Annotated in this window: 99 protein-coding genes, 1 tRNA gene and 1 riboswitch (2 of these 101 cut by a window edge); of the genes, 50 read left to right on the top strand and 50 right to left on the bottom strand. The window is 55.4% G+C overall.

What is annotated here, in order from left to right; all coding sequences use genetic code 11:
- Positions 1-936, bottom strand: partial view of a class I fructose-bisphosphate aldolase gene (fbaB, locus tag ACOTXD_RS04900; RefSeq protein WP_000129585.1) — the 5' portion only. Its footprint begins 117 nt before the window's first position; only the first 936 of its 1053 coding nucleotides appear in the window; the start codon lies at positions 934-936; its stop codon lies beyond the left edge, outside the window.
- Positions 937-1184: 248 nt separating this feature from the next.
- On the opposite strand from fbaB, the gene ACOTXD_RS04895 reads away from it, so the two are divergent.
- The 3 genes from ACOTXD_RS04895 to ACOTXD_RS04885 are packed head-to-tail and all read left to right on the top strand — an operon-like array spanning position 1185 to position 4413.
- Positions 1185-2462, top strand: coding sequence for a nucleoside permease (locus tag ACOTXD_RS04895; protein WP_003859236.1), 1278 nt, complete (start codon positions 1185-1187; stop codon positions 2460-2462).
- Entirely contained in the window at positions 2459-3463 is a 1005-nt protein-coding gene (locus ACOTXD_RS04890) for an ADP-ribosylglycohydrolase family protein (protein WP_061856600.1), read from the top strand. Before ACOTXD_RS04895 ends, ACOTXD_RS04890 begins: the two co-directional genes overlap by 4 nt.
- Entirely contained in the window at positions 3460-4413 is a 954-nt protein-coding gene (locus tag ACOTXD_RS04885; RefSeq protein ID WP_045337646.1) for a PfkB family carbohydrate kinase, read from the top strand. The genes ACOTXD_RS04890 and ACOTXD_RS04885 overlap by 4 nt, the downstream gene beginning before the upstream one ends.
- Here ACOTXD_RS04885 and ACOTXD_RS04880 read toward each other — a convergent pair.
- Genes ACOTXD_RS04880 through thiM form a run of 3 tightly spaced genes read right to left on the bottom strand, consistent with a single transcriptional unit; the run spans position 4387 to position 6743 of the window.
- Positions 4387-5133: a GntR family transcriptional regulator gene (locus ACOTXD_RS04880; protein ID WP_003859242.1), complete on the bottom strand. Its 747-nt coding sequence runs from the start codon at positions 5131-5133 to the stop codon at positions 4387-4389. The two genes, ACOTXD_RS04885 and ACOTXD_RS04880, sit on opposite strands and share 27 nt — an antisense overlap.
- A gap of 42 nt (positions 5134-5175) precedes the next feature.
- On the bottom strand, positions 5176-5976 hold the full coding sequence (gene thiD / locus ACOTXD_RS04875; protein WP_003859244.1) for a bifunctional hydroxymethylpyrimidine kinase/phosphomethylpyrimidine kinase: 801 nt from the start codon (positions 5974-5976) through the stop codon (positions 5176-5178).
- Positions 5973-6743, bottom strand: a complete 771-nt coding sequence (thiM, locus tag ACOTXD_RS04870) for a hydroxyethylthiazole kinase (protein WP_126501130.1) — start codon at positions 6741-6743, stop codon at positions 5973-5975. Before thiM ends, thiD begins: the two co-directional genes overlap by 4 nt.
- Before the next feature lie 35 nt (positions 6744-6778).
- Positions 6779-6875: riboswitch (TPP riboswitch) on the bottom strand.
- Positions 6876-7489: 614 nt separating this feature from the next.
- Here thiM and ACOTXD_RS04865 point away from each other — a divergent pair.
- The 4 genes from ACOTXD_RS04865 (at position 7490) to ACOTXD_RS04850 (ending at position 12419) form a co-directional block, all read left to right on the top strand.
- Positions 7490-8617: a YadA-like family protein gene (locus ACOTXD_RS04865; RefSeq protein ID WP_073970472.1), complete on the top strand. Its 1128-nt coding sequence runs from the start codon at positions 7490-7492 to the stop codon at positions 8615-8617.
- A 185-nt stretch (positions 8618-8802) separates the two neighbouring features.
- The gene (locus ACOTXD_RS04860) at positions 8803-9246 is read left to right on the top strand and encodes a hypothetical protein (RefSeq protein WP_032609683.1); all 444 of its coding nucleotides are present in this window, start codon (positions 8803-8805) and stop codon (positions 9244-9246) included.
- A 311-nt stretch (positions 9247-9557) separates the two neighbouring features.
- Complete coding sequence (locus tag ACOTXD_RS04855) at positions 9558-10934, top strand: diaminobutyrate--2-oxoglutarate transaminase (RefSeq protein WP_015572345.1); 1377 nt, start codon at positions 9558-9560, stop codon at positions 10932-10934.
- An 18-nt stretch (positions 10935-10952) separates the two neighbouring features.
- Positions 10953-12419, top strand: coding sequence for a pyridoxal phosphate-dependent decarboxylase family protein (locus ACOTXD_RS04850; RefSeq protein WP_061856603.1), 1467 nt, complete (start codon positions 10953-10955; stop codon positions 12417-12419).
- A 44-nt stretch (positions 12420-12463) separates the two neighbouring features.
- Here the strand turns inward: ACOTXD_RS04850 and ACOTXD_RS04845 are convergent, their stop codons facing one another.
- Genes ACOTXD_RS04845 through ACOTXD_RS04835 form a run of 3 tightly spaced genes read right to left on the bottom strand, consistent with a single transcriptional unit; the run spans position 12464 to position 16250 of the window.
- Entirely contained in the window at positions 12464-14662 is a 2199-nt protein-coding gene (locus ACOTXD_RS04845; protein WP_061856604.1) for a polysaccharide biosynthesis tyrosine autokinase, read from the bottom strand.
- A complete protein-coding gene (locus ACOTXD_RS04840; protein ID WP_003859256.1) occupies positions 14662-15111 on the bottom strand; it encodes a protein-tyrosine-phosphatase in 450 nt (149 codons plus the stop codon). Before ACOTXD_RS04840 ends, ACOTXD_RS04845 begins: the two co-directional genes overlap by 1 nt.
- A complete protein-coding gene (locus tag ACOTXD_RS04835; protein WP_061856605.1) occupies positions 15111-16250 on the bottom strand; it encodes a polysaccharide export protein in 1140 nt (379 codons plus the stop codon). Before ACOTXD_RS04835 ends, ACOTXD_RS04840 begins: the two co-directional genes overlap by 1 nt.
- Positions 16251-16730: 480 nt before the next feature.
- Here ACOTXD_RS04835 and ACOTXD_RS04830 point away from each other — a divergent pair, with 480 nt between their 5' ends.
- Positions 16731-17063, top strand: coding sequence for an RcnB family protein (locus ACOTXD_RS04830; protein ID WP_003859260.1), 333 nt, complete (start codon positions 16731-16733; stop codon positions 17061-17063).
- Entirely contained in the window at positions 17014-17493 is a 480-nt protein-coding gene (locus tag ACOTXD_RS04825) for a GNAT family N-acetyltransferase (protein ID WP_032609688.1), read from the top strand. The genes ACOTXD_RS04830 and ACOTXD_RS04825 overlap by 50 nt, the downstream gene beginning before the upstream one ends.
- Before the next feature lie 89 nt (positions 17494-17582).
- On the opposite strand, the gene apbC is transcribed toward ACOTXD_RS04825, so the two are convergent.
- On the bottom strand, positions 17583-18692 hold the full coding sequence (apbC, locus tag ACOTXD_RS04820) for an iron-sulfur cluster carrier protein ApbC (RefSeq protein ID WP_003859263.1): 1110 nt from the start codon (positions 18690-18692) through the stop codon (positions 17583-17585).
- A 137-nt stretch (positions 18693-18829) separates the two neighbouring features.
- On the opposite strand from apbC, the gene metG reads away from it, so the two are divergent.
- Entirely contained in the window at positions 18830-20863 is a 2034-nt protein-coding gene (gene metG / locus ACOTXD_RS04815; protein ID WP_061856606.1) for a methionine--tRNA ligase, read from the top strand.
- A gap of 109 nt (positions 20864-20972) precedes the next feature.
- Here metG and ACOTXD_RS04810 read toward each other — a convergent pair whose 3' ends face one another.
- From ACOTXD_RS04810 to ACOTXD_RS04800, 3 genes are read right to left on the bottom strand one after another with little or no spacing between them, the layout of a single operon-like run.
- Complete coding sequence (locus ACOTXD_RS04810; protein ID WP_061856607.1) at positions 20973-21443, bottom strand: DUF1456 family protein; 471 nt, start codon at positions 21441-21443, stop codon at positions 20973-20975.
- A gap of 46 nt (positions 21444-21489) precedes the next feature.
- A complete protein-coding gene (btsR, locus tag ACOTXD_RS04805) occupies positions 21490-22209 on the bottom strand; it encodes a two-component system response regulator BtsR (protein ID WP_022648676.1) in 720 nt (239 codons plus the stop codon).
- Positions 22203-23888: a sensor histidine kinase gene (locus ACOTXD_RS04800; protein WP_003859271.1), complete on the bottom strand. Its 1686-nt coding sequence runs from the start codon at positions 23886-23888 to the stop codon at positions 22203-22205. Before ACOTXD_RS04800 ends, btsR begins: the two co-directional genes overlap by 7 nt.
- Positions 23889-24106: 218 nt before the next feature.
- On the opposite strand from ACOTXD_RS04800, the gene mlrA reads away from it, so the two are divergent.
- Positions 24107-24847 (top strand): HTH-type transcriptional regulator MlrA, encoded by a 741-nt coding sequence (gene mlrA, locus ACOTXD_RS04795; protein WP_126501132.1) that lies wholly within the window; start codon positions 24107-24109, stop codon positions 24845-24847.
- A 69-nt stretch (positions 24848-24916) separates the two neighbouring features.
- Complete coding sequence (locus tag ACOTXD_RS04790) at positions 24917-25030, top strand: protein YohO (protein WP_022648678.1); 114 nt, start codon at positions 24917-24919, stop codon at positions 25028-25030.
- Here ACOTXD_RS04790 and ACOTXD_RS04785 read toward each other — a convergent pair.
- From ACOTXD_RS04785 to bglX, 5 genes are all read right to left on the bottom strand, one after another.
- Entirely contained in the window at positions 25005-25742 is a 738-nt protein-coding gene (locus ACOTXD_RS04785) for an ABC transporter permease (protein ID WP_003859277.1), read from the bottom strand. The genes ACOTXD_RS04790 and ACOTXD_RS04785 overlap by 26 nt on opposite strands.
- Positions 25726-26676, bottom strand: a complete 951-nt coding sequence (locus ACOTXD_RS04780; protein WP_022651508.1) for an ABC transporter ATP-binding protein — start codon at positions 26674-26676, stop codon at positions 25726-25728. Before ACOTXD_RS04780 ends, ACOTXD_RS04785 begins: the two co-directional genes overlap by 17 nt.
- The gene (locus ACOTXD_RS04775) at positions 26669-27826 is read right to left on the bottom strand and encodes an ABC transporter permease (protein ID WP_058675066.1); all 1158 of its coding nucleotides are present in this window, start codon (positions 27824-27826) and stop codon (positions 26669-26671) included. The genes ACOTXD_RS04780 and ACOTXD_RS04775 overlap by 8 nt, the downstream gene beginning before the upstream one ends.
- Before the next feature lie 12 nt (positions 27827-27838).
- A complete protein-coding gene (osmF, locus tag ACOTXD_RS04770) occupies positions 27839-28756 on the bottom strand; it encodes a glycine betaine ABC transporter substrate-binding protein OsmF (protein WP_003859284.1) in 918 nt (305 codons plus the stop codon).
- Positions 28757-28892: 136 nt separating this feature from the next.
- Positions 28893-31190 (bottom strand): beta-glucosidase BglX, encoded by a 2298-nt coding sequence (gene bglX, locus ACOTXD_RS04765; protein ID WP_061856609.1) that lies wholly within the window; start codon positions 31188-31190, stop codon positions 28893-28895.
- 189 nt (positions 31191-31379) lie between these two features.
- On the opposite strand from bglX, the gene dld reads away from it, so the two are divergent.
- Both dld and ACOTXD_RS04755 read left to right on the top strand, forming a co-directional pair.
- The gene (gene dld, locus ACOTXD_RS04760; RefSeq protein ID WP_003859288.1) at positions 31380-33137 is read left to right on the top strand and encodes a D-lactate dehydrogenase; all 1758 of its coding nucleotides are present in this window, start codon (positions 31380-31382) and stop codon (positions 33135-33137) included.
- A 102-nt stretch (positions 33138-33239) separates the two neighbouring features.
- On the top strand, positions 33240-33794 hold the full coding sequence (locus tag ACOTXD_RS04755) for a GNAT family N-acetyltransferase (RefSeq protein WP_003859289.1): 555 nt from the start codon (positions 33240-33242) through the stop codon (positions 33792-33794).
- 96 nt (positions 33795-33890) lie between these two features.
- Here ACOTXD_RS04755 and pbpG read toward each other — a convergent pair whose 3' ends face one another.
- Both pbpG and ACOTXD_RS04745 read right to left on the bottom strand, forming a co-directional pair.
- Positions 33891-34814 carry a D-alanyl-D-alanine endopeptidase gene (pbpG, locus tag ACOTXD_RS04750; protein WP_003859292.1) on the bottom strand — a complete coding sequence of 308 codons (924 nt, stop codon included), beginning with the start codon at positions 34812-34814 and terminating at the stop codon, positions 33891-33893.
- A 167-nt stretch (positions 34815-34981) separates the two neighbouring features.
- Complete coding sequence (locus ACOTXD_RS04745; protein WP_003859296.1) at positions 34982-35569, bottom strand: Yip1 family protein; 588 nt, start codon at positions 35567-35569, stop codon at positions 34982-34984.
- A gap of 157 nt (positions 35570-35726) precedes the next feature.
- On the opposite strand from ACOTXD_RS04745, the gene ACOTXD_RS04740 reads away from it, so the two are divergent.
- A complete protein-coding gene (locus tag ACOTXD_RS04740) occupies positions 35727-36299 on the top strand; it encodes a DedA family protein (RefSeq protein ID WP_023314536.1) in 573 nt (190 codons plus the stop codon).
- A 50-nt stretch (positions 36300-36349) separates the two neighbouring features.
- Here the strand turns inward: ACOTXD_RS04740 and ACOTXD_RS04735 are convergent, their stop codons facing one another.
- The 3 genes from ACOTXD_RS04735 to dusC all read right to left on the bottom strand — a co-directional run bounded on the left by ACOTXD_RS04735 (position 36350) and on the right by dusC (position 39851).
- Positions 36350-37114, bottom strand: a complete 765-nt coding sequence (locus ACOTXD_RS04735; protein ID WP_073970473.1) for an SDR family oxidoreductase — start codon at positions 37112-37114, stop codon at positions 36350-36352.
- 50 nt (positions 37115-37164) lie between these two features.
- On the bottom strand, positions 37165-38583 hold the full coding sequence (gene mdtQ, locus ACOTXD_RS04730; RefSeq protein WP_061856610.1) for a multidrug resistance outer membrane protein MdtQ: 1419 nt from the start codon (positions 38581-38583) through the stop codon (positions 37165-37167).
- Between the two features lie 332 nt (positions 38584-38915).
- Positions 38916-39851 (bottom strand): tRNA dihydrouridine(16) synthase DusC, encoded by a 936-nt coding sequence (dusC, locus tag ACOTXD_RS04725; RefSeq protein ID WP_061856611.1) that lies wholly within the window; start codon positions 39849-39851, stop codon positions 38916-38918.
- A gap of 168 nt (positions 39852-40019) precedes the next feature.
- On the opposite strand from dusC, the gene ACOTXD_RS04720 reads away from it, so the two are divergent.
- From ACOTXD_RS04720 to ACOTXD_RS04695, 6 genes are all read left to right on the top strand, one after another.
- The gene (locus ACOTXD_RS04720; RefSeq protein ID WP_003859308.1) at positions 40020-40415 is read left to right on the top strand and encodes a CidA/LrgA family protein; all 396 of its coding nucleotides are present in this window, start codon (positions 40020-40022) and stop codon (positions 40413-40415) included.
- Positions 40412-41107, top strand: a complete 696-nt coding sequence (locus ACOTXD_RS04715; RefSeq protein ID WP_003859310.1) for a CidB/LrgB family autolysis modulator — start codon at positions 40412-40414, stop codon at positions 41105-41107. Before ACOTXD_RS04720 ends, ACOTXD_RS04715 begins: the two co-directional genes overlap by 4 nt.
- A gap of 128 nt (positions 41108-41235) precedes the next feature.
- On the top strand, positions 41236-42120 hold the full coding sequence (gene cdd / locus ACOTXD_RS04710) for a cytidine deaminase (protein ID WP_003859312.1): 885 nt from the start codon (positions 41236-41238) through the stop codon (positions 42118-42120).
- A gap of 127 nt (positions 42121-42247) precedes the next feature.
- Positions 42248-42958, top strand: a complete 711-nt coding sequence (gene sanA / locus ACOTXD_RS04705) for an outer membrane permeability protein SanA (RefSeq protein ID WP_061856612.1) — start codon at positions 42248-42250, stop codon at positions 42956-42958.
- Between the two features lie 134 nt (positions 42959-43092).
- Positions 43093-44442, top strand: coding sequence for a type II toxin-antitoxin system HipA family toxin (locus tag ACOTXD_RS04700; RefSeq protein WP_061856613.1), 1350 nt, complete (start codon positions 43093-43095; stop codon positions 44440-44442).
- A complete protein-coding gene (locus ACOTXD_RS04695; protein ID WP_003859317.1) occupies positions 44439-44876 on the top strand; it encodes a helix-turn-helix transcriptional regulator in 438 nt (145 codons plus the stop codon). Before ACOTXD_RS04700 ends, ACOTXD_RS04695 begins: the two co-directional genes overlap by 4 nt.
- A 38-nt stretch (positions 44877-44914) precedes the next feature.
- Here ACOTXD_RS04695 and mglC read toward each other — a convergent pair whose 3' ends face one another.
- From mglC to ACOTXD_RS04660, 7 genes are all read right to left on the bottom strand, one after another.
- Positions 44915-45925, bottom strand: coding sequence for a galactose/methyl galactoside ABC transporter permease MglC (gene mglC, locus ACOTXD_RS04690; RefSeq protein ID WP_003859318.1), 1011 nt, complete (start codon positions 45923-45925; stop codon positions 44915-44917).
- A 15-nt stretch (positions 45926-45940) separates the two neighbouring features.
- Positions 45941-47461, bottom strand: coding sequence for a galactose/methyl galactoside ABC transporter ATP-binding protein MglA (gene mglA, locus ACOTXD_RS04685; protein ID WP_003859320.1), 1521 nt, complete (start codon positions 47459-47461; stop codon positions 45941-45943).
- A 79-nt stretch (positions 47462-47540) separates the two neighbouring features.
- Positions 47541-48539, bottom strand: coding sequence for a galactose/glucose ABC transporter substrate-binding protein MglB (gene mglB, locus ACOTXD_RS04680; protein ID WP_003859322.1), 999 nt, complete (start codon positions 48537-48539; stop codon positions 47541-47543).
- Positions 48540-48834: 295 nt separating this feature from the next.
- Positions 48835-49857, bottom strand: coding sequence for an HTH-type transcriptional regulator GalS (galS, locus tag ACOTXD_RS04675; protein ID WP_003859324.1), 1023 nt, complete (start codon positions 49855-49857; stop codon positions 48835-48837).
- Between the two features lie 155 nt (positions 49858-50012).
- Entirely contained in the window at positions 50013-51170 is a 1158-nt protein-coding gene (yeiB, locus tag ACOTXD_RS04670; RefSeq protein ID WP_032659578.1) for a DUF418 domain-containing protein YeiB, read from the bottom strand.
- 18 nt (positions 51171-51188) lie between these two features.
- Positions 51189-51857: a GTP cyclohydrolase I FolE gene (gene folE, locus ACOTXD_RS04665; protein ID WP_003859328.1), complete on the bottom strand. Its 669-nt coding sequence runs from the start codon at positions 51855-51857 to the stop codon at positions 51189-51191.
- A 102-nt stretch (positions 51858-51959) separates the two neighbouring features.
- Positions 51960-53108, bottom strand: a complete 1149-nt coding sequence (locus ACOTXD_RS04660; RefSeq protein ID WP_003859330.1) for a YbfB/YjiJ family MFS transporter — start codon at positions 53106-53108, stop codon at positions 51960-51962.
- A gap of 137 nt (positions 53109-53245) precedes the next feature.
- On the opposite strand from ACOTXD_RS04660, the gene fghA reads away from it, so the two are divergent.
- Positions 53246-54073, top strand: a complete 828-nt coding sequence (gene fghA, locus ACOTXD_RS04655; protein WP_421766377.1) for an S-formylglutathione hydrolase — start codon at positions 53246-53248, stop codon at positions 54071-54073.
- Between the two features lie 268 nt (positions 54074-54341).
- Positions 54342-56327, top strand: coding sequence for a ligand-gated channel protein (locus tag ACOTXD_RS04650; RefSeq protein WP_421766376.1), 1986 nt, complete (start codon positions 54342-54344; stop codon positions 56325-56327).
- 56 nt (positions 56328-56383) lie between these two features.
- Here ACOTXD_RS04650 and ACOTXD_RS04645 read toward each other — a convergent pair whose 3' ends face one another.
- The gene (locus ACOTXD_RS04645) at positions 56384-57850 is read right to left on the bottom strand and encodes an amino acid permease (protein WP_061856618.1); all 1467 of its coding nucleotides are present in this window, start codon (positions 57848-57850) and stop codon (positions 56384-56386) included.
- Between the two features lie 170 nt (positions 57851-58020).
- The gene (gene yieE / locus ACOTXD_RS04640; protein ID WP_003859337.1) at positions 58021-58887 is read right to left on the bottom strand and encodes a DNA-binding transcriptional regulator YeiE; all 867 of its coding nucleotides are present in this window, start codon (positions 58885-58887) and stop codon (positions 58021-58023) included.
- Between the two features lie 97 nt (positions 58888-58984).
- On the opposite strand from yieE, the gene ACOTXD_RS04635 reads away from it, so the two are divergent.
- Positions 58985-60031 (top strand): YeiH family protein, encoded by a 1047-nt coding sequence (locus tag ACOTXD_RS04635; RefSeq protein WP_003859339.1) that lies wholly within the window; start codon positions 58985-58987, stop codon positions 60029-60031.
- Between the two features lie 64 nt (positions 60032-60095).
- Positions 60096-60953 (top strand): deoxyribonuclease IV, encoded by an 858-nt coding sequence (gene nfo, locus ACOTXD_RS04630; RefSeq protein ID WP_003859342.1) that lies wholly within the window; start codon positions 60096-60098, stop codon positions 60951-60953.
- 46 nt (positions 60954-60999) lie between these two features.
- Here nfo and fruA read toward each other — a convergent pair whose 3' ends face one another.
- From fruA to fruB, 3 genes are read right to left on the bottom strand one after another with little or no spacing between them, the layout of a single operon-like run.
- A complete protein-coding gene (gene fruA / locus ACOTXD_RS04625) occupies positions 61000-62685 on the bottom strand; it encodes a PTS fructose transporter subunit IIBC (protein WP_045331136.1) in 1686 nt (561 codons plus the stop codon).
- Between the two features lie 16 nt (positions 62686-62701).
- A complete protein-coding gene (fruK, locus tag ACOTXD_RS04620) occupies positions 62702-63640 on the bottom strand; it encodes a 1-phosphofructokinase (protein WP_006811313.1) in 939 nt (312 codons plus the stop codon).
- Entirely contained in the window at positions 63640-64770 is a 1131-nt protein-coding gene (fruB, locus tag ACOTXD_RS04615) for a fused PTS fructose transporter subunit IIA/HPr protein (RefSeq protein ID WP_003859349.1), read from the bottom strand. The genes fruK and fruB overlap by 1 nt, the downstream gene beginning before the upstream one ends.
- 75 nt (positions 64771-64845) lie before the next feature.
- On the opposite strand from fruB, the gene ACOTXD_RS04610 reads away from it, so the two are divergent.
- Positions 64846-65025 (top strand): hypothetical protein, encoded by a 180-nt coding sequence (locus tag ACOTXD_RS04610; protein WP_139152746.1) that lies wholly within the window; start codon positions 64846-64848, stop codon positions 65023-65025.
- Positions 65026-65128: 103 nt separating this feature from the next.
- The gene (gene setB, locus ACOTXD_RS04605) at positions 65129-66310 is read left to right on the top strand and encodes a sugar efflux transporter SetB (protein WP_045331133.1); all 1182 of its coding nucleotides are present in this window, start codon (positions 65129-65131) and stop codon (positions 66308-66310) included.
- Here setB and ACOTXD_RS04600 read toward each other — a convergent pair.
- Positions 66307-66561: a YkgJ family cysteine cluster protein gene (locus ACOTXD_RS04600; RefSeq protein ID WP_003859353.1), complete on the bottom strand. Its 255-nt coding sequence runs from the start codon at positions 66559-66561 to the stop codon at positions 66307-66309. The genes setB and ACOTXD_RS04600 overlap by 4 nt on opposite strands.
- Positions 66562-66725: 164 nt before the next feature.
- On the opposite strand from ACOTXD_RS04600, the gene yeiP reads away from it, so the two are divergent.
- Positions 66726-67298 carry an elongation factor P-like protein YeiP gene (gene yeiP, locus ACOTXD_RS04595; protein WP_003859355.1) on the top strand — a complete coding sequence of 191 codons (573 nt, stop codon included), beginning with the start codon at positions 66726-66728 and terminating at the stop codon, positions 67296-67298.
- Positions 67299-67414: 116 nt separating this feature from the next.
- Here the strand turns inward: yeiP and uxuA are convergent, their stop codons facing one another.
- Positions 67415-68605, bottom strand: coding sequence for a mannonate dehydratase (gene uxuA, locus ACOTXD_RS04590; protein WP_061856620.1), 1191 nt, complete (start codon positions 68603-68605; stop codon positions 67415-67417).
- A 205-nt stretch (positions 68606-68810) separates the two neighbouring features.
- Between uxuA and ACOTXD_RS04585 the strand changes: the two genes are divergently transcribed.
- From ACOTXD_RS04585 to yejF, 9 genes are all read left to right on the top strand, one after another.
- Entirely contained in the window at positions 68811-70277 is a 1467-nt protein-coding gene (locus ACOTXD_RS04585) for a mannitol dehydrogenase family protein (protein WP_061856621.1), read from the top strand.
- Positions 70278-70400: 123 nt separating this feature from the next.
- The gene (locus ACOTXD_RS04580) at positions 70401-71387 is read left to right on the top strand and encodes a CobW family GTP-binding protein (RefSeq protein ID WP_003859361.1); all 987 of its coding nucleotides are present in this window, start codon (positions 70401-70403) and stop codon (positions 71385-71387) included.
- Between the two features lie 33 nt (positions 71388-71420).
- A complete protein-coding gene (locus tag ACOTXD_RS04575) occupies positions 71421-72134 on the top strand; it encodes a phosphatase PAP2 family protein (RefSeq protein WP_048208335.1) in 714 nt (237 codons plus the stop codon).
- A 415-nt stretch (positions 72135-72549) separates the two neighbouring features.
- Positions 72550-73119 (top strand): bifunctional murein DD-endopeptidase/murein LD-carboxypeptidase, encoded by a 570-nt coding sequence (mepS, locus tag ACOTXD_RS04570; RefSeq protein WP_003859364.1) that lies wholly within the window; start codon positions 72550-72552, stop codon positions 73117-73119.
- A gap of 127 nt (positions 73120-73246) precedes the next feature.
- Positions 73247-74800 carry a cyclic di-GMP phosphodiesterase gene (locus ACOTXD_RS04565; protein WP_003859366.1) on the top strand — a complete coding sequence of 518 codons (1554 nt, stop codon included), beginning with the start codon at positions 73247-73249 and terminating at the stop codon, positions 74798-74800.
- Positions 74801-74875: 75 nt separating this feature from the next.
- Positions 74876-76681 (top strand): extracellular solute-binding protein, encoded by a 1806-nt coding sequence (locus ACOTXD_RS04560; RefSeq protein ID WP_032609709.1) that lies wholly within the window; start codon positions 74876-74878, stop codon positions 76679-76681.
- Positions 76682-76690: 9 nt separating this feature from the next.
- The gene (locus ACOTXD_RS04555) at positions 76691-77785 is read left to right on the top strand and encodes a microcin C ABC transporter permease YejB (RefSeq protein ID WP_003859369.1); all 1095 of its coding nucleotides are present in this window, start codon (positions 76691-76693) and stop codon (positions 77783-77785) included.
- The gene (locus tag ACOTXD_RS04550) at positions 77785-78810 is read left to right on the top strand and encodes an ABC transporter permease (RefSeq protein WP_023314555.1); all 1026 of its coding nucleotides are present in this window, start codon (positions 77785-77787) and stop codon (positions 78808-78810) included. The genes ACOTXD_RS04555 and ACOTXD_RS04550 overlap by 1 nt, the downstream gene beginning before the upstream one ends.
- A gap of 1 nt (position 78811) precedes the next feature.
- Positions 78812-80401, top strand: a complete 1590-nt coding sequence (yejF, locus tag ACOTXD_RS04545) for a microcin C ABC transporter ATP-binding protein YejF (protein WP_003859371.1) — start codon at positions 78812-78814, stop codon at positions 80399-80401.
- Positions 80402-80404: 3 nt separating this feature from the next.
- Here yejF and ACOTXD_RS04540 read toward each other — a convergent pair whose 3' ends face one another.
- The 3 genes from ACOTXD_RS04540 to rsuA form a co-directional block, all read right to left on the bottom strand.
- The gene (locus ACOTXD_RS04540) at positions 80405-80749 is read right to left on the bottom strand and encodes a YejG family protein (protein WP_003859372.1); all 345 of its coding nucleotides are present in this window, start codon (positions 80747-80749) and stop codon (positions 80405-80407) included.
- Positions 80750-81025: 276 nt separating this feature from the next.
- Entirely contained in the window at positions 81026-82225 is a 1200-nt protein-coding gene (locus ACOTXD_RS04535) for a Bcr/CflA family multidrug efflux MFS transporter (protein WP_003859373.1), read from the bottom strand.
- Positions 82226-82240: 15 nt separating this feature from the next.
- Positions 82241-82948, bottom strand: a complete 708-nt coding sequence (gene rsuA, locus ACOTXD_RS04530; RefSeq protein WP_003859374.1) for a 16S rRNA pseudouridine(516) synthase RsuA — start codon at positions 82946-82948, stop codon at positions 82241-82243.
- Between the two features lie 151 nt (positions 82949-83099).
- Between rsuA and ACOTXD_RS04525 the strand changes: the two genes are divergently transcribed.
- Positions 83100-84860 carry a DEAD/DEAH box helicase gene (locus ACOTXD_RS04525; protein ID WP_061856623.1) on the top strand — a complete coding sequence of 587 codons (1761 nt, stop codon included), beginning with the start codon at positions 83100-83102 and terminating at the stop codon, positions 84858-84860.
- A gap of 125 nt (positions 84861-84985) precedes the next feature.
- The gene (gene rplY, locus ACOTXD_RS04520) at positions 84986-85270 is read left to right on the top strand and encodes a 50S ribosomal protein L25 (protein WP_003859376.1); all 285 of its coding nucleotides are present in this window, start codon (positions 84986-84988) and stop codon (positions 85268-85270) included.
- A gap of 51 nt (positions 85271-85321) precedes the next feature.
- On the opposite strand, the gene yejK is transcribed toward rplY, so the two are convergent.
- Positions 85322-86329: a nucleoid-associated protein YejK gene (yejK, locus tag ACOTXD_RS04515; RefSeq protein WP_017383403.1), complete on the bottom strand. Its 1008-nt coding sequence runs from the start codon at positions 86327-86329 to the stop codon at positions 85322-85324.
- Between the two features lie 134 nt (positions 86330-86463).
- Here yejK and ACOTXD_RS04510 point away from each other — a divergent pair, with 134 nt between their 5' ends.
- The 3 genes from ACOTXD_RS04510 to ACOTXD_RS04500 all read left to right on the top strand — a co-directional run bounded on the left by ACOTXD_RS04510 (position 86464) and on the right by ACOTXD_RS04500 (position 88621).
- A complete protein-coding gene (locus ACOTXD_RS04510) occupies positions 86464-86691 on the top strand; it encodes a YejL family protein (RefSeq protein WP_001135586.1) in 228 nt (75 codons plus the stop codon).
- Positions 86692-86710: 19 nt separating this feature from the next.
- Positions 86711-88471, top strand: coding sequence for an LPS biosynthesis-modulating metalloenzyme YejM (gene yejM / locus ACOTXD_RS04505; RefSeq protein WP_059294568.1), 1761 nt, complete (start codon positions 86711-86713; stop codon positions 88469-88471).
- Positions 88472-88544: 73 nt separating this feature from the next.
- A tRNA-Pro gene (locus tag ACOTXD_RS04500) sits at positions 88545-88621 on the top strand.
- 66 nt (positions 88622-88687) lie between these two features.
- Here the strand turns inward: ACOTXD_RS04500 and ACOTXD_RS04495 are convergent.
- Positions 88688-88948, bottom strand: a complete 261-nt coding sequence (locus ACOTXD_RS04495) for a DUF2534 family protein (RefSeq protein ID WP_006811332.1) — start codon at positions 88946-88948, stop codon at positions 88688-88690.
- A gap of 202 nt (positions 88949-89150) precedes the next feature.
- Here ACOTXD_RS04495 and eco point away from each other — a divergent pair, with 202 nt between their 5' ends.
- Positions 89151-89660, top strand: coding sequence for a serine protease inhibitor ecotin (gene eco / locus ACOTXD_RS04490; protein ID WP_032609713.1), 510 nt, complete (start codon positions 89151-89153; stop codon positions 89658-89660).
- A gap of 134 nt (positions 89661-89794) precedes the next feature.
- On the opposite strand, the gene mqo is transcribed toward eco, so the two are convergent.
- On the bottom strand, positions 89795-91444 hold the full coding sequence (gene mqo / locus ACOTXD_RS04485) for a malate dehydrogenase (quinone) (RefSeq protein ID WP_003859385.1): 1650 nt from the start codon (positions 91442-91444) through the stop codon (positions 89795-89797).
- 187 nt (positions 91445-91631) lie between these two features.
- On the opposite strand from mqo, the gene ACOTXD_RS04480 reads away from it, so the two are divergent.
- Positions 91632-92927 carry a SulP family inorganic anion transporter gene (locus ACOTXD_RS04480; RefSeq protein WP_032645730.1) on the top strand — a complete coding sequence of 432 codons (1296 nt, stop codon included), beginning with the start codon at positions 91632-91634 and terminating at the stop codon, positions 92925-92927.
- Here ACOTXD_RS04480 and mgtE read toward each other — a convergent pair.
- From mgtE to ACOTXD_RS04450, 6 genes are all read right to left on the bottom strand, one after another.
- Positions 92890-94326: a magnesium transporter gene (mgtE, locus tag ACOTXD_RS04475; RefSeq protein ID WP_006811337.1), complete on the bottom strand. Its 1437-nt coding sequence runs from the start codon at positions 94324-94326 to the stop codon at positions 92890-92892. The genes ACOTXD_RS04480 and mgtE overlap by 38 nt on opposite strands.
- 141 nt (positions 94327-94467) lie before the next feature.
- A complete protein-coding gene (locus tag ACOTXD_RS04470) occupies positions 94468-96111 on the bottom strand; it encodes a multidrug ABC transporter permease/ATP-binding protein (protein WP_003859392.1) in 1644 nt (547 codons plus the stop codon).
- 76 nt (positions 96112-96187) lie between these two features.
- Positions 96188-96838 carry a DNA oxidative demethylase AlkB gene (gene alkB, locus ACOTXD_RS04465; RefSeq protein ID WP_032609716.1) on the bottom strand — a complete coding sequence of 217 codons (651 nt, stop codon included), beginning with the start codon at positions 96836-96838 and terminating at the stop codon, positions 96188-96190.
- On the bottom strand, positions 96838-97896 hold the full coding sequence (gene ada / locus ACOTXD_RS04460; RefSeq protein ID WP_421766375.1) for a bifunctional DNA-binding transcriptional regulator/O6-methylguanine-DNA methyltransferase Ada: 1059 nt from the start codon (positions 97894-97896) through the stop codon (positions 96838-96840). The genes alkB and ada overlap by 1 nt, the downstream gene beginning before the upstream one ends.
- Positions 97897-97968: 72 nt before the next feature.
- Positions 97969-99024: an FAD:protein FMN transferase ApbE gene (gene apbE / locus ACOTXD_RS04455; RefSeq protein WP_023300605.1), complete on the bottom strand. Its 1056-nt coding sequence runs from the start codon at positions 99022-99024 to the stop codon at positions 97969-97971.
- Between the two features lie 114 nt (positions 99025-99138).
- Positions 99139-100233 (bottom strand): porin OmpC, encoded by a 1095-nt coding sequence (locus ACOTXD_RS04450; RefSeq protein ID WP_047055377.1) that lies wholly within the window; start codon positions 100231-100233, stop codon positions 99139-99141.
- A 743-nt stretch (positions 100234-100976) separates the two neighbouring features.
- On the opposite strand from ACOTXD_RS04450, the gene rcsD reads away from it, so the two are divergent.
- A complete protein-coding gene (gene rcsD / locus ACOTXD_RS04445; RefSeq protein WP_003859403.1) occupies positions 100977-103649 on the top strand; it encodes a phosphotransferase RcsD in 2673 nt (890 codons plus the stop codon).
- Positions 103650-103665: 16 nt separating this feature from the next.
- Entirely contained in the window at positions 103666-104316 is a 651-nt protein-coding gene (gene rcsB / locus ACOTXD_RS04440) for a response regulator transcription factor RcsB (RefSeq protein WP_003859405.1), read from the top strand.
- A 111-nt stretch (positions 104317-104427) separates the two neighbouring features.
- Here the strand turns inward: rcsB and rcsC are convergent, their stop codons facing one another.
- The gene (rcsC, locus tag ACOTXD_RS04435; RefSeq protein ID WP_061856625.1) at positions 104428-107274 is read right to left on the bottom strand and encodes a two-component system sensor histidine kinase RcsC; all 2847 of its coding nucleotides are present in this window, start codon (positions 107272-107274) and stop codon (positions 104428-104430) included.
- Between the two features lie 135 nt (positions 107275-107409).
- Positions 107410-110046: a DNA topoisomerase (ATP-hydrolyzing) subunit A gene (gene gyrA, locus ACOTXD_RS04430; RefSeq protein WP_015572288.1), complete on the bottom strand. Its 2637-nt coding sequence runs from the start codon at positions 110044-110046 to the stop codon at positions 107410-107412.
- Positions 110047-110192: 146 nt separating this feature from the next.
- On the opposite strand from gyrA, the gene ubiG reads away from it, so the two are divergent.
- The 4 genes from ubiG to yfaE all read left to right on the top strand — a co-directional run bounded on the left by ubiG (position 110193) and on the right by yfaE (position 115048).
- On the top strand, positions 110193-110921 hold the full coding sequence (gene ubiG / locus ACOTXD_RS04425) for a bifunctional 2-polyprenyl-6-hydroxyphenol methylase/3-demethylubiquinol 3-O-methyltransferase UbiG (RefSeq protein WP_003859413.1): 729 nt from the start codon (positions 110193-110195) through the stop codon (positions 110919-110921).
- A gap of 348 nt (positions 110922-111269) precedes the next feature.
- Positions 111270-113555, top strand: coding sequence for a class 1a ribonucleoside-diphosphate reductase subunit alpha (nrdA, locus tag ACOTXD_RS04420; RefSeq protein WP_003859415.1), 2286 nt, complete (start codon positions 111270-111272; stop codon positions 113553-113555).
- 108 nt (positions 113556-113663) lie between these two features.
- Positions 113664-114794 (top strand): class Ia ribonucleoside-diphosphate reductase subunit beta, encoded by a 1131-nt coding sequence (gene nrdB / locus ACOTXD_RS04415; RefSeq protein ID WP_023314567.1) that lies wholly within the window; start codon positions 113664-113666, stop codon positions 114792-114794.
- On the top strand, positions 114794-115048 hold the full coding sequence (yfaE, locus tag ACOTXD_RS04410) for a class I ribonucleotide reductase maintenance protein YfaE (RefSeq protein WP_061856628.1): 255 nt from the start codon (positions 114794-114796) through the stop codon (positions 115046-115048). The genes nrdB and yfaE overlap by 1 nt, the downstream gene beginning before the upstream one ends.
- Positions 115049-115071: 23 nt before the next feature.
- Here yfaE and glpQ read toward each other — a convergent pair whose 3' ends face one another.
- A protein-coding gene (gene glpQ / locus ACOTXD_RS04405; protein ID WP_126296724.1) for a glycerophosphodiester phosphodiesterase crosses the window boundary here: on the bottom strand, positions 115072-115343 show its 3' end. Its footprint extends 781 nt past the window's final position; only the last 272 of its 1053 coding nucleotides appear in the window; its start codon lies off the right edge, out of view; its stop codon occupies positions 115072-115074.

Below are 115343 nucleotides of genomic sequence, written 5' to 3'. Positions count from 1 at the left end.
CGCACGTTTGTTAATGACCGCCGTGCGCACCGCGTCGGTCAGGTCGGTTTCACCGCCTGCCGCACCGCCGGAGTTAATCAGCCCGGCGCGGCCCATGTAGCAGTTCGCCAGCTGGTAGCGCACCAGATCGATCGGGTTGTCGCTGGTCAGCTTGCTGTACACGCGGTCGTCGGTATAGCCAAAGTTCACCGCTTTATAGCCGCCGTTATTCTCGGCCATTTTCTGCTTCACGATGTCCGCGCCGATGGTTGCCGCCAGGTGGTTTGCCTGACCGGTCAGATCCGCTGATACGTGGTAATCCACGCCGTCTTTCTTGAATGACGCGTTACGCAGATAGGCCCACAGCACGGTTACCATGCCCAGCTCGTGGGCACGCTCGAACGCCGCGGAGATTTCTTCAATCTGACGTCGCGACTGTTCAGAGCCGAAATAGATGGTTGCCCCGACCGCCACCGCGCCCATATTGAACGCCTGCTCGACGCTGGCGTACAGCGTCTGGTCATATTCGGTTGGGTAGCTCAGGGTTTCGTTGTGGTTCAGCTTGACGAGGAACGGAATGCGGTGAGCATAGCGGCGAGAAACGGAGGCCAGCACGCCATACGTCGATGCCACACAGTTACACCCTGCTTCAATCGCCAGCTCGACAATGTTTTTCGGGTCAAAGTAGAGCGGGTTAGCAGCAAACGACGCTCCCGCCGAGTGCTCTACGCCCTGGTCAACGGGCAGAATGGAGAGATAGCCGGTCCCGCCCAGACGGCCGGTATTGTAAAGCGTCTGCATGTTTCGCAGTACGGCAGGCGGACGGTTGTTGTCGACCATGACCCGGTCTACGTAATCATGGCCAGGCAGATAAAGCTGGTCGGCTGGAATGGTCATACAACGATGCTGTAAAAGGCTGTCGGCGTCTTTGCCAAGCAGCTGCGCAATATCAGTCATAGTGATGCTCCCGTAAGTCCGACATGATGTCGGAGCGTGTGATCCAAGCCCACGTTTTTGCAGGCAGACTAAGCCTGGTACCGACTTAACCTATTTTCCACCATTTGCAACTTTTTTAAGCACAATCTGCTGGCTCGTTTCGTGTACAACATTTTTGTTACACTGATCAAACAATCGCCTTAAAGGTATTTAAAAGGTATTATCACATGGTATGTTACATGCGTACCTCTGACATGCAGGATTAAAAAATGAAAACGAAAGTCCAACTGTCATTCATGATGTTCGTTGAATGGTTTATCTGGGGCGCATGGTTTGTGCCGCTGTGGCTGTGGCTGAGTAAGAGCGGGTTTACCGCCGGGGAAATTGGCTGGTCGTATGCCTGTACCGCGATTGCCGCGATCCTCTCTCCTATCCTGGTCGGCTCGCTGACGGACCGTTTCTTCGCCGCCCAGAAAGTGCTGGCCGTGCTGATGTTCGCTGGCGCGATTCTGATGTATTTCGCAGCACAGCAAACCCAGTTCAGCACCTTCTTCCCGCTGCTGCTGGCCTACTCCCTGACCTATATGCCGACCATCGCGCTGACCAACAGCATCGCCTTCGCAAACGTCGATGACGTAGAGGCTGATTTCCCGCGCATCCGCGTGATGGGCACCATCGGCTGGATTGCCTCCGGCCTGGCGTGCGGCTTCCTGCCGCAGATGATGGGCTATAGCGACATCTCTGACACCAATATTCCGCTGCTGATGACCGCTGCCAGCTCCCTTCTGCTCGGCGTCTTCGCGTTGTTCCTGCCGAACACGCCACCAAAGAGTACCGGCAAGCTGGATTTCAAAGTGATGCTGGGGCTGGATGCGCTGATCCTGCTGCGCGATAAAAACTTTCTGGTGTTCTTCTTCTGCTCGTTCCTGTTCGCCATGCCGCTGGCCTTCTACTACATCTTTGCCAACGGCTATCTCACCGAAGTGGGGATGAAAAACGCCACCGGCTGGATGACCCTCGGCCAGTTCTCTGAAATCTTCTTCATGCTCGCTCTGCCGTTCTTTACCAAACGCTTTGGTATTAAGAAGGTCTTGCTGCTGGGCCTGATCACCGCCGCCATTCGCTACGGTTTCTTTGTTTACGGCGGCGCCGAGCAATACTTCACCTACGCCCTGCTGTTCCTCGGCATTCTGCTGCACGGCGTAAGCTATGACTTCTATTACGTCACCGCGTACATCTACGTGGATAAAAAAGCGCCCGTGCATATGCGCAACGCGGCGCAGGGCTTGATCACGCTGTGCTGTCAGGGCTTTGGTAGCCTGCTGGGTTACCGTCTCGGCGGGGTGATGATGGAAAAAATGTTCGCATATAAAGAGCCGGTGAATGGGCTGACCTTCAACTGGGCCGGAATGTGGACGTTTGGTGCAATCATGATTGTGGTGATTGCCGTGCTGTTTATGCTGTTTTTCCGCGAATCGGATAAAGAGATCACCGCAATTGAGGTGGTTGATGGCGATACCGCGCTGACACGAGGGGAAGTTAAATGAAACAAGACCGTATTCTCGGTGCTCTTTACGGGCAGGCGTTAGGGGATGCGATGGGAATGCCGTCGGAGCTGTGGCCGCGCAAGCGGGTGAAAGCGCACTTCGGCTGGATCGACCGTTTCTTACCCGGCCCGGCTGAGAATAATGCCGCCTGTTACTTTAAGCAGGCCGAATTTACGGATGATACGTCGATGGCGCTGTGCCTGGCCGATGCGATTATCGAATGCGAGGGGGAAATTAACCCTGACGTTATCGGTAAGCATATTCTGGACTGGGCGCTGGATTTTGACGCGTTCAATAAGAATGTGCTCGGCCCGACCTCCAAAATTGCCCTGAACGCCATCCGTGACGGCAAGCCGGTGAGCCAGCTGGAGAACAACGGCGTCACCAACGGTGCGGCGATGCGCGCCTCCCCGCTGGGATGCCTGCTGCCGGCCACGCGTCTGGCGCACTTTGTGGAACAGGTTGCGTTAGCCTCCAGCCCGACCCATAAATCGGATCTCGCTATCGCCGGTGCGGTGGTGATCGCCTGGGCGGTTTCACGCGCTATCGACGGCGAGCGCTGGCAGAACATCGCCGATGCCCTGCCGGGTATTGCCCGTGCGGCACAGGAGGCGAACACGACCACCTTCAGCGCATCGCTTTCCGCTCGTATTGAGCTGGCCCTGAAAACCGTGCGCGAAGCCAACGGTACCGAGTCCGCCAGCGAGCAGATCTATCAGCTTATTGGCGCGGGCACGAGCACCCTTGAGTCCGTTCCGGCGGCGATTGCGATGGTCGAACTCGCGGGTACCGATCCGAACCGCTGCGCGGTGTTATGCGCCAACCTGGGCGGTGATACTGACACTATCGGCGCGATGGCAACAGCCATCTGCGGTGCGCTGCACGGTGTACAGGCCATTGATCCGGCACTCAAAAACCAACTTGATGCCGTAAACCGGCTCGATTTCGGCCACTACTGTGAAAAACTGCTGCACTTCCGGGAGCACAGGGAGGGCGTATGAGTGCTTTTGCCCGCCGTCTCGAAACCCTTCACGCCACGCGTCCCGTAACGGTGCTCGGCGCGGCGGTCATCGACGTGATTGCCGACGCCTACGCCCTGCCCTGGCGCGGGTGTGATATCGAACTGAAGCAACAGGGAGTGAATATTGGCGGCTGCGCGCTGAATATCGCCATCGCCCTGAAGCGGCTCGGCATTGCTGCGCAAAACGCGCTTCCTGTCGGCCACGGCGTGTGGGCCGATATTATCCGTAACGCCATGGCGAAGCAGGATCTGCACAGCGCCGTGGAAGCGGAAACGGGCGATAACGGCTGGTGCCTGGCGCTGGTGGAGCCTGACGGTGAACGGACCTTTATGTCGTTCAGCGGCGTGGAGAATCAGTGGCAGCAGCGCTGGCTGGACGGGTTAAGCGTGCCGGCAGGGAGCCTGATCTCTTTGTCCGGCTACCAGCTGGCGTCCCCCAGCGGTGAGCTGCTGACGGCCTGGCTGGAAAGTCTTCAGGATGCGACGCTCTTTATCGATTTCGGTCCGCGCATCGCGGATATTCCCGACCCGCTGATGGCAAGGATTATGGCCTGCAAACCGATTGTCTCGCTTAATCGTCAGGAGGCGGAACTTGCCGCAGAATGGCTTGGCGTAAGCGTGGAAGAGCTCGGCACACGGTGGCAGCAGAGGTTTGGCGCTGCGCTGATCGTACGCCATGATAAAGACGGGGCGGTCTGGTATGACGGTGACGCTTCCGGACACGTTCCGGCGTTTCCTGCTACCGTGGTCGATACCATCGGCGCGGGTGACAGCCATGCGGGAGGTACCCTTGCCGGTCTGGCCGCGGGATGGTCACTGCCAGAGGCGGTGCAGCTTGGCAATGCCGTAGCCGCCTGGGTAGTCAGCCATCGCGGTGGCGACTGCGCCCCCACGCGCGAGGCCCTACTCCTCGCACACAAAGACGTATAGGTCGCTGCGGCAGTAGCTGATGCTGTACTCAATTGGCCGGTGCTGTTGATCGAGCGCGACTTGCTTGATCACCAGCACCGGTATCTTATCGTCCATCTTGATATGCGCCTGAAACTCGCTGTCCGGCATCCGGGCGCTGACGCGGGACCGGGTGCGCTGCGGAAAGATATTCTGGCTGCGGAAGTAATCATAAAGCGAGACGCCAATGTCGTCCGGGTTGGGAATTAATCCTACTGGTACCCAGGACTCCTCTATCGATACCGCATCGTCATCCACATAGCGGATGCGCTTAAGCAGAAATACATCACTGTCTGGCGCAAGGGAAAGGTGGCGGGCGATCTCCTCCGGACATTTCACGACGCGTTTATTGACCCACAGCGTGTTGGGCGTTTTGCCCCGCAGCACCACCTGCTGAGAAAACCCGCGCGCCTCTTTTAGCGAATATTCAAAGATATTGTTGATTTGCGTCCCGTATCCACGCGCGCGGGTGACGACGCCAGCCTCTTCCAGCGCCTGCATCGCTTTACGCACCGTAATGCGCGACACACCGGCAAGCTGGCTCAGATCGCGCTCGCCAGGCAAAATATTACCGTGCGCGAGCACGCCGCTGCGTACCGCGTTTTTAACCGTTTCGGCAAATTTCAGATACAGCGGCGTGTTGTCCGGTGCGGCAATTCGTTCCTTGAGTTGAGCAATTAACCGGGTATGCGCTTGTTCCATCTCTGTTTTTCTCTGGCATAAGGTTTTATGCCAGTATACGGCTTACCACCATGCATGAAAATGGTGAACCGGCCCAATACCGTGACCCACTTCCAGAGAATCGGCTTTTGCCAGCGCGTCCGAGAGCCAGATCTTCGCCTCCTGTACCGTATCCGCCCAGTTCGCGTTTCGGGGACGCAGCGCCGCCAGCGCCGCCGAGAGCGTACAGCCCGTGCCGTGGGTGTTTTTGGTCTGTACGCGCGGGGCGGTGAAACGTTGCGCGCCATCGTGGGTGAAGAGCCAGTCCGGGCTTTCTGCATCATCGAGATGACCGCCTTTCATCAGCACCGCGCGACACCCCATCGCCAGCAGCGCATTGCCCTGCTCTTTCATTTCACGTTCGTTTTGCGCGTGTGGCGCATCCAGCAGCGCGGCGGCCTCAGGCAGGTTTGGCGTGATCAGCGCCACCTGCGGCAGCAGCTTTTTACGCAGGGTGTCGACGGCCGAGGCGGAGAGCAGCGGATCGCCGCTTTTGGCCAGCATCACGGTATCGAGCACCACGTTTTTTATCTGATAACGTTTGAGACGTTCCGCGACCGCTTCAACAATGTCCGCCTCTGCGAGCATGCCAATTTTGGTGGTGTCGATACGTACATCGCTGAATACCGAATCCAGCTGTGCGGCGACAAAATCCGGCTCAATGCGATACACCGACTGTACACCGCGCGTGTTTTGCGCCACCAGCGCGGTGATAACCGAACATCCGTAAGCGCCGAGCGCAGAGAAGGTTTTCAGGTCTGCCTGGATCCCCGCTCCGCCGCTGGGATCGGTTCCCGCAATAGTCAGGGCATTTATGCGTGTCATACCTGTTCCTCCAGCGCGTAAAGCGCGTCCAGAAACGCGGAGTAAAAGCTGCCGGGCCCCCGGCTTTGAGTCAGGGCAACTGACCCTGCGCGCTTCATAAAGCCGCAGGCAGCCGTCGCGTTATCAAGCCTGTCGCCAGGCAGCGAGCAGCAGGCGGCGACGACCGCCGAGAGCGCACAGCCAGTTCCTACCACGCGGGTCATCAGCAGGTCGCCGCCCGCGACCGTACGGGTTCGCTGACCATCAGTGATGTGATCCACTTCTCCTGTGACGACCACAACGGCATGGGTCTGACGGGCGAGCGTCTGCGCAGCGGTCAACGCGCTCGCTGCCGTATCGGTGGAATCAACCCCGCGCCCGCCCGCACTCATTCCGGCAAGGGCGAGGATTTCGGAGGCGTTTCCACGAATGGCCGCAGGTTTAAGGGATAATATTTGCTGGCAAAAACGGGTGCGGAACGCCAGCGCGCCAACCGCAACCGGATCCAGAACCCAGGGTGTGCCCGCGGCTACAGCGCTCTCAATAGCCCGACGCATCGACTGGGCGCGCGGTGCGGTGAGTGTACCCACGTTGATGAGCAGAGCATCGGCAAGCGCGGCAAACTGTTCCGCTTCCTCGGCTTCGATCACCATTGCCGGGGAAGCGCCCAGCGCGAGCAGCACATTGGCGGTGAAGGTCTGCACGACATCGTTGGTCATACAGTGCGTGAGCGGGGAACGGGTTCGGAATTGATGTAAAACGTGTGAGTCGAGCAGGTCAGGCTGCATGGTTTCGCTCCTGCCGTGCGTGAAGAAGCGATGACCGGGTAGGCATCTGACTTCCCTACGCTGGCATTATCCAGATCAGGTAATACGGGTATTTCTCAGCCTTCACAAAGAAGGGCACCCCGAGTCAAATTACTTATAAAACAGTTACTTACAAAATGGCATTTCGTAGTCATGTAGTGTAACCGGGGGGTAACCCGGGTGCAAGGAGTTTTGGCTGTCCGTTAACCCCCTGTAACGAACAATAAACGACAAGATATTAACTACGCTCAATATGTATACATTATTGTTCAGTTAATTATCCCGCCATATTTGTTAAGAACTCATTAAATATAATATTCACTTTCTGTGCTGAGAAATTTTATTTTTATCCATAATGACTCACCGGGAGTGATTTTATAAGACAGCCCACCTGCTTTCGTATGAAATAAACTCAGGCATCAATGTAAACATTTATTTTGCAGAAATTTATTTCTGTCAATTACTTAATCTGACCCTCTCATTTCCCTCGTCATTTTCACTTTAATGTTTACATTAATAACAACCGCAAAATGACTTTTACGCCCTCGGAACTATTCATAGTATTTATGACTTAGATCAACATCATTGGTTTGCGTTTAATTGATAGCTCACTCGCGTTACTAAATAAGATTTAGATAATCTTCAACCGTTTTTTAAATCCAAAAAATAAAGCTGTTCAGCTTCAGTATTTTCGATAATTAATGATGTGAGCTTTTTAAATGAAATCTATGAATAAAAACTTTACTGCTATTTTTGTAATGGGCGTTGTCTTAGCGGGTACAATGAGCCAGGCTGAAGCCGCGAATACGGTTTGGGACGATCAGCAAATCACTAATATTGTAAATGACCATCAAGATCAAATTACACAAAACAACGCTGATAGTATTAACCGTGATGGCGCAACGGATAACCGCTTAACGCAGGTTAACGACGACCTTCAGTCCACAAAACTGGGCGTGTTAGTCGTGGATAAAATGGCTAACGACGCACATCAGAAAGCGTTGCTTGCTGGCGCGCTTGCCGATACCGCCAGTCTGAAAAGTGAGACGGCCTTACAGGGTGTGGCGACTAACGGCACAGCCATTAACAACCTTCAACACGTCGATAATATTCAGGATAGCCGCCTTACTGCTCTCGAAAATGCACCTAAACCCATCAACGGTGCAGATGGAGCGAAAGGTGATAAAGGGGATACCGGTGCGACTGGCGCAAAGGGTGATAAAGGGGATACCGGTGCGACTGGCGCAAAGGGTGATAAAGGGGATACCGGCGCGACTGGCGCAAAGGGCGATAAAGGGGATACCGGTGTAACTGGCGCGAAGGGTGAAAAAGGCGATGCTGGCGCGACAGGTATGAAAGGTGATAAGGGTGATACTGGCGCACAAGGCATTGCGGGAAGAAACGGTCGCGACGGTGCAGACGGTCATAACGGTAAAGATGGTGTGACAACCACCGTGACACAACGACAGCTGGATACAGCTACCCAGGCGAAGGTCGCTAAAAATAGCCTGGCTGTTACTGCCGCCACGCAGGATCTGCAAGCCACCAGGCAGTCATTACAGGCAATGAATACTAACACCAGCCAGCAATTTAAATCTCTACGTGATGAAGTGGACAAGAATAAGAAGCAGGCTAATGCCGGTATTTCAGGGGCGATGGCGATGGCGGGTTTGCCACAAGTGCAAACCAATCAGCGCGTCATGTTCTCTGCTGGTGGTGCGACTTACAACGGTGAGAGCGCGCTTGCTGTCGGTGCGTCCGTTAACTTTAAATCCCATGTCATCGCGAAAGTGAGCTTCTCAGATGACACTGCGAATAATATGGGCGCTTCGGTTGGGATTGGTATGGGCTTTTAAAGCGTAAAACAATCGTCGGGACAAGTATAAAACCTCATTTTAACGGATGAGCATTTCGTTGATACAAAAAGATGTCTAAATATATTTTTATTTCGGTAGCCCTGTACCTAATGCTGATTTCGTTCGGGATCTGGATCGGCGTGATGTATGTCTCCTGGTATTTGTGTCGTTTTTAAGGCAATAAAATGAAAAAATTAATGATGTTAGTCATAAGTGGTACCGTGCTTGCAGGTTGTGTCTCGCCTGCGCACGCCATAAACGCCCATTATCGCGCTCAATTAGAACGTTCGGGATGCACGCAAATTAGCGCTGGCAATGGCTCTTGCGATGTCAGCAAAACCAAAGCGGAAAACACGGCACAACACGAACCAACGGCATCCGTTCACGATCCCCTGCGTGAAGCCTCGTTCTCGTCGGATACGGTTAACGCCACGCTTTCTAACGGCTTTTTTAGCGCTACCGTGAACGGCAAAAAAGCCAGCGTTAAACGTCTGAATGCGAATTTCTATGAGATCCATGGTAACGGTTTTGTGATATCGATAAGCCTGGATGAAAACGGTATTACGGACGCGTCATGGAATAAAACGAAGGGACGCGAACACGGCGTTTTACGCGTTAGTCAGAAATAAACAGCGTAAGGAGGCTCTCTGCCTCCTTTTCGCCTGCCAATCGCACGATTTGTCACACTCTTTTGTCTGATTTTACAATGCTGACAAATCATACGTAAGCTGCTGTTTTTATTTAGCATAAAGTGCAATCTTCCCCATACAAACGGCGTTCTTCCCTGCCCTGTGCCCTGTGTCACAAAACAGTAAACAAATTAACCATTGAGCCCGGTGACAAAAGGCTCTATATTGGCGGCGTTTTTTTCAGGCCCCATCTGTTTTTTAACTTTTTATTCAATCGTGGCTCATAACGAAGCGGCGGTTGTAGGAGTGATATGATGACGGATAAAGTCCGTATTGACACCGTAGATGCCCACAAAAGCAACGAAACCTATCTGGCCCGTCAGGCCGAATTTGAATCTAACGTCAGGAGTTATCCGCGCAAACTGCCTTTAGCGATCACAAAAGCAGAAGGCGTGTGGATCACCGATGCAGATAATAAAGAATACCTTGACTGTTTAGCAGGCGCAGGCACCCTCGCGCTTGGACACAATCATCCTGATGTGCTGAAAAGCATCCAAAATGTCATTACCAGCGGCTTGCCGTTACATACCCTGGATCTGACCACGCCGCTGAAAGACGCGTTTTCAGAATACCTTCTCTCTCTGTTGCCTGGTCAGGGCAAAGAGTACTGCCTGCAATTCACTGGCCCGTCCGGGGCTGACGCCGTTGAAGCGGCGCTGAAGCTGGCGAAAAAAGTGACCGGTCGTAGCGGTATCATCAGTTTCTCTGGTGGTTACCACGGTATGACCCACGGCGCACTGTCCGTCACCGGCAACCTGTCTCCTAAAGAAGCGGTTGACGGTATGATGCCAGAAGTCCAGTTCATGCCTTACCCACACGAGTACCGTTGCCCACTGGGTATCGGTGGTGAAGCGGGCGTGAAGGCGCTGACCTACTACTTCGAAAATCTGATTAACGACGTTGAAAGCGGCGTGCGTAAACCTGCCGCGGTGATCCTCGAAGCCGTTCAGGGTGAAGGTGGCGTGAACCCGGCACCTGTTGAGTGGTTGCAGCGCATCCGTAAAGTCACTCAGGAACACGGTATCCTGCTGATCCTCGACGAAGTCCAGGCTGGCTTTGCCCGTACCGGTAAATTCTTTGCCTTCGAACACGCAGGTATCGAGCCAGACATCATCGTGATGTCTAAAGCAGTCGGTGGCGGTCTGCCGCTGGCCGTGCTCGGTATCAAAAAGCAGTTCGATGCATGGGCGCCAGGCCACCATACCGGTACCTTCCGCGGCAACCAGCTGGCGATGGCAACCGGTCTGACGACGCTGAAGATCCTGAAAGACCAGAATATCGCGGGCAAAGTGGCCGCACAGGGCGAATGGCTGAAAGGCCAGCTGAAAGAGATGGCGAAACGCTATCCGGTTATCGGTCACGTTCGCGGTCTGGGCATGATGATCGGTATTGAGATCGTTAAGCCGCACGAAGCCGCTGACCACATGGGTTGCTTCCCGGGCGACGGCGAGCTGTCTGCACTGATTCAGAAGAAGTGCTTCGAAGCAGGCTTGATTCTGGAGCGTGGCGGCCGTAACGGTATCGTTCTGCGTCTGCTGCCTTCTCTGCTGATCAGCGATGACGAGCTGAAAGTCTTCCTGGATAAATTCGAGCAGGCACTGCTTGCTGCGGGCGTTAGCCCGGCGTAACCGGAGTTATTGATTACGATGTCTGATTCAAACCCAATTTTGTTCTCCTCTGCGCAGAGCATTGAAGCTTACCAGCAGGCGATTGAACAAAGCACTCAGGCTGTGATGCAGTGGCTGAAACAGCCTGAGATGTACCAGGGCAAAACGGTCGCGGAGCTGCGCGACCGTATTAAGCTGGATTTCAACCCGAAAGGGCTGGGCAACGAAGCGGCGATTGAACGCGCCGTGGAGTTCTTCCTGAAAGACAGCTTGTCCGTTCATCACCCGCAGTGTGTGGCGCACCTGCACTGCCCAAGCCTGGTGGTTAGCCAGGCGGCGGAAGTACTGATTAACGCCACCAACCAGAGTATGGACTCCTGGGATCAAAGCCCGTCCGCAACCATCATCGAGATCAAACTGATCGAGTGGCTGCGTACCCGCGTGGGTTATCAGGCTGGCGACGCAGGCGTCTTCACCAGCGGCGGTACCCAGAGTAACCTCATGGGGCTGATGCTGGCGCGTGACGCGTTCTTTGCGCGTCAGGGCCATTCTGTTCAGCAGGACGGTCTGACAGGCGATCTGCGTAAGATCCGCGTGCTGTGCTCGGAAAACGCACACTTCTCCGTGCAGAAAAACATGGCGCTGATGGGTCTGGGCTACCAGTCCGTGGTGCAGGTGAAAACGGACGAATTTTCCCGCATGGATCTCACCGATCTGGCGGCGAAAATCGAACAGTGCAACGCGAACGGCGAGCAGATCCTGGCGATTGTGGCCACGGCCGGTACGACCGATGCGGGTGCTATCGATCCGCTGCGTGCTATTGCTGAGCTGGCTGCGAAACACAGTATCTGGGTGCACGTTGATGCGGCCTGGGGCGGCGCGCTGCTGATGTCTGAGCAGTATCGTCACTACCTGGACGGTATCGAGCTGGTGGATTCCGTCACCCTGGACTTCCACAAGCAGTTCTTCCAGACCATCAGCTGCGGTGCGTTCCTGCTGAAGGAAGCGTGTCACTATGAGCTGATGCGCTATCAGGCGGCCTATCTGAACTCTGAGTTCGATGAAGAAGCGGGTGTACCTAACCTGGTCTCCAAATCTCTGCAAACCACGCGCCGTTTCGACGCGCTGAAACTGTGGATGAGCCTGGAAGCGCTGGGTCAGGAGCAATACGCGGCAATCATCGATCACGGCGTGACGCTGGCACAGCAGGTTGCGGCTTACGTGAAAGAGCAGTCTGCTCTGGAACTGGTGATGCAACCCCAGCTGGCAAGCGTGCTGTTCCGCTTCCGTCCGCAGGCGCAAATGGATGACGCCGGTATTGCCCTGCTGAACCAGAAAATTGGCGATGCGCTGCTGGAGTCTGGCCGTGCAAACGTCGGTGTGACCGAGCATAACGGTATCACCTGCCTGAAGCTGACTCTGCTGAACCCAACCGTGACGCTGGAGGATGTTAAAGTCCTGCTGTCTCTGGTTGAGCGTACCGCGCAGGAAGTGATGGCGAAGTAATGCTTATCCCTCTCCCACCCGGGAGAGGGATTGTTTTTCCCGCTCTAACGCCTGTCTCCTTTTTTCCTCGAAGCATAACCGTAATCACACTGGCTGTACCCCGAGCTGTAAAACAGCGCTGCGGATTTAACAATATCGTTGAGGATTGTGCCGCTGACCTTCACACCAACATGCTGGAGACGTTTAACAGTATTCTCCATCTCTTTCACGCTGGTTTTATCGAAACGGGCAACCATTAGCGTTGTTCCGGCTGCTCTGGCGACCAGCGAGGCATCGGTGACGGCCAGGACTGGCGGTGTATCGATGATGACAATGTCATATTGCTCGTTAACCCAGGACATGATGTCAAGGAAGCGTTCGCTTAACAGCAATTCTAACGGACGCAGGGGTTCCGGGCCGCAGGTGATGACGTCAATTCCCGCTTTTTCAGCATGCTGAATGACCTCTGTAAAGTCGCATTTCCCTTCGAGCAGGCAGGACAATCCGTAGCGGTTCTCCAGGCCAAAAATATTATGAACATAGCCCTGGCGCATATCCGCATCAATAAACAGCACCCGCTGACCGCTCTGCCCGGCGACGGCCGCCAGATTCGTCGCCACCAGCGTTTTTCCGCAGTCCTGAGTGGGGCCAGAAATCATCACAATGCGGTTCTCAGCCTCCATCATGGCGAAATACAGACTGGTTCGCAGCCCGCGTACCGCTTCAACAAACATATCAGCAGGGCGATCGACGGGCAGGAAAGGCACATCCGAGGTTTTGTGTTTCCAGCGACGAGAGAACGGATTTTTTCTGCGCAAATGCGTTTTACTCCACAGCCACTGGGAACGTGGCAACGTAGCCAGAACCGGCAGCCCCTGCGCTTCCAGCTGCTCGGAAAGCGTGATCCCACGTTTGAACGCCTGGCGTACCAGCACGGTCCCCATTGCGAGCATTAGGCCGAACAGCGCGCCAAGAATGATGATTAACGCTTTTCGCGGCTTTATCGGATCCGGGTGCGTAACCGCCTCATCAATGATCCTCACGTTCCCGACAGCGCTGGAGCGGGAAATATTCAGCTCCTGCTGACGCGTCAATAGCTGTAAATAAATGGTGCGGCCCGACTCAACATCGCGGCTCAGGCGTAAAATCTCCTGCTGCGTGGAGGGCATAGCTGACACACGGTTATTCAGGCGATCCCGTTCCCGCTCAAGGGTCTGTCTCTTTTCATGCAATGCACGATAGGTAGGGTGACTCTTTTTAAAGAGCTGGGAGATCTCTGCCTCCCGGAACGTCAGCTCATTTAGCTGGTTCTCAACGTTCACTACCTGATCCAGTACGGATTTTGCCTCTAAAGACAGATCCACCGAGTCACGCTGCGCCCGATAAGCATTCAGCCGTGCTTCAGCCTGATCCAGATCCGCTCTGATTTTCGGCAACTGCTCTTGTAAAAAATCCAGACTACGAGAATCCTGAGCCTCCTGGCGCGCGATATTTTGCTGAAGATAATTGTCAGCAATCGCATTCAGCACCCGGGCGATGTTGTCAGGATCTTCCCCCGTCAGGGTTAAGGTCACGATACCACTCTGTTTCTCCGACTCCGCAACCGTGAGGCTCTTCTTCAGGGCGTTGATCGTCTCCAGCCGCGTCAACGATTTAAGCGAAAATTGCGTGCCTGGCGTCGCCTCAATCGACGTCACCAGCAGAACGATCCCTTGCGTGACCAGCGTTTTCCCAACCCGACCGTCTGCCTCAATGTTTTCGCCCGTCAGGTGATATTTTCCCGCTTCCTGTACGGTCAGCGTGAGCCCTTGCGCCTTGCCTTCCACCTGCGGGATCTGGAGTTCGCCTAACGTGATCTTACCCTGCCCGCGCCCTTGCAGACGCTGCCAGAGACGCCCCACCACAGGCAAAACGCGCTGCTTTGCCTGCTGCGTCAGACCTAATTTGTCGACGGCCTCGCCGAGGATCATGCGTGATTTCAGCAGTAAAATTTCAGGGGCAACATCCGGCGAAACATCGGTGCCCAGCTGACTCAGCCCTTTAAGCAGACTGTTATCCTGTTTGCTTTCTATTTGCACCATGGCATCCGCCTGATAAACAGGGGGTGTAACCCAGGCATAGAGACCGGCGCATAGAGTGAACAGGAATGTTACGCACAGAATCATCGTGCGGTGGTCGATCATCTCGACGAGCAAACGAACGAGATCGACTTCATGTTGTTGGGGTGCCGCTGCACCATAATTGTCTGTTGTGTAAGACGACATTAATGCTTCATTCCTTTCTGACCTAAACGACGTGCCCATTCCTGGCTGGCTTTACCCAATAGCCCGAACACATATTCAAACGCTTCCCGGCTTTTACGGTAGGGATCGGGGATATCCTGCGGCTCCAGCCATTGCCCAAAAAGCAGCGACTTTCCCCTGCTCTCCGGCGCCATGGCCGCAATGAAGCGAAGATGTTCCGGCTCCATCACCAGGATAAGATCGGATCCCTGCATCAGATTGCGTGTCAGCCGGCGCGCCACATGACCGTCGAGGGAGATCCCATGCCGCCAGGCGACGTCCTGGGCGCTGTCATCCGCCGGGCACCCCTCAAGCCCGTATATCCCCGCCGAGGCGATATGTCTGTCGGGCAGGTGCTGGCGTAAAAGCCGCTCCCCAATCGGAGAACGGCAGATATTTCCGGTGCAAACCACGAGTATTGATTTGAACATTATTGCGGCCACGATCTGATGTAACGAACCGTTTCGGTAAGGTCATGCACCCCGCTGATGGTCGGAACAAGCAGTGATATCACGCGATTCCAGCGGGACAGTGGTGCAGTGGTGACATAGACAATGTCATAAGGCTCAAGCTGAAACTCGGTGCCTAACACCATGGCTGATGCGTCCTGAGCATTGAGCTGGTAGATGTTGGCAATTTTCTCTGAACGCTCGCTTTTCGGCAGCGAACGAATGACAAAAATTCCGGTGGCATCGGCCATATTCTGGTTCAGCCCACCCGCATTGCCCAGCGCTTCGGCCAGGGTCATGCCGCTGCGATCCATTTTCAGCGTGCTCTGTTTAACGACCTCGCCCATGACGAACACTTTCAGCGCATCGTTACGGGGGACAAACAGAATATCGCCGGGATAGAGCAGCTTATTTTGGGTGAGATCGCCATGCTGCATCAGCGCATATAGCGAGAGGCGCATATCCTTCCCATTATGCGTCAGTACGACATTGCGCCAGTCCGCGTCGGCAGAGAGCCCCCCCGCGGCGTTCACGGCATCCATTACCGTTAACGGGAGATTGGTGATAGCCTGCTGCCCCGACTTCACCACCTCGCCCGTCACATAGGCTTTTTGCGAGCGGAAAGAGGCGACGCTGACGTCCACCTGCGGACTTTCAATGACATTGTTCAGCCGGGCCGTGATCTCCTCGCGTACCCGTGCGACCGTTTTGCCTGCCACCTGCAATTTACCGACATAAGGATAGAAAAGCGTACCGTCGGCATTAACCCAGTTACCGGTGTCACTGGCGCTGCGATACTGCCCTGCCGGGGTTGTCAGTTCAGGGTGATCCCAGACGGTGACGGTCAAAATATCCCCAACGCCGATACGGTATTCCCAGTTTTTGACCTGTTCATCCAGCTTAGGATTTGCCTGAGATTTCAGGGCCGATGGTCGCAATTTTTCAATTAACGAAGGCGTAAGAGGATAAACATCAATCCGCTTCTCCAGACGATCGTTTGCATTTTCTGTGGCCATCACCTCTTTTCCAGCAAGATCCAGATGCTGACCCGGTGAAAATACGCAGCCAGATAATGGCGTAATAATTAAAAACAATATCGAAAAGACTGTTGTGTTTTTCATTGAGTAAAAATATCTTTTTATAGTATTGATTATCGAATACGTACCGAAATGATTCTTTCCATTCTAAAACAACCCCTTACCGCTAAATTAATTAACAGTGATGGCAGTAATATTTAAAAAACCACAGCATTCCTGCGGCCTGGCTTTTACAGCCATGCATCGTCTGACTTACGGATTAGGAAAGAGGGTTTCGGGCAATCTTAAATGTTCTATTCGTTTAATGCATGCCTGGATCTTTGTAAATTTGCTTTGAAAAAGTTTTTTCAGAATTAATTAATAAACCCATAATTATGTTATCTGCGTAAGCCAATATTTATTCATCGAAGAAATAATTAATGACGGTTGCGACTACACAAAACCGTGCGCTTTTGTTACATTTTTTGCAAACTCACCCTGTGAGGATACTTAAAATGAACTGTCTGCCATCCGTTTGCGGATCTGCACACAAAAAGTATCAGTAACGATATGACTGGAGAAAAAATGGCTAAGCGTAAATTGTTGCTTCTGGGTGTATTAGTGTCACTGGCGGGGGCCGCGCACGCTGCACCGCAAGCGTCGACAGCGCCTTCCGGCATCAAGGCCTACGAAGAACAAGAGTTTATTGCCGATTTTACGAAGTTCAAAATTGGCGACACCGCGCCCGCGCAGTATCAGACGCCCGAGTACACCATCAAACAGTACCAGCTACGTAACCTTCCTGCGCCCGATGCCGGCACACACTGGACCTACATGGGCGAGAATTATGTTCTGATTGGCGATGCCGATGGCAAAATCTACAAAGCCTATAACGGAGATATTTTCTATCACCGCTGATACGATCCTAATCCGTCCGTGGCAGGAGAGCGATCGCCCTTTCCTGCGCACGCTGTTCCTCCACGCCCGGCGTGAAGCCTGGCCGTGGCTGGACAGTTCTGCGTGGCAGCTTGAAGATTTTGACGCGGCAACCCTGGACGAAGAGATTTGGGTGGCGGAGCAGGATGGGCACCGACTTGGCTTTGCCTCAGTCTGGACGAACGATAATTTTCTGCACAACCTGTTTGTCGATCCGCAGTATCAGCGTCTGGGAGTGGGTCATTTGTTACTGGAACAAGTACAGAAGACGTTTACCAGTACAGGCGCGCTGAAGTGTCTGGTGAAGAATGAACGGGCTATTGCGTTTTACCATCGCCACGGCTGGCACATTGAAGCGACGGGAGATTCTCCGGACGGGGAGTATTATTTGATGCACTATCGGCTTGGGTAAAGTCAGGTGGCGCTATGCTTACCTGACCTACAAAATCGAGGTAGGCCGGGTAAGGCAAAGCCGCCACCCGGCACTAACGCGCAGAGGCGTTACACCGCGCGGAAGGCGATTTCACCCGGGATCACTTCCCCCTGCCAGTAGAGCTGCGCCGCAACGCGCCCTGCAAGCTGGCGATACATCTGGGCAAATTCGCTGTCCGGGCGGCTGACCACCGTTGGTTTCCCGCTGTCCAGGTCTTCACGCAAGGAAATATGCAGCGGCATCTGCCCCAGCAGCTGGGTGTGATACTGCGCAGCCAGCTTCTCCGCACCGCCGGTACCAAAGATGGGCTCATGGTGCCCGCAATTGCTGCAAATATGCATGCTCATGTTCTCGACGATACCCAGTACCGGCACCTCTACCTTCTCGAACATGACGATGCCTTTTTTGGCGTCGATCAGCGCGATATCCTGCGGCGTGGTGACTACGACGGCGCCGGTAACCGGAATGTTCTGCGCCAGCGTCAGCTGGATATCACCGGTGCCCGGCGGCATGTCCAGCACCAGATAATCGAGGTCAGGCCACATTGTCTCCTGCAACATTTGCAGCAGCGCCTTGCTGGCCATCGGGCCACGCCAGACCATTGCGTTATCGTCCGTGACCAGGTAACCAATGGAGTTGGTCGCCAGACCGTGCGCCACGATTGGCGCCATGTGGGTGCCGTCCGGCGAAGTTGGACGCTGGTTTTCCGCCCCCAGCATGTTTGGAATGGACGGGCCATAGATATCCGCATCCAGAATGCCGACCTTCGCCCCTTCTGCCGCCAGTGCAAGCGCCAGATTCACGGCGGTAGATGATTTACCCACCCCGCCCTTGCCAGAGCTGACGGCGATGATGTTCTTCACGCCGTTAACGCCCGGCTGATTTTTCACGCGCTTGAGCGTGGCGATGCTGTGGCTTAGCTTCCAGTCAATTGCTTTTGCGCCGGTAATGCGCAGCAGCTCAGAGCTGGTTTGCTCTTTCAGGGCATCAAAGGCGCTGGTCCAGACGAACGGCATCTGTAGCTCGATGTGAAGCGTATCGTCCAGCCATGCGACGTGATGAAGCGCTTTCAGCGTCGTGAGATTGTGCTTCAGGGTTGGATGCTGAAAATTAGCCAGCGTCCCGGCGACCATTGCTCGTAAGGCTTCCGGTGATTTGGCCTGGGATTGAGAACTCATCCCGACTCCTTTGTTCTTGTGAATAAGACCTTAGACAAACAAGTTTACCTGAAAGGCCGCGGTTTGTGCTTACTTAATAATGCCCCTTTTGGTAATATCGAAAACCCTTTTCACAGTTAAAAGAAGTAATGCCTACTATGACTCAAGTCGCGAAAAAAATTCTGGTAACGTGCGCCCTGCCGTACGCCAACGGCTCAATCCACCTCGGCCACATGCTGGAGCATATCCAGGCTGATGTCTGGGTCCGTTACCAGCGAATGCGCGGCCACGAGGTGAACTTTATCTGTGCGGACGATGCCCACGGCACGCCGATCATGCTGAAAGCACAGCAGCTGGGCATTTCCCCGGAACAGATGATCGCCGAAATGAGTCAGGAGCATCAGACCGATTTTGCTGGCTTTGACATCAGCTATGACAACTATCACTCCACACACAGCGACGAAAACCGCGAGCTGTCAGAGCTGATCTACACCCGTCTGAAAGAGAACGGTTTCATTAAAAACCGCACCATTTCTCAGCTGTACGATCCGGAAAAAGGCATGTTCCTGCCGGACCGTTTCGTTAAAGGCACCTGTCCGAAATGTAAATCCCCGGACCAGTACGGCGATAACTGCGAAGTGTGCGGCGCGACCTACAGCCCCACCGAGCTTATCGAACCGAAATCCGTGGTTTCCGGCGCGACGCCGGTGATGCGTGACTCCGAGCACTTCTTCTTCGACCTGCCGTCGTTCAGCGAAATGCTGAAGGCGTGGACCCGCAGCGGTGCATTGCAGGAGCAGGTCGCGAACAAAATGCAGGAGTGGTTCGAATCCGGTCTGCAACAATGGGATATCTCCCGCGATGCGCCATACTTTGGCTTCGAAATCCCGAACGCACCGGGCAAATATTTCTACGTCTGGCTGGATGCGCCGATTGGCTACATGGGCTCCTTCAAGAATCTGTGTGACAAGCGCGGCGACACCGTAAGCTTCGACGAATACTGGAAGAAAGATTCCGATGCCGAGCTGTATCACTTCATCGGTAAAGACATCGTTTACTTCCACAGCCTGTTCTGGCCAGCAATGCTGGAAGGCAGCAACTTCCGCAAGCCGACCAACCTGTTCGTACATGGCTACGTAACGGTGAACGGCGCGAAGATGTCTAAATCTCGCGGGACGTTTATTAAGGCCAGCACCTGGCTGAACCACTTCGACGCGGACAGCCTGCGCTACTACTACACCGCGAAGCTCTCTTCCCGCATCGACGATATCGACCTGAACCTGGAAGATTTCGTGCAGCGCGTGAACGCGGACATCGTCAACAAGGTGGTGAATCTGGCGTCCCGTAACGCAGGTTTTATCGCCAAACGCTTTGACGGCGTGCTTTCTGCCGAACTGGCCGATCCTGAGCTGTATAAAACCTTCACCGACGCCGCCGCTGCGGTTGGCGAGGCCTGGGAAAGCCGTGAATTCGGTAAAGCCATTCGCGAAATCATGGCGCTGGCAGACGTGGCCAACCGCTATGTGGACGAGAAGGCGCCGTGGGTGGTGGCGAAACAGGAAGGCCGCGACGCCGACTTGCAGGCGATCTGCACCATGGGTCTGAACATGTTCCGCGTGCTGATGACCTGGCTGAAGCCGGTTCTGCCTCAACTGGCAGCCCGCGCGGAAGCATTCCTGAACACCGAACTGACCTGGGATGCCATCCAGCAGCCGCTGCTCGGCCACAAGGTGAACACCTTTAAAGCGCTGTACAACCGCATCGAGATGAAGCAGGTTGAAGCCCTGGTGGAAGCATCCAAAGAAGAGGTGAAAGCGGCTGCCGCACCGGTGACCGGCCCGCTGGCGGACGATCCGATTCAGGAGACCATCACCTTTGATGATTTCGCTAAAGTCGACCTGCGCGTGGCGCTGATCGAAAACGCGGAGTTCGTGGAAGGTTCTGACAAACTGCTGCGTCTGACCCTGGATCTGGGCGGCGAGAAGCGCAACGTCTTCTCCGGCATTCGTTCCGCGTACCCTGATCCGCAGGTGCTGATCGGTCGTCAGACCGTGATGGTGGCAAACCTGGCGCCGCGTAAAATGCGCTTCGGCATCTCCGAAGGGATGGTGATGGCCGCAGGCCCGGGCGGGAAAGATATATTCCTGTTAAGCCCTGACGAAGGCGCGAAGCCGGGTCAGCAGGTGAAGTAATAAAAAAGCCGGATGAGAATCCGGCTTTTTTTTGCCTGGCGGCGCTACGCTTGCACGGGCCGACGGGTTTTGTAGGCCGGGTCAGGCGAAGCCGCCATCCGGCTAAAAATCACCCCTTCTGGTTATGCACCCGCTGCGTCAACCCACGCAGGAAATAACGCAGAAATTGATCCCCACACTCGCGGTAATTCTTATGATCCGGCGCGCGCATCATGGCGGTGATTTCCGGCATCGACACGCGAAATTTCTGCTCGGTCATGATCGCCAGAATGTCGTCAGTTTTCAGGGAGAAAGCAATACGCAGCTTTTTCAGCACCGTGTTGTTATTCACCCGACGCTCCAGCGCCAGCTCAGGAGCAAATTCATCTTTGCCGCGCTTGTCGTAGATCAGGCCGTTCAGAAAGCCCGACAGAATGATGTCCGGGCAGCGAACAAAACCCTCTTCATCTTCTTTAGTCATCCAGGTGTCGAACCCGGCGGACGTGGATTCCATGTCGGAAAGCGCAAGAATGCGCACCATGTCATTATTGTTCGCTTTCAGGGTGTAGCGCAGGCTACGAAGAATATCGTTACTTAGCATAGAGCCTTCGAATGTCGATGATGCAATGGCGCGCAGTGTACCAGTTTTACAGCCCTATCGCCTCTTTCAAACTTTTCAGGTAGCGACGACTGACGGGAACGGTTTGCCCGGCACGTAACACCAGCTCGGCCTGGCCGTTATCTTCCAGGCGGATCTCCTTCAGGTGCGCCATGTTCACCAGATACTGACGATGGCAGCGGATCAGCGGCGTGCGGCTCTCCAGCGTGCGCAGGGTCAGCTCGGTAAAGCCTTCGTTGCCTTCGGCGCTGGTGACGTATACCCCGCTCAGACGGCTGCTAACAAAAGCAACGTCGTCCATTTGCAGAAGGTAAATCCGGCTGTGCCCGGTACAGGGGATAAACTTCAGGGGCTGCTGATGCTCCGGCAGCAGCGTCACGTCCTGCGCGGTACGCTCCTGGCGCAGACGGGTCAGGGTCTTTTCAAGCCGTTTCTCTTCAATCGGTTTCAGCAGATAATCAAACGCGTGCTCTTCAAACGCCTTTACCGCGTACTCATCAAAGGCCGTCAGAAAGACGATATAGGGACGGTGCTCCGGGTCGAGCATGCCGACCATCTCCAGCCCGCTGATGCGCGGCATCTGAATATCGAGGAACAACACGTCAGGGCGCAGTTTATGCACCGCACCGATGCCTTCAATGGCATTGGCACATTCCCCCACAACCTCGATATCACTCTGCTCCTGCAACAGGACACGCAGGTTTTCCCGTGCTAACGGCTCATCATCAACAATCAGCACTCTTAACATGCGTTCTCCTCCAGCGGCAATCGTAAGGTAATTCGGGTATAGCGGTCTGGCTCACAGGCGACGGTGATACCGCAGTCGTCACCAAAATGCGCGCGCAGGCGTTTATCCACCAGGCTCATGCCCAGACCGCCTGACGCGGAAGCTTCATACAGCCCCGCGTTGTCTTCAATATCCAGCACCAGATGGTGGTTAAAACGGGACGCGGAAATCATGATTTCTCCGGTACCCAGCAGCTGCGAGGTCCCATGCTTAATGGCGTTCTCTACAATCGGTTGCAGGGTAAAGGCCGGAAGATGCTGATACGCCAGCTCATCCGGGACGGATAACGACACCTGTAAACGTGACTGGAAGCGCGCTTTTTCAATTTGCAGATAGGCATTTACATGCTCAATCTCGTCCGCGAGGGTGACGATCTCCGAGGGACGCTTCAAATTTTTGCGGAAAAAGGTCGACAGAAATTGCACCAGCTGCGCGGCCTGATCGCTGTCGCGGCGGATCACTGCCTTCAGCGTGTTAAGCGCGTTAAACAGGAAATGCGGATTCACCTGAGCGTGCAGGAGCTTAATTTCTGACTGCGTCAGCAGCGCTTTTTGCCGTTCATACTGCCCCGCCAGGATTTGCGCCGAAAGCAGCTGGGCGATCCCCTCCCCCAGCGTGCGGTTGATGGAGCTGAACAGGCGGTTTTTGGCTTCGTAAAGCTTAATGGTGCCCATAACGCGCTGATTTTCGCCCCGCAGGGGAATGACCAGCGTAGAGCCGAGTTTGCACTGCGGATGCAGGGAACAGCGGTACGGCACTTCATTTCCGTCGGCATACACCACTTCACCCGTTTCAATAGCGCGCAGGGTATAGGCCGATGAGATCGGTTTGCCCGGCAGATGGTGGTCGTCGCCGGTGCCGGTAAACGCCAGCAGCTTTTCGCGATCGGTAATCGCCACGGCCCCGATATCCAGTTCTTTATACAGCACCTGCGCCACCTTCATGCTGTTCTCCTCGTTGAATCCCTGCCGCAGGATCCCTTCCGTCGACGCCGCAACTTTTAAGGCGGTGGCAGAAAATGCCGAGGTGTATTTTTCGAACATGGCGCGTTTGTCGAGCAGAATGCGCATAAACAGCGCCGCACCTACGGTATTGGTGACCATCATCGGTGCGGCAATGCTGCTGACCAGATGTAACGCATCGTCAAACGGGCGCGCGATCAGCAGGATGATCGCCATCTGCGCCATTTCCGCCACGAAGGTGATCGCCCCGGCGGTAAGGGGACTGAACACTTTATCCGGACGACCGCGCTTAATCATATAGCTGTGGACGAGACCACCGAGCAGCCCTTCGACGATGGTGGAAATCATGCAGCTCAGCGCCGTCATACCGCCCATCGAATAGCGGTGCAGGCCGCCGGTTAACCCCACCAGACCGCCGACAACCGGGCCTCCGAGCAGCCCGCCCATTACTGCGCCGATGGCGCGCGTATTGGCGATGGAATCTTCGATATGGAGACCAAACCAGGTCCCCATAATGCAGAATATGGAAAATACGACGTAGCAGAGGAATTTGTGCGGCAGACGGACGGTGACCTGCATCAGCGGGATAAACAGGCGCGTTTTGCTCATCAACCAGGCGATGACAAGGAACACGCACATCTGCTGAAGCAACAGCAGCACCAGATTAAACTCGTACATACTCACAAACCGCACATTCTAAAAACGCGTAACATACACTGATAGCGGTTAACTTTCTTTGAAACGTGCCAAAAAAGCGATAAATCGTGTCCGTCATCACACCTTTTGCCGGAGATAACCTTTCTTTCGTATAATTTGTACAAAAAAGAATCAAATCTTCCTGGTTCCGCAAAGTGGGTCTACAGTTAAGCTGGGGACGCGCAAGCCTGGGGGCGAAAATGGCGCTTTACACAATAGGTGAAGTGGCACTCCTGTGTGATATCAATCCCGTTACGCTACGGGCGTGGCAGCGACGGTATGGATTGCTTAAGCCGCAAAGAACGGACGGCGGGCACCGCCTGTTTAACGATGCGGATATTGACCGGATCCGCGAGATCAAAAGCTGGATCGACAACGGCGTACAGGTCGGCAAGGTAAAATCGCTTCTGAGCCAGGACGATCCAGATACGCAGCATCTCTGGCGCGAGCAGCAGGAAACGCTGCTGAGGCTGTTGCAGAGTGGCAATTTGCAGCGTCTGCGCGGCTGGATCAAAGAACAGGGTCGAGACTACCCGGCGCAAACCCTGATCACTCATCTTTTTATTCCCCTACGGCGTCGGCTTCAGTGTCAGCAAACCACCTTACAGACGCTGCTCAGCATGCTTGATGGCGTGCTGATTAACTATATTTCCGTCTGTCTTGCCTCAGCGCGGAATAAAAACAGCAAAGATGCACTGGTGATCGGCTGGAACGTACACGATACCACCCGGCTGTGGCTCGAAGCCTGGATTGCCACCCAGCAGGGCTGGCGCGTTGACGTGCTTGCCCACTCCCTGGCCCAGCTCAGGCCGGAACTGTTTGAGGGACAGACGCTGCTGGTCTGGTGCGGCGAAGTCCCCTCCGCTTCCCAGCAGCAGCTCCTTACGGAGTGGCGCGAACATGGTTATCCCGTTTACTCACTGGGTCCAAATGCGTCGTAACGGCATTTAATGGTTCATTAACAGCTGCGCTTCACCGTATAATTGTTCCGTTAACAACAGGAGCACATGATGAAGGCAACGAAACTGGCCGTAATTACTCTTTTTGCACTGATGGCTGTCAGCGGTATCGGTGGCGTTATGCTTGCAGGTTATTCATTTATTGTTCGCGGCGGTGTTGGCTGAGGTATCCGGCCAGGCGTTCAAACAGGCGATCCACCACAATTGCCGCCAGCGCAACCAGAATCGCCCCCTGAATAATGTAAGCCGTATTAAACCCGCTTAACCCGATAATGATCGGCGTTCCCAGCGTATTGGCTCCGACCGTCGAGGCGATGGTTGCCGTACCAATGTTGATTATCACGGACGTTCGCACGCCAGCGATAATCACCGGTGCGGCCAGCGGCAGTTCGACCTTCACCAGCCGCTGCCAGGCGCTCATCCCCATTCCTTCCGCTACGCTCAGCACCGATGCAGGCACCGCCGCAATCCCTGCCAGCGTCCCTTGCAGAATGGGCAACACGCCGTACAAAATCAGCGCAATGATGGCAGGCTCCTGCCCAAAACCGATCGCCGGCACGGCAATCGCCAGCACGGCCACCGGCGGGAAGGTCTGCCCCGTTGCGGCGATGGTCTCCACCAGCGGACGGAACTCCCTGCCCGCAGGCCGCGTCACCGCAATACCGGCGCCTGTGCCCAGCACGATAGCAATCACGCTTGACACCGCCACCAGCCAGAAGTGCGCCAGGGTGAGATTAACAAAGCTCTCCTGCTGGTATACCGGACGTGGCAGCCCGGGAATAAGCGCATTAAACAGCGCCGCGCTGTGCGGCATCAGGTAGAGTAAGGCGATAAATAGCCCTGTCAGCCAGAGTAACGGATCACGGACCCACTTCACGCGTCACCTCCCCCGCCAGCAGATCGCGAAAATGGATCGTCCCGCATGGCGTCCCCTGCCCGTCCGCAACGGGTAACACCTCACACTGCCGGGCGACAAACGCCGACAGGGCATCGCGCAGGCTCATCCCATCGTGCAGCGGTTCACCACCGATTTGCGCATCCTGCGGACGCAGATAGTCCCTGACGGTGCGCAGCGAGAGCAGCCTGACGCCCAGCTCGCTGCGGCCAAAGAATTCACGCACAAAATCGTTTGCCGGCGACGTTAACAGCTCAAGCGGCGTACCCTGCTGGACGACTTCGCCGTGATCCATCAGTACCAGACGATCGGCCAGCCGCAGTGCTTCGTCGATATCATGCGTCACCAGCACGATGGTGCGCCCGAGAATACGGTGGATGCGGCTCATCTCGGCCTGAAGTGCGCCGCGGGTGACCGGATCCAGTGCGCCGAAGGGCTCATCCATCAGCAGTACCTGCGGGTTAGCGGCCAGCGCGCGCGCCACCCCGACCCGCTGCTGCTGTCCGCCGGAAAGCTGGTGCGGATAGCGGTTACGAAGCGACGCGTCCAGGCCCAGCAGCGCCATCAGTTCGTCGACACGCTCATTGATCTTCCCCCGGGACCATTTTTCCAGCTGTGGCACGGTGGCAATGTTCTGCGCCACCGTCCAGTGGGGAAACAGGCCGATGGACTGAATGGCGTAGCCCATACGCCGCCGCAGCTCCAGCACCGGCAGGCTGCGGATCTCCTCTCCGGCAAAGCGAATCGTCCCGCTGTCGTGTTCCACCAGCCGATTGATCATCTTCAGCGTCGTGGATTTTCCCGACCCCGATGTCCCGATCAATACCGAGAACGCCCCCTCGGCAAAATGCAGATTAAGGTGGCTTGCCGCCGGACGGCCCGCAAAGGTTTTACTCACATCATGAAATTCAATCATTGGCTCTTCTCCTGAGCAGCGCGAGCCACAGGGCAAACAGGGCATCCAGTACGACCGCCAGCACAATTGTGGGCACGACGCCCAGCAACACCAGATCCAGCGCGCTACTGAGCAGCCCCTGGAAGACCAGTGCCCCAAAGCCGCCCGCCCCGATCAGCGCGGCAATCACCGCCATCCCCACGGTTTGCACTGTCACCACCCGCAGGCTGCGAACCAGCAGCGGAAGCGCAAGCGGCAGCTGTATTTTCCAGAAACACTGGCGCGCGCTCATCCCCATCGCATGGGCGCTTTCCAGCACGTCGGGCGGAACCTGGCTTAACCCCGCCACCACGCCGCGCACCAGCGGCAGCAGCGCATACAGCACAAGGGCAATCAGCGCTGGCGTCAGCCCGGTTCCGGCAATGCCTGCCGCGGCCAACGCAGGGAAGGATTTCACCAGACCGGCGAGGGGGGCAATCAGCAGGCCAAACAGGGCGACGGAGGGGATGGTCTGAATAACGTTGAGCACGGTAAAGACGGCGCCTTGGCGGCTGGTATGTCGGTAGCACCACATGCCCAGCGGCACGCCCAGCAGCAGCGCCGGGATCAGCGTCCCGAACAGGATCGTCAGATGTTGCGCCAGCGCGTTGTCAAATACCTCCTGGCGGTTGACGTACTCTTTTAACAGCGAGAGCTGATTCAGATCGCCGCTGAAGAGGATCAGCAGAGGGATAACCCAGAATTGCGCGTTCAGCAGCCAGCGCCAGACGGGTTGCGGCGTCAGACGGCGAATGGCATCGCTACAGACCAGCAGACAAAGTGCCAGCCACAGCCACAGCCCGCTACCAACCGACGTGCGCGCCAGCGGGCTTTCAACCGCGGCCATCTGCGTTGCCGCCTGTCCCGCGCTCCAGAACAGTACGATAAACAGCGCTTCGCTGAGCAAAAACGTCAGCCACAGGGCGGTTCGCCCCGGCCAGAAGGCTAAAGCAACAGTACTCGCCAGCGCCGCGCCCAGCAGCAGCGGCGTAAATGCCCAGATCTGCCAGAGCGCGCGCGGTTCGCCCGACACCAGACGGTTTGGCGCGACATTCACAAAAGGTAACGCGACCGCCACGATGGCCACACAGGCCAACAGCAGCAGGACGCGGTTATGGCATTTTATTGGCACAGCCTTATCCCGTTACTTCACAAGCCCTTGTTGTTTCAGGAAGTCGGCAGCCACTTTTTTGGCATCCAGCCCCTCAACGGCAATGCTGGCATTCAGCTGTTGCAGCGTTTTCGCATCCAGTTTTTCAAATACCGGTTTGAGCCATTCCGCAATATCCGGGTAGGCTTTCAGCACCGCCTCGCGCACGACCGGGGTTGGGGCGTAAATAGGCTGAACGCCTTTCGGGTCGGTCAGGGTTTGCAGGCCAAGCGCCGCGACCGGGCCGTCTGTGCCGTAGGCCATCGCCGCGTTGACGCCGGAGGTTTGCTGCGCCGCCGCCTTAATGGTCACTGCCGTGTCGCCGCCTGCCAGAGAGAGCAGCTGTGCCTGATCGAGCTTGAAATCATAGGCTTTTTCAAACGCTGGCAGGGCATCAGCGCGCTCGATAAACTCTGCCGAGGCCGCGAGCTTAAACTCGCCCTTCTCTTTCAGGTAGCGGCTGAGATCGTCAAGCGAGGTGAGCTTGCCTTTCTCGGCGATATCTTTGCGCACCGCGATGGTCCAGGTGTTGTTGGCCGGTGCCGGCGTTAGCCAGACCAGCTTATTTTTTTCTGCGTCCAGCTTTTTGACTTTTTCGTACCCGGCTTTGGCATTTTTCCAGGCCGGATCGTTTTCATCCTTGAAGAAGAATGCCCCGTTGCCGGTGTATTCCGGGTAGATATCCAGCTCGCCGGAAGTGATGGCACCGCGCACGACAGGCGTGGTGCCAAGCTGTACTTTATTGACCGTTTTCACGCCGTGACTTTCGAGTACCTGCAAAATGATATTACCGAGCAACGCGCCCTCGGTATCAATTTTGGAACCCACCTTAACCGGCTCTGCGGCCTGTAACGGCAGGCTCAGCGCCGCCAGAAGCACCGCCGACCCTGTTATCCCCTTAATCATCGTCATTCTGCTTTCCTCATTATTTTGTGGCCTTTTTCATAGGCTTGAGAGAAAAGCGTAGCTTAAAACAGTGAATTTAACCGTTTTTCGTACAAGATGAGAGGCATCCCCCGCCAGGCGGGGGATAGGGAGAAAGGTAAGATTATTGCAGTTCGAACTCGGCTTTGTTCACGCGGGCGGAATCCACGCCGATGAAGACGTTGAATTTGCCAGGCTCAGCATCGTATTTCATCTGCTGATTCCAGAACTTCAGCGCATTTACGTCAATCGGGAAGCTGACCGTTCTGGTTTCGCCCGGTTTCAGGTTGACCTTTTCGAAGCCGCGCAGCTGTTTCACCGGACGGCTCATGGAGGCCGTGACGTCCTGAACGTACATCTGGATCACCGTCGCGCCTTCGCGTTTGCCGCTGTTGGTCACCTCTACGCTGGCGGTCACTTTGCCGTCACGCTTCAGGGTCGGCGCCGACATTTTTACGTCAGACACCTTGAAGGTGGTGTAACTCAGGCCATAGCCAAACGGATAGAGCGGGCCGTTAGCTTCGTCGAAGTAACGGGACGTGTACTTGTTCGGCTTGTCGGCGTTATACGGACGACCAGTGTTCAGGTGGCTGTAGTAAACCGGGATCTGCCCGACGGAGCGCGGGAAGGACATCGGCAGCTTGCCGGACGGGTTGTAATCGCCAAACAGCACGTCGGCAATGGCGTTACCGCCTTCGGTACCGGCGAACCAGGTTTCCAGAATGGCGTCAGCCTGCTGATCTTCTTTCACCAGCGCCAGCGGGCGCCCGTTCATCAGCACCAGCACCAGCGGCTTGCCGGTGGCTTTCAGGGCCGCGATCAGATCGCGCTGGCTCTGCGGAATGGTAATATCGGTACGGCTGGAGGCTTCGTGCGCCATCCCCTGCGCTTCACCCACCACGGCGACCACCACGTCGGACTGCTTCGCGGCTTTAACCGCTTCGTCGAGCATCTCTTTCGGCGTGCGCGCATCCACCTTCACCGCTTCCTCATACTGGTTGAGGAAGGTCACGATGTCTTTATCGTCGGTGACGTTCGCACCTTTGGCGTAAACCACTTTTGCGTTATCACCCACGGCGCTCTTAATGCCGGTCAGCACCGTAACGGACTGATCCGCCACGCCTGCGGCGGACCAGCTGCCCATGACGTCGCGCTTGCTGTTGGCCAGCGGACCGACCACGGCAATGGTGCCGGATTTTTTCAGCGGCAGCGTGTCGAGACGGTTTTTCAGCAGCACCAGGCTTTCGCGAGCTACTTCCCGGGCTTCTTTACGGTGCAGACGGCTTTCGGCGTTGGTGTCCGCCGGGTCTGAATCCTTCGGCCCCAGATGGCTGTAAGGATCGTTAAACAGCCCCATGTCATATTTCACGTTCAGCACGTGGCGAGCGGCATCGTCCAGCTCCGCCATCGTCACCTTGCCGCTCTTCACCAGCCCCGGCAGGTATTTGCTGTAGTACTCGTCGCTCATGCTCATGTTGATGCCGGACTTGAGCGCCACGCGTACCGCATCTTCCGGGTCAGACGCCGTGCCGTGTTTGATCAGCTCTTTAATCGCGCCGTGGTCAGAAACGGTGATGCCCTTGAAGCCCCACTGGTCGCGCAACACGTCTTTCAGCAGCCACGAATCGGAGGTGGCAGGCGTGCCGTTGAGAGAGTTCAGCGCTACCATCACCGCCCCGCTGCCCGCGTCCAGCCCTGCCTTGTATGGCGGCATGTAGTCGTTAAACAGGCGCTGCGGGCTCATGTCGACGGTGTTGTACTCTTTACCGCCCTCCACCGCGCCGTAGGCGGCGAAGTGCTTGACGCTGGTCATCACCGAGTAACGATCTGCCGGACTTTTGCCCTGCATCGCTTCCACCATGGTTTTGCCCATCGTGGCGGTTAAATAGGTGTCTTCTCCAAAGCCCTCCGAAGCGCGGCCCCAGCGCGGGTCGCGGGAGACGTCAACCATCGGCGCCCAGGTCATGTTCAGGCCGTCGTCTGCGGCTTCATATGCCGATACGCGCCCGACGGTTTTCACCGCATCGAGGTTAAAGGAGGAGGCTAAGCCGAGGCTGATCGGGAAGACGGTACGCTGGCCGTGCACCACGTCATAAGCGAAGAACAGTGGGATTTTCAGGCGGCTCAGCTCCATCACCTGATCCTGCATCTTGCGGATATCCTGGCGGGTAACGGTGTTAAAAATGGCTCCTACCTGCCCGTCTTTGATCATCTCGCGAATGGCTTCTTTCGGGTTATCCGGGCCGACGCTGATCAGGCGCAGCTGGCCGATTTTCTCATCGACCGTCATTTTTTTGAGTAAATCCGTGACAAAGGCGTCGCGGGCTTCGGGCGTGAGCGGGTGATTACCAAACAAATCCTCTGCCAGCGCAGGTTGCAGCGCCAGGCTGACGGCGACACCTACAGAACATAGCCATTTCATGTTGTTATTCTCTCTCATCAATAACCGCGGGAAGCACCCGGCCAGACCGTGCGAAAAGCGCAGTGTGCCACAAAGCCTGAAAACCTTGCAGGGTTATTCTCTGATTTTTCTCATGAATACCCGACCGCTCAACGGCTAATCGCGCTATGCTTTACAGCGAGAAATTTGCCCCACCACAAGGAGTGGAAGATGTCTTCTGTTCGAACTGACGATAACACTACATTTATTAACGAACTGTCGCGCCTGGTTGGTCACTCTCACCTGCTTACCGACCCGGCTAAAACCGCCCGCTACCGCAAGGGCTTCCGCTCCGGTCAGGGCGAGGCACTGGCGGTGGTCTTCCCCGGTACGTTGCTCGAACTGTGGCGCGTGCTCAGCGCCTGCGTTGCGGCAGACAAGATTATTTTAATGCAGGCTGCTAACACCGGCCTGACTGAAGGCTCCACGCCGAACGGCAACGATTACGATCGTGACATCGTGATTATCAGCACCCTGCGCCTCGACAAACTGCACCTGCTGGACAAGGGCGAACAGGTACTCGCCTTCCCCGGCACCACGCTCTACTCGCTGGAAAAGGCGCTTAAGCCGCTGGGTCGCGAACCGCACTCGGTGATCGGCTCGTCGTGCATTGGTGCCTCGGTGATCGGCGGGATCTGCAATAACTCCGGCGGCTCGCTGGTGCAGCGTGGCCCGGCCTACACGGAGATGTCGCTGTTTGCCCGTATCGATGAAAACGGCAAGCTGACGCTGGTTAACCATTTGGGGATCGATCTGGGCGTAACGCCAGAGCAGATCCTCAGCAAACTTGACGATGACCGCGTGAAGGACGAAGACGTTCAGCACGATGGCCGTCACGCGCATGACCACGATTACATCACCCGCGTGCGCGATATCAATGCCGATACACCGGCGCGCTATAACGCCGATCCGGATCGCCTGTTTGAATCCTCCGGCTGCGCGGGCAAGCTGGCCGTTTTTGCGGTGCGCCTCGATACCTTCCCGGCAGAGAAAAAGCAGCAGGTGTTTTACATCGGCACCAATCAGCCGGAGGTGCTGACGGAGATCCGCCGTCATATTCTGGCCGAGTTCACTCACCTGCCGGTGGCGGGCGAGTATATGCACCGGGACATTTACGACATCGCCGAGCGCTACGGCAAAGATACCTTCCTGATGATCGACAAGCTCGGCACCGACAAAATGCCGTTCTTCTTCACCATGAAGGGCCGCACCGATGCGATGCTGGAGAAAGTGTCGCTCTTCAAGCCGCACTTCACCGACCGCTTTATGCAGAAGCTGGGCAACGTCTTCCCGGCGCATTTACCGGAGCGGATGAAGACCTGGCGCGACAAGTATGAGCACCATCTGCTGCTGAAAATGGCCGGGGACGGAATTGACGAAGCGCAGAGCTGGCTCACCGAATTCTTCAAAACCGCCGACGGGGATTTCTTTGCCTGCACGCCGGAAGAAGGCAGCAAAGCCTTCCTGCATCGTTTCGCCGCGGCGGGTGCCGCTATCCGTTATCAGGCGGTGCATTCCGAAGAAGTGGAGGATATTCTGGCGCTGGATATCGCCCTGCGTCGCAACGATACCGAGTGGTTTGAACATCTGCCGCCGGAGATCGACAGCAAGCTGGTGCATAAGCTCTATTACGGCCACTTTATGTGCTATGTCTTCCACCAGGATTACATCGTGAAAAAAGGGGTTGATGCACACGCGCTGAAAGAACAGATGCTGGCGCTGCTGCACGAGCGTGGCGCGCAATATCCTGCCGAGCACAACGTGGGACACCTGTATAAAGCGCCGGAGACGCTTAAACAGTTTTATCGCAAAAATGACCCTACAAACAGTATGAACCCCGGCATTGGTAAGACAACGCGGAAGAAATACTGGAAAGAGAGTGCCGAATCAGAGCAGCACAATACGCAAGCCTCTGATGAACTCATATAGCCAAATTTAAGAGATTGTTAAGCTCTCCTCAAACGTACTAGAGTATCTGCCTGTTGCCAGAGAAACGTTTCTCTGGCTTTCCAAACAAGGAGCGGGCAGAACATGTCGGCTGTAGAAACTTTCCCCGAAACTGAAATCGAGGTGCGCGACGCCCTTCCTGACGATGCGCATGCCATCTCGGCGATATACGCCTGGCATGTGCTTCATGGCCGTGCGTCCTTCGAGGAAGTTCCCCCCACCGTCGATGAGATGCGTCAGCGGATGAAGAGCGTGACCGACAGCGGTTTACCGTGGCTGGTTGCGCTGTATCGCGGCATTGTTGTCGGCTACTGCTACGCCACGTTTTATCGTCCACGCCAGGCTTATCGCTATACCCTTGAAGAATCCATTTATGTGGATGCCAGCACCACCGGCCGCGGGTTTGGCTCGGCCTTACTCCAGGCACTGATCGCCCGTTGTGAACAAGGACCGTGGCGGCAGATGATTGCCGTGGTCGGCGACGGGCAAAATAACCCCGGGTCGTTGCGGCTGCATAAAAAGCACGGTTTCGAAATTGTGGGTCAGCTCAGAAGTGTGGGATATAAAAAAGGCGACTGGCGGGACACGGTGATGATGCAGCGCCCGCTCAACGACGGGGACTGGACGCTGCCGGAATAAACGCAGTGCGGTCTGGTGCCCTCACCCCGGCCCTCTCCCACAGGGAGAGGGAGAAAACATAAAAAACGGTAACATGCGTTACCGTTTTGCTTTTTCCTAATCGTTCTGCGCCGTCGCCATCTGTTCCGCTTTCTGCTTTTTATACGCCAGCGCTGAAGCCGGCACCGGCTGCACTTTCCCGGTTTCAATCCAGGTACGCAGGCGGCTGGCATCCGCGAAGTGGGTATATTTGCCGAAGGCGTCCATCACCACCAGCGCCACTGGCTTACCGTTAAATACGGTGCGCATCACCAGGCAGTGTCCTGCCGCATTGGTGAATCCGGTCTTGGTTAACTGAATATTCCAGTTATCGCGATACACCAGATGGTTAGTGTTGCGGAACGGCAGCGTATACGCCGGGTTCGAGAATGTCGCCATCTCCTCACGCGTGGTGCTGAGCTGACCAATCAGCGGGTATTGCTTACTGGCGATCAGCAGCTTTGTTAAATCACGCGCCGTCGAGACGTTATGGATCGACAGACCGGTTGGCTCCACGAAATGGGTATTTTTCATCCCCAGCGCTTTGGCTTTGGCATTCATCGCGCGGATAAACGCGTCGTAACCGCCAGGATAATGGTGGGCAAGGCTCGCCGCCGCGCGGTTCTCTGAGGACATCAGCGCCAACAGCAGCATATTTTTACGGCTGATTTCACTTTTCAGACGCACGCGAGAGTAGATCCCTTTCATCTCTGGCGTGTGGCTGATATCCACTTTTAGCTTTTCGTCCAGCGGCAGTCGTGCATCAAGCACCACCATCGCGGTCATGACTTTGGTTATGGAAGCGATCGGGCGCACCAGATCCGGATGACTGGCGTAGATCACCTTGTTGGTATTCAGGTCAACGATCATCGCGCTGCCGGACGCAATCTGGGGTTGCGCAGCAGCGGTGGCGACTGCGGTCGTTTTGGCGATGGCTGGCGCGGTAGCGGAGACGCCCAACAGCAGCGCAAGACTAAGGAGTGACACTCGAAATTTCAGCATGATGAGACTTCTGATAATGATTCACGCACGTTATGACGTACACCGCCTGTGTCGACGGATAAACACAGGCTGGCTTCGGCATCATAGCGGTCACCGTGCGTTGTCGCCAGCGGAGAATCATAACCAGATGCTGCATTGCTGGCATTTACGCCAGCAATGCAGGGAACTTAGAAGAGACGGTATCCATAACCCCAAAGAATAACTGTCAGGGCCAGTAGCGCCTCCAGGACCAGTACGCCGATGGCAAGCGTAGAGCTGGAGAAGCTCAGGCCCTCTTCTTTATTGATATTGAGGAAGGTTGGCACCCCTACATACAGCAGATAACCGGTATAAAAGAGGGCAACCGTACCGATCAGCGCGCACAGCCAGACCAGTGGATAGAGCGCGACAATACCGCTTAAAAACAGCGGGGTCGCGACGTATCCGGCGAAGACCATACAGTGTGCCAGCGACGGGCGCTGCGGATAGTTGCGCGCCATCCAGTGGATGACCCGCCCCATCACCGCCACCCCGGCCAGCATCAGGCCATAAAACAGAATGGCCAGGTACAGTCCGGTGAACCAGGAAAGCTGAACCACGGTGCCGTCACCAAAGTTCCAGCCTATCTGCGTAGTACCAATAAATGCGCAGACCACCGGCACCGCTGCCATCAGCAGGACATGGTGGGTATAGTGATGCGCGACCGTTTCGTTCTCGTTACGGATGACCTGCATTTCACGATCGGGATGGGAGAAAAGTCCCCAGACATGGTTCATAACGCCCCCTTGTTGTCGGCCCGTCAGCGATAGCTTAAGTATAATGCAGGCTTTAGATTATTTTATGTACAGTGGGAAATTTCCGTTGATTGCCGCGCGGTTAATGGATGGGGTATATGATTAACGCAGGCACAGTAAGGGAGACGACGTTTACGTAATGGATATCAACGGTCTTATTGAACAATATGGATACGCCGCGCTGGTGATCGGCAGCGTGGCGGAAGGCGAAACTATCACGCTGCTGGGCGGGGTGGCCGCACACCAGGGATTGCTGAAATTCTCGCTGGTGGTCGCCGCCGTCGCGTTGGGCGGTATGATTGGCGATCAGCTGCTCTATTTTCTGGGGCTGCGCTTTGGCCCGACGCTTTTGCAACGTTTTGCCAGGCATCAAAAGAAAATTCGCCGTGCTCAGCGGCTTATCCAGCGACGTCCCTGGCTGTTTGTGATTGGCACCCGCTTTATGTACGGTTTTCGCATCATTGGGCCGATACTGATTGGCGCGAGTCGTTTACCACCGAAAATTTTCCTGCCGCTGAACATTCTCGGGGCGATTGCCTGGGCGTTGATTTTCACCACGCTTGGCTACGCGGGTGGCGAAGTAATAGGCCCGTGGCTGCATAACCTCGATCAGCATCTTAAACACTGGGCGTGGTTGATCCTGGTGGTTGTGGCGGTGATTGGGGTACGGCTGTGGCTGAAGCATCGTGAAAAGCGCCGGGATGAAGAGTGAGTGCGGCCTGCGGTCCTCACCCCGGCCCTCTCCCGGGGTGAAGGGAATGCTTATTCCGCTGGCTTAAACTGCGGGTTCGCCAGCATAAAACCCCCATCGACGATAAACGACTGTCCGGTGGTATAGCTGGCGTCGCTGTCGCATAGCCAGGCCACCAGGCTGGCAATTTCTTTGGTGTGGCCGGGGCGCGCCAGCGGAATTGACGGCATAGATCCCTCTTTAACTTCACTGTCGTCCATATCGTTCATCGGCGTGGCAATCGCACCGGGGGCGACGGCGTTCACCAGAATCTTATGTTTAACCAACTCCAGCGCCATCGACTTGGTTAACCCGCCCAGCGCATGTTTGGCCGCCGTATAGGCGCTGGCGTCCGGCAATGGCGTATGTTCATGCACCGAGGTGATGTTCACGATCCGCCCCCCTTCCCCCTGCTTCACCATCTGACGCGCCGCGATTTGCGAGCAGAGAAACGCGCCGTCCACGTCAACGGTGAATATGTGCCGCCAGTCGTCAAACGACAGGTCCAGAAATGGCGCTTTGTTCATCGCCCCGGCATTATTAACCAGCACATCCAGCCGCCCGAAACGCGTAATCAGGGTTTCAATGGCCTTTGCGCCTTCCGGTAAATGGCTTAAGTTGAGTTGAATGGCCTCGGCACGCTGCCCGCGCGCTTCAATTTCACGGCAGGTTGCCAGCGCCCCTTCCTCATCTGAGTGCCAGGTCACCCCGATATCAAACCCGCGCTCGGCCAGCATCAGGGCCGTCGTTTTGCCAATTCCTGAATCCGATGCGGTAACAATTGCGACTCGCGTCATACTCACCTCCTGAAAATCTGCAAAGAGGTAAGTATAGATAATGCGCAATGTTAGCCGCGATGATATCCGCCACCCAGCGCGGAGGTGAGCTGGAGCGTGGCATCCACGTACTGACCTTTCAGCATCAACCCGGCAATACGCTCTTTGAGCGCCGGAATTTTTGCTTCACTCACCCGGGAGCCGGCAATGATCCCCGCGCTGAAGCGCGCCTGCGCCAGCGCAACGACGCGCGCCGCATCTTTTTCGATCTGCTGCTGGTGCTGATTTTTGGCGGTCAGCGTTTCCACTTCGCTGGCCGTCCGGGCGACCTGGTTTACGGCATCTACCACGGCCTTGTTGTAGTTCGCCACGGAGAGGTTGTTTTGCGCCTGGGCGATATCCAGGTTCGCATTCAACCGACCGCTGTCAAAAATTGGCAGCGTCAGCCCCGCGGTTACGCCCATTTGCTGCGCAGATGAGCGGAACAGGTCGCTCAGGTGCAATGCATCCTGCTGCAAGAACGCCATCAAATTGATGTCAGGGTAGAACGCGGCTCTGGCGGCATCGACTTCGCTCATGGATGCTTCGATATACCAGTGCGCCTCCTGCAAATCCGGGCGCCGAGCCAGCAGTTCATAACCGAGCGTTGATGGCAGCGATGCCTCTGCGTCAGGTAAGGCATGCCGTGCGAGCGTGACTGAAGGGGTATTGGTCAACGCATTCAGACGCGCCTCAATGGCCTTCATTTTGCCGTGCACGTCAGCGAGCTGTTCATCGGTTTTGCTGGCACTGATATCCGTTTCAACCCCTTCCACCGAGGAGGTAATGCCGTGCTGATAAAGCTCCCGATCGGCACCGATGATATTTTCCTGCTCCCGTTTGATCTGCGCGAGCACGTCACCCACCGCGGCCTCGGTCTGCCAGTCCCAGTACAGCCGCGCGACGCTGCTGGCGAGCAGCTGGCGAGTCTGCTCCAGCTCCGCTTTTTGCGCATTCACCTTACCGATGCGGGCCTCAATTTGGGCGCGGTTTTTACCCCAAAAATCCAGATCCCAACCCGCCGTCAGACCAAAGGTGCCGTTGGTATACCAGGGGCCGGTGGTCCCCGCTGCCGGGTCGGTCAGTGCAAATGGCCCCATCAACCCCTCTGCCGACATCTTTTGCCGTTCCACATCTGCGGAAAAATCCAGTTGTGGACCCTCAGCAGCGACAGCGGCTTTCGCCTGTGCTTCCGCCAGGGTGATACGCTGACGGGCAATTTGCATATCCGGCGCATCCGCCAGCGCTTTGTCGATCAGCGCGTTGAGCTGGGAGTCGTTAAAGTCTTTCCACCATTCGCTTTTTGGCCAGTCGGCATGACGCAGTTGGGTATTTACAGTTGCGACGGCGGCTTGCGTTTTTACTGGTGACACCGTGGCATGTTCCGGCGCGCAGGCGGCCAGCATAAAAACAAGAGGAGCACTCAAAGATAAAGTAAGAGAACGTTTCATTACGCCATGAACTCAAAAAAAATAAAGGCGCAACTTACGCTTACTGACGTTCCGTTTTTTAGTAACGCGTGGCAATCCGCATATTGTTATACATTTTCATATCCGGAAATTTATTCCCCAAGACAATGAGTTAATTTCATGTATTCATGCTAATTATGAATTGACTGCTACACTTACTTCGACAGACATACGCAGGAGAGGCGAATGAAAATATTATTGTGGGTTATTTTGATTATATTTCTGATAGGGCTGCTGGTGGTAACCGGCGTATTCAAGATGATTTTCTGATTCCGTTGCCCGGCTCCGCGCCGGGCAAACTCTTCACACTTCACTCAGGGCTTCGACTGGATCACCCGGGCAATATCCGCAGACGTCTGTAGGGTACGGATCTCCTGAAATAATCCCAGCGCGTCGTCGTACTCTTTACGCAAATAACTCAGCCACTGTTTAATGCGCGCGACGTGATACAAGCCGGTATCGCCCTGCTTTTCCAGCCGCGTGTATTTTTGCAGTAGTTTCACCACATCCGCCCACGGCATCCGCGGTTCATTATATTTCACCACCCGGCTGAGGTTCGGCACGTTCAGCGCACCGCGGCCAATCATCACGGCATTACAGCCGGTCTCTTTGAGGCAGGCCTGCGCGCTCTCGTAATCCCAGATTTCGCCGTTGGCAATCACCGGAATCGTAAGCCGTTTGCGGATCTCGCCAATCGCCTGCCAGTTAATGCGCTCGGCTTTATAACCATCCTCTTTGGTTCGCCCGTGCACCACCAGCTCGGTGGCGCCCGCCTGCTGCACCGCGTCAGCAATTTCAAACTGCTTATCGCCGCTGTCCCATCCCAGACGGACTTTGACCGTCACCGGCAGATGCGATGGCACTGCCTCACGCATGGCCTTTGCGCCGCGATAAATCAGCTCCGGATCTTTAAGTAGCGTCGCCCCCCCGCCGCTGCCGTTGACCAGCTTTGACGGACAGCCGCAGTTAAGATCGACGCCGTACGAACCAAGCGCTACCGCGCGGGCGGCGTTTTCAGCCAGCCACTCAGGATACTGGCCGAGCAGCTGGACGCGCACCAGCGTACCGGACGGCGTGCGGCTCTGACGATGCAGTTCCGGACAGAGACGATAAAATGATTTTTCTGGCAGCAACATATCGACCACGCGCAGAAACTCCGTCACGCAGAGATCGTAATCGTTCACCTCGGTAAGCAGCTCGCGCACGAGAGAGTCGAGCACGCCTTCCATCGGGGCCAGTAAAACACGCATTCTGAGTACCTGTGAAAAAAGACGCGCTATAGTAGCTGCTCTCTATGTATGTTGAAAGCCCGGCGTTCCATTCCGGAATGTCTGATATGCCCAAAATTCATGATGTGATCCGTGGCACATTTTCAGGTTTAATTGTATGATGAATACGTCTCAGCAAGGACTTTCACCATGAGCAAATCACTGAATACTATCTGGCAATACCTTCGCGCCTTCGTCCTCATTTATGCCTGCCTGTACGCCGGCATTTTTATCGCTTCGCTGCTGCCGATTACGATACCCGGCAGCATTATCGGCATGCTGATCCTGTTTGTACTGCTGGCATTACAGGTGCTGCCCGCAAAATGGGTCAACCCAGGGTGCTTCGTTCTCATTCGCTACATGGCCCTGCTTTTTGTGCCTATCGGCGTTGGGGTTATGCAGTATTACGATGTGCTTAAAGCGCAGTTCGGCCCGATTGTGGTCTCCTGCGCCATCAGTACGCTGGTGGTTTTCCTGGTCGTCAGCTGGAGTTCACACATTGTGCATGGCGAACGTAAGGTCGTCGGGGAGAAAACAAAAAAATGATGGCGAATATCTGGTGGTCCCTGCCGTTAACCCTGGTGGTGTTCTTTGCTGCGCGTAAGCTTGCGGTGCGTTTCAAAATGCCGTTGCTCAACCCGCTGCTGGTCGCCATGGTGGTGATTATTCCTTTTCTGCTGCTCACCGGCATTTCTTATGAGCGTTACTTCGCCGGGAGCAAGATCCTTAACGATTTGTTGCAGCCTGCCGTGGTGGCGCTGGCGTTTCCTTTATATGAGCAACTGCATCAGATCCGCGCGCGCTGGAAATCCATCATAACCATCTGCTTCGTGGGGAGCCTTGTTGCGATGATCACCGGCACCTCGGTGGCCTTAATGATGGGCGCATCGCCGCAGATCGCCGCCTCTATCCTGCCTAAATCCGTCACCACGCCGATTGCCATGGCCGTGGGCGGCAGCATCGGGGGCATTCCGGCCATCAGCGCCGTGTGCGTGATTTTCGTCGGTATCCTGGGCGCGGTGTTTGGTCATACGCTGCTGAATATCATGAAAATTCGTACCAAAGCGGCACGCGGTCTGGCGATGGGTACCGCCTCGCACGCGCTGGGCACCGCACGCTGCGCGGAACTCGATTATCAGGAAGGGGCATTCAGCTCGCTGGCGCTGGTGATCTGCGGGATTATCACTTCCCTGGTCGCGCCGTTTATCTTCCCGATTATTCTGGCAGTAATGGGCTAAAATTTGCGATGCGTCGCGCAAATTTCATTTTCATTTCATAAGTTGCACACATAATGAGATTTGGATCACATATAAAGGCCGTACGGCTCCGTACACTACCGATCCATTAACCTTGATGAGGCAACGTCATGCATCCACGTTTTCAAGCTGCTTTCTCTCAGCTTGCAGAGAATTTGCAATCAGCCCTGGCTCCGGTTCTGGCGGATGCGCATTTCCCCGCCCTGCTGACGGCAGATCAGGTCACGACGCTTAAACAGGCAACGGGGCTGGACGAAGACGCGCTGGCTTTCGCCCTGCTGCCCCTGGCGGCTGCCTGCGCCCGCGCTGACCTTTCCCATTTTAACGTAGGCGCAATTGCGCGCGGTGTGAGCGGGACCTGGTACTTCGGCGGAAACATGGAGTTTCTCGGTGCGACCATGCAGCAAACCGTCCATGCGGAGCAGAGCGCCATCAGTCACGCCTGGCTACGCGGCGAAAAAGCCCTGCGCGCCATCACCGTCAACTATACCCCTTGCGGCCACTGCCGCCAGTTTATGAATGAGCTGAACAGCGGTCTTGAACTGCGTATCAACCTGCCGGGACGCGCACCGCATACGCTGCGTGATTACCTGCCGGATGCTTTCGGCCCGAAAGATCTTGAGATCAAAACCCTGCTGATGGACGAGCAGGACCACGGTTATGCGCTCTCAGGGGATGAGCTGAGCGAAGCGGCCATTGCCGCCGCCAATAAAAGCCACACGCCATACAGCAAATCTCCAAGCGGCGTCGCCCTTCAGTGCCGCGACGGCCGCATCTTCACCGGCAGTTACGCAGAGAACGCCGCGTTTAACCCGACGCTGCCTCCGCTTCAGGGCGCCCTGAACCTGCTTAGCCTGAACGGGTATGACTACCCGGATATTCAGCGCGCAATCCTGGCTGAAAAGGCCGATGCGCCGCTGATCCAGTGGGACGCGACCGCAGCCACGCTGAAAGCGCTGGGCTGTTCAACCATTGACCGCGTGCTGCTGGCATAATCTGTTCGGCGGGCAGAGTTGCCCGCCAGTCTGACGAAAAACCCCTCAGTTGAATCGCTGTTTCTTGCGCTAACCAGGCGGGTACAGTAGCCTGAGGGAAATTTCATCATCGGTACGAGCCATCTGCATGTTAAAGCGCGTGTTTTACAGCCTGTCTGTCCTGGTCGGCATACTGCTGTTGATCGTGCTGGGTCTCGACCGCTGGATGAGCTGGAAAACAGCCCCCTACATTTTTGATGACCTACAGGACCTCCCCTACCGTCAGGTTGGCGTGGTGCTTGGCACCGCCAAGTATTACCGCACCGGCGTCATAAATCAGTATTACCGGTATCGTATTCAGGGCGCGCTGAACGCCTATAACAGCGGCAAGGTGAACTATCTGCTGTTGAGCGGCGATAACGCGCTGCAAAGCTATAACGAGCCGGTGACGATGCGCAAAGATCTGATTGCCGCAGGCGTCGACCCGGCCGATATCGTGCTCGACTACGCCGGATTCCGCACGCTTGATTCCATCGTGCGTACCCGTAAGGTGTTCGACACCAATGATTTCATCATCATTACCCAGCGTTTCCACTGCGAGCGGGCGCTGTTTATCGCCCTGCATATGGGCATTCAGGCGCAGTGTTATGCGGTGCCATCGCCAAAAGATATGCTGAGCGTGCGCGTGCGTGAGTTTGGCGCCCGTTTCGGCGCGCTGGCTGACCTGTACCTGTTCAAACGTGAACCGCGCTTTTTAGGCCCGCTGGTGCCGATCCCAACGATGCATGAAGTGCCGGAAGATGCGCAGGGTTATCCGGCGGTAACGCCGGAGCAGTTGCTGGAAGTTCAGAAGAAGTAATCCAGATCTACAGTGCGTGATATAAAACGCATTACTCTCTTTTTAGACACCTAATGAGTGATATAAGTAGCAATACTTGTTTTTATCACTGACTATGAGTAATATTTTACACATTGTCGCGTTATGGAGGTGAGATGGAGACGTTAACCGTACAGGCATATCTGAACGAAACATGGACGGATATCGCTCTCATCAAATATCCTGGAAGTGAAAAAAATGACTGGAATACCACGCAGTTAGACTATCTTACTGAGTATGCGATTAATTTTCTCGACTATGATGATTTTCACGCAGTCTCAGTCAATCACCCTGTATCACTCTTTTTTGATGACCATGGCCAACCGGGCTGGCTGCGATTTATCGACGATATCATTCCCGCCGGAGCAAGCCGCCGTTACTGGATTAATGCGCTCGACATCAGTGAGTTACCCGTTGGCCAGCAAAATTTCTTATTGCTGAAATTTGGCACAATGTCCCCTGTGGGGAATTTGCGCATAAAGGAATCCGTCCCAGAATGGAATAAATTCGCCAGCACTAAAACGTTTACGGTTGCGGACGTCATCGATCGTGCGGCCGATTTTCTGGATTATGCCCAGGAAAGAGGCGCGGCGGCGGGTGGTGCAACCGGTGCTGGCGGTGAAGCGCCTAAACTTTTGCTGCGCTGTAGTGAAACTGATGCCATCTGGATCGATACCTGGCAAAACGAGCCGGATAACCGGGACCGCTATTATTTGGTTAAATATCCACGCGGTAACAGGACAGAAGTGGATTGTAATATTCTGCGAGCTGAATTCCATTATTATCATGAGCTTAACGCGATGGGTTTTTCCACGATCCCAGTGGAAACAATGCGCCTTAAAGAAGGTAGCCATTACCCGTCTCTGTGGTTACCGCGTTTCGACATAGTGAGAAATGAGCAGGACCAACTGGTCAGGCTGGGTATGGAATCGGTGTATTCGCTATTACAAAAGGCACCCGGCACCCTCCTTGATCATGAGACAACGTTGCGCGCGTTAATTAATAAAATCACCTCCAGCCATATGGTCCAGCAGCAGGGTTATCAGTTTGATATTCCGGGATTTGTAACAGAATGGGTGCGTCGCGATCTGCTAAATATTATTTTTGGAAATAGTGACAACCATGGGCGAAATACCGCCTTTGTGAAGGCTGAAAATCAAATTATGCTCTCCCCTGTATATGACTTTGCGCCGATGAAAGCCGATCCTGAAGGGATACCAAGAACCCTGAAGTGGTCATTATCTTGCGAATCAGGGGGGGATTATAATTTCAACACTATCGCACAAACGCTGGCGGAGTGGATCCCTCCCGCAACATTACTTGATGCTCTGCATGAAACAGCCGTTCAGCTTATTGATCTCCCGGAAAGGCTGGCGGCGCGAGGCGTTCCCGAACAGATAATGGAAATGCCCGCGATGGGTTTTCGCTACATCCCGGATAAACTTTCCCGTTGGGGTTTATTATGAAAACACCTAATGAAGCTGAATCAGAGCTTTTACAGACATTAGCTCAAGTACGCAGCGTAAATAAAAAGCGACATCATGACGAGGCGGAAGAGCCGGATAAACCATCGGTAGTGAAGAGGCAACGCGTTACACAAGGCTTAACGCGGATTAGTACTCTCGATCGCCAGGCTGTACTGCATGCAGCCATACGGGACATTTTGCTGGGGAAAATCACACAGGGAGAGGCGCTGAAAAGGCTCAGGGTCGAGGTGTTAGGGCTGAAGCAGGATGAATATGCAAAGCTGGTCAGCGTATCCCGGAAAACATTGTCGGATGTAGAAAATAACAGAGGCAATTATTCCGCTGACGTCATAAATAAAATCTTTAAACCCTTTGGGCTTCAAACCGGACTAGTGCCCGTTTCAAAATCGCTTATCGCTTCACTTTTCTCATAAAAAAACCCGCATCGCTGCGGGTTCTTTCATTCCAGCGCTTATTTCTTACGCGCGTACTTCAGTGAATCCAGGGCAACCGCGAAGATGATGATCGCACCCTTGATAATGTACTGCCAGTACGGGTTCACACCGATGTAGGTCAGGCCGTAGTTGATAACGGTGAAGATGATCACACCGGTCACCACGCCCAGCACGGTACCCACGCCGCCGCTGAAGGAGACGCCGCCAACCACGCAGGCCGCAATCGCATCCAGTTCGTACATAAAGCCGAGGTTGTTGGTTGCAGAGCCGATACGGCCTGCTTCCAGCATCCCGCCGAAGGCGTAGAAGACCCCGGACAGGGCATAAATCATCAGCAGGTTCAGAGCCACGTTGACCCCGGAGACCTTCGCCGCTTCCGGGTTACCGCCGATAGCAAAGATGTTTTTACCGAAGCGGGTTTTGTTCCACAGGATCCAGACGAATGCCACCGCAATCAGCGCATAGAAGGTGATATAGGAGAGACGGAAGCTGCCGAGCGCAACAAACCCCTGCGTGAAGGTCGAGAAGCCGCTGTCGAAGCCAGAGATTGGAGACGCGCCGACGAAATCGTAGTACAGGGAGTTGATACCATAAACGATGATCATCGTGCCAAGCGTAGTGATGAATGGCGTCACGTTCAGGTAAGCAATGATGATGCCGTTAATCAGGCCAATTACCGCGCCGATGGCACACACGATCAGGATCACCACGAAAATCGGCATGGTCGCCATCTCCGGGAATACCTTGTTGGCGTTTTCCATCGACTGCAACAGGGTCGCCGCAATGACCGCCGCCAGACCCACCTGGCGCCCTGCCGAAAGGTCAGTCCCCTGGGTAACGATAAGTCCCGCCACGCCAAGCGCGATAATAATACGTACGGAAGACTGGGTCAGAATGTTACTCAAGTTCAGCAGACTTAAGAACGTAGGGTCCTGGAAAATAATAATCGCCAGCAAGACTAAAAGAACAACGTAAATACCGCCTTCTTTCAGATAAGTGAGAAAACTTTTTTTATTTAACGCACTCATGAGGAGCCCCTGATCTTAAAGGTGCAAAGACGCAAGACGCAAAATTTCGTTTTGCGTTGTCGTTTTGGTTTCAACAATACCGGCAACGAGACCATTGCTCATAACCAGAATACGGTCTGTGATCCCTAACAATTCCGGCATTTCGGAAGAAATAATAATGATCCCTTTATCTTTTTTCGCCAGCTCTGCGATAAGCTGATAAATCTCGAATTTTGCACCCACGTCGATACCGCGCGTAGGTTCATCCAGCATCAGAATTTCAGGCTGGGTTAATAGCCAGCGACCAATAATGACTTTCTGCTGGTTTCCTCCCGAAAGTGAGCCAATTTGCGTGCGGTGGCCCGGCGTTTTCACGCGCATGGAGTCAATCACCCACTGGGTATCGCTCTTCATGCGGGAATTATCCAGCAGCCCGACCTTGTTTTTGTAATTGCGAATATTAGAAATTAACGAGTTAAAGTTAATATCCAGATAAGCGTAAATACCGGTGGAACGACGCTCTTCCGTCACCAGCGCAAAGCCATTATTAATGGCTTCGTTGGCGTTGTGGTTGTTGATCTTCTTACCGTGCAGCGTAATGGTGCCTTCGGCTTTCTCACGGATACCAAACAGGGTTTCCACGATATCGGTGCGCTTAGCGCCCACCAGCCCTGCGATGCCAAGGATCTCCCCCTTGTGCAGATCGAAAGAGACATCGCGGATAGACGGCTGACGCAGCGAGGTCAGGTTACGCACCTCCAGAATCACTTCGCCTGGCTTGTTTTCTTTATCCGGGAAGCGCTGGTTCAGAGAACGGCCAACCATCATGGCGATGATCTTGTCCATGTCCAGCCCTTCCAGCGGCTGGGTGGCAATCCACTGACCGTCGCGCAGGATGGTGATTTCATCGCACAGCTGGAAGATCTCTTCCATTTTATGTGAGATATAGACAATGCCACAGCCGCGATCTTTCAGCTTACGAATAATGGTAAAAAGGTGGTTAACCTCTTTTTCCGTTAATGACGATGTCGGTTCATCCATGATCACAATTTTCGCATCATAGGAGAACGCTTTGGCAATTTCGATCATCTGCATCTGGGAAACGGATAATGTCCCGACGCGGGCGCGCGGGTCGATATCAATATCCAGCTCATCAAAAATGGCTTTGGTGTCGCGATACATTTTATCCTGATCGACAAAGACACCTTTGGTTGGATAACGACCCAACCACATATTATCCATAACTGAACGTTGCAGGACCAGGTTTAATTCCTGGTGTACCATCGAGATACCGTTCTCCAGCGCTTCTTTCGCTGAATGGAAGTCGATCTCTTTTCCCTGAAAAAGAATGCTGCCAGAATCTTTTTGATAGATCCCAAAAAGGCATTTTAATAATGTTGATTTACCCGCACCGTTTTCACCCATTAATGCATGAATAGAGTGAGGACGAACTTTTAAATTAACATTATCGAGCGCCTTAACACCGGGGAATGACTTATTGACACCGGTCATTTCCAACAAGTATTCACCGGACGACTGAGTAGTTGTGCTGACCATAATTATACCTTGTTGGCCTCGCATATCGCGTTATAAAAGGGCGCAACGAATTGCGCCCAGTGAAGACAATGCAGATAACTTATTTACCGATAAACTCAGCCAGGTTGGACTGGTCTACGCCCACGTAAGGAACGCGAACGATTTTGTTGTCAACTTTCCAGTTAGTCCCGTCAGCGGCACCTTTACCATCGGCCAGGTTTTTCGCCAGATCGAAGGTGGCTTTCGCCTGGTTGTTGGCATCGTTCAGTACGGTACCGGCCATAGCGCCAGATTTCACCAGCGCCAGCGCTTCTGGCAGGGCATCCACACCGAATACAGGAATCGCGGATTTGTTGTGTGCTTTCAGCGCTTCTACCGCACCCATTGCCATCGCATCGTTGTTGGCAATGACCACTTCAATTTTGTTGGCGTTAGGGCCGGACAGCCACGCGTCCATCTTATCTTTCGCCTGAGCGGTATCCCACATTGCGGTGTCTAACGCCAGCTGCTGGGTTTTAAGGCCCTTGTCGTTCAGCTCTTTAATAACGTAGGTGGTACGTGCTTCAGCATCTGGATGGCCCGGTTCGCCTTTCAGCAGAACGAACTGAATCTGACCATCTTTGTTCAGATCCCAGTTTGGGTTCGCCGCCCAGTGTTTCGCAATCAGATCGCCCTGGATAATCCCGGACTCTTTGGAGTCGGTACCCACGTAATACGCTTTGTCGTAGCTGTCCAGCGCTTTACGGGAAGGTTCTTTGTTGAAGAAGACAATTGGCACGTTCTGGCCGCGCGCTTTCTCGATCACCGTGCCTGCCGCAGCCGGGTCAACCAGGTTAATAGCCAGCGCTTTCACGCCTTTTGCCAGAAGAACGTCAATCTGATCGTTCTGTTTGGACTGGTCATTCTGGGAGTCATTCATCAGCAGTTGCACGTCTGGCGCTGATTTAGCATCTTTTTCAATTGCTTTACGCACAACGGACATGAAGTTATCGTCGTATTTATAGATAGTCACGCCAATACGGGTATCCGCTGCGTGTGCTGCTGCGCCAAAAAGCATGCTTGCCATGACAGCAGACAGAGTCAACACCTTCTTATTCATGGTATCTCCGGTTTTTTTTATGCAGGGTAGTTCTTGTGAAAAACGGTCGGCGGGCAGATGTTAATAAAACGTTACTGATCGCCGAAGTTCACTTATAAAATGTCCAGCTTCCGTGTTCGGTAACGCTCCAGAAATGCGTTTTATTCGTTGTTTGAGGCATTGTGATAACGGTAAAAGTGAATAATCACCGTTACATTGTGTTTCAGCCCCTAAAACGCTGACATCATAGACAGCGGCTTGTTAAGATACTGTGAATTTACTCACAGATTGAAAACGGTTACATCACGTGATGTTATCAGTTAGTGATCGGAGCCACAGTTTGCCGGATAGCGACCGAATGGCGGCGTACTAAAGTCGGCATAAAACAATGCGTTGCGTCCGGATCTAACAGCCCAGCCGCCCCCTGTAACGCCAGCTCTGTCGCCAGTTTCGCCATCGACGCAATGGGATAACGTACCGTTGTCAGCTGCGGATCGGTGTAACGGGCAATGGGGATATCATCAAAACCGATCAGCGATAAATGCTGCGGTACCGCAATGCCATTATCTTTCAGCGCGGTAAGCGCACCTGCCGCCATGCTGTCGTTATAGGCAAACACGGCCGTCAGCTGAAGATTACGCCCCAGCAGTTCAACCATTGCCGCTTCACCGCCCTGCATGTCCGGCGAACCGGTACCTACCCAGCTCTCCAGCGGCGCAATGCCCTGCTCTTTCAGGGCGTTTTGCCAGCCCTCGCGGCGCATCATGTCGTCTTCAATACCGTGGCTGGAAGCCAGATAACCTATGCGCTGATGGCCGTTGCTGATGAGCATCCGCGTCGCCATCATCGCGCCGCTGATGTTATCCAGACCGACGCAGCGATGCGCGTAGCCGGGGACGATACGGTTGATCAGCACCATGCCGGGGATCTGCTCCATAAACCCGGCCAGCTCTTCATCGCTCAGGGCTTTTGAGTGCACAATCAGGGCGTTACAGCGCTGGCGGATCAGTACCTCAATGGCATAACGCTCTTTTTCAGCCTCGTGATAGCTGTTGCCAATCAGCACATATTTCTGGTGCTGCTGGGCAACCACATCCACCGCTTTGACCAGCGCGCCGAAGAAGGCGTCCGACACGTCCATCACCACTACGCCAATGGTATCGCTGACCTGCGTCGCCAGCGCCTGGGCATTGGCGTTTGGCCGGTACCCCAGCTGGGTCACGGCTTTCATTACGGTTTCACGCGTTTCAGGGCTGACCAGCGCACTGTTGTTCAGCACACGGGAGACAGTAGCAACAGAAACACCCGCCTGGCGGGCGACGTCACGAATGGTGATCATATTCACCACCCTTTAAAGGATTGCAGCAACTCACAGACACCCCCTGTGTTTAGCAAGGTGGCTATTCTGGCAGCGAGATAGAGGAGACTACGTGAAGAAGCTCACACAGATGAAAACGCTTACATCCGTTTTGTTAATGATTGTGATCCAGATCGTTATCTGGATGTATTACGCAATGACACGCCCGAAGCACGAGCGGTTAACTGTCGCCATGCCCATTCCAGCGGGCCCTGACGGAAAAAACGCAGCCAGACAACTGAAAACACCACGTTAACAATCCAGACCGGAATAACAAACGCCAGCAGCGTCAGGCGATCGAATTTCATAAACAGGCCGAATCGGTAGAAAAGCGTGGTGCATATCAGCGTTTGCAGGATGTAATTGCTTAACGCCATCCGCCCGACGCAGGCCACCGCACTGACGATCCACAGGCGAGAAAGCTGGGGCCAGAAGCCATAGATCAGCGCCGCATAGCCAATGGTCTGGAACGGCGCGCTCAGTTCGCGCGGCACCTGCAACAGGAACGCACACCAACGGTAATCCCATTGTAGATGCCACTGCATCATCACCGCCGGGAGGTTGATGATCACGCCGAGCAGCACCAGCCCTGCACCCGTACGACGATAGTGTCGCAGGCTAAATTCCCCTTTCAGCCAGCCGGTGCGCATCAGGGCTGCACCCATCAGCATCATCCCCGCCAGCTGCCAGCCGTATTGCGCGCCCAGCGCCAGCAGGTTATCGCCGAGCATATCGGCCCGGTTGCCGATCGCTTCCATGCCGCCTTTCAGCTTCCAGAACTGCTCATATTGCAGGTTGGCCGCATCCGGGATCCATGAACGACTGGTGGAATCATCGGCAATCATGCCAAGCAGCAATAACACGGCCAGTCCCATGACATAGAGCATCACGCCGGTGTTAAACAGGCTTTTCACACCGGGTGCGTCGCGGATCAGCCGCCAGCAAATCAGGCCCACCAGACCATACGCGAGCAGAATATCGCCGTCCCAGAAAAGCAGCCCGTGAATAAAACCGAGGATAACCAGCAGCGTTAAACGCGACTGGATCCAGCGCGTACCGCGTTTGAGGAGAAGCTGAAGTCCCGCGCCAAACAGAAGCGCAAAGAGGGTCAGGAATTTCACCTGTGCAAAGAGATCGAGGATTGCCCACGTCCAGGCGTCGCTACGCGTGATGTCGCCATACCACGCAGGATTCAGATAGGCGGCCTTCGGCAGACCGAAGGCGCTGATATTCAGCAGCAGGATACCGAGAATGGCGACGCCGCGAACAAAATCGAGCGTGACGTTTCGCTCCATGGTCCCTGCCCTGTCTGATTAGTTGTGGTGACGCACGGCGCGCAGGAACTCCTGGCGGGTGTTCTGGCTCGATTTGAACAGGCCGCCCAGCGAAGTGGTGGTGGTTGCGCTGGTAGCATCACGCACGCCGCGCGCTTTCACGCAGTAGTGCACCGCGTCGATAGACACCGCCACATTGTTAGTCCCCAACAGGGTTTGCAGTGCGGTCAGGATCTGCTGCGTCAGACGTTCCTGCACCTGCGGACGCTGGGCAAAGAACTGCACGATGCGGTTGATCTTGGACAGGCCGATGACCGTATCTTTTGGAATATAGGCCACCGTCGCTTTACCATCGATGGTCACAAAGTGATGCTCGCAGGTGCTGGTCAGCGTGATATCGCGTACCGTCACCATCTCATCGACCTTCATCTTATTTTCAATGACGGTGATTTTCGGGAAGTTCGCGTAATCCAGGCCGGAGAAAATTTCGTCGACGTACATCTTCGCGATGCGGTGCGGCGTCTCCATCAGGCTGTCGTCGCTCAGATCGAGATTCAGCAGTTGCATGATCTCCGTCATATGGCCGGCGATCAGACGCTTGCGGGTAACATTGTCCAGCTCCTGCACGGGCGGGCGCAGTGGCGTTTCAAGACCGCGCGCAACCAGCGCTTCATGGACAAGGGCTGCTTCTTTACTGAGTGATGACATTCTTTTCTCCTGCAGGTGTGGCGTCTTTTGCCCTCGTTGTGGCAAAAGTGTGCGCTCATTGTGCGTGAGGCGACGCACATAATCCAGTATTCACGACGATAATTATTGCAATTGCTGTTGCCTTTCAGCCTGACGGTTCCAGACTAACGCTCCGCCAACGAACAGCGCGATCCCCGCCAGCCCCAGCGCAGGTTCCAGACGGTGCGTGAGCCAGGTCGACAGAGCCGACGTGACCGGACCCACCAGCTGACCAATGGCATACCCGGTGGTGAGCAGTCCCGCCATGTAACGCGTGTGGTCTGGCGCCAGCTCGCGACCGTACAGAAGAGAGAGCTGCACGGCGCAGAGGAACCCGCCGCCCACCAGCAGCCCTCCCGTCAGCAAGCCGCCTATGCCCGGCAGCAACCAGGCCGCCAGCACGCCAATCCCCTGTAACCAAAGAACAATCGCCAGCCTGCGGTTAGCGCTTGATGTATGCCGCAGGGCAATGCTCAGCGCAATCCCCACCACCGAGGCGGCGCCAAATATTGGCCAGACAAACTGGGCAAACAGGCTGCCGGGAAAACGCACCGCCGCCATTTGCGATAAAAAGGTCGCCGGGAGGATATAGCCGAACCCTGCCAGGCTGTAGCTCCAGACCAGACGCCTGAGATCCGCAGTCAGCAGCAACGGCTCAGGCGCGGTACCAGGGCGATGAAGCTGACCTGCGCGCGGCAGGTAGCGCGCCACCAGTACGATCAGCACCAGCGCCAGTACGCCGTAGATTTGCCATGCCGCCCCGGCGGACAAGGATTTCGCCTGAATATAGACCGCCAGCAGGCCGCTCAGGGCGATGCCGGCCCCGGGTCCGGCAAAGACGGCCGCACTGAGTCCCGGTTTGCCCAGCTGCCCCAGCCGCTCGTTGGTCCAGGCGGCAATCAGCACCATCGACCAGCCGCTCATGCAGCCGATCACAAAGCGCAGCAGACCGTGAACGACGGCATTCTCTGCCGCCGCGGAGAGCAGCGTCAGCGCCACCGCACCGGTGATGCCAAGCCAGAGACGTGTTTCAACGAAGCGATGGGCGCGCATGGCATCCCATGCCCCTACCAGATAGCCCAGATAGTTCATTGCCGCCACCAGCCCCGCGCTGGTAAGCGTGAGTTGCCCGGCGGCTATCATCAGCGGCACCTGAGGCGTGAAGGCGAAGCGTCCTATCCCCATCGCCACGACCAGAACCACAAATCCGCTGAGCGCGATACGCAGCGCCATGATCGCTCCAATTGTTAAAGAAAAGTAAATTTATGATGCAACATCTCGCCGTCCTGCGAAAGTGAAAGTTGCTCACAGGTCAATGAAAACTCTGTATTATGCGTTTTATGAATAGTCTTTCGTATAAGGAGCCCTGCATGGAACTGCTCGAAGAGCATCGTTGTTTTGAAGGTCGACAGCAGCGCTGGCGGCACGACTCCACCACGCTGAATTGTGCTATGACGTTCGGCATTTTCCTGCCCCCTGCGGACAATCCACCGGTGCTGTACTGGCTTTCAGGCCTGACCTGCAACGACGAAAACTTCACCACCAAAGCGGGCGCCCAGCGTATTGCCGCCGAACTGGGCATTGCGCTGGTGATGCCAGATACCAGCCCGCGTGGCGAGGACGTGGCCGACGATGCCGGATACGATTTGGGTAAAGGCGCTGGCTTCTATCTCAACGCCACGGAACAACCGTGGGCGAGCCATTACCGCATGTATGACTACATTCGCGATGAACTGCCTGCCCTGGTGCACTCTCAGTTCGCGGTCAGCGAGCGCTGCGCGATAAGCGGACATTCGATGGGTGGCCACGGGGCGCTGATAATGGCGCTGAAAAATCCGGGGAAATACACCAGCGTGTCCGCATTTGCGCCGATTGTGAACCCAACGCAGGTGCCTTGGGGGCAAAAAGCCTTTAGGCACTATCTGGGTGAAGATGTAAAGAAATGGCAGGAATGGGATAGCTGCGCGCTGATGCTGGCGAGCCAGTCAGAAGACGCTATCCCGATGCTGGTGGATCAGGGTGATGCCGATCAGTTCCTCGCCGGGCAGTTACAGCCTGCGGTGCTGGCGGAAGCCGCGCGCCAGAAGGACTGGCCGCTAACGCTGCGCATTCAACCGGGATACGACCACAGCTATTACTTCATGGCGTCCTTTATTGAGGATCATCTCCGCTTCCATGCGGAACATCTGTTCAGGTAAGTTCCACCTTTTGCCCGGTAGCGCCTCCTGCCTGCCGGGTCTTTCCCCTCCCCCTCTTTACATACTTCTATCCGCTTGAATCCAGCCTGTTTTCCGTCGTCATCACTCAAACACAAATGATTTCAATTATCATTTGTGTTTACAATTCTACATTCTTTTGTACAATTCCAGGCTCTTCTCCATCTCAAAGAGTTCTTACAAGACAAAAACATACAGTTCTCAGGGTTATCCCGATGGAGTTTTTTTCATTTTTATACGGAATGTACAAATGACAATACCACGCATTAAGCTCCTGGCCGTCGCCATTGGCGCTGCCACGTGTTCCCCCTTCGTTCACGCAGCCGATCAGGACACCGTTGTCGTCACTGCAACGGGTTTTGAACAAAAGATCCAGAATGCCCCCGCCTCCATCTCTGTGATTTCAAAACAGCAGATTGAAGATAAAGCCTACCGTGATGTTACCGATGCCCTGAGAGATGTCCCGGGTGTTGTCGTCACTGGCGGCGGGAGCAGCAGTGATATCAGTATTCGCGGCATGGCCTCTCAGTACACCCTGTTCCTGGTGAACGGCAAACGCGTCAGTACGCGAAGCACCCGCCCCAACAGCGACAACTCGGGTATTGAACAAGGCTGGCTGCCGCCGCTTGAGTCCATTGAGCGCATCGAGGTCATCCGCGGCCCGATGTCCTCGCTTTACGGCTCCGATGCGATGGGTGGCGTCATTAACGTCATTACCAAAAAAGTCTCGAACACCAAAGCCTGGACCGGTTCGTTGCATGGCGATGCAACCTTCCAGGAAAATCATGATTCCGGCGATATCTTCCAGACCAACGCCTACGCCTCTGGTCCCCTGATCGACGGACTTCTGGGCGCAAAGGTGACGGGGCTGTTGTCACGCCGCGCAGAAGATAAAATCGTGAACGGCTATAACGAGCAGAAAATGCGTAACGGTGGCATTACGCTGAACTTCACGCCGGACGAGAAGAACGATTTCGACCTCGACTTTGCTCGCGAACTTCAGGACAGAAACAGCACCCCGGGGATGTCGAAAGCGGCTGAAACCTGCCGGGGAACAACCTGTACGCCAAATACCAAAAGCGACTCGCGCTATGAGCACACGACCTACTCGTTAACCCACAGTGGTTATTACGAAGACTTCAATACCGCCAGCTATATCCAGCAGGAAGAGACCAATAATCCAGGTCGCGAAATGCGCTCCTATAACACCACCTTCAACAACCAGAACCAAATTTTCCTCGGCGATCATACGTTGACCCTCGGCGGGCAGTATCGCTATGAGAAACTGCGCGACAACGGTAATCAGCTGGAAGCTGCTGACGGCCTGAACAAACTGACGCGCTGGAGCTGGGCCCTGTTTGCCGAAGATGAATGGTCAATGACGGAAAGCTTTACGTTGACCGGCGGCCTGCGTATGGACAAAGACCAAAACTACGGTACTAACTGGACGCCGCGCGGTTACGGCGTATGGCACCTGGCCGATCAGTGGACGTTGAAAGGCGGGGTTTCTGCTGGCTATCGTGCGCCGGATCTGCGTCAGTCGTCTGCCAGCTGGGGCCAGGTGACAGGTGGCGGCCGTCTTGACGGTATCATCGTCGGCAACCCGGATCTGAAACCAGAGAAGAGCCTGAGCGAAGAGCTCGCCCTGCTCTGGGATAACAACGATGACCTGAATGCCGGCGTAACGCTGTTTAATACCGACTTCAAGGACAAAATTACGGAAGTTCGCCGCTGTAACAGCAGCGCCGATCCCGCCTGTACGATTGGCGGTCACAGCTATGATTTCGTCAGCGATCGCGTCAACGTGGACAAAGCCAACATGCGCGGTGTGGAGTCCTCCTTCGGGTGGAAGATCACGCGTGATGTGAACTGGACTGCAAACTACACCTATACAGAGTCCGAGCAGAAGAGCGGCCAGTTCTCCGGCAAGCCACTGAACAAAATGCCGAAACACATGTTCAACACCACCCTGGACTGGCAGGCGACGCCAGACGTCGGGTTCTGGAGCCGTCTGAACCTGCGCGGTAAAACGTCTGAGTACCTGAGCCGCACGTCAATGTCCCAGGGTACGCCGTCCTACACTCAGATTGATGTCGGTATGCGCTACAACGCCAACAAAAACCTGCTGGTTACTGCCGGTGTGTATAACGTGCTCGATAAGCAGATTGATTACGATACGTATGACACCGTGCTGGATGGCCGCCGCTATACCGTTGGCATGACCTACAGCTTCTGATCTGCCATAAAAAAGCCCGCTCAACTGAGCGGGCTAAAAGAGAGGAAGTGCGGTTATTATTTAAATCGTTCCGGGAAATCCATTTCACTGTAGCGAACGAAGCGTGTTCCTTTCGTCAGTTTGTAGCCAAACCAGATGATCAGGAACAGCGGAATGCCAATATAGGTGGCCGTGACGGCGCCCCAGTCAATGGTGTCCGCAAGGAAGGCCTCATAGTTCTGACCCAGGGTAATAATCAGGCACAGGACGAAGGCGAAGATCGGCCCCAGCGGGAAGAATCCTGACCGGTACGGCAGGTTATTCAGATCATGCCCCTGCTTGACGTACCCGCGACGGAAACGGTAGTGGCTGATGGCAATGCCCAGCCAGGCAATGAAGCCCGTCATACCAGAGGTGTTCAGCAGCCACAGGTAGACCGTCTGGTTGCCGAACATGGAGGTCAGGAAACAGAGACCCGCAATCACCGTGGTCGCATACAGCGCGTTGCGTGGCACGCCACCGCGAGACAGTTTCGAGAAAATACGCGGTGCTTTACCGTCGCAGGCCAGGGTGTAGAGCATGCGGGTGGAGGCGTACATCCCGGAGTTACCCGCAGACAGTACCGCCGTCAGGATCACCGCGTTCATCACCGCCGCGGCTGAGAGCAGACCCGCGTGCTGGAAGACCAGCGTGAACGGGCTGACGCTGATGTCTTTTACGTCGTTACGCAGCAGGCTTGGGTCGGTATACGGAATGATCAGGCTGATAATCAGGATCGCGAACACATAGAACAGCAGGATACGCCAGAACACCTGACGCACCGCGCGCGGAATATTCTTCTCCGGGTTTTCGGATTCACCGGCCGCAATGCCAATCAACTCGGTACCCTGGAAGGAGAAGCCGACAATCATCGCCACGCCAATCATCGCCGAGAAGCCCCCGGCAAACGGCGCATCGCCTATTGTCCAGTTACTCCAGCCCGCCGGTTCAGCCCCTTTGAAAATACCAACGATCATCGCCACACCGACGACGATAAAGATGATGACGGTTGCCACTTTAATCAAAGAGAACCAGTATTCCGCTTCGCCGAAACCGCGCACGGACATGTAGTTCAGCAGGAAGATGACCGCCAGGAACAGGGCGCTCCAGATCCAGCCGGGCGTGTCCGGGAACCACCAGGTCATTACCAGCTGTGCCGCGACGAGGTCAACGGCGATGGTCACCGCCCAGTTGTACCAGTAGTTCCAGCCCAGCGCGAAGCCGAAGCCTTCCTCAACGTATTTTTGTCCGTAGGTCGAAAACGAACCAGACACCGGCATGTATGCCGCTAGTTCGCCCAGGCTGGTCATCAGGAAGTAGACCATCAGGCCAATCAGGATATAAGAGAATAATGCCCCACCCGGGCCGGCTGCCGAAATTGTTGCGCCAGAGGCAACGAAAAGACCCGTACCGATGGAGCCGCCAATGGCGATCATCGTCAGGTGACGCGCCTTAAGTGCGCGACGTAGCGCGGGCGCTTGTGTGGTTTTAGTTTCTGAAACCATGTGAAAATGCTGTCCATTCAATAAATGAGGCGCGATTGTAGCAGACGATCTGCGTTGCTTCCGGCAGAAATACTCAGTTATAAGAGAGCTTCATGACTCGGCCAGGATTATAAGTAAAGCATAATTTTTCCCTCTCCCCTTTGGGGAGAGGGCCAGGGTGAGGGGCGCTTTTACATCTCGCAGTAGCGCAGAAAACGCTGGAGCGAGCTGGAAAGGTGTTTCTGACGATGATGGATGCACCACAGCGTGCGCACCAGCTTCGGCAGCGGAACGGGGATCTCAACCAGTGAGCCGGTTTCCAGCTGTTCGGCAATCACCCGTCGGGAAAGACAGCTAATGCCCAGACCATGGCGTACGGCATGCTTAATGGCCTCGGAGTTACCTAATTCCATCCCTAACTGGAACTGCGGTAGATGGGACAGCAGCAGATAATCGACAATCTCACGCGTGCCGGAGCCCTGCTCTCGCAGGATCCACTGCGCTTGCGCCAGCCGCTCCAGCGTGACCTCGCCCTGGAGTAAAGAAGAGGCCGGAGAGGCAAACACCACCAGCTCATCCTCCAGCCAGGGCTCCGCAATGATATCCACGTTGTGGCACGGCCCTTCGATAAGCCCGATGTCCACGCGGAAATCAATCACCGCGTTGATCACGTCCTGGCTGTTGCCGACGCTCATCTCCAGCGGCAGGGTCGGAAAATCCCGGCGGTAGCGGGCAATCACTTCCGGCAGGATGTAGTTACCGATCGTGCTGCTGGCGTAGACGCGAATAGCGCCGTTGTCCTCGCGGAACAGCTGTTCAATCTCCGTCGCCTGCTCCAGTAAAGCCAGGGCACGCGGATACAGCAGGCGGCCATGTTCGTTCACCACCAGCCGCTTCCCTACCCTGTCGAAAAGCTGGACGCCCAGTTGCCCTTCAAGATCGGTCAAGGCCGCGCTAACGGCGGACTGCGAGAGCGCCAGCATTTGTGACGCCTGGGTTGTCGAGCCGCTTTTCAGCACCTCGGCAAAAACTTCCAGCTGACGCAATGTAATGTGCATGGTTGCTTACCACTTATAAAGATTGATTATAAATATATAATCAATTTTATTTTTAAGCCAGAGCGCCGTAACCTTTAGCCAGACAAAGGAGAAGGTTATGTCAGAAATCACCTTACAACATCATCGTACAGTGTGGCACTTCGTGCCGGGTCTCGCGCTCAGCGCCGTGGTTACCGGCGTGGCCTTATGGGGCGGCAGTATACCGGCGGTTGCCGGTGCAGGGTTCAGCGCCCTGACACTGGCCATTCTGCTCGGCATGGTGGTCGGGAACACCGTTTACCCGCACATCTGGAAATCCTGCGACGGCGGCGTGATTTTCGCCAAGCAGCATTTATTACGTCTCGGGATCATCCTTTATGGCTTCCGTCTCACCTTTTCGCAGATTGCGGATGTGGGTGTCAGCGGGATTGCCATTGACGTCCTGACCCTTTCGAGCACCTTTTTACTGGCGTGCTTTATCGGCCAGAAGATCTTTGGGCTGGACAAACAGACCAGCTGGCTGATCGGTGCGGGTAGCAGCATCTGCGGCGCGGCGGCGGTACTGGCAACAGAACCCGTCGTTAAAGCCGAAGCCAGTAAAGTCACGGTTGCCGTCGCGACGGTAGTTATCTTCGGTACGCTGGCGATCTTCCTGTATCCGGCCATGTATCCGCTGGTGGCGCACTGGTTTAGTCCGGAAACCTACGGCATTTATATCGGCTCAACCATGCACGAAGTGGCGCAGGTGGTGGCGGCAGGTCACGCCATTAACCCGGAAGCGGAAAACGCGGCGGTCATCGCCAAAATGCTGCGCGTGATGATGCTGGCCCCGTTCCTGATTTTCCTCGCGGCGCGGGTTAAACAGCTTGCTCCGGCAGGCGGCAGCGAGAAAAGCAAAATCACCATTCCGTGGTTTGCGATCCTGTTCATCGTGGTCGCTGTCTTCAACTCTTTCCACCTGCTGCCAAAAGCGATGGTGGATATGCTGGTCACGCTGGATACGGTCCTGCTGGCGATGGCAATGGCGGCGCTGGGCATCACCACGCACGTCAGCGCGCTGAAAAAAGCCGGGGCGAAACCGCTGCTGATGGCGCTGGTGCTGTTCATCTGGCTGATAGTTGGCGGCGGTGCGATTAACCTTGCGGTACACAGCCTGTTGGCATAAACCATCTCGTCCTTCTCCTGTTAACCCGTTATCATAGGCATTTCGGGTTAACAGGAGTCTTTTTATGAAATATGTTGGAGCGCACGTCAGCGCTGCTGGTGGCCTTGCGAATGCCGCCATTCGCGCCGCCGAAATCGAGGCGACCGCTTTCGCCCTGTTCACCAAAAACCAGCGCCAGTGGCGCGCAGCTCCCCTCACCGCGGAAGTGATTGATGACTTCAAAGCCGCCTGCGAGAAATACGGCTACGGGCCTGGCCAGATCCTTCCCCATGACAGCTACCTCATTAACCTCGGTCACCCGGTTGCCGAGGCGCTGGAAAAATCCCGCGAAGCGTTCCTGGATGAGGTTCAGCGCTGTGAGCAACTGGGGCTAACGCTGCTGAATTTCCATCCCGGCAGCCATCTGATGCAAATCGACGAAGACGCCTGTCTGGCGCGCATCGCCGAGTCAATTAACATGACGCTGGATAAAACCCAGGGCGTGACGGCGGTGATTGAGAATACCGCCGGTCAGGGCAGCAACCTCGGCTTTAAGTTTGAGCATCTGGCGGCGATCATCGACGGCGTGGAAGACAAATCCCGCGTGGGCGTGTGCATTGATACCTGCCACGCGTTTGCGGCCGGTTATGACCTGCGCACAACCGAGGCCACAAAAAATACCTTCGAGGAGTTCGAGCGTATTGTTGGTTTTAAATATCTTCGCGGTATGCACTTAAACGATGCGAAAAGCGCGTTCGGCAGTCGCGTTGACCGCCACCACAGCCTGGGCGAAGGCAACATCGGCCACGATGCGTTCCGCTTTATCATGCAGGATGCCCGCTTCGACGGCATTCCAATGGTGCTGGAAACCATCAATCCGGATATCTGGGCGGAAGAGATTGCCTGGCTGAAGGCGCAGCAGACCGCTGAACAGGCAGCATAAAAAAAGCCGGGTTGCATTAGCACCCGGCTTTTTTATTGCTTACCGCTTACGCTGCTTTCGCCACAACTTCCGCTTCCGGACGTTTCAGCACCGCGTAAGAGAGGCCCGCCACCAGCGTACCGGCAACAATCGCCAGCAGATAACCCAGCACCGGCGTGATGGCGCCAGGGATCAGCAGGACAAACAGACCGCCGTGCGGCGCCATCAGTTTCGCACCTACCGCCATGGAGATAGCCCCCGTCACCGCACCACCCACGATACAGCACGGCAGAACACGCATTGGATCGCGCGCCGCAAACGGAATTGCGCCTTCGGTGATGAAGCACAGGCCCAGCACCAGCGCAGCTTTACCGCCTTCCTGCTGCGCTTTATCGAACTTACGACGGGCAATGATCGTCGCCAGGCCAAGCGCCAGCGGTGGCACCATACCTGCCGCCATGATCGCCGCCATCGGCGCGTAGGTCTGGGTACTCAGCAGGCCAACGCCAAACGCATATGCCGCTTTGTTCACCGGACCACCCATGTCGGTACACATCATACCGCCGAGGATTGCGCCCAGCAGCACCGCGTTCGCCGTCCCCATGGTTTGCAGCCAGTGGGTCAGACCTTCCAGAATGCCCGCGACCGGCTTACCAATCAGGTAAATCATCGCCAGACCGACCACCAGGCTGGAAATCAGCGGGATGATCAGAATAGGTTTCAGCGCTTCCATACTCTGCGGCAGCTTCAGCTTCGAGCTGATCAGCTTCGCCACATAACCGGCGAGGAAACCGGCAATGATACCGCCGATAAAGCCAGAACCAGTGCTCACGGCCAGCATACCGCCGATAAGACCCGGCGTCAGACCCGGACGGTCAGCAATGGAGAAGGCGATAAAGCCCGCCAGCACTGGCACCATCAGCGCAAACGCGGAGCCGCCGCCAATCTGCATCAACGCGGCCGCCAGCGTGCCCGGCTCTTTAAACGCCTCGATACCAAAGGCGAAGGAGAGCGCAATACACAGGCCGCCCGCCACCACCATCGGCAGCATGTAGGACACGCCGGTCAGCAGGTGACGATACGCACCCGCAGACTCTTTTTTCCCTTCAGTCGCAGTTTTAGCCGCACCGGTTGTCTGATACGGTTTGGCTTCTGCCAGCGCCTTATCAAACTCCTGCGCGGTTTTCTTCAGCGCCAGGCCGGTAGAGGTACGGTACATAGGCTTGCCGGCAAACTTCGCCAGATCCACTTCGATATCCGCCGCCACAATCACCAGATCGGCTTCCGCCACCTCTTCAGGCGTGATGGTATTGCCCGCGCCAACAGAGCCGCGGGTTTCAACCTTCACCCACCAGCCACGTTTTTTCGCTTCGGTTTCAATGGCTTCAGCCGCCATAAAGGTGTGCGCCACACCTGTCGGGCAGGCCGTTACCGCAACAATGCGTTTCGGCCCAACGGCGGCAACCGGCGCCGCCTCAACAGGTGCGCTGTAAACCGTCGCATGACCTTTTGCTTCGCTCAGAAACAGTTCAGGATGTGCCACCGCGCGATTAATATCACCCAGCCACACTTTTTTGCCGTTCAGGGCGCTGTCAGCGGGGATTTTGTCGCCCAGAACAATCGCCATTTCAGCATCACCCGGGTTATCAATGATATCCAGGTGCGCTTTTTGTGCCGCCGCGCCCAGCAGGGTCTTCGCCATATAGGCACGAGCCTGTCCGAGACCGGAGTCAATGATCAGCAGCGTTTTCATTATTCCTCTCCTGCTGTTAGTTAAAAGGTTTTAAGTCAACGCGCGCCATCATCGCGGCTAACTGGGTACGATCGGTAATACCGACATTGCTCTGGCTCACGGCCAGGGCCGCAACGGCGGTAGCAAGACGTAAGGTATGTTCACTGGATTCGCGCATCAGCAGACCGTAGATCAGACCGCCAACCATCGAATCCCCGGCACCCACGGTGCTGACCACCTCCATTGAAGGCGGTTTGGCAATCCATTCCCCGGAGGCGTTAACCCACAGGGCACCTTCTGCACCCAGCGAAATCACCACGTGAGCGATACCCTGCTCGCGCAGCGCATGGGCAGCGTCAATCACATCCTTTAATTCTGGCAGCTTACGGCCCGCCCAGATCTCCAGTTCGCGGCGATTAGGCTTAACCAGCCACGGAGAGGCTTTCAGACCGGCGACCAGCGCGTCGCGGCTGCTGTCGAAAATAATGCACGGGCACTGGCTGCGCAGGCGCGTCATCCAGTCGGTGAACGCTTCCGGGCTGACGCCGGAGGGCAGACTGCCGCTGACGCACACCATGTCAAACTGGCCCAGCCAGCTCAGGGAATCGGCAACAAAGCGCTCCCAGTCAGCCGGGGTCACTTCGAAGCCGGAGAAGTTCAGATCGGTCACTTCACCGTCTTTCTCGGTCAGCTTAACGTTAATGCGGGTACGGCCCTGCACAACCTGAAAACGGTTGGCGATGCCCAACTCGCTGAACAGCTGCTGAAAACCGTCCTGGTTGTCTTTACCGAGGAAGCCGCCAACGGTGACGTCGATGCCGAGATCTTTCAGCACTTTCGCCACGTTAATGCCTTTCCCTGCGGCATGCAGGCCGGTCGTCCGCACCAGGTTAACTTCGCCACGCTCAATTTCCGGGCAGAACCCCACCAGATCGTAAGCCGGGTTCAGCGTAATGGTCGCAACACGTCTGCTCATTATGCGCCCTCCCCCAGACCAGCCGCGATGGCGTCGCCAATCGCTTTCAGCGCCTGTTCAGCATCCGCACCCTGCGCGGTAAAGCGCAGACGATGGCCTTTCTTCACGCCCAGCGCGACAACTTTCATCAGGCTACGCCCGTTGGCTGGTTTACCCGAACCGTCCAGATTGGTCACGGTGATCTCACTTTCAAATTGTTTAATGGTATTCACCAGCATGGTGCCCGGACGGGCATGCAGGCCATGTTCGTTACGCACCACGTACTCTGCGCTCAGCAGGTCATCCGTCAGCGCATCGTCGCTGGTCAGCAGAGCCAGCACCGTCGCCGCGTCTGCGTTCAGCAGTTTTTCAGCTTTATTGTTCAGCAGCAGATCGCCCAGACGCTTCAGCACGGAAACCGGCTGATCGTCAGTCATGGCAACCGTTACCAGCATCGCGGCGCGTTCACCGTCGGTCTCAAAGGCAACCGCAGCACGGCTGACCGCGATAGCGCTGCGCAGGTTACCTTCAGCACTGTCGTTCAGCCAGATGCCCTGCCCCAGGTTTAATGGCTTATCATTGATTGCGCGCGTCACAAAAGCGGTATCCGCCGCACCGACCTCTTTCAGGCGAGCCGCATTCAGCGCCTGGAGCGTTACCAGATCGGACGCAACGACGTCCAGCGTCAGGGTTTCATTATCCAGCTTCAGCGCTTCGCTCTGTTTTTCGCCCATCAGCAGGGCACGCAGTTCTTCAGCAGTGGTGGCGGATTTAAGCTGTTCCGCGACGGCATCATCACTCAGCACGTGCGTCAGCTGACGCAGCAGGCCCAGGTGTTCGTCACCGCTGGCCGCGATGCCGATCGCCACATAAGCCACCTGACCCTCGCCCCACAGCACGCCCTGCGGGAACTGGAAGACCTGCACACCGGTTTTCAGCACCTGATCGCGGGTGTCCGTGGTGCCGTGCGGAATTGCAATACCGTTACCGAGGAAGGTGGAGGTCTGCTGTTCACGCGCCAGCATGCCGTTGACGTAGCCGTCAGCCACGTTGCCAGCCTGCACGAGCGCAGCGGCGACCTGGCGAATAGCCTCTTCTTTATTCCCGGCCTGTTCGCCCGGGTGAATATCCTGAACAGATAACTGGAACATGATTCTCCTCTCCTGCTGAAATTGAATCGTTTCAGCTTAACTGAGAAAATAGGCGCTAACCTGCTTTTTCAGGACATGCAAGATAGCGCTGAAACGTTTCAAGAAGTCTTGTCTTTTCTACAAAAGGTTGCAAGAAAAGTTACATTTCTTGTTGCAGAATTTAGAAGTGCAGCACATTTCTTCTTCAGTCGGGAGGTTTTTGCTGATGTTCAGCAAACAGGTTCAGCACGCTTCAGCGAAACGGCGATAAACTGAAATGCTATTTTGATTTATTGTGGCAATCTTGATTTTGCCCTCTGTTTATTTAATGACGGGCGGCGTAAACTCCGCCTCTCTCTGTTACTCGCAAAGACTGAACATGCATAACACCCCCGCTGCCGCCTCACCAAAGCCTTTTGATTTGACGTCAACGGCGTTTTTGATCGTTGCTTTCCTCACCGGTATTGCCGGTGCGTTACAAACGCCTACGCTGAGCCTCTTTCTGACCAACGAAGTCCACGCCCGCCCGGCGATGGTTGGCTTCTTCTTTACCGGGAGCGCCATCATTGGCATTTTTGTCAGCCAGTTTCTTGCCGGTCATTCAGACCGCAAAGGCGATCGCAAAAGCCTGATCGTTTTTTGCTGCCTGCTCGGGGTATTTGCTTGCCTGCTGTTTGCCTGGAACCGTAACTACTTCATTCTGCTGTTCGTGGGCGTCTTCCTGAGCAGCTTCGGCTCGACCGCCAACCCGCAGATGTTCGCCCTTGCCCGCGAGCACGCCGACCGCACCGGGCGGGAAGCGGTGATGTTCAGCTCGATACTGCGCGCGCAGGTGTCGCTGGCGTGGGTGATTGGCCCCCCGTTAGCCTACGCGCTGGCGATGGGTTTTGGCTTTACGGTGATGTACCTCAGCGCAGCCGTGGCCTTCGTTGTGTGCGGCGCAATGGTCTGGTTCTTCCTGCCCTCCATGCGCAAAGAGCCGAAAGTGGCGACTGGTACGCTGGAAGCTCCGCGACGCAACCGCCGCGACGCGCTGCTGTTATTCATTATCTGTACGCTGATGTGGGGAACGAACAGCCTCTATATCATTAATATGCCGCTGTTTATTATTGATGAGCTGCATCTGCCGGAGAAGCTGGCCGGGATCATGATGGGAACCGCTGCGGGGCTTGAGATCCCCACCATGCTGATTGCGGGCTATTACGCGAAGCGCTTCGGCAAGCGCTTTTTGATGCGCGTCGCCGCCGTAGCCGGGCTGCTGTTTTATGTCGGTATGCTGACGGTTCATACGCCAGCCCTGCTTCTGGCTTTACAGCTGCTGAACGCCATTTACATCGGTATTCTGGCCGGTATCGGCATGCTCTACTTTCAGGACCTGATGCCGGGTCAGGCAGGCTCTGCCACCACCCTTTATACGAATACCACCCGCGTGGGCTGGATTATTGCAGGCTCACTGGCGGGCGTTGTGGCTGAAATCTGGAACTATCATACGGTGTTCTGGATTGCGCTGGTGATGTGCGTCATGACGCTGAGCTGCCTGACGCGAATCAAAGACGTTTAAGGCGCGGTGAGCGCTTCCAGCTCAAGCAGATAAGTGATGGCCTGCTGGCGCGTACTGCCGCACATTTCGGCGGTTGGCTGGAGCCCGGAGCACACCTTCGGGCGTAAAGGCGAGCCAAAGATCATGCACAGGTTAGTGTCAGAGAGCTGAACGCAGCGGGTATTGGCAGGCTTGCCCTCCGGCATGCCTGGAATGGGGCTTGAGATGGACGGTGCGGTACAGCACGCGCCACAGTCGGAACGACAATCCATACATGCTCTCTGTTGGTGGCAGATGCCCGCGCAGTCGGGCATTGCGCGCACAGTAACACCTTTTATGTATTGATAGCAAAACCCACGAATTCCGCTTGCCTGAAAGGCCGCGCGCGAGTAATTTGGCGCGATATTTTTTACCTCCCGTAAACAGGATTACTGCAATGCCAAGAGCGAACGAAATTAAGAAAGGTATGGTACTGAATTACAACGGCAAACTGCTGATTGTGAAAGATATCGACATTCAGGCACCCAGCGCCCGTGGCGCAGCAACGCTGTACAAAATGCGTTTCTCCGATGTCCGCACCGGCCTGAAAGTGGAAGAACGTTTTAAAGGCGACGATATCGTCGATACCGTAACCCTGACCCGTCGCTACGTTGATTTTTCCTACATTGACGGCAACGAATACGTGTTCATGGATAAAGAAGATTACACCCCGTATATCTTCACCAAAGATCAGATCGAAGAAGAGCTGCTGTTTATTCCTGAAGGTGGGATGCCGGACATGCAGGTGCTGACCTGGGATGGCGTGCTGCTGGCGCTGGAACTGCCGCAGACCGTTGATCTGGAAATTGTTGAAACGGCACCGGGCATCAAAGGCGCGTCTGCAAGTGCGCGTAACAAACCGGCTACCCTGACTACCGGTCTGGTCGTACAGGTGCCAGAGTACCTGTCGGCGGGCGAGAAAATCCGTATCCATATCGAAGAAAAACGCTATATGGGTCGTGCTGACTGATTGTGGCATTTGCCGGGTGGCGGCTACGCCTTACCCGGCCTACAAAAACACAAAAACCGGCCTCAGAGCCGGTTTTTCGTAGGCCCGGTAAGCGTAGCGCCACCGGGCAATGAGACTTAAAGAAGTTCAGGATACTTCGTCATTTTCAGCGCCAGCTCGATACCGCGCACTTCCGCCATCCCTTTCAGACGGCCAATCGCCGAATACCCTGGATTCGTTTTCTTGCGCAGATCGTCCAGCATCTGGTGCCCGTGATCCGGACGGAACGGGATAGGACGAACATCTCCTCCCTGCTTACGACGAACCTCTTCAGAGAGAATGGCATCCACCACCGCAACCATGTTCACGTCGCCGCCAAGATGGGCTGCTTCGTGGAAGGTTTTTGGATTCTCTTCACGGCAGGTTGCACGCAGGTGGGTGAAATGAATGCGATCGCCGAAGGTTTCGATCATCCGCACCAGATCGTTATCCGCCCGCACCCCATACGAGCCCGTACACATGGTAAAGCCGTTGTAGATGCTATCCACCGTCTCTTTTAGCCACTGCATATCTTCAATCGTAGACACAATACGCGGCAGGCCGAGGATAGGACGCGGTGGATCGTCCGGATGAACCGCCAGCCGCACGCCGACTTCTTCTGCCACCGGCACGATAGCGCGCAGGAAGCGCGCCATGTTTTCACGCAGCTGGTTTTTATCGATATCGCCATATTCCGCCAGGCGCGCGCGGAACTGATCGAGGGTATAGCCCTCTTCCGCCCCCGGCAGGCCCGCGATGATATTGCGAACCAGCTTCTCAATGTCCGCTTCACTGGCGGCATTGAACCACGCCAGCGCCTGCTGCTGCTCTTCGGCGGTGTAGTCTGCTTCCGCACCCGGACGCTTCAGAATGTGCAGCTCGAAAGCCGCAAAAGCGATTTGATCGAAACGCAGCGCCTTCGAACCATCGGCCATTACATATTCCAGGTCGGTACGCGTCCAGTCCAGAATCGGCATAAAGTTGTAGCAGACGGTATCAATACCGCAGGCTGCCAGGTTACGAATGCTCTGCTGATAATTCGCAATCCAGGTATCACACTCACCGGAGTGGGTTTTGATATCTTCGTGAACCGGAATACTTTCCACAACAGACCAGGTTAACCCCTTCTCTGCCAGCTGAGCCTGACGCTTTTGGATTTCCTCCACCGGCCACACCTGACCGTTCGGAATATGATGCAGCGCCGTGACCACACCCGTTGCGCCAGCCTGACGCACATCATCAAGAGAAACCGGATCGTTCGGCCCGTACCAACGCCAGGTTTGTTCCATTGCCCCACCCTCTCAAGTTGTTATACCAATATGTGTTACCTCAATGACGACTACCATACATGTTTAATCGAAGTGGTCAATACAGCGCGTGACATTGATTGATCAAACTCACATAACAGGGATATTTACGGCTTACCAATTTAATTTGTTGTCATATAACTTTACACTGGCATTGTTAATTAATGGTTAATCAGGTGTGTACTACATGAATACTATTGCCTCCACCGCGCTTCCTGCTCATGTCCAGCAGCCCCGCTACGATCGCGAGCAGTTACGCTCCCGCATCGTCCATTTCGGTTTTGGCGCGTTCCACCGGGCGCATCAGGCGTTGTTAACAAACCGGGTACTGAATGCCAGAGGAGGCGACTGGGGAATTTGTGAGATTAGCCTCTTTAGCGGCGATGTCCTTATGGGCCAGCTCCGGGCGCAGGATCATCTGTTTACCGTGCTGGAGAAAGGTGCCGAAGGCAATCAGCCCATTATTATCGGTGCGGTAAAAGAGTGCCTTAACGCCAAACTCGACTCGCTGGCAGCCATTATTGAGAAATTCTGCGAACCGCAGGTGGCAATTGTCTCCCTCACCATTACCGAAAAAGGCTACTGCATCGATCCGGCGACGGGAAAACTGGATATGCAGAACAGCCGCATCCTGCACGATCTCGAGCATCCGTCTGAACCACATTCCGCACCGGGTATTCTGGTCGAAGCGCTTCATCGCCGCCGCGAGCGTGGCCTGCCGGCGTTTACCGTGCTCTCCTGCGACAATATTCCCGACAACGGCCACGTGGTGAAAAATGCCGTTCTCGGCATGGCCGGAAAGCGTTCCGCAGAGCTGGCCGCATGGATCGAGGCGCACGTGAGCTTCCCTGGCACCATGGTCGACCGAATCGTGCCCGCCGCCACCGACGCCTCACTCGCGGAAATCACCCAGGAACTTGGCGTTGAAGATCCCTGCGCCATCAGCTGTGAACCGTTCATTCAGTGGGTAGTGGAAGATAACTTTGTCGCCGGACGTCCGGAGTGGGAGGTTGCAGGCGTACAGATGGTTGAGGATGTCCTGCCCTGGGAGCAGATGAAGCTGCGGATGCTGAACGGCAGCCACTCCTTCCTCGCGTATCTGGGCTACCTTGCTGGCTACGCGCACATAAATGAATGTATGCAGGACGACAGTTTCCGCGAGGCTGCCCGCAGGCTGATGCTGAATGAGCAGGCCCCTACGCTGCGCATCACCAACGTTGATCTGACAGCCTATGCTGACAGCCTGCTTAACCGCTTCGCCAACCCGGCCCTTCAGCATCGTACATGGCAAATCGCCATGGACGGCAGCCAGAAACTGCCTCAGCGCATGCTGGATGGGATCCGCATGCATCTTGAGCGTAACACCGCCTGGCCATTACTGGCGCTGGGGGTGGCGGGCTGGATGCGCTACGTCAGCGGGACGGACGAACAGGGCAACGCCATTGACGTGCGCGATCCGCTGAGCGAAAAGTTTAATGCGATTGCTGAAGCCAGCAGCGACGCGGAGCGCGTTAACGCCCTGCTGACGCTGAAAGAAATTTTTGGCGACGACCTGCCGCAAAACCCTGTCTTTGTCGACGCGATAGCCGGGGCGTACCGGCGCATCACCCGCCTCGGCGCGCGTCAGGCCGTTATCGAAACGTTAAAAATTTAGCGATTATTGCGTTTATGGCGAACGGCATTACGCTCCGTTCGCCCTCCCTCTTCTCAATGCCCGATTTTTTCGTCAGGATGATAGGTAGTTGCTACTACATCACAATTATTTATCGGAGCGCACGTGACCAAAACCAACCTGATCACCGGTTTTCTCGGCAGCGGTAAAACTACGTCCATTCTGCATTTGCTGGCCAATAAAGATCCGGCGGAAAAGTGGGCCGTGCTGGTCAACGAATTTGGCGAAGTCGGCATCGACGGCGCGTTGCTCGCCGACAGCGGCGCGATGGTGAAAGAGATCCCGGGCGGGTGTATGTGCTGCGTGAATGGTCTGCCGATGCAGGTCGGGCTGAATACGCTGCTGCGTCAGGGCAAGCCGGACCGGTTGCTGATTGAGCCTACCGGGCTGGGTCATCCTAAGCAAATCCTTGATTTACTGACCGCCCCGGTCTACGAGCCGTGGCTTGAGCTGCGTGCGACGCTTTGCCTGCTCGACCCCCGCCAGCTGCTGGATGAAAAAACGATCAACAACGACAATTTCCGCGACCAGCTCGCCTCGGCAGATATTATCGTGGCGAATAAATCCGATCGCGCGACGGCTGAGAGTCAGGCCGCGTTCGAGTCCTGGTGGCAGCAAGCTGGCGGTGGACGTCAATACGTGCAGACCACCCAGGGCAACATTGATGGCGCCCTGCTCGATCTTCCCCGCCTCAACCAGACGCAACTGCCTGCCAGCGCAGAGCATTCGCATAGCCACGGCGCGAAGCAAGGCCTGGCTGCACTGAGCCTGCCGGAACATCAGCGCTGGCGTCGAAATTTGAACAGCGGTCAGGGGCACCAGGCCTGCGGGTGGATCTTCGATGCCGATACGGTTTTCGACACCATTGGTATACTGGAATGGGCGAGACTGGCGCCGGTTGAGCGGGTAAAAGGGATCATGCGCACTCCGGATGGTCTGGTGCGCATTAACCGTCAGGGCGAGGATTTCTTTATTGAAACCCAGAATGTCGCGCCACCCGACAGCCGGATAGAGTTAATTAGTGCGGTTAATACCGACTGGAATGCCCTCCAGTCAAGCCTGTTGAAGCTTCGTTTAAGTTTGGGCGGCTAACGTTGCCCCTGATTTCACACATTGCTGAAGACTATGACGACTCGACTTCCTGCTATTTTATTGCTCAACGCTGCCGGTCTGGCGCTCTTTTTCTCCTGGTATATCCCGGCGGATCACGGTTTCTGGTTCCCGCTGGATTCCGGGCTGTTCCACTTCTTTAACCAGGCGCTGGCGAAGAGTGAAGCCTTCCTGTGGCTGGTGGCGATCACCAACAACCGCGCGTTTGACGGCTGTTCGCTGCTGGCAATGGGCTGCCTGATGCTCTCCTTCTGGCTGAAGGAAGACAAAACGGGTCGTCGCCGTATTCTGATTATCGGTCTGGTGATGCTGCTGGCAGCCGTGATTATCAACCAGCTGGCGCAGCATCTGATGCCGGTTAAACGCGCCAGTCCTTCGCTCTTTTTCCCGAATATTAACCGCGTCAGCGAGCTGCTTCATATTCCAACCAAAGACGCGTCGAAGGACAGCTTCCCGGGCGACCACGGTATGATGCTGCTGATTTTTGCTGGCTTCATGCTGCGCTATTTTGGTAAAAAAGCCTTCGCCATCGCCCTGTTTATTGTGGTGGTATTTGCATTCCCGCGAGTGATGATTGGTGCTCACTGGCTGACAGATATCGTCGTAGGCTCCCTCACAGCGGTGTTAATTGGTTTACCGTGGGTGCTGATGACCCCACTGAGCGATCGCGTAATAGGTATTTTTGATCGCTATCTTCCCGGTAAATTTAAACAAGTCAGAAACAGATAAATAACGCAAATTAACACCATTCATCAGGGATCGTTTTCGGTCCCTGAGTCTCTTCTTTCGGGCGTCATTCAACGCTGTCATCATCCTGTCATACAATTCGTGATAAAAATGAAGCAATTGCAGGGATTATCGGTATGAATGGCGGCATTTTGAGCAATTCCGCGCTGTAACTTTGTGTATCACATTTTCTTATAAAAAATCGGACTTTTTTGCTCGCAATACCCCGTGCAATCGGTTAACCTCAAACTCGTTTTGCCCCACTGAGATAATTATTATCATGGTAAATAATTTTGTGCGTTGAGCCACAGTTTTCACCATAAAGAATTGTCTCATTGTGAACAGATAATTAGTCTCGTCACGGTTGGCATTTTTATAACGATATTTTCGTTAAGGACTTCAAGGGAAAACAAACAAAATGGTCAAATCTCAACCAATCTTGAGATATATCTTGCGGGGGATCCCGGCGATTGCAGTGGCGGTTCTGCTTTCGGCATGTAGTACGACGAATACCGCGAAGAATATGCATCCTGAGACGCGTGTTGTGGGAATGGAAGATTCCTCTTCACTGCAAGCCTCTCAGGATGAATTTGAAAATATGGTACGTAATCTCGACGTTAAGTCGCGTATTATGGATCAGTATGCTGACTGGAAAGGCGTGCGTTACCGTCTGGGCGGCAGCACCAAGAAAGGCATCGATTGTTCCGCTTTCGTACAGCGTACGTTCCGTGAGCAGTTTGGGTTAGACCTTCCGCGTTCTACCTATGAACAGCAGGAAATGGGCAAGTCCATTTCGCGTACTAAACTACGCACGGGCGATTTAGTCCTGTTCAGAGCAGGTTCAACCGGTCGACACGTTGGCATCTATATCGGTAACGATCAGTTTGTCCATGCTTCCACCAGCAGCGGTGTGACGATTTCCAGCATGAACGAACCTTACTGGAAGAAACGCTACAACGAAGCTCGCCGCGTTCTGAGCCGTAGTTAATATTGTTGTCGTATCGTTGGTTATCCCTTGGCTGGCGATACGATAAAAAAAGCACTGCTCCGGCAGTGTTTTTTTTTGCCCGTTACACTGATAACTATCCAGCGGCATTTCAGGAATCACGACATCTATGTTAACCCGCTACTTCTCCAGCAACCGCAAGATACTGTTTATCAGTTTCCTTACAGGGTTATTCACTGCCCTGCTTCTGGGAGCATTACAGTTTTACTGGAGTTATCACAAGCGAGACGTCAGATTCGATACTCTCATTACCGATTTAAGCGTTTACATGGAGAGCTATTTCGATGAGCTCAAAATGTCGATTGATACGCTCCAGCCACTCACGCTGAACAGCTGCGAGGAAGTGAGTGCCGCCCTGACCTCCCGGGCGGCCTTTAGCATCAACGTGCGCGCCTTTTTGCTGGTCAGGGATAAACAGGCCTTCTGCTCCTCGGCAACAGGCCCGATGAATACCCCGATGGAAAAGCTTATCCCTCAGCTACATATCAGCAAACCTGTTGATATCGCGCTCCTGCCGGGCACGCCAATGCTGCCGGATAAGCCCGCGATCGCCATCTGGTATCGCAATCCGCTGGTGAAAGACGGCGGCGTGTTTACGTCCGTCAACCTCAACCTGTCGCCTTATCTTCTCTATACGTCACGTCAGGATGAATTTGCCGGGATATCGATCGTCATTGGCGATTCCGCGTTATCTACACAGTCCGGAATGCTGATCCAGGCGCGGGATTTGCCTGACGTCCCTGCCCGTAGCGCCACGCTGAAAAATATTCCATTGACCGTAAACGTTTATGCGCAAGCCTGGACAACCGATGAACTGCTCTACGCGGTGTTTTTCGGCCTGGTCTGCGGTATCGCGGCGGGCCTGTTGAATTTCTATATTCTTACTATCCGTCTCAATCCGGGGAAAGAGATCCTCACGGCCATCAAGCACGACCAGTTTTACGTGGTCTATCAACCCGTCGTGGATGCGCAGTCGCTCAGAATGACCGGGCTGGAAGTCCTGATGCGCTGGAAGCATCCGGTGATGGGCGAAATTCCACCGGATGCCTTTATTAACTTCGCTGAAGCGCAGAAGCTGATTGTCCCGCTGACGCTGCATCTTTTTGACCTGATTATCCGCGATGCCCCTGTTCTGCAAACGGTGCTCCCGCCTGGGGCCAAGTTTGGGATCAACATCGCGCCCGGGCATCTGCATGCGGAAAGCTTTAAAGAGGATATGCGCGCGTTTCTCGCCGCCCTTCCGCCCGATCACTTCCAGATTGTGCTGGAAATAACCGAGCGCGACATGATTAACCACCGCGAGGCAAATCAGCTGTTCGAATGGCTGCACAATGAAGGTTTTGAAATCGCCATCGATGATTTTGGCACTGGCCACAGCGCGCTGATCTATCTGGAACGCTTCACGATGGATTACCTGAAAATTGACCGTGGCTTCGTGAATGCCATCGGGACTGAAACCGTCACCTCGCCAGTGCTTGACGCGGTGCTGACGCTGGCAGAACGTCTGAATATGATAACCGTCGCCGAGGGTGTTGAAACGCCCGAGCAGGCGGCGTGGCTGCGCGAGCATGGCGTAAACTATCTTCAGGGCTACTGGATTGGCCGCCCGATGCCGCTGGAGCAGTTCAGGACGTGGCAACCCGATATCACGCTCGGGGAATAATTTCACAATCACGGTGCTGTCCCTTATTATTCTGTTCAACCGAGCCTGTCTGTGAACAAAGGGATCCGCCGCACTATGATTATGCGCGTTGTGTTGACGCTGTTGGCGCTGGTGAGCCTGTCGAGCCAGGCGCAGACCATCAAAGAGAGCACGGCCTTTGCCGTCATTGGCGAGCCGAAGTACGCGGTTAACTTTAACCACTACGATTACGTCAACCCAGCCGCCCCGAAAGGCGGAAACGTGACGCTTTCCGCCACGGGAACATTTGACAACTTTAACCGCTTTGCCCTGCGCGGCGTAGCGGCAGCGCGTACCGAATCCCTCTATGACACGCTGTTCGTCACCTCCGACGACGAGCCCGGCAGCTATTATCCCCTGGTCGCCGAGAACGTACGTTACGCCGAAGATTTCAGCTGGGCAGAAATCGCGATTAATCCGCGGGCGCGTTTTCACGACGGTACGCCGGTTAGCGCCCGCGACGTGGCGTTCACCTTTCATAAATTTATGACCGAAGGCGTGCCACAGTTTCGTCTGGTGTACAAGGGCACCACGGTGAAAGCCATCGCCCCGCTGACCGTGCGAATCGAACTCCCTGAGGCGAACAAAGAGAATATGCTGAGCCTGTTCTCCCTGCCCGTCATGCCCGAATCCTTCTGGAAAAACCATAAGCTGAGCGATCCCCTCTCTACCCCGCCGCTGGCCGGAGGGCCGTATCGCATTACCGACTGGCGAATGGGCCAGTATGTGATCTATTCCCGTGTGAAAGATTACTGGGCAGCCACGCTGCCGGTAAACCGGGGCCGCTGGAACTTCGATACAATCCGCTACGACTACTACCTGGATGATAACGTGGCCTTCGAGGCATTTAAGGCAGGCGCATTTGATTTACGTGTCGAGAACAGCGCCAAAAACTGGGCGACCCGCTATATCGGAAAAAATTTCGCGAAAGGCTATATCGTTAAAGACGAACACAAAAACGAATCCGCGCAGGACACGCGCTGGCTGGCGTTTAATATTCAGCGCCCGTTTTTTTCCGATCGTCGGGTGCGTGAAGCCATTACCCTGGCGTTTGATTTCGAATGGATGAACAAAGCGCTGTTTTACGGAGCCTACAGCCGGGCGAACAGCTATTTCCAGAATACTGAATATGCCGCCCGTGATTATCCCCACGCGGACGAGCTGGTTTTGCTGGCGCCAATGAAAGCGGAGCTACCGCCGGAGGTGTTCACCCGCATATTTGAACCGCCCAAATCCGACGGAAACGGGTTCGACCGGGACAACCTGCTGAAAGCCAGCAACCTGCTGGATGACGCTGGCTGGGTGCTGAAAAATCGGCAACGGGTTAATGCGCAAACCGGTAAACCGCTCAGCTTCGAACTGCTGATTGCCTCTGGCGCAAACGATCAGTGGGTGCTGCCGTTTAAGAAGAACCTTGCCCGGCTTGGCGTCACTATGAATATCCGCCAGGTCGATATGGCCCAGTTGACTAACCGCAAGCGCAGTCGCGATTACGATATGATGCAGACCCTGTGGGCCGCCCAGCCGTGGCCGAGTTCAGATCTGCAAATCTCCTGGGCATCGGGGTATATCGACTCCTCCTACAACGCCCCGGGCGTAAAGAGCCCGGTGATTGATGCGCTGATTGCAAAAATTGTGGCCGCTCAGGGCGATAAGAACAAGCTTCTGCCGCTTGGCCGCGCGCTCGATCGGGTATTAACCTGGAACTATTACATGCTGCCGATGTGGTATATGGGCGAAGATCGCGTGGCCCGCTGGGATAAATTCTCCCTGCCTGCCGTTCGCCCGGTTTACACCCTCGGCTTTGACACCTGGTGGTATGACGTGAATAAAGCCGCAAAATTGCCCGCAGAGCGGCGTTAAGGAGTGACGATGGGCGCTTATCTTATCCGCCGGCTGCTGTTAGTGATCCCGACGCTGTGGGCCATCATTACCATTAACTTTTTTATCGTCCAGATCGCCCCCGGCGGTCCGGTGGACCAGGCGATTGCGGCAATAGAATTTGGTCACGCTGGCGGCATGCCGGGCGGCGGCGGCGAAGGAATGGGGGCCAGCCATGCCCGGACGGGCGTGGGCAACATCAGCGAAAGCCACTACCGGGGCGGTCGGGGACTGGATCCGGAGGTGATCGCCGAGATCACCCATCGCTATGGTTTTGACAAGCCGCTGCACGAGCGCTATTTCAGGATGCTATGGGATTATGTCCGTTTCGATTTTGGCGACAGCCTGTTTCGCAGCGCCTCGGTGTTAACCCTGATCAAACAAAGCCTGCCGGTTTCCATCACGCTCGGATTGTGGGGGACGCTGATTATTTATCTGGTCTCCATTCCGCTGGGGATAAGGAAAGCGGTCTACAACGGTAGCCGTTTCGATATCTGGAGCAGTACGTTTATTATCATCGGCTACGCTATTCCGGCGTTTCTGTTTGCCGTGCTGTTGATTGTGTTTTTCGCAGGCGGCAGTTATTTCGACCTCTTCCCGCTGCGCGGGCTGGTCTCCGCGGATTTCAGCACGCTGCCGTGGTATCAGAAAATCACCGATTACTTCTGGCACATCACGCTGCCGGTGCTGGCGACGGTCATCGGCGGTTTTGCGGCGCTTACGATGCTGACCAAAAACGCCTTTCTTGATGAGATCCGCAAACAGTACGTCGTCACCGCGCGCGCCAAAGGCGTCGGTGAAAAGCAGATCATGTGGAAGCACGTTTTTCGTAACGCCATGCTGCTGGTGATTGCAGGTTTCCCCGCCACGTTCATCAGTATGTTTTTTACCGGCTCGTTGCTGATAGAAGTGATGTTCTCGCTCAACGGATTAGGGCTGCTGGGCTATGAGGCCACCGTCTCCCGTGATTATCCGGTGATGTTTGGCACACTCTACATTTTCACCCTGATCGGCCTGCTGCTGAACATCATCAGCGATATCAGCTATACGCTGGTCGATCCCCGTATCGATTTTGAGGGCCGCTGATGTCGCGTTTAAGCCCCGTCAATCAGGCCCGCTGGGCGCGCTTTCGCCACAACCGTCGCGGCTACTGGTCGCTGTGGATCTTCGCCGTCCTGTTCGCTTTAAGTATGTGTTCGGAACTGATTGCCAACGATAAACCCCTGCTGGTGCATTTCAAAGACCGCTGGTATGTACCGGTGCTTACTACCTATAGCGAAAGCGATTTTGGCGGCCCATTTGCGACGCCAGCCGAGTACCAGGATCCCTGGTTACGTGAGCAGATAGCGCAGCACGGCTGGGCTATCTGGGCACCGATTCGTTTTGGCGCGAACAGTATTAACTTCGCCACGTCTACCCCCTTCCCTTCGCCGCCTTCCGCGCAAAACTGGCTGGGAACGGACGCCAACGGCGGCGATGTGCTGGCGCGTATCCTCTATGGCACCCGCATCTCGCTCCTGTTTGGGCTGATGCTGACGCTCTTTAGCAGCGTAATGGGCGTTGTGGCGGGCGCCGTGCAAGGCTATTACGGGGGTAAAATAGATTTATGGGGACAGCGCGTGATTGAAGTCTGGTCCGGTATGCCAACGCTGTTTCTGATTATCCTGCTGTCCAGTGTGGTACAGCCTGGCTTCTGGTGGCTGCTCGGGATCACCGTCCTGTTCGGCTGGATGGCGCTGGTCGGCGTGGTGCGCGCGGAGTTTCTGCGCACGCGGAATTACGACTATATTCGCGCCGCGCAAGCGTTAGGCGTGAGCGATCGCGCAATTATCTTCCGCCACATGCTTCCCAATGCGGTGGTGGCGACCCTCACCTTCCTGCCGTTTATTTTGTGCAGCTCCATTACCACCCTGACGTCGCTTGATTTTCTTGGTTTCGGTTTGCCACTGGGCTCACCGTCCCTTGGCGAACTGCTGTTGCAGGGCAAAAACAATCTCCAGGCCCCCTGGCTGGGCATCACCGCATTCCTCTCCGTGGCGGTGCTGCTTTCCCTGCTGATTTTTATTGGCGAAGCCGTGCGCGATGCCTTCGATCCCAACAAGGCGGTATGACATGACCCGGCCTCTTCTGAGCATAGAAAACCTGTCGATAGCGTTTTCAAAGCAGGGCGAATCACGCACGGTAGTGACGGATTTATCGTTGCAGATCCAGCGCGGAGAGACGCTGGCGCTGGTCGGGGAATCCGGTTCCGGTAAAAGCGTCTCGGCACTTTCGGTGCTGCGCCTGCTCCCCTCCCCGCCGGTCAGCTATCCGCAGGGGGATATTCTGTTCCATGGACAATCGCTGCTGAACGCTGACGAGCAAACCCTGCGCGGCATTCGTGGCAATAACATCGCCATGATTTTTCAGGAGCCGATGGTGTCGCTCAACCCTCTGCATACGCTGGAAAAACAGCTCTATGAAGTGCTGTCCCTTCATCGGGGAATGCGTAAAGAGGCAGCGCGGGGTGAAATTCTGGACTGCCTTGAACGCACCGGTATTCGTCATGCGGCGAAACGGCTGAACGATTTCCCGCACCAGCTTTCCGGCGGCGAGCGCCAGCGCGTGATGATCGCAATGGCCCTGCTCACACGCCCCGAACTGCTGATTGCCGATGAACCCACCACCGCGCTGGACGTCACGGTGCAGGCGCAAATTCTGCAACTGCTGCGCGAGCTTCGCGACGAGCTGAACATGAGCCTGTTGTTCATTACGCACAACCTGAGCATCGTGAAAAAGCTTGCTGACACGGTGGCCGTGATGCAAAACGGCCGCTGCGTGGAACAGAACCGGGCATCCGCCCTGCTGAGCGCGCCTCAGCACCCGTATACACAGCGCCTGCTCGATAGCGAACCCGCTGGCGACCCGGTTCCGCTTAACGCTGACTGCGCGCCGTTGCTGAGCGTTGAGGGGCTGTCGGTGTCATTCCCGATCCGCAAAGGCATTCTCCGTCGCGTGGTCGATCACAATCATGTCCTGAAAGACATGAGTTTCGCTCTGCGTCCGGGTGAGTCGCTTGGGCTTGTGGGCGAATCCGGCTCGGGCAAAAGCACCACCGGCCTGGCGCTGCTGCGCCTGATCGCCTCTCAGGGAAGCATTGTCTTTGACGGCATGCCGCTGCAAAACCTGAATCGCCGGATGATGCTTCCTGTCCGCCCGCGGATGCAGGTGGTATTTCAGGATCCAAACTCTTCGCTTAACCCGCGCCTGAGCGTATTACAGATTATTGAAGAGGGCCTGCGCGTCCACCAGCCGACAATGACGGCGCAACAGCGTGAAATCGACGTGAAGCGGGTGATGGAGGAAGTGGGTTTAGATCCCGAGACCCGGCACCGGTATCCGGCTGAGTTTTCTGGCGGACAGCGCCAGCGTATAGCGATTGCCCGCGCGCTGATCCTGAAACCGGAGCTGATCGTGCTGGACGAGCCAACCTCTTCCCTGGACCGCACCGTGCAGGCGCAAATTCTGGCGCTGCTGAAGGGGCTACAGGAAAAGCATCGGCTGGCCTATATCTTTATCAGCCACGATTTACAGGTGGTGCGTGCGCTTTGCCATCAGGTGGTGGTATTGCGGCAGGGAGAAGTCGTGGAGCAGGGAGAGTGCCAGCGCGTATTCACCGCGCCGACGCAGGATTACACGCGCCAGCTATTGTCCGCTGACTAGCACTCAGAAAGGGTATTGACCGGAGAACGGCTCGGCAATGGCCACGCCGAAGTTTTTCAGACGACAGGTGGCGGCAAACTCATCCTGGCTGTTAACAAACAGGCACGGCTCACCTTCGCATTCCAGCACGGAGCTGTCCACTTCGATGTCCGTCAGCGCCTGGCTGAGACGTTCCATAACCGGCCACGCATTTTCATCGCTCGGGCTGAGCAGTTTGAGCGCCACCAGGCAATTATCCTCCCCGGCAACGCTTTGCGGAATCGGTTCAACTTTCGAACCTGCAAAACCCGTCGACCAGCGATAGCTCTGGGGCAAGCGATGGACAATGGAGAGTTGTAATGTATTCACGTTCAGATCCCCGGAAGCAAATTTACTTCACAATTTATTTACATTTATAGTAACACATCATCGACAACCTGCACTGTTTAGCGGATTTTATAGGCGTTGCAGGCTCGCGTCGGCGCTATATGTACCCGTTTCTGCGATCTAACTCAACCTTTTTAAATACAATGATGTGACTTTTTACATAAATAGATTTTACATAAAAGAAACAAACACAGGGTAAACGAACGTAGGGTTGGTTGATATGGGTCAACAAAAAGGCCCGTATCGGGCCTTAAGTGGTCATTTATGCGCCGTCTTTCGCGGCCGGCTGGCGTAAAGATAAAAAAGAATGGAGCAGGTCGCGCAGAGGGCAATCGCCCACAGCATCGGCCAGGCGGTATTAAACGTCGCCGTCGAGAGCAGCGCCCCGACTATCGCGCCAATCCCGAAACGGAACGTTCCTGCCAGCGACGAGGCGGTACCCGCCATATGCGGGAATTCGTCGAGGATCACCGCCATCGCGTTGGATGAAACCATCGACACGCAGCCGACAAACGCCGCCACGCCCACCACCAGCGCCCAGAAACCGACGCCCAGCAACGCGCTCAATACCAGCCAGATAGCCATCACGAACTGGATCCACAGCCCGGCGCGGAACATATTCAGCGCCCCAACCCGCCGGACAAAGCGGCTGTTGATAATGGTCATCACAAACAGGAACACAATATTCAGCGCGAAGTAGTAACCAAAATGCTGGGGTGACACATGGTTCAGTTCGATGTACACAAACGGCCCCGCACTCAGGAACGAGAACATTCCGGCAAAGCTGAAGCCGCTGGCAAGCATATAACTGAGCACACGCTTATGGCGAAACAGCGAGGCAAAGTTGCCAAGCGTGGTGCGAACGTGGAACTTCTGACGTCGCTCGACCGGCAGCGTTTCATCGATAAAGACGAAGATCATCACCGAGGCCAGCAGCGCGGCAATCGCCAGGATCCAGAAAATCGCATGCCAGCTGAACCAAACCAGCACCGCCCCGCCCACCATGGGGGCGACCAGCGGCGCAATTGTCGTGACCAGCATGACGAACGACATCATGCGTGAGAACTCTTCCTTCGGGTAGACGTCGCGCATCAGCGCGTTAATTACCACGCTTGCCGCAGCCGCCGCCAGGCCATGGAAGAAACGCATCACAATCAGCTGATCGATACTCTGCGCCAGCGCGCAGGCCACCGCCGCCGCGGCAAATATCAATGTCCCCCCCAGAATAACTGGTTTACGCCCCAGGCTGTCGGCCATTGGGCCATAAAAGAGCTGACCGAGGGCAAAACCAAGAATGTAGGTGCTGAGCGTCATCTGCGCGCTGCCTGCCGGTACGCCAAACTGCGCGGAAATCACCGGCAGCGCGGGCAGATACATATCGATAGACAGCGGCATCAGCATGGCCAGCAGGCCAAGGATAAATACAATTTTAAACGACGAGTGTGGCCTGGTGGTCACTGAGTTCTCCTGAATTTAGCGTGAAGGCAGCCCGACGCTGGCAATCTCTTCTTCCGTCAGCGGGCGATATTCCCCTGGCGCCAGGTCTGGATCGAGTTCAATCGCGCCGATACGTTCACGATGCAGCCCCACAACGTGGTTGCCCACGGCGGCAAACATCCGTTTCACCTGGTGATAGCGGCCTTCACTGATGGTCAGGCGCACGTCAGTTGGAGTGATGATTTCCAGCACCGCCGGTTTGGTCAGATCTTTTTCATTATGCAGCTGAACGCCTTTTGCGAACTGCTCTGCCGTGTCATCCGAGACCGGAGACTCAAGCGTCACCCGATAGGTTTTCTCACAGTGATGGCGCGGGGAGGTGATGCGATGCGACCACTGGCCGTCATCGGTCATCAGCACCAGGCCGGTGGTATCAATATCCAGTCGCCCTGCCGCATGCAGCTTGTGCGCCACAGGTTCGTCGAGGAAGTAGAGCACCGTCGGGTGATCCGGATCGTCCGTTGAACAGACGTAACCTTCCGGTTTGTTGAGCATGAAGTAGCGCGGGCCATTCTGCTGGGTCAGCGGGTTGCCGTCATACTCCACCTGGTGCTCAGGCTGGAGTTTAAAAGCGCTGTCTTTCACAATGTCGCCGTCCACGGTTACGCGGCTGGCGCGAATTTCACGCCCGGCAATAGCGCGGCTTACGCCGAGTTGCTGAGCGATAAACTTATCAAGTCGCATGAAATCTTTTTAGCCTTAATGGTGCTGGAAGTCGGACTACGCGTCCGAAAAAGAAGCAGTCAGAAACAGTTCAGTATAATGGTCTGGTTGCGCCACTCAAGGGAAAAAGTTTCGTGGCATACTATATGCGAGTTAACTGAATAGAGAAGCCATGACGTTCACATTACGCCCCTATCAGCAGGAAGCCGTTGATGCCACCCTCGCCTGGTTTCGCAAGCATCGGGAGCCCGCCGCCATCGTACTCCCGACCGGAGCCGGCAAAAGCCTGGTGATTGCCGAACTGGCGCGCCTGGCCCGCGGACGCGTGCTGGTGCTGGCGCATGTCAAAGAGCTGGTGGCGCAAAACCACGCCAAATATTGCGCGCTCGGCCTGGAGGCCGACATTTTTGCCGCCGGACTGAAGCGCAAAGAGAGCCACGGAAAAGTGGTGTTTGGCAGCGTACAATCCGTTGCGCGCAACCTGGAACTGTTTCGCAGCGAGTTTTCCCTGCTGATTGTCGATGAGTGTCACCGCATCAGCGATGACGACGACAGCCAGTATCAGCAAATCCTCACTCATCTGAAAAAGGTGAATCCTCACCTCCGTCTGCTTGGCCTCACCGCCACGCCGTTTCGTCTGGGCAAGGGCTGGATTTATCAGTTTCATTATCACGGCATGGTGCGTGGCGATGAAAAGGCCCTGTTCCGCGACTGTATCTATGAGCTTCCGCTGCGCTACATGATCAAGCACGGCTACCTGACGCCGCCGGAGCGGCTGGATATGCCCGTCGTGCAGTACGATTTCAGCCGCTTACAGGCGCAGAGCAACGGGCTGTTCAGCGAGGCAGATCTTAACCATGAGCTGAAAAAACAGAAGCGGATCACGCCGCATATCATCAGCCAGATTGAAGAGTTTGCACAAACGCGCAAAGGGGTGATGATTTTTGCTGCCACTGTCGAACACGCGCGTGAAATTACGGGGCTGCTGCCCGCCGACGACGCGGCGTTAATTACCGGTGAAACCCCCGGCCCGGAGCGCGACAGCCTGATTGAGGACTTCAAAGCTCAGCGGTTCCGCTATCTGGTGAATGTCTCCGTACTAACCACCGGCTTTGACGCCCCGCACGTCGACCTGATTGCGATTCTTCGCCCGACGGAATCCGTCAGCCTGTATCAGCAGATTGTTGGCCGCGGGCTGCGTCTGGCGCCGGGCAAAACCGACTGTCTGATCCTTGATTACGCCGGTAACCCGCACGATCTCTATTCGCCGGAAGTAGGCACGCCAAAAGGCAAGAGCGACAACGTTCCCGTTCAGGTTTTTTGCCCTGCCTGCGGGTTTGCCAACACCTTCTGGGGGAAAACCACCGTCGACGGCACGCTGATTGAACATTTTGGCCGCCGCTGTCAGGGCTGGTTTGAAGACGATGAAGGCCATCGCGAACAGTGTGATTTCCGCTTCCGCTTTAAAAACTGTCCGCAGTGCAACGCCGAGAACGATATCGCCGCCCGCCGCTGCCGCGAGTGCGACACGGTTCTGGTCGACCCGGACGACATGCTGAAAGCAGCGCTGAAACTAAAGGATGCGCTGGTGCTGCGCTGTTCCGGCATGGCCTTACAACCCGGCGCGGATGAAAAAGGCGAGTGGCTAAAAATCACCTATTACGACGAGGATGGCGCAGACGTCAGCGAGCGGTTCCGAGTCCAGACGTCCGCCCAGCGCACCGCGTTCGAGCAGCTCTTTATCCGCCCGCATACCCGCACGCCTGGCGTACCGCTGCGCTGGCTAACCGTTGCCGATATCGTGCGCCAGCAGGCGTTGCTGCGGCATCCTGATTTTGTTGTCGCCCGCAAAAAAGGGCAGTTCTGGCAGGTACGTGAGAAGGTCTTTGACTATGAAGGACGCTTTCGCCGGGCAAACGAATTGCGCGGTTAACGGGACTTTTCGTTGATGCGCGAGCCATTTGAGTATAAAATGCCGCCCGCTTCACATCCGTGAGGCAGAACACTCACCTGCTGCTGGGTCGCCTGTAGTAGGGTTTTAAATACAGAGAGAAATCAATGTTCACTATCGAAGCAGAAGTACGTAACGTGCAGGGTAAGGGTGCGAGCCGCCGCCTGCGTACCGCAAACAAGTTCCCGGCTATCGTTTACGGTGGCGAAGCTGCTCCAGTTGCTATTGAACTGGATCACGACAAAGTATGGAACATGCAGACCAAAGCTGAGTTCTACAGCGAAGTTCTGACCATCGTTGTTGGCGGTAAAGAAGAAAAAGTGAAAGTTCAGGCTGTTCAGCGTCACGCGTTCAAGCCAAAACTGACTCACATCGACTTCGTTCGCGCGTAATCGCAAACCTGTCGAGAAAAACCCCGCGTTTGCGGGGTTTTTTTATGGCTGTTACTTACCGCCTGAGGTGCGACGCTGAAGCTGGTCGCGCAGATTCGGCGGCGTGCCTTTAATGGTCAGCGTGTCGGTGGCCGGGTCCCAGAAGATACGTTCCCCGAGCAGCATGGCATCAAAGTTAATGGTTAACCCACCGCCGCTACCGGCAAATTTCGTCAGCTGACGCAGCGTACTGCGATCCGCCGGGAAGCTCTCTTCCAGCTCATAGCCTTTTTCCGCGGTAAATTCCTGGAAGCTGACTTCGCTGACGCCTGCCAGCTCTTTGGACAGCGACTCCAGCTCAATCTCTTCCCCGGCCTGTAACTGCTCGTTGCAGTAGCTGTAAACCTGCTGACGCACGTTTTGACGCTCAGATTTATCAAGCTGCGCCTCAGCCGTAAAGTCATCCACCGCCTGGAGGAGACCTTTGTTCTGCGCTTTGGCATTCAGCCCTTCGCTGGCACCGAGGAAGTCCATAAAGAAATCGGCCACTTTGCGGCCCACGCGACCTTTAAGGAAGGTCAGGTAGCGCGTCGATTCCGGGTTGGTTTCCCATTCGGTTAAATCGATACGCGCCACAATATCCGCATGGTTGATATCCAGGTAGTGCGTTGAGCTGATATCCAGCTGCTCGTTCACGCGCATGCTGCTTAAGTTATTCAGCACGGTGACCAGGAGATACTCTACCGCCAGATAGCGGTAGTGGCAGAACAGGACGATACCGCCATCGGCGAAGGGATATTTCGCCAGTTCGTCACGCAGACGGCCAGTAGCAGCGCGGCTGAATGCCAGGAAATCCTCTTCGCCCTGACGTTGCAGGCGCAGGCTATCCGCCAGTTCGCTCTCTTCGCTGAACAAGCCATAGGCTTTATTTTTCGCGCTGTAGACGCGATGCAACTCCGCCATCATCTCGACAACGGTAGGCGTTGGTTCCAGTAACGAATCGCGCAGCACCACTTCAAGGGTTTGCTCATCACGCTTGATAAGCTGGTGCAAGGCAATCTGGTTGATTTCCAGACTCATGATAAACTCTCCTTTTAGACCGGGCGGTATTCAACCACCACCAACGCATGTGTGCAACAGAAGATAAAAAAGGGGAAAAAAAGCTGTTGCTACGGTAATATGTCGCCCTTCTCTCAACAAACTGATTTTGATTTATGCCACAACATTCCCGCTACAGTGACGAACACGTTGAACAACTGCTCAGTGAGCTGGTCAACGTACTGGAAAAACATAAAACGCCAACCGATCTCTCCCTGATGGTTTTGGGAAATATGGTTACCAACCTGATCAATACCAGCGTTGCTCCGGCTCAGCGTCAGGCGATCGCCAAATCTTTCGCCCAGGCTTTGCAGTCCTCCGTTAGCGACGACCAGGCACACTAAGGGAAACGAACAACAGTTTATGGTGACGAATCGTCAGCGCTACCGTGAAAAAGTCTCCCAGATGGTCAGCTGGGGGCACTGGTTTGCCCTGTTCAACATTCTGTTGGCGATGGTGCTCGGCTGCCGTTATCTGTTTGTGGCGGACTGGCCAACCACATTAACCGGGCGCGTCTACTCGTGGATGAGCCTTGTGGGTCACTTTAGCTTTCTGGTCTTCGCCACCTATCTGCTGATCCTGTTCCCACTGACGTTTATCGTCATGTCGCAGCGGCTGATGCGCTTCCTGTCTGCCATTCTTGCAACGGCGGGCATGACGCTGTTGCTGATCGACAGCGAAGTCTTTACCCGATTCCACCTGCACCTGAATCCTGTCGTCTGGGAGCTGGTGATTAACCCGGATCAGAACGAGACCGCGCGCGACTGGCAGCTGATGTTTATCAGCGTGCCGATTATCCTGCTGATCGAAATGCTGTTCGCCACGTGGAGCTGGCAAAAACTCCGCAGTCTGACCCGACGCCGCCATTATGCGAAGCCCGTCGCGGCGCTCTTTTTCGCCTCATTTATCGGTTCGCACCTGATGTATATCTGGGCAGATGCGAACTTCTACCGCCCGATTACCATGCAGCGCGCAAACCTGCCGCTCTCCTATCCGATGACGGCGCGTCGTTTCCTCGAAAAACACGGCCTGCTGGACGCGCAGGAGTATCAGCGTCGTCTGGTCGAACAGGGTAATCCGGAAGCGGTCAGCGTGCAGTATCCCCTGAGCGATCTGAAATATCGCGACATGGGGCGCGGTCAGAACGTGCTGCTGATTACCGTCGATGGCCTGAACTATTCTCGCTATGAGAAGCAGATGCCAGCGCTGGCTGAATTCGCTGAGAACAACATCGTATTCACTCAGCATATGAGCTCAGGTAATTCGACCGACGCGGGTATTTTCGGTCTGTTCTACGGTATTTCACCGAGCTATATGGACGGCGTGCTGTCGGCCCGTATTCCGGCTGCATTGATTACCGGGCTTAATCAGCAGGGCTACCAGCTGGGGCTGTTCGCCTCTGATGGTTTCAACAGCTCGCTGTACCGCCAGGCACTGCTGTCTGATTTCTCACTGCCCGCCGCGCAGAGCCAGTCTGACGATCGGACCGCTGACCAGTGGATAGACTGGCTGAAGCGCTATGCGCAGGAAGATAACCGCTGGTTCTCCTGGGTTGCGTTTAACGGCACAACGCTTGATGACAGCAATCAGAAAGGCTTCGCGCGCCGCTATAGCCGTGCGGCGGGCGATGTTGATGCGCAGATCGGCCGCGTGCTGACCGCCCTGCGCGACGCGGGCAAGCTGGACAATACGGTCGTTATTATCACGGCGGGGCATGGCGTGCCGCTCGGCGACGGGGCGAAGGGCATGGCGTGGTCGCGTCCGAACCTGCATGTTCCCCTGGTGATCCACTGGCCGGGCACTCCCGCGCAGCGCATCAACATGCTGACCGACCATAAAGACGTCATGACCACGTTAATGCAGCGGCTGCTGCACGTCAGCACACCGGCAATTGAGTACTCGCAGGGCCAAGACCTCTTTAGCGCCACGCGGCGTCATAACTGGGTCACGGCTGCTGGCGGAAACACGCTGGTGGTGACCACACCGACGTTGTCCCTGGTGTTGAACAGCAACGGCAATTACCAGACGTATAGCCTCGAAGGTGAGAAACTGAAAGACCAGAAACCGCAGCTCAGTTTGCTGTTGCAGGTGCTGACAGACGAGAAGCGCTTTATCGCTAACTGATTATTTATGAATCAGTTAGCGTTGCTTGCCCCTTGCATTCAAAAAGGAATAGAGTACTATTCCTTTTATGCGTCGGCACGTAGCGCAGCCTGGTAGCGCACCGTCATGGGGTGTCGGGGGTCGGAGGTTCAAATCCTCTCGTGCCGACCAAAACTACACAAAAAAACCAGCCGCTTATGGCTGGTTTTTTATTGCCTGTCTCCGCATGCGCAATGCTTAGTGTTTTTCACGCCCACCGAGAAAGAAAATCCCCAGCGGAATCGCCAGCAGCACGGTGAACACCAGGCTGTAAACAAAGATCATCGCCGATTGCAGGACAAACATGCTGGTTGTCCAGGCAGAGAGCGGGATGTTGTACTGCTCAATCACACCGACAATGGTTGCTCGCCCCACGCATGCAGCAGCAATCATAAACACAACCAGTAACGCCAGCAGGAACTTGCGGCCTTCAGGTGTCTTCAGTTTTTCCCGTACCATATCTCCTCCCTTTACAGATAAATAACAATAATTAACGCGTAAAATAACACGATCGCCGCATCGACTCCACCACAGCATTAAACACCAATAAAAGAACACAAAAGCAGTGCATTACTCCGTTTAAAATGAAAATGTGAGTAAATTACGCCAACCATTCACGTATATTATGTTAGTCTTTCCAGGATCGTTTTAACAAAAAGGAATGACAGTGAAAAACGCACCTAAATTTGCCATCGCCCTCATCGCCGCTGCGTGCGCCAGCAGCAGTGCTTTCGCCAGCGAAACCCAGAAAGAGCAGCCGCTGGAAAAAGTTGCTCCGTATCCGCAAGCGGACAAAGGGATGAAGCGCCAGGTTATTCAGCTCCCGGCTCAGCAGGATGAAGCAAATTTCAAAGTTGAGCTGTTAATCGGCCAGACGCTGGAAGTGGACTGCAACCAGCATCGTCTGGGCGGCCAGCTGGAAAGCAAAACGCTGGAAGGCTGGGGCTATGACTACTATGTCTTCGACAAAGTAACCTCGCCAGTCTCCACCATGATGGCGTGCCCGGACGGCAAGAAAGAGAAGAAATTTATTACCGCGTATCTGGGCGATAACAGTCTGCTGCGCTATAACAGCAAGCTGCCGATCGTCGTATATACGCCGGAAAACGTGGATGTGAAATATCGCGTATGGAAGGCGGATGAGACGGTAGGACAAGCGGTAGTTCGTTAAAAATAAGTCGGGTGGCGCTCACGCTTACCCGACCTGGAAAGGGTGCGTTCTGGCGCCCTCACCCCAACCCTCTCCCACAGGGAGAGGGAGAAAACACTAGAAACGGTAACGGATGTTACCGTTTTGCGTTTATCTTACAGCGCGATATCCGCTACCGGCTTGCTTTCCGCCTGAGGCTTCAGCTCTGCCTTTGGCGCAGCATCCGCAGCCTGCGGTTTGACGTATTGCAGTTGCAGAACGCGGCTGGTGTATTCCAGCTCTTGTTCCGTGGCCTCAACGTTACCGTTCAGCTTCGTACCGTAGGATGGAATAATGGTTTTCAGCTTCGCCTGCCATTCCGGGCTGGATACTTTGTCCTTAAACACTTTTTCCATCAGGTGCAGCATGATTGGCGCAGCGGTAGACGCCCCCGGAGATGCCCCCAGCAGCGCGGCAATGGTGCCATCCTTATCGCTTACCACTTCGGTACCCAGACGCAACACGCCGCCCTCTTTCGGATCGCGTTTGATGATCTGCACACGCTGACCTGCCTGCCACAGACGCCAGTCTTCTTTCTTCGCCTGCGGATAGTACTCTTTCAGCGCCTCGAAGCGTTCTTCATCAGAGAGCATCACCTGGCTAATCAGGTATTTCACCAGATCGAAGTTATCCAGCCCCACGTCCATCATTGGCTTGACGTTTGACGTTGTGGTCGCGCTCAACAGATCCCACAGGGAACCGTTTTTCAGGAACTTGGTGGAGAATGTGGCGAACGGCCCGAACAGCACTACACGCTTACCGTCCAGCATGCGGGTGTCGATATGCGGAACGGACATCGGTGGTGCGCCCACAGAGGCCTGACCGTACACTTTCGCCAGATGACGGTTAACCACTTCCGGGTTTTCCGACACAAGGAACTGGCCGCCAACCGGGAAGCCGGCGTAGTCGTCCGCTTCCGGAATACCGGACTCCTGCAACAGTTTCAGCGCCGCGCCGCCCGCACCGATAAACACGAACTTGGCCTTAATCACATGCTCGGCTTCGTTGTTTTTCAGATCGGCAACGGTCACGCTCCAGCTGTTATCCGCATTGCGCTTGAAACCACGCACTTCGGAGCTGAGTTGCAGGTTAAAGTTCTCTTTTTTCTTCAGAGAGGCCACCAGCTGACGGGTGATTTCACCGTAGTTAACGTCAGTACCAATTTCAGTGCGGGTCGCCGCCACTTTCTGGTTCGGATCGCGGCCTTCCATGACCAGCGGCGCCCACTCTTTGATTTGAGCGTGATCTTCAGAGTATTTCATCCCGCGGAAAAGCGTGCTCTGTTGTAGGGCAGCGTAGCGCGCGCGCAGGAAGTTGACGTTTTGATCGCCCCACACAAAGCTCATGTGCGGTACGGTGTTGATGAAGGAGTGCGGATTGTGCAACACACCGCTATTCACCTGGTGAGACCAGAACTGACGTGAGATCTGGAACGCTTCGTTGATCTCTACCGCCTTCTCGATACTAATGGAACCGTCCTTTTTCTGCGGCGTATAGTTCAGTTCCATGAGTGCCGAGTGCCCCGTCCCGGCGTTGTTCCAGCCGTTAGAGCTTTCCTGTGCCACGCCATCGAGGCGCTCGACCATGGTCATGGACCAGTTCGGCTCTAATTCCTGAAGATACGTTCCCAGCGTGGCGCTCATGATGCCGCCACCAATTAAAAGGACATCCGTTTCCTGCTCTTTTGGTGCGTCAGCCTTCGCCGCCAGCGAGACGGCGTTCAGCCCCACGGCCAGAGAAAAGAGCACGGCAGTCATTTTTTTCATCATTTATGCCTTAGTTGAATAGTGCTTGATGCGTGGAAATTACAGGTGAAACACGCTGCGGTGGCACGGTAGCAACTTTTAAATATTGTTTAAAGGTTACGAAATTATTGTAATTGTGAAATTTAATGATGGATTGTTTGTAGGGTTTTGGCAGACAGGCTGGCACCCGACGATTTTCCTGGCTATGATGCTGCACTTTGTGATCGCGCGCACGGAAGCCTGCCCCTACCAGCGAATTGTTATGTCATTACCCCACTCGTCTGTACCTCAAGAAGGCCATGTCGCCACTGTTTTACGTTCGCCTCACCGTCTGATGCGCGAAACCCTGGCCGGTGTGATTACCGCGCTGGCGCTGATCCCGGAAGTGATTTCGTTTTCCGTGGTCGCGGGCGTGGATCCGAAAGTGAGTCTTATCGCCTCCGTGGTGCTCTGTTTCGCCCTTTCCCTGCTCGGCGGGCGTCCGGCCATGGTGACGGCGGCGGCAGGTTCCGTCGCGCTGGTGATTGGCCCGATGGTCCATCAACACGGCGTACAGTACATTCTGCCCGCGGTGGTGATGGCAGGCATGATTCAGATCCTGTTCGGCGCGCTGGGTATGGCGCGGCTGATGCGCTTTATTCCCCAGTCGGTGATGACCGGGTTTGTTAACGCCCTTGGCATTTTGATTTTCTTTGCCCAGGTGCCCCATTTCTGGAGCCGAAGCCCGGTGATTGTGGGCCTGTTCGTGCTGACGCTGCTGATTGTGCTGTGGGTGCCACGCTATATCAAAAGCGTGCCCTCCCCGCTGATTGCCATTGTGCTGCTGACTTTGTTCACCGTCACCAGCGGGCAAATTCTGCCGACGGTAGGGGATGAAGGCTCCATGAGCGGCGGTTTGCCGGGCTTTACGCAACTGCTGGTGCCGCTCAATCTGGAAACCCTGAGCATTATCTGGCCGTGCGCGCTAAGTATCGCTTTCGTTGGCCTGCTGGAATCCTTGCTGACGGCAAAACTGGTGGATGAACTGACCGCTACCCCCTCCAGTAAGCGTCGCGAGAGCATCGGTCTGGGCGTGGGGAATATTATGGCCGGGTTCTACGGTGGCATTGCGGGCTGCGCGATGATTGGGCAGACCATCGTAAACGTGGAGATGGGGAAAGGCAGAAGCCGTATCTCCACCCTTGCGGCGGGTATCGTACTGCTGGTGCTGGTTACGGCGCTCAGCGAGGTGATGGCCAAAATCCCGATGGCGGTACTGGCGGGTATTATGGCCATTGTGGCCGTCAAGACCTTTAGCTGGCATAGCGTTCAGCCCGGAACGCTGAAAAACGCGCCGGTGGCTGAAACCGTCGTGATGCTGGTGACGGTTGTGGCAACGGTTTACACCGGCAACCTGGCGATTGGCGTGCTGGGCGGGATTGTGATGATGTTCATCCTCCCTGCCCGACTTAAGCAAAAAGCACTGGCTACAGAAGAAAAATCGTCGCCAGTCCAAGAAAAATAAAGAAACCGCCGGTATCGGTAATGGCGGTGATCATCACGCTCGACCCCACCGCGGGGTCGCGCCCCAGCCGGGTCATCGTCAATGGGATAATCACGCCCATCATCGCCGCCACCAGCAGGTTCAGCACCATCGCCAGCATCATGACCCCGCCCAGCGCCATATCATCGTACAGCCACCAGGTAATGCCGCCCATGATGCCGCCCCAGACCAGGCCGTTAATCAGCGCGACGCCCATCTCCCTGAAAATCAGCCACGAAAAATTACCCGGCTGAATGTTTTCCAGCGCCAGGGCGCGAACGATCATGGTGATAGTCTGGTTGCCGGTGTTCCCGCCGATCCCCGCCACAATCGGCATCAGCGACGCCAGGGCCACCAGCTGGGAAATGGTATGTTCGAAGCCGTCAATAACGCGGGACGCCACGAACGCGGTGCATAAATTGATGGCGAGCCACGCCCAGCGGGTTTTGACGGCCTTGCCGACGGAGGCATGAACATCGTCTTCGGCACTGATCCCGCCAAGGGCACGCAGGTCGTTATCGGTCTCTTCATAGACCACGTCAACGATCTCATCGATGGTCAGACGCCCCATCAGCTTGCCCACCGAATCCACCACCGCCGCGCTCACCAGGTCATCACGTTCGAAAGTACGCGCCGCTTTTTCGGCATCGTCTTCCGGCGAGAAGACCATCGGCTCGGTTTCCATGACCTCACTCACCCGCTGCTGGGTGCTGTTCAGCAGGATCGTTTTCAGCTCCAGCTCCCCGAGCAGGGTTTTATCCCGCGAGGTGACGAACAGTTTATCGGTGTTGTCCGGCATACTGCCCAGGCGACGAAGATAGCGCTGCACCGTCCCCAGGGTGACGTCCGGACGCACGGTGATGACGCCAAACTCCATGATCGCGCCGACGCTGTTTTTCTCGTAGTGCATCACCTGACGCACGCGCGCCCGCTCTTCGGCAGGCAGGGAAGCCAGCAGGCGTCCGGTCAGGTTGCGCGGAAGATGCTGTACAAGGTAGATCTGCTCGTCGATATCCAGCGTTTGCAGTGCGTCAAGAATGTCCCGGTCGCTCATCTCATCGATAAGGTCATCCCAGACGTTTTCCGAGGCTTCAAGCAGCACCTGACCACGCTCGTGATCCTGCACCAGCCGCCACAGGGCGTGGCGCTCCTCGGAAGGCAATGCCTCCAGGGTGTCCGCCAGATCCGGAGGTGGTAAATGTGCAACCAGCGCACCTACCTCAGCAATATCGTCGGCCAGCGTGCCGACATCATATTGCTCAGCCAGGGTTAGCTTACCCAATAACGTTGACGTGACCGCTTTATCAGTCGTCAGGAGCCAGATGAGCCGCGCACGCTCCTGGTCACGCTGCCTGGCGCTGTTTTTCTTTAATACCGACATCAATCATAAATCCATTAAATGAGTTGGCGTTAAGCATAGCGCGGGGATATGTAAATAAGAATAAACGGCGGGTCGGGATGGAGAAAAAAACGGCATATATGAAAAAATTAGTGTGCCGGGGTTCACCCGGCACAATTGCAATCAGGCCGTACGCGCCACCGCGTCCCGTGACGCCGCATCGCGCTCATCGCCGGTCAGCTCGCTCAGCTTGCCGTCGCGCATCTCCAGCAGACGGTCGGCGTGAATGAAGTAGTGATCGTCATGGCTGATGGCAAAAATGGTTTTTCCCATCGCCTGCATCAGCGGCAGCAGGACCTGATAAAACTCGCGACGGAAGTGCGGGTCCTGATCGGCGGCCCATTCATCCAGAAGGATGATGTCGCGCTCTTCGGCCAGCGCCAGCAGCAGCGCCACGCGCTTCTTCTGCCCTTTCGACAGTTTGAGATTCAGGATTTTGCCATCCTGAAGCTCCAGCTTGTGCGACATTTGCAGGTGCGCAAGCCACTTCTCCACCAGCGCCGGATCCGCCTGCTGCCCTTCCGGTCCCAGCAGCCGGTCGAACAGCCAGACGTCGGTAAATACCGCCGAGAAGAGCTTGCGGTAGTCCTCCGGTTTCTCCGCGCTCAGCGCTTTACCATCCAGCAAAATTTCACCCGACTGCGGCTGATAGAGGCCCGTCAGCAGCATCGCCAGCGTGGATTTGCCGCTGCCGTTACCGCCGATCAGGAACAGGAGTTCGCCGCGGTGAATGGTCAGGTTGATCGGCCCCACTGAGAAGGCGTTATCCTGATAGCGGAAGGTAACGTTACGCAGCTCCAGCGTTTGCCAGTTCGGGAAGGCCTGCGGGCGCGGGAACTCAGCCTTAAACGGCGCAAGGTCGAACTTCTTCAGCTTGTTGAAGGCCACCTGTGCGCTCAGCAGCGTCGGCAGTGCGCCAACGGCCGACAGCAGCGGCGTGCGTAAAAACAGCAGCGTCAGGGAGTAGGTTGCCGCCACGTTGGTATCCGCCCACCCCAGGCTGTTCGCCATCCAGAACACCAGCCCAATCGCGCCCAGCATCATGATGTTGGACCAGTTCACGGCGCTCAGGTGGAACGTATCGGCGCGAATAATGTGATGACGATATTCGTGCGCATCCGGGATATAGAGATGGTTGAAGATATGTTCGGCGCGCTCGCGGTTCAGCGTCAGCTCTTTACGCCCTTCCAGCACCGTCTGGTAATCGTTATAGAGCTTGTCTTCCGTTTCGCGCAGCACCGCCATGTGCTTATAGACGCGTGATACCAGCAGGAACCCGCCCCAGATGGTAATAACAATCCACAGCGCCGTTACCGCCAGCATTTTGCTGGAGAGCCAGGCGAGATAGGCTGCCGAGCCAAAGGTCAGGATGATCCCCTGCACCAGCTCCGGCAGGCGCACAAAGGCGATGGTAATGGCGCGCACATCGCTGGTCAGCCCCGCCAGCAGAGAAGCACTTCCCAGCTGTTCGATGCGTTCCACTTGAGTATCAAGGATCCGTTTGATGAACTCACTGCGCAGACGGAAAACGAAGTGGTGGCCGAGCGCGGTCAGCGCCAGCTGTGACCCGAGCGTGACTGCCATCAGCAGCAGCAGTAAACCCAGAAATTCCGGCAGGACGGAGAGTGACGTGTCGACCATTTCGATCAAACGCACGTTAATGAAGGCAATCAGGCCGATCCCCAGCGCCGCGCTGGCAAGGCTTAACGCCATCACCGCGATAAAAGGCCAGCGATACTGCCGCCAGACAAGAAGAAGTAGTTGCATGCAGAGCAATCCGGACAAGAAAAATCAGCCAGCAGTGTAAACTGCCTTTCACACACATCAAGAATAATTCTTATTTTTATTCTCTGTACGCTGCCTGGCGGAACGTGAGGTTGTAGCGAAACGCCCCCGCCACCGGGTGATCGCCTGGTTTAAGCGGCTGAATACCGTGATAAAAAAGCCGTGATTCACCGCCCCAGACAACCACATCGCCATGCTCCAGCATCAGCCGTTTGAGCGGGTCGTTGCGCCGCAGGCCGCCAAACTGAAAGACAGCGGGCAGCCCAAGGGATACCGAGACAATCGGCGCGCGCAGGTCCGGCTCGTCCTTATCCTGATGCAAGGAGAGCTTTGCCCCAACGGCATAGCGGTTAATAAGACAGGCATCGGGTCGAAAATCAGGATAGCCGGCCGCCACGGCGGCATCATGACACAGCGCCTGAAACGCCTCCGGCATCGGCGGCCACGGCTGATCCGTCAGCGGATCGTACGCGGCATATACATAGCCCCGCTCATTCGTCGCCCATCCCAGTTCGCCGCAGTTGGTCATCGCCACGGACATGGTATACCCGCCCGGCGTAACCATATGGCGAAACGGCGAACGGGCGGTGACGGCTTTAATGCCGTCGAACAGCGCCGCCGCGCGGGAAAGCGCGAAGCGTCTCAGGATCGTCGCCCCCGGCGCGAGCGACTCCTGCCAGGGTTCAGCATCAGCAAAAAGATCGAGCATTATTCCTCCGGGTTGTTCGCCTCACGTTTCAACAATAGCACCTTACGCGCTGCGCCCCAGCGATAACCCGACAGCGCGCCGTCGTTACGCACCACGCGGTGACAGGGGATGACTATCGCCAGTTTGTTGGCACCGCAGGCCCCCGCCACGGCACGTACGGCATTGGGTTTACCAATGGCCTTTGCCACCTGCTGATAGCTTGCCGTTTCTCCGCAGGGGATAGTCCGCAGCGCCTGCCAGACCTGCTGCTGGAAGGCGGTACCCCGGATATCCAGCGGCAGCGTCAGCGGCGTCGCGCGGCTGTCGACAGAGGCAATCACCTGACGTACACGCCCGGCAAATGCGCCTTCCATCGGTTCACGGACGGCAAGCGGAAACAGTGACAGCAGCTCAGCCGTCAGCCCGGCGTCGTCATCACCCAGCAGTATTGCGCAGATCCCGCGCTCGCTTTCCGCCACCAGACAGCGGCCTAGCGAGCAGTCACTGATGGCATAGCGGACCGCAGCCTCTCCGTTGCGGTACTGTTTTGCCGTCATGCCCAGCGCGCCGTTGGCTTTACGGTAGTAACTGCTGCCGTCCGGAAAGCCAGCGGCCAGTACGGCGTCGGTGATTTTACCGCCCTGTGCAAGCAGGGTGCGCAGGCGTTGTTCACGCGCGGCCTGCTGCCATGCTTTCGGCGTCATGCCGGTGACGGATTTAAACAAGCGGTGGAAATGGAACGGACTCATGGCAACCTGCTGCGCCAGTGCCTCCAGGTTCAGCGCGGCATCCTGTTCAAGCAGTCGACAGGCCAGCGCAATGTTGGCCTTTTTCTGCGCCATAGGGTCGGCCTGGTCCGGCCTACAGCGCTTACAGGGGCGGAAACCCGCCTGCGCGGCCTGGTGAGCATCAGGATAAAAGCAGACATTTTTACGCAGCGCGTGGCGGGCGCGACAGGACGGACGACAATAAATGCCGGTCGTCTGCACGGCAAAGACAAACTGGTTATCCGCACGCGGATCGCGGGCCAGTACGGCCTGCCAGCGATCCTCATCGGTAAGATAGGTTGTGTTTTTCATTATCGGCTCCTCTTACAAGCATACGCTCAGCTTGCCTGAACGCCACCGAACAAAAACCCGCAACCTTGCTTTTTAATTTTTTTCGCTCACCAGGAAGCTATTGAACTGCGGCGAACTCCAGGTTTTAAACCCGTCAGCCTCTTTAGTGATCATATAGACGGCCAGCCCTTCCTGACGCACTACCTCTTTGGCCTTCTCCGTGCCGAGCACCATCAATCCGGTATCCCAGGCATCCGCCTCCAGCGCGGTTGGGGCTATCACCGTCACGGACACCAGGTTATGGGTAATCGGGCGTCCGGTTTGCGGATCAATCACGTGCGAGATACGTTTGCCATCCAGCTCGTAATAGTTGCGGTAGCTTCCGGAGGTGCTGATACCATGCCCGTTGATGTCGACAATCGCCTGCACCGCGTTTTGCTGATCGGTTGGTTTTTGGATGGCCACTCGCCACGGCCTGCCGCTGGCGTTCATGCCCCGGCTGACGAGCGCGCCCCCGACGGAAACCAGATAACGCGGAATGCCTTCCTGCGCCATCAGGGCCGCGAGATGATCCGCAGCATACCCCTCGCCTACCGTGGAGAGATCCACAAACAGGTCGGGAATATCTTTTTGCAGGTATTGCTGACCATACTGGGAGATCACCGCCAGATGCTGTAACCCTGTACGCGCGCGGGCGTCGTCGATGGCGGCTTGATCGGGTGTAGTCACCGGCTGCTTGTTGGGGCCAAATCCCCACAGGTTCACCAGCGGCCCCACGGTCACATCCATTGCGCCGTTGGTTTTGTAGCCCACGCGCATGGCTTCCGTGACGATATCGGCCATTGCTTCGCTCACCGGCCACAGCGAGGTGCTGCTGGAGCGATTGAAACGCATCAGCGCTGAGTCATTTTTATAGGTAGAGAGTAGCTGATCGTCGGCATCCAGCTGCGCCTGAATTTTACCGCGTAATTCTTCAGCGCGGGATTTATCAATATCCATCACGCTGACGCGCCAGAAGGTCCCCATGGTTTTCCCTTCCAGCACCGTCGCGGCGGGTGCGTCGATTTTTGCGGGCTGTGTGGAAGAGTCACACGCGGTCAGGAGTAAAAAAGTCGCCAGAACGCTGGCGCGTAAAAAAGTCATATCCATTGGTTATTATCCTCATGCCAGGGCGGCAAGAGTACACTAAAACAGCGTATTTGTAAGACCCTAAAAAAGCATGAAAAAAGGGGCCTGTTGGCCCCTTTGTCGCTGTATGAGCAATTAGAACTGGTAAACCAGACCCAGCGCGACGATATCGTCAGTACCGATACCTGCTGCGCGAGTGAAGTCGTTCTCATCAACCAGGTTGATTTTGTAATCAACGTAGGTGGACATGTTTTTGTTGAAGTAGTAAGTCGCGCCAACATCAACATATTTCAGCAGATCCTGGTCGCCGTAGCCGTTTTCCAGGTCCTTACCTTTAGATTGCAGGTACGCCACGGATGGACGCAGACCGAAGTCAAACTGATACTGCGCAACCACTTCGAAGTTCTGCGCTTTGTTAGCCCAGCCCAGGTCGCCCGCACGGGTCGCGTTGTAAGTCTGAGTATACTGTGCAGCCAGGTAGATGTTGTTCGCGTCGTATTTCAGACCACCGGTGTAGGTCTCTGCGCGATCGCCTTCACCGTAGTAGCGCGCAGCGTTCTGGTCAGCAGTACGTTTAGAACTGGTGACTGCCGTACCGATAGCGAAGCCTTCGCCCAGATCATAGGTCAGAGAGCCGCCGTAGCCATCACCGTTCTGACGCAGTGCCTCACGACCGTTGTTGGTCTGGCCTTCGCCGCTTGCGCTGCCGTTTTTACCCTGGTACTGCAACGCGAAGTTCAGACCATCAACCAGACCGAAGAAGTCCTGGTTACGGTAGGTCGCGAAGCCGTTACCACGCTGCTGCATGAAGTTGTCAGAACCGTAGGTATCGCCGCCGAATTCCGGCAGAACGTCGGTCCAGGAAGTTACATCGTAAACAACGCCGTAGTTACGACCATAGTCGAATGAACCCGCATCAGCGAATTTCAGACCTGCGAACGCCACACGCGTCCATGAGTTGTTTTCGTTCTCACCAGAGTTACCCTGGATCTGGTATTCCCACTGGCCGTAACCGGTCAGCTGGTCGTTAACCTGAGTTTCGCCTTTGAAGCCCAGACGCATGTAGGTCTGGTCGCCGTCTGCACTGTCGTCATCAGAGAAATAGTGCAGGCCATCCACTTTACCGTACAGATCTAATTTGTTGCCGTCTTTGTTATAAATTTCAGCCGCATTTGCTGCGCCTGCCACCAGCAGAGCTGGTACCAGGAGGGACAGTACTTTAACTTTCATTTTATTAACCCTCTGTTATATGCCTTATTATTTACCACTGCTTACTGGTCAACCCTCTTAACCAGTCGGCAAGTTCATTCTCCTCAAAAATGCAGAATAATCCAACAGGAATATGATACGAAAACTTTGAAGATGTTTCACTTTACCATCAAGATGTTTCAATTTGTAAATTTGGAGGAACTTTTACAGAGCATTAATAGTTTAAAAATATAGCACGGATAATCAAAACAAAAATATATCGCATTAAATTCAGCAAATTGCCGTAAAAAACAGTACAGCACTGAATGACAAAAAAATTCCCTTCAACACCACTAAAATAACCCTCGCTATCATCATTAACTTTATTTATTACCGTCATTCAGTTCTGAATGTCTGTTTATCCCTAATTGAACCGGATGCTTCGCATTCGGTTTTTTTTTACCTTTCTTTACGTCAACCTACATTTAATGTGCTACCGCTTGGTAATGATAACGACTATTAACTAAATCCCGAATACGGCTTGCACTTAATTGTTTTTATGCTATCGAAATTAATTTCTTGTTTATTCGTGCTATTTTTCTGCCGGTGCGATGGCGTATTTATACATTTCACGGGGTTTTGTACACCTTTCACCCGGGGACGTTGAAGCCGGTTACCCGGATAAAAAGTCAAGGTTATACCGATAACGACGCTGGAAATTCAGTTATTACCCTTTATACTGCCCTATCCCATTACCGCGCGGCCATTACGGGTTAAACACATCGATGAGTCAGACTGAAACTACCGCCCCGAGCAAATTCTCCCTTCTACCGGGCAGCATCACCCGTTTCTTTCTTCTGTTGATCGTTGTGCTGTTAGTCACAATGGGAGTGATGATCCAGAGCGCCGTTAACACCTGGCTTAAAGATAAAAGCTATCAAATCGTCGATATCACCCATGCGGTGCATAAACGCATTGATACGTGGCGCTATGCGACCTGGCAAATCTACGACAATATCGCTGCCGCGCCCGCCACCTCGTCAGGCGAAGGGTTGCAGGAAACGCGCCTTAAGCAGGATGTGTATTACCTTGAAAAACCGCAGCGCAAGACGGAAGCCCTGATTTTCGGCTCGCACGACAGCGCAACGCTTGAGATGACGCAGCGGATCTCCTCCTATCTGGACACCCTGTGGGGCGCCGAGACCGTACCGTGGTCAATGTATTACCTGAACGGTCAGGACAACAGCATGATCCTGATCTCAACCCTGCCGCTTAAGGATCTCTCCTCCGGCTTTAAAGAGACCACCGTGGGCAGTATTGTGGATTCCCGTCGGGCAGAAATGCTGCAACAGGCCAACGCGCTGGACGAGCGCGAAAGTTTCTCGTCATTACGCCGTCTTGCCTGGCAGAATGGTCACTACTTCACGCTGCGAACCACCTTTAACCAGCCGGGCCATCTGGCGACCGTGGTTGCCTTCGACCTGCCGATTAACGATCTCATCCCACCGGATATGCCGCTGGACAGCTTCCGTCTGGAGCCAGACAACAGCACCCAAAATATGCGCTCGCCGTCGGATAAAGAAGGCGCGGACAGCGTAGCCATCTCATTTAATGGCTCAAAGATTGAGATTGCCTCATCGCTCAACTCAACCGGTATGCGTCTGGTGTGGCAGGTGCCTTTTGGCACCCTGATGCTTGATACTCTGCAAAACATTCTGCTGCCGCTGCTGCTGAATATCGGCCTGCTGGCGCTGGCGCTGTTTGGTTACAGCACCTTCCGTTTCCAGTCGGGCCGCCAGAGCGACTCGACGTCGGTATCAGCCGGGACCAGCAACGAGCTGCGCATTCTTCGTGCCCTGAATGAAGAGATTATTTCCGTGCTGCCGCTTGGGGTGCTCGTTCACGATCAGGAGGCAAACCGCACGGTAATGAGCAATAAAATTGCCGATCACCTTCTGCCGCATCTTAACCTGCAAAATATTACGGCCATGGCGGACCAGCATCAGGGTGTCATCCAGGCCACCATTAATAATGAACTGTATGAGATCCGTCAGTTCCGCAGTCAGGTCGCGTCGCGCACGCAAATCTTCATCATTCGCGATCAGGATCGCGAAGTGCTGGTGAATAAAAAGCTCAAGCAGGCGCAAAGACTGTACGAGAAAAACCAGCATGGCCGCGCCGCGTTTATGCAAAATATTGGCGATGCCTTTAAACAGCCGTTGAAGTCACTCGCCACGCAGATTGCTGATCTGAGCACGCCAGAAAGCCGACAGCTAAGCAGCCAGGCCGATTCACTGGTTCGTCTGGTGGACGAAATCCAGCTTGCGAACATGCTGGAGAATGACATCTGGAAGGGCACCCCTACGCTCTTCTCCATCCAGGACCTGATTGATGAGGTGGTGCCGGAAGTCCTGCCGGTGATCAAGCGCAAGGGACTCCAGCTGCTGATCAACAACCATTTACCGGCCAACGACGAACGTCATGGCGATCGCGATGCCCTGCGTCGCATCCTGATGATGTTGATTCAGTATGCCGTCACCACGACGCAGATCGGCAAGATCACCCTTGAAGTCAGCACCGATGAGTCCACCGACGATCGTCTGACGTTCCGCATCCTGGATACGGGCGAAGGCGTGACCGTGAGCGAAATTGATAACCTGCACTTCCCGTTCCTGAACGATACCCAGCGCGACCACTACGGTAAGGCGAATGCCCTCACCTTCTGGCTTTGCGATCAGCTGGCGCGTAAGCTGGGCGGTCATCTGAACATTAAGGCGCGCGAATCCCTCGGCACCCGCTACTCTTTACACGTTAAAATGGCGGCGAATCCACAGGAAGAGGATGAAGAGCGTCTGCTGGACGATGTGGTGGTGATGGTGGATGTGACCTCCAGTGAGATCCGAAATATCGTCGTACGTCAGCTGGAAAACTGGGGTGCGTCCTGCATTACCCCGGACGAAAGGCTCGCGAGTCAAGAATTTGATCTATTTTTAACTGATAATCCGTCTAATCTTACTGCCTCAGGCTTGCTTTTAAGCGATGATGAGCCAGGCGTGCGGAAAATCGGCCCTGGGCAGCTGCGCGTCAACTTTAATATGAGCAATGCAATGCAGGAAGCTGTATTACAACTGATTGAAGAGAATCTGGCGCAGGAAGAGATCCTGGAGTCACCGTTAGGCGGCGATGAAAATGCCGAACTCCATGCCAGCGGATATTATTCGCTCTTCGTTGATACAGTACCAGATGATGTTAAGCGGTTGTATACTGAGTCCGCTGCGCAGGATTTTGCAGCGCTGGCACAGACAGCACACCGGCTTAAAGGGGTGTTTGCCATGCTTAATCTGGTTCCCGGCAAGCAGTTATGTGAAACGCTGGAACATCTAATTCGTGAGAAAGATGCCTCTGGCATTGAAAAATACATCAGCGACATTGACGCTTACGTCAAGAGCTTGCTGTAGCAAGGTAGCCTTATACATGAACAATATGAACGTAATTATTGCCGATGACCATCCGATTGTACTGTTCGGTATTCGCAAATCACTTGAACAGATCGAGTGGGTGAATGTAGTCGGTGAATTTGAAGATTCCACAGCCCTCATTAACAACCTGCCTAAACTTGATGCGCACGTGCTCATTACCGATCTCTCCATGCCTGGAGATAAATACGGTGATGGGATCACGCTCATCAAATACATTAAACGCCACTTCCCGGACATTTCGATCATTGTTCTGACCATGAACAATAACCCGGCGATTCTGAGCGCCGTTCTGGATCTCGATATTGAAGGGATTGTGCTGAAACAAGGCGCACCTACCGATCTGCCAAAAGCGCTGGCGGCGCTACAGAAAGGGAAGAAATTCACTCCTGAGAGCGTCTCACGCCTGCTTGAAAAAATCAGCGCGGGTGGTTATGGCGACAAGCGTCTCTCGCCTAAAGAGAGTGAAGTTCTGCGTCTGTTCGCTGAAGGTTTCCTGGTCACTGAAATCGCCAAGAAGCTGAACCGCAGCATTAAAACCATCAGTAGCCAGAAAAAATCCGCGATGATGAAGCTGGGTGTGGATAACGATATCGCCCTGCTGAACTATCTCTCTTCCGTGACGCTGAGCGCAACGGACAAAGACTGATCTTCGCTGTCTATGCCGGGTGGCGCTCGCGCTTACCCGGCCTACAAACCCCGCAGGCCCGCGCAAGCGCAGCGCCGCCGGGCACATAAAAAAGGCCCTTTCGGGCCTTTTTTATTGTCTCGCTTTTCGTACCCGCTCCGCATAGACGGATAGCGTCTGCTTCAGTACATCCAGCGTGACCGGCTTCGACAGGCAGCTGTCCATTCCCGACTCCAGACAGCGCTGCTTCTCCTCCGCCAGCGCGTTGGCTGTCACCCCCACCACCGGCAGCGTCAGCCCCAGCTGTCGGATACGCTGCGTCAGACGGTAGCCGTCCATGTTAGGCATGTTCACATCGCTGAGCACAATATCAATATGGTTCTTACTTAAGACATTCAGGGCATCCACGCCATCATTGGCCGTTTTACACTGATAGCCCAGAGAGCCAAGCTGGTCTGCGAGCAGACGACGGTTAATCGGATGATCGTCGACGACCAGAATCATCATATCGTCATTCACCGACGCCAGCTCATCAGGGGAAGCCAGCACGGTGGCGCCGTCGCTGTCTTCAAGCTGCACGCTGTAAATGCGCGCCAGCAAGCCCAGCAGCTCGTGCGGTGTCGCCACGCTGTGCACCCATACTCCAGGCGAACGCTCAAGCGGAATACCGATATGACGGCGGCAGAACATCACCACGCCGCGCCCCGCCCACGCCTGTTCCGGCTCAACGTCGGTGATCAGCATGTCATCCGCGCCCGGCGTCTGGCCTTCGTAGCGCGAAACCCGCACGCCGCTGCTGGTCAGCATTGAGGTCAGGAAATCATGTAAGGAGGCGTTGTGCACCGCCAGCCAGCAGTGTTTATCGCTCAGGCCGTCGACCGTGGTTTTCGCCGGATAATGCGCCGAATAGAGCGGAATACGAATGGTGAACTGGCTGCCCATACCCGGCTCAGTATCGACGGAGATATCCCCGTCCATCATGCTGATAAGCTTCTCGCAAATAGCCAGACCAAGCCCGGTCCCCTGGAAATTACGCTGGACGCCGGTTCCCACCTGGAAGAACGGATCGAACAGGCGAACAACTTCTTTCGCCGGAATCCCCACCCCCGTGTCGCGCACGCGAATGGTCAGGTACTCCCCTGCCCGACAGACGTGCAGCACAATACAGCCGATATCGGTGAATTTGATGGCGTTGCTCAGCAGGTTTGAGATGACCTGTTGCAGACGCATCGGATCGCCATGCAGCGTCAGGGGCACATCCGGCTCGATAAAGCAGTACAGCCCAAGCTGTTTACGCACCACCAGCGGCAGATAGTTAGCGCAGATATGGTTCATCACCTCGCGCGGGGAGAACTCGCGCGGCTCTATTTTCAACTGCTCGGATTCAATTTTAGAGAAGTCGAGAATATCGCTGATGATTTTCAGCAGCAGGCTGGACGAGTTGTTCATGGCCGTCACCAGCCGGTCGACCCCTTTCGGCAGCTCTTTGGTCTGGAGCAGATCGAGGTTACCGATAATACCGTACAGCGGCGTACGCAGCTCATGACTGACGGTCGCGAGGAACATCGATTTCGACTGACTGGCCTGCTCCGCCGCCTGCGCCATATCCTGCAACGACTCTTCCATTTTCACGCGCGCAGAGACGTCCACCAGCACGCAAATCGCCACGTTTTCATTACGGTAGCGCGAATGGACAAAGCTGATTTGCAGGTTGGTGTGGGTGCTGGTCAGCACATCCACAAAGTTAACCTGTTGCCCACAGATGATCTGCGTTAACCGCTGACGGTCTTCATGCGTTAGCATGTTCAGGTAGTTATGGGCAAGCTCGTTACTGAGGATATTTGTCCCGTCCTGAGTACGCAGGATGCAGATCCCCACCGGTGCCGAGGCGACAATTTTACGGTTAAACTGCTCGTGCTCCTCCAGACGCTGAGCATCCGCCTCCGCCGGAATAAAGATCCGCCGCTCATACATTCTCGCCAGCATAAACAGCGCGACGCCTACCGCGATGTTCAGCAAAATGGCGTTAAGGATCAGGATGCGAATGCGCTCCAGGACCTTGTCCACCGGCAGCGAGTAGACAATGCTCAGCGACGATGGCGGTAAACTTTTCTTCAGCACCAGCTCGCGGAACCCGGAGGTATAGCCAAACCATGACCGCTCCTGCATCCTGCTGGGTTCCACCTTCAGGCGGTTTTCAGGCCCGGTAAGGGAGATGAGCGGATGGCCGTTTTCATCCAGAATGGTCACGCCCATCGGCAGACTGCCCGGCGTGAAGAAGTTTTCCATGCGGATGGTTTGTTCAATCCCCAGCAGCGCTTGCAGGCGGTTTCCGAGGTAAACCGGAGTCAGGGCATAGAAATAGCCGACCCCCATGCGCGGCCCCTGGCTTATCCAGAAGATGTTGTTCCCGCGCTCTTCCTGAGGCGCATTACGGTATTTCACTATGCGCTCATGCAGGCTTTTCAGCGCGTCTTCGCGTTCGACGGGCATATCCCGCAGGCCGAAATCCGCCATGCAGAGATTTTCGTTGCTAATCAGGTAGACACGGTTCAGATCGTAAGCGGCCGAGAAGTTATCGCGCCAGTAGCGCATAAACCATGACAGGGACTCCAGTGAACCACGCCAGGCTTTGCCCATGGCGGAACAATCGGAATCCGGGAAGAGCGGTTCGAAATCAGGCACTTCGGTTTTTTCATCCCGACCGCGGATGGCAAGAATGCCGTTCTCCGCCGTCAGTCGATTCTCAGCAATATACTTAAGCTCTTTCATCACGTCAGACGTACGCTGGATATAGCGCTGAGCCTGATCCGAGCTCAAATTAAACTCCTGGCGGATCTCCGCTTCTTTCTGGTGTAACGCGTTAACGATGTAAAACACCGAGAGCAGTGCCACCAGCAACCATAGCAGTAGCGCAAGCGCCCGAAACAGATAGCGGGAGACTTTTAACGTGGTACGAAAGGAGACGAGGTATTTCAAAGGGGCGAGGCTCCGCCGTCGGGGTCAAAAAGAATGTGGTTAAGGTAGCGGTAAACGCGGCTTGTCGCAACGTTCACTTGTCTGCTTGCGCAAAACAAAAGGGCCGGAAACCGGCCCTTTATGCGTCAGGAGACGTTACTCGTCAGCGTCATCCGCTGCTTCATCATCGGTGTCCGCTTCCGGGGCGATTTCATCATCCCCTTCCGCGACGCTGCCGTCGATAGAGTCAAGCTCTTCGTCATCCACCGGCTCAGCAACGCGTTGCAGACCGACGACGTTTTCATCTTCCGCAGTGCGGATGAGGATAACGCCCTGGGTGTTACGACCTACCACGCTGATCTCTGACACGCGGGTACGCACCAGCGTACCGGCATCGGTGATCATCATGATCTGGTCCGCGTCGTCCACCTGCACCGCGCCAACAACGGAACCGTTGCGCTCGGTCACTTTGATGGAGATAACGCCCTGCGTGCCGCGAGACTTGGTCGGGTATTCGCTTTCCGCCGTACGTTTACCGTAGCCGTTCTGGGTGACGGTCAGGATTGCGCCTTCGCCACGAGGAACGATCAGGGAAACAACGGAGTCTTCACCCGCCAGCTTGATACCACGCACGCCGGTCGCCGTACGACCCATTGCGCGCACGGCGTTCTCTTTAAAGCGCACCACTTTACCGGCGGCAGAGAAGAGCATCACTTCATCAGAACCGGACGTCAGATCCACGCCGATCAGTTCGTCGCCTTCGTTCAGGTTCACCGCGATGATCCCGGCTGAACGTGGACGGCTGAACTCGGTCAGTGCGGTTTTCTTCACGGTACCGCTCGCGGTCGCCATAAAGACGTTCACGCCCTCTTCGTACTCGCGTACTGGCAGAATGGCGGTGATACGTTCGTTCGCTTCCAGCGGCAGCAGGTTGACGATTGGACGTCCACGCGCGCCACGGCTTGCTTCCGGCAGCTGATAGACTTTCATCCAGTACAGACGGCCCCGGCTGGAGAAGCAGAGGATCGTGTCATGGGTGTTGGCCACCAGCAGACGATCAATGAAGTCTTCTTCTTTAATACGCGCCGCAGATTTGCCTTTACCGCCCCGACGCTGAGCTTCGTAGTCGGTCAACGGCTGATACTTCACGTAGCCCTGGTGAGACAGCGTCACTACCACGTCTTCGCGGTTGATCAGATCTTCAATGTTGATATCAGAGCTGTTGGCCGTGATTTCGGTGCGACGCTCATCGCCGAACTGATCGCGAACCAGCTCCAGCTCTTCACGGATCACTTCCATCAGGCGCTCTGCGCTACCCAGGATATGCAGCAGCTCGGCAATCTGCTCCAGCAGCTCTTTGTACTCGTCGAGCAGTTTTTCATGCTCAAGGCCGGTCAGTTTCTGCAAACGCAGATCCAGAATCGCCTGGGCCTGCTGTTCAGTCAGGTAGTACTGACCGTCACGCACGCCGAATTCCGGCTCCAGCCACTCAGGACGCGCAGCGTCATCGCCGGCACGTTCCAGCATCGCCGCCACGTTGCCCAGATCCCATGGACGCGCAACCAGCGACGCCTTCGCTTCTGCTGGCGTCGGCGCACGGCGGATCAGCTCGATGATCGGGTCGATGTTCGCCAGCGCAACGGCCAGTGCTTCAAGGATATGGGCACGGTCGCGCGCTTTGCGCAGTTCGAAGATGGTACGGCGAGTCACCACTTCACGGCGGTGACGCACGAACGCGCTCAGGATCTCTTTCAGGTTCATGATCTTCGGCTGGCCATGGTGCAGCGCAACCATGTTGATACCGAAGGAGACCTGAAGCTGAGTCTGGGAGTAAAGGTTGTTCAACACAACTTCACCCACCGCGTCGCGCTTGATTTCAATCACGATGCGCATACCGTCTTTGTCAGACTCGTCACGCAGCGCGCTGATGCCTTCAACGCGTTTTTCTTTTACCAGCTCGGCGATTTTTTCAATCAGTCGCGCTTTGTTCACCTGATACGGGATCTCGTGAACAATAATGGTTTCACGGCCGGTTTTGGCGTCCGCTTCCACTTCGGCGCGGGCACGGATGTAAATCTTGCCGCGACCGGTACGGTACGCTTCTTCAATACCGCGACGGCCATTGATGATTGCCGCCGTCGGGAAGTCCGGGCCAGGGATGTGTTCCATCAGCCCTTCAATGCTGATGTCTTCATCGTCAATGTAGGCCAGGCAGCCGTTGATCACTTCCGTGATATTGTGCGGCGGAATGTTGGTTGCCATACCGACGGCGATACCGGACGAACCGTTCACCAGCAGGTTTGGGATCTTCGTTGGCATGACGTCAGGAATTTTTTCCGTGCCGTCGTAGTTATCAACGAAATCAACCGTCTCTTTTTCCAGGTCAGCCATCAGCTCATGGGCAATCTTCGCCAGACGGATTTCCGTATAACGCATTGCCGCGGCGGAGTCGCCGTCGATAGAACCAAAGTTACCCTGACCATCTACCAGCATGTAACGCAGCGAGAAGGGCTGCGCCATACGGACAATGGTGTCGTACACCGCGGAATCACCATGAGGATGGTATTTACCGATTACGTCACCAACGACACGGGCAGATTTTTTGTAGGCTTTATTCCAGTCATTGCCCAATACGTTCATGGCGTATAGTACGCGACGGTGTACCGGCTTCAGGCCATCGCGGACGTCCGGCAGCGCACGGCCAACAATGACCGACATCGCATAGTCCAGATAGGAGCTTTTCAGCTCTTCCTCGATGTTAACCGGTGTAATTTCTCTCGCAAGGTCGCTCATCTAACCGCTATCCCTCTACTGTATCCCGGATTCAAAGGTCGCAAATTATAACACAGCCGCGGTGATACAGGTAAACCTATACGCTTTATTCACAGGGATTGCCTGATATACTCATTTGTCTTGCTAAATAAGGAGTAAAAGCGCCCATGAATGCCGAAAAATCCCCGGTGGCTCACAACGTTGACCACGAAGAGATTGCCAAATTTGAAGCGGTGGCGTCCCGCTGGTGGGATCTCGAAGGTGAGTTCAAACCTCTGCATCGTATTAACCCGCTGCGTCTGGGCTATATCGCGGAGCGTTCCGGCGGTCTGTTCGGTAAGAAAGTGCTCGACGTCGGCTGCGGCGGCGGCATCCTGGCGGAAAGTATGGCGCGTGAAGGGGCCACCGTCACCGGTCTGGACATGGGCTTCGAACCTCTACAGGTTGCGCGTCTTCATGCGCTGGAGTCCGGCATACAGGTAGAATACGTTCAGGAAACCGTGGAAGAGCACGCGGCAAAACATGCGCACCAGTATGACGTGGTGACCTGCATGGAGATGCTGGAGCACGTTCCCGATCCGCAGTCGGTCGTCAGCGCCTGTGCAAACCTGGTGAAACCGGGTGGACAGGTCTTCTTCTCGACCATCAACCGCAACGGCAAAGCCTGGCTGATGGCCGTGGTAGGCGCGGAATATGTGCTGCGCATGGTGCCGAAAGGGACGCACGACGTGAAGAAGTTCATCAAGCCTGCCGAACTGCTGGGCTGGGTTGACCAGACATGGCTTAAGGAGCAGCACATGACGGGCCTGCACTACAACCCGTTGACCGATAAATTCAAACTTGCCCCGGGCGTGGATGTTAACTATATGTTGCACACAACCGCCAAAAACGACTAACGTCATTCGTTATTCTTATAAAGATTGCGCGACATCATGTTGCGCAATTCTGACCTCCCGTTGAAGAAATCAGCACTCGATCAAATTTTGAATTTTTTTTCTTAATTATTGACATCTCTTCCAGGCCTTACGGCACGAGGACTTAGCCTTTTTTACCCTTTCACAACCTCAATTTAACGTCAAAATCAACCCTTGTACTGAAAAGAATCCTTACTAGAATACTCACCATATAGCGTTCTTCTTATCGCAAAACCCCTATATGTAGTATTTATCCACAGAGTTAGTCACAAGACGGGTCTGTGGATAAGCGGGGGATATTTTTTATTTCACGGACAGGTAAAAACCCACATGAATCAGAGTCTGCTGGTGACAAAGCGCGACGGTACCACCGAGCGTATCAATCTGGACAAAATCCATCGAGTTCTCGACTGGGCAGCAGAAGGACTGAACAACGTATCTATCTCCCAGGTTGAACTGCGTTCTCACATTCAGTTCTACGACGGCATCAAAACGTCTGATATCCACGAAACCATTATCAAAGCAGCGGCAGATCTGATCTCCCGCGACGCACCGGATTATCAGTACCTCGCTGCGCGTCTGGCGATTTTCCACCTGCGTAAAAAAGCCTACGGTCAGTTCGAGCCGCCGAAGCTTTACGATCACGTAGTGAAAATGGTTGAGCTGGGCAAATACGACACGCATCTGCTGGAAGACTATACGGAAGAAGAGTTCGAGCAGATGAACGGGTTTATCGATCACTGGCGCGACATGAACTTCTCCTACGCGGCGGTGAAGCAGCTCGAAGGCAAATACCTGGTTCAGAACCGTGTAACCGGTGAGATCTACGAAAGCGCCCAGTTCCTCTATATTCTGGTGGCCGCCTGCCTGTTCTCTAATTATCCACGCGAAACCCGTCTGGACTACGTGAAGCGTTTCTACGATGCGGTATCAACGTTCAAAATTTCTCTGCCTACGCCAATCATGTCTGGCGTGCGCACCCCTACCCGTCAGTTCAGCTCCTGCGTGCTGATCGAGTGCGGTGACAGCCTGGATTCCATCAACGCGACCTCCAGCGCCATCGTGAAATACGTTTCCCAGCGTGCCGGTATCGGCATCAACGCCGGTCGTATCCGTGCGCTTGGCAGCCCAATCCGCGGCGGTGAAGCGTTCCACACCGGCTGTATCCCGTTCTACAAGCACTTCCAGACGGCAGTAAAATCCTGCTCTCAGGGCGGCGTGCGCGGTGGCGCTGCGACCCTGTTCTACCCGATGTGGCACCTGGAAGTGGAAAGCCTGCTGGTTCTGAAGAACAACCGCGGCGTGGAAGGCAACCGCGTGCGTCACATGGACTACGGCGTGCAGATCAACAAGCTGATGTACACCCGCCTGCTGAAAGGGGAAGACATCACCCTGTTCAGCCCATCCGACGTCCCGGGCCTGTATGACGCGTTCTTCGCCGATCAGGATGAGTTCGAGCGTCTGTACACCAAATATGAAAAAGACGACAGCATCCGTAAGCAGCGCGTGAAGGCGGTCGATCTGTTCTCCCTGATGATGCAGGAACGTGCTTCTACCGGCCGTATCTACATCCAGAACGTTGACCACTGCAACACCCACAGCCCGTTCGATCCGGTGGTTGCGCCAGTGCGCCAGTCTAACCTGTGCCTGGAGATCGCCCTGCCGACCAAACCGCTGGACGATGTGAACGACGAAAACGGCGAAATCGCGCTGTGTACGCTCTCTGCGTTCAACCTGGGTGCCATTAAGAGCCTGGACGAGCTGGAAGAGCTGGCGGTGCTGGCTGTTCGTGCCCTCGACGCCCTGCTGGACTACCAGGATTACCCAATCCCGGCGGCAAAACGCGGCGCAATGGGCCGTCGCACTTTAGGTATCGGCGTAATCAACTTCGCCTACTGGCTGGCGAAAAACGGCAAGCGTTACTCCGACGGCAGCGCCAACAATCTGACGCACCAGACGTTCGAAGCGATCCAGTACTACCTGATGAAAGCCTCTAACGAGCTGGCGAAAGAGCAAGGCGCGTGCCCGTGGTTCAACGAAACCACTTACGCGAAAGGCATTCTGCCGATCGACACCTATAAAAAAGACCTGGATGCGATCGTCAGCGAGCCGCTGCACCTCGACTGGGAAGGCCTGCGCGAGTCCATTAAAACTCACGGCCTGCGTAACTCCACGCTCTCTGCCCTGATGCCGTCCGAAACCTCTTCGCAGATCTCCAACGCCACTAACGGTATTGAGCCACCGCGCGGGCACGTCAGCATTAAAGCGTCGAAAGACGGCGTGCTGCGTCAGGTGGTACCGGATTACGAAACGCTGGGTGACAACTACGAGCTGCTGTGGGAAATGCCAAACAACGACGGCTACCTCCAACTGGTGGGTATCATGCAGAAGTTTATCGACCAGTCGATCTCTGCCAATACCAACTACGACCCGACGCGCTTCCCGTCCGGCAAGGTACCTATGCAGCAGCTGTTGAAAGACCTGCTGACCGCCTACAAATTTGGCGTGAAAACGCTGTACTATCACAACACCCGTGATGGTGCGGAAGACGCCCAGGACGACCTGGCGCCGTCAATTCAGGACGATGGCTGCGAAAGCGGCGCATGTAAGATCTAATAAATTCCCTCACCCTAACCCTCTCCCACAGGGAGAGGGAACTCTTTCCCCCTCTCCCTGTGGGAGAGGGCCGGGGTGAGGGGAAATAACACCACAGGACTCACCGCAATGGCATATACCACCTTTTCACAGACGAAAAACGACCAGCTCAAAGAGCCGATGTTCTTCGGCCAGCCGGTCAACGTGGCACGCTACGATCAGCAAAAATATGACATCTTCGAAAAGCTGATTGAAAAGCAACTCTCCTTCTTCTGGCGTCCGGAAGAAGTTGACGTTTCCCGCGACCGTATCGATTTCCAGGCGCTGCCGGAACACGAAAAGCACATCTTCCTCAGCAACCTGAAGTACCAGACGCTGCTGGACTCCATTCAGGGACGTAGTCCGAACGTGGCGCTGCTGCCGCTAATCTCGATTCCTGAGCTGGAAACCTGGGTAGAAACCTGGGCGTTCTCCGAGACGATCCACTCCCGCTCTTACACCCACATCATCCGCAACATTGTGAACGATCCGGCGGTGGTGTTTGACGATATCGTCACCAACGAACAGATCCAGAAGCGCGCCGAAGGCATTGCGCACTACTACGACGAGCTGATCGAGATGACCAGCTACTGGCATCTGCTGGGCGAAGGCACGCATAACGTGAACGGCAAAACCGTTACCGTAAACCTGCGGGCCCTGAAAAAGCAGCTCTATCTGTGCCTGATGAGCGTCAACGCGCTGGAAGCAATCCGCTTCTACGTGAGCTTCGCCTGCTCCTTCGCCTTTGCCGAGCGCAAGCTGATGGAAGGTAACGCCAAAATTATCCGTCTGATCGCCCGTGACGAAGCCCTGCACCTGACCGGCACCCAGCATATGCTAAACCTGCTGCGCAGCGGTGCGGACGACCCGGAGATGGCGGAAATCGCCGAAGAGTGCAAACAGGAGTGCTACGACCTGTTCTTGCAGGCCGCCCAGCAGGAGAAAGAGTGGGCAGACTACCTGTTCCGCGACGGCTCCATGATTGGCCTGAACAAAGACATTCTGTGCCAGTACGTGGAGTACATCACTAACATCCGCATGCAGGCTGTGGGTCTCGATCTGCCATTCCAGACGCGCTCTAACCCAATTCCGTGGATCAATACCTGGCTGGTGTCCGATAACGTGCAGGTTGCGCCGCAGGAAGTGGAAGTGAGTTCTTATCTGGTCGGTCAGATTGACTCTGAAGTCAACACCGACGACCTGAGCGACTTCCAGCTCTGATGAGCCGCGTAACGCTAAGCCTTTCTGGTACAGAGGTGTTGTGCCATGAAGAGCATCCTTCTCTGCTGGTGGCGCTTGAAGCGCATCAGGTTGAGGTAGAGTACCAGTGTCGTGAAGGCTATTGCGGTTCCTGCCGCTGCCGTCTGGTCGCAGGCCAGGTGGACTGGCTGACCGAACCGCTGGCCTTTATCAGTGAAGGGGAAATTTTGCCCTGCTGCTGCCGGGCAAAAGGCGATATTGAGATCGAGATGTAAAAAAGGGCCTTACGGCCCTTTTTCTATTTTAAGAACGTCACCGCTTTATCCGGGAAATCCGTAAACAGCCCGTCCACGTCCGCCTGCTTATACAACACCTCGTAAAGCTGATTCACATCGGTGGCATATGGCGGCAGCTGATCGGCACGCACCGTGTACGGATGCACCTGCATCTTGCTGGCGTGCGCCTCTTTCACCATCGCCGTCAGCTTCACGTGACCCGGCGTTGCGCCTTCCGCCACCAGCATGTGGTAATCCGGCCCGATGCCGTCGGCGTACTGCGCAATCTGCTTCA

The organism is Enterobacter cloacae complex sp. CDL013 (genome assembly GCF_049238805.1).
GTDB classification, from domain to species: Bacteria; Pseudomonadota; Gammaproteobacteria; order Enterobacterales; family Enterobacteriaceae; genus Enterobacter; species Enterobacter hormaechei_C.
The sequence above is the reverse complement of the archived record's forward strand: the minus strand, read 5'-3'. Positions and strand labels throughout refer to the sequence as shown.

Coding starts and splice junctions, on each gene's coding strand:
- ACOTXD_RS04895 (WP_003859236.1), top strand. CDS start 1,185: ATGAAAACGAAAGTCCAACTGTCATTCATGATGTTCGTTGAATGGTTT.
- ACOTXD_RS04890 (WP_061856600.1), top strand. CDS start 2,459: ATGAAACAAGACCGTATTCTCGGTGCTCTTTACGGGCAGGCGTTAGGG.
- ACOTXD_RS04885 (WP_045337646.1), top strand. CDS start 3,460: ATGAGTGCTTTTGCCCGCCGTCTCGAAACCCTTCACGCCACGCGTCCC.
- ACOTXD_RS04880 (WP_003859242.1), bottom strand. CDS start 5,133: ATGGAACAAGCGCATACCCGGTTAATTGCTCAACTCAAGGAACGAATT.
- thiD (WP_003859244.1), bottom strand. CDS start 5,976: ATGACACGCATAAATGCCCTGACTATTGCGGGAACCGATCCCAGCGGC.
- thiM (WP_126501130.1), bottom strand. CDS start 6,743: ATGCAGCCTGACCTGCTCGACTCACACGTTTTACATCAATTCCGAACC.
- ACOTXD_RS04865 (WP_073970472.1), top strand. CDS start 7,490: ATGAATAAAAACTTTACTGCTATTTTTGTAATGGGCGTTGTCTTAGCG.
- ACOTXD_RS04860 (WP_032609683.1), top strand. CDS start 8,803: ATGAAAAAATTAATGATGTTAGTCATAAGTGGTACCGTGCTTGCAGGT.
- ACOTXD_RS04855 (WP_015572345.1), top strand. CDS start 9,558: ATGATGACGGATAAAGTCCGTATTGACACCGTAGATGCCCACAAAAGC.
- ACOTXD_RS04850 (WP_061856603.1), top strand. CDS start 10,953: ATGTCTGATTCAAACCCAATTTTGTTCTCCTCTGCGCAGAGCATTGAA.
- ACOTXD_RS04845 (WP_061856604.1), bottom strand. CDS start 14,662: ATGTCGTCTTACACAACAGACAATTATGGTGCAGCGGCACCCCAACAA.
- ACOTXD_RS04840 (WP_003859256.1), bottom strand. CDS start 15,111: ATGTTCAAATCAATACTCGTGGTTTGCACCGGAAATATCTGCCGTTCT.
- ACOTXD_RS04835 (WP_061856605.1), bottom strand. CDS start 16,250: ATGAAAAACACAACAGTCTTTTCGATATTGTTTTTAATTATTACGCCA.
- ACOTXD_RS04830 (WP_003859260.1), top strand. CDS start 16,731: ATGGCTAAGCGTAAATTGTTGCTTCTGGGTGTATTAGTGTCACTGGCG.
- ACOTXD_RS04825 (WP_032609688.1), top strand. CDS start 17,014: ATGGCAAAATCTACAAAGCCTATAACGGAGATATTTTCTATCACCGCT.
- apbC (WP_003859263.1), bottom strand. CDS start 18,692: ATGAGTTCTCAATCCCAGGCCAAATCACCGGAAGCCTTACGAGCAATG.
- metG (WP_061856606.1), top strand. CDS start 18,830: ATGACTCAAGTCGCGAAAAAAATTCTGGTAACGTGCGCCCTGCCGTAC.
- ACOTXD_RS04810 (WP_061856607.1), bottom strand. CDS start 21,443: ATGCTAAGTAACGATATTCTTCGTAGCCTGCGCTACACCCTGAAAGCG.
- btsR (WP_022648676.1), bottom strand. CDS start 22,209: ATGTTAAGAGTGCTGATTGTTGATGATGAGCCGTTAGCACGGGAAAAC.
- ACOTXD_RS04800 (WP_003859271.1), bottom strand. CDS start 23,888: ATGTACGAGTTTAATCTGGTGCTGCTGTTGCTTCAGCAGATGTGCGTG.
- mlrA (WP_126501132.1), top strand. CDS start 24,107: ATGGCGCTTTACACAATAGGTGAAGTGGCACTCCTGTGTGATATCAAT.
- ACOTXD_RS04790 (WP_022648678.1), top strand. CDS start 24,917: ATGAAGGCAACGAAACTGGCCGTAATTACTCTTTTTGCACTGATGGCT.
- ACOTXD_RS04780 (WP_022651508.1), bottom strand. CDS start 26,676: ATGATTGAATTTCATGATGTGAGTAAAACCTTTGCGGGCCGTCCGGCG.
- osmF (WP_003859284.1), bottom strand. CDS start 28,756: ATGACGATGATTAAGGGGATAACAGGGTCGGCGGTGCTTCTGGCGGCG.
- bglX (WP_061856609.1), bottom strand. CDS start 31,190: ATGAAATGGCTATGTTCTGTAGGTGTCGCCGTCAGCCTGGCGCTGCAA.
- dld (WP_003859288.1), top strand. CDS start 31,380: ATGTCTTCTGTTCGAACTGACGATAACACTACATTTATTAACGAACTG.
- ACOTXD_RS04755 (WP_003859289.1), top strand. CDS start 33,240: ATGTCGGCTGTAGAAACTTTCCCCGAAACTGAAATCGAGGTGCGCGAC.
- pbpG (WP_003859292.1), bottom strand. CDS start 34,814: ATGCTGAAATTTCGAGTGTCACTCCTTAGTCTTGCGCTGCTGTTGGGC.
- ACOTXD_RS04745 (WP_003859296.1), bottom strand. CDS start 35,569: ATGAACCATGTCTGGGGACTTTTCTCCCATCCCGATCGTGAAATGCAG.
- ACOTXD_RS04740 (WP_023314536.1), top strand. CDS start 35,727: ATGGATATCAACGGTCTTATTGAACAATATGGATACGCCGCGCTGGTG.
- ACOTXD_RS04735 (WP_073970473.1), bottom strand. CDS start 37,114: ATGACGCGAGTCGCAATTGTTACCGCATCGGATTCAGGAATTGGCAAA.
- mdtQ (WP_061856610.1), bottom strand. CDS start 38,583: ATGAAACGTTCTCTTACTTTATCTTTGAGTGCTCCTCTTGTTTTTATG.
- dusC (WP_061856611.1), bottom strand. CDS start 39,851: ATGCGTGTTTTACTGGCCCCGATGGAAGGCGTGCTCGACTCTCTCGTG.
- ACOTXD_RS04720 (WP_003859308.1), top strand. CDS start 40,020: ATGAGCAAATCACTGAATACTATCTGGCAATACCTTCGCGCCTTCGTC.
- ACOTXD_RS04715 (WP_003859310.1), top strand. CDS start 40,412: ATGATGGCGAATATCTGGTGGTCCCTGCCGTTAACCCTGGTGGTGTTC.
- cdd (WP_003859312.1), top strand. CDS start 41,236: ATGCATCCACGTTTTCAAGCTGCTTTCTCTCAGCTTGCAGAGAATTTG.
- sanA (WP_061856612.1), top strand. CDS start 42,248: ATGTTAAAGCGCGTGTTTTACAGCCTGTCTGTCCTGGTCGGCATACTG.
- ACOTXD_RS04700 (WP_061856613.1), top strand. CDS start 43,093: ATGGAGACGTTAACCGTACAGGCATATCTGAACGAAACATGGACGGAT.
- ACOTXD_RS04695 (WP_003859317.1), top strand. CDS start 44,439: ATGAAAACACCTAATGAAGCTGAATCAGAGCTTTTACAGACATTAGCT.
- mglC (WP_003859318.1), bottom strand. CDS start 45,925: ATGAGTGCGTTAAATAAAAAAAGTTTTCTCACTTATCTGAAAGAAGGC.
- mglA (WP_003859320.1), bottom strand. CDS start 47,461: ATGGTCAGCACAACTACTCAGTCGTCCGGTGAATACTTGTTGGAAATG.
- mglB (WP_003859322.1), bottom strand. CDS start 48,539: ATGAATAAGAAGGTGTTGACTCTGTCTGCTGTCATGGCAAGCATGCTT.
- galS (WP_003859324.1), bottom strand. CDS start 49,857: ATGATCACCATTCGTGACGTCGCCCGCCAGGCGGGTGTTTCTGTTGCT.
- yeiB (WP_032659578.1), bottom strand. CDS start 51,170: ATGGAGCGAAACGTCACGCTCGATTTTGTTCGCGGCGTCGCCATTCTC.
- folE (WP_003859328.1), bottom strand. CDS start 51,857: ATGTCATCACTCAGTAAAGAAGCAGCCCTTGTCCATGAAGCGCTGGTT.
- ACOTXD_RS04660 (WP_003859330.1), bottom strand. CDS start 53,108: ATGGCGCTGCGTATCGCGCTCAGCGGATTTGTGGTTCTGGTCGTGGCG.
- fghA (WP_421766377.1), top strand. CDS start 53,246: ATGGAACTGCTCGAAGAGCATCGTTGTTTTGAAGGTCGACAGCAGCGC.
- ACOTXD_RS04650 (WP_421766376.1), top strand. CDS start 54,342: ATGACAATACCACGCATTAAGCTCCTGGCCGTCGCCATTGGCGCTGCC.
- ACOTXD_RS04645 (WP_061856618.1), bottom strand. CDS start 57,850: ATGGTTTCAGAAACTAAAACCACACAAGCGCCCGCGCTACGTCGCGCA.
- yieE (WP_003859337.1), bottom strand. CDS start 58,887: ATGCACATTACATTGCGTCAGCTGGAAGTTTTTGCCGAGGTGCTGAAA.
- ACOTXD_RS04635 (WP_003859339.1), top strand. CDS start 58,985: ATGTCAGAAATCACCTTACAACATCATCGTACAGTGTGGCACTTCGTG.
- nfo (WP_003859342.1), top strand. CDS start 60,096: ATGAAATATGTTGGAGCGCACGTCAGCGCTGCTGGTGGCCTTGCGAAT.
- fruA (WP_045331136.1), bottom strand. CDS start 62,685: ATGAAAACGCTGCTGATCATTGACTCCGGTCTCGGACAGGCTCGTGCC.
- fruK (WP_006811313.1), bottom strand. CDS start 63,640: ATGAGCAGACGTGTTGCGACCATTACGCTGAACCCGGCTTACGATCTG.
- fruB (WP_003859349.1), bottom strand. CDS start 64,770: ATGTTCCAGTTATCTGTTCAGGATATTCACCCGGGCGAACAGGCCGGG.
- ACOTXD_RS04610 (WP_139152746.1), top strand. CDS start 64,846: ATGCAAGATAGCGCTGAAACGTTTCAAGAAGTCTTGTCTTTTCTACAA.
- setB (WP_045331133.1), top strand. CDS start 65,129: ATGCATAACACCCCCGCTGCCGCCTCACCAAAGCCTTTTGATTTGACG.
- ACOTXD_RS04600 (WP_003859353.1), bottom strand. CDS start 66,561: ATGGATTGTCGTTCCGACTGTGGCGCGTGCTGTACCGCACCGTCCATC.
- yeiP (WP_003859355.1), top strand. CDS start 66,726: ATGCCAAGAGCGAACGAAATTAAGAAAGGTATGGTACTGAATTACAAC.
- uxuA (WP_061856620.1), bottom strand. CDS start 68,605: ATGGAACAAACCTGGCGTTGGTACGGGCCGAACGATCCGGTTTCTCTT.
- ACOTXD_RS04585 (WP_061856621.1), top strand. CDS start 68,811: ATGAATACTATTGCCTCCACCGCGCTTCCTGCTCATGTCCAGCAGCCC.
- ACOTXD_RS04575 (WP_048208335.1), top strand. CDS start 71,421: ATGACGACTCGACTTCCTGCTATTTTATTGCTCAACGCTGCCGGTCTG.
- mepS (WP_003859364.1), top strand. CDS start 72,550: ATGGTCAAATCTCAACCAATCTTGAGATATATCTTGCGGGGGATCCCG.
- ACOTXD_RS04565 (WP_003859366.1), top strand. CDS start 73,247: ATGTTAACCCGCTACTTCTCCAGCAACCGCAAGATACTGTTTATCAGT.
- ACOTXD_RS04560 (WP_032609709.1), top strand. CDS start 74,876: ATGATTATGCGCGTTGTGTTGACGCTGTTGGCGCTGGTGAGCCTGTCG.
- ACOTXD_RS04555 (WP_003859369.1), top strand. CDS start 76,691: ATGGGCGCTTATCTTATCCGCCGGCTGCTGTTAGTGATCCCGACGCTG.
- ACOTXD_RS04550 (WP_023314555.1), top strand. CDS start 77,785: ATGTCGCGTTTAAGCCCCGTCAATCAGGCCCGCTGGGCGCGCTTTCGC.
- yejF (WP_003859371.1), top strand. CDS start 78,812: ATGACCCGGCCTCTTCTGAGCATAGAAAACCTGTCGATAGCGTTTTCA.
- rsuA (WP_003859374.1), bottom strand. CDS start 82,948: ATGCGACTTGATAAGTTTATCGCTCAGCAACTCGGCGTAAGCCGCGCT.
- ACOTXD_RS04525 (WP_061856623.1), top strand. CDS start 83,100: ATGACGTTCACATTACGCCCCTATCAGCAGGAAGCCGTTGATGCCACC.
- rplY (WP_003859376.1), top strand. CDS start 84,986: ATGTTCACTATCGAAGCAGAAGTACGTAACGTGCAGGGTAAGGGTGCG.
- yejK (WP_017383403.1), bottom strand. CDS start 86,329: ATGAGTCTGGAAATCAACCAGATTGCCTTGCACCAGCTTATCAAGCGT.
- ACOTXD_RS04510 (WP_001135586.1), top strand. CDS start 86,464: ATGCCACAACATTCCCGCTACAGTGACGAACACGTTGAACAACTGCTC.
- yejM (WP_059294568.1), top strand. CDS start 86,711: ATGGTGACGAATCGTCAGCGCTACCGTGAAAAAGTCTCCCAGATGGTC.
- ACOTXD_RS04495 (WP_006811332.1), bottom strand. CDS start 88,948: ATGGTACGGGAAAAACTGAAGACACCTGAAGGCCGCAAGTTCCTGCTG.
- eco (WP_032609713.1), top strand. CDS start 89,151: ATGACAGTGAAAAACGCACCTAAATTTGCCATCGCCCTCATCGCCGCT.
- mqo (WP_003859385.1), bottom strand. CDS start 91,444: ATGAAAAAAATGACTGCCGTGCTCTTTTCTCTGGCCGTGGGGCTGAAC.
- ACOTXD_RS04480 (WP_032645730.1), top strand. CDS start 91,632: ATGCTGCACTTTGTGATCGCGCGCACGGAAGCCTGCCCCTACCAGCGA.
- mgtE (WP_006811337.1), bottom strand. CDS start 94,326: ATGTCGGTATTAAAGAAAAACAGCGCCAGGCAGCGTGACCAGGAGCGT.
- ACOTXD_RS04470 (WP_003859392.1), bottom strand. CDS start 96,111: ATGCAACTACTTCTTCTTGTCTGGCGGCAGTATCGCTGGCCTTTTATC.
- alkB (WP_032609716.1), bottom strand. CDS start 96,838: ATGCTCGATCTTTTTGCTGATGCTGAACCCTGGCAGGAGTCGCTCGCG.
- ada (WP_421766375.1), bottom strand. CDS start 97,896: ATGAAAAACACAACCTATCTTACCGATGAGGATCGCTGGCAGGCCGTA.
- apbE (WP_023300605.1), bottom strand. CDS start 99,024: ATGGATATGACTTTTTTACGCGCCAGCGTTCTGGCGACTTTTTTACTC.
- ACOTXD_RS04450 (WP_047055377.1), bottom strand. CDS start 100,233: ATGAAAGTTAAAGTACTGTCCCTCCTGGTACCAGCTCTGCTGGTGGCA.
- rcsD (WP_003859403.1), top strand. CDS start 100,977: ATGAGTCAGACTGAAACTACCGCCCCGAGCAAATTCTCCCTTCTACCG.
- rcsB (WP_003859405.1), top strand. CDS start 103,666: ATGAACAATATGAACGTAATTATTGCCGATGACCATCCGATTGTACTG.
- gyrA (WP_015572288.1), bottom strand. CDS start 110,046: ATGAGCGACCTTGCGAGAGAAATTACACCGGTTAACATCGAGGAAGAG.
- ubiG (WP_003859413.1), top strand. CDS start 110,193: ATGAATGCCGAAAAATCCCCGGTGGCTCACAACGTTGACCACGAAGAG.
- nrdA (WP_003859415.1), top strand. CDS start 111,270: ATGAATCAGAGTCTGCTGGTGACAAAGCGCGACGGTACCACCGAGCGT.
- nrdB (WP_023314567.1), top strand. CDS start 113,664: ATGGCATATACCACCTTTTCACAGACGAAAAACGACCAGCTCAAAGAG.
- yfaE (WP_061856628.1), top strand. CDS start 114,794: ATGAGCCGCGTAACGCTAAGCCTTTCTGGTACAGAGGTGTTGTGCCAT.